Annotated in this window: 114 protein-coding genes, 14 pseudogenes and 1 riboswitch (2 of these 129 cut by a window edge); of the genes and pseudogenes, 92 read left to right on the top strand and 36 right to left on the bottom strand. The window is 39.4% G+C overall.

Translation table 11 applies throughout. The features are described from left to right. Positions 1-2,364, bottom strand: the 5' portion of a protein-coding gene (gene strH / locus AT689_RS02090; protein ID WP_000679960.1) for an LPXTG-anchored beta-N-acetylhexosaminidase StrH. It extends 1,572 nt beyond the left edge of the window; 2,364 of the gene's 3,936 nt are visible here — the first part of the coding sequence; its start codon is at positions 2,362-2,364; its stop codon lies beyond the left edge, outside the window. A gap of 315 nt (positions 2,365-2,679) precedes the next feature. Continuing rightward, positions 2,680-3,396 (bottom strand): GntR family transcriptional regulator, encoded by a 717-nt coding sequence (locus tag AT689_RS02085; protein ID WP_001007202.1) that lies wholly within the window; start codon positions 3,394-3,396, stop codon positions 2,680-2,682. A 347-nt stretch (positions 3,397-3,743) separates the two neighbouring features. Here AT689_RS02085 and AT689_RS02080 point away from each other — a divergent pair, with 347 nt between their 5' ends. The 9 genes from AT689_RS02080 (at position 3,744) to AT689_RS02040 (ending at position 12,237) form a co-directional block, all read left to right on the top strand. Next, positions 3,744-5,531 carry a glycoside hydrolase family 35 protein gene (locus tag AT689_RS02080; RefSeq protein WP_000196572.1) on the top strand — a complete coding sequence of 596 codons (1,788 nt, stop codon included), beginning with the start codon at positions 3,744-3,746 and terminating at the stop codon, positions 5,529-5,531. After that, entirely contained in the window at positions 5,528-6,004 is a 477-nt protein-coding gene (locus tag AT689_RS02075) for a PTS sugar transporter subunit IIB (RefSeq protein ID WP_000156967.1), read from the top strand. The genes AT689_RS02080 and AT689_RS02075 overlap by 4 nt, the downstream gene beginning before the upstream one ends. 27 nt (positions 6,005-6,031) lie before the next feature. Further along, the gene (locus AT689_RS02070; protein WP_000616999.1) at positions 6,032-6,937 is read left to right on the top strand and encodes a PTS mannose/fructose/sorbose/N-acetylgalactosamine transporter subunit IIC; all 906 of its coding nucleotides are present in this window, start codon (positions 6,032-6,034) and stop codon (positions 6,935-6,937) included. Beyond that, positions 6,924-7,739: a PTS system mannose/fructose/sorbose family transporter subunit IID gene (locus tag AT689_RS02065; RefSeq protein WP_000185298.1), complete on the top strand. Its 816-nt coding sequence runs from the start codon at positions 6,924-6,926 to the stop codon at positions 7,737-7,739. Before AT689_RS02070 ends, AT689_RS02065 begins: the two co-directional genes overlap by 14 nt. 6 nt (positions 7,740-7,745) lie before the next feature. After that, positions 7,746-8,150 carry a PTS sugar transporter subunit IIA gene (locus AT689_RS02060; RefSeq protein ID WP_000167454.1) on the top strand — a complete coding sequence of 135 codons (405 nt, stop codon included), beginning with the start codon at positions 7,746-7,748 and terminating at the stop codon, positions 8,148-8,150. A 298-nt stretch (positions 8,151-8,448) separates the two neighbouring features. Next, positions 8,449-9,615, top strand: coding sequence for an SIS domain-containing protein (locus tag AT689_RS02055; protein ID WP_000903555.1), 1,167 nt, complete (start codon positions 8,449-8,451; stop codon positions 9,613-9,615). Positions 9,616-9,730: 115 nt separating this feature from the next. Next, positions 9,731-10,768 (top strand): aldose epimerase family protein, encoded by a 1,038-nt coding sequence (locus tag AT689_RS02050; protein ID WP_000649422.1) that lies wholly within the window; start codon positions 9,731-9,733, stop codon positions 10,766-10,768. 207 nt (positions 10,769-10,975) lie between these two features. Beyond that, on the top strand, positions 10,976-11,830 hold the full coding sequence (locus AT689_RS02045; RefSeq protein ID WP_000220706.1) for a VOC family protein: 855 nt from the start codon (positions 10,976-10,978) through the stop codon (positions 11,828-11,830). Positions 11,831-11,979: 149 nt separating this feature from the next. Continuing rightward, positions 11,980-12,237, top strand: coding sequence for a metal-sensitive transcriptional regulator (locus tag AT689_RS02040; RefSeq protein ID WP_000185153.1), 258 nt, complete (start codon positions 11,980-11,982; stop codon positions 12,235-12,237). Between the two features lie 41 nt (positions 12,238-12,278). Here the strand turns inward: AT689_RS02040 and AT689_RS13285 are convergent, their stop codons facing one another. From AT689_RS13285 to AT689_RS11360, 3 genes and pseudogenes are all read right to left on the bottom strand, one after another. After that, positions 12,279-12,641 carry a hypothetical protein gene (locus tag AT689_RS13285; protein ID WP_000695865.1) on the bottom strand — a complete coding sequence of 121 codons (363 nt, stop codon included), beginning with the start codon at positions 12,639-12,641 and terminating at the stop codon, positions 12,279-12,281. 53 nt (positions 12,642-12,694) lie between these two features. Beyond that, the gene (locus AT689_RS02030) at positions 12,695-12,991 is read right to left on the bottom strand and encodes a rhodanese-like domain-containing protein (RefSeq protein ID WP_000450181.1); all 297 of its coding nucleotides are present in this window, start codon (positions 12,989-12,991) and stop codon (positions 12,695-12,697) included. Next, positions 12,981-13,163 (bottom strand): annotated as a pseudogene (locus AT689_RS11360) (rhodanese-like domain-containing protein); the annotation flags it as partial. The gene AT689_RS02030 and the pseudogene AT689_RS11360, both read right to left, overlap by 11 nt. A gap of 48 nt (positions 13,164-13,211) precedes the next feature. Here AT689_RS11360 and AT689_RS02025 point away from each other — a divergent pair. Then, positions 13,212-13,976 carry a nucleoside phosphorylase gene (locus AT689_RS02025; protein ID WP_000614994.1) on the top strand — a complete coding sequence of 255 codons (765 nt, stop codon included), beginning with the start codon at positions 13,212-13,214 and terminating at the stop codon, positions 13,974-13,976. Positions 13,977-14,215: 239 nt separating this feature from the next. Here the strand turns inward: AT689_RS02025 and AT689_RS12775 are convergent, their stop codons facing one another. Beyond that, complete coding sequence (locus AT689_RS12775) at positions 14,216-14,368, bottom strand: hypothetical protein (protein ID WP_001828919.1); 153 nt, start codon at positions 14,366-14,368, stop codon at positions 14,216-14,218. Between the two features lie 217 nt (positions 14,369-14,585). Here AT689_RS12775 and AT689_RS02015 point away from each other — a divergent pair, with 217 nt between their 5' ends. From AT689_RS02015 to AT689_RS01975, 10 genes and pseudogenes are all read left to right on the top strand, one after another. Continuing rightward, complete coding sequence (locus tag AT689_RS02015) at positions 14,586-15,965, top strand: TrkH family potassium uptake protein (protein ID WP_000897726.1); 1,380 nt, start codon at positions 14,586-14,588, stop codon at positions 15,963-15,965. A 13-nt stretch (positions 15,966-15,978) separates the two neighbouring features. After that, positions 15,979-16,644: a potassium channel family protein gene (locus AT689_RS02010; protein WP_001283899.1), complete on the top strand. Its 666-nt coding sequence runs from the start codon at positions 15,979-15,981 to the stop codon at positions 16,642-16,644. Between the two features lie 134 nt (positions 16,645-16,778). Next, positions 16,779-16,937: a hypothetical protein gene (locus AT689_RS13070; protein ID WP_000692796.1), complete on the top strand. Its 159-nt coding sequence runs from the start codon at positions 16,779-16,781 to the stop codon at positions 16,935-16,937. Positions 16,938-16,998: 61 nt separating this feature from the next. Then, complete coding sequence (locus tag AT689_RS02005) at positions 16,999-17,538, top strand: glycosyltransferase family 2 protein (protein ID WP_000771897.1); 540 nt, start codon at positions 16,999-17,001, stop codon at positions 17,536-17,538. Between the two features lie 66 nt (positions 17,539-17,604). Beyond that, positions 17,605-18,015, top strand: coding sequence for a hypothetical protein (locus AT689_RS02000; protein WP_000291603.1), 411 nt, complete (start codon positions 17,605-17,607; stop codon positions 18,013-18,015). 115 nt (positions 18,016-18,130) lie between these two features. Next, positions 18,131-21,616, top strand: coding sequence for a fibronectin-binding SSURE repeat adhesin PavB (pavB, locus tag AT689_RS01995; protein WP_060544778.1), 3,486 nt, complete (start codon positions 18,131-18,133; stop codon positions 21,614-21,616). Positions 21,617-21,782: 166 nt separating this feature from the next. Further along, positions 21,783-22,481, top strand: coding sequence for a response regulator transcription factor (locus tag AT689_RS01990; protein WP_000520642.1), 699 nt, complete (start codon positions 21,783-21,785; stop codon positions 22,479-22,481). After that, a complete protein-coding gene (locus AT689_RS01985; protein ID WP_000769768.1) occupies positions 22,478-23,530 on the top strand; it encodes a HAMP domain-containing sensor histidine kinase in 1,053 nt (350 codons plus the stop codon). Before AT689_RS01990 ends, AT689_RS01985 begins: the two co-directional genes overlap by 4 nt. Before the next feature lie 194 nt (positions 23,531-23,724). Next, a complete protein-coding gene (rpsD, locus tag AT689_RS01980) occupies positions 23,725-24,336 on the top strand; it encodes a 30S ribosomal protein S4 (protein ID WP_000092756.1) in 612 nt (203 codons plus the stop codon). A gap of 185 nt (positions 24,337-24,521) precedes the next feature. Next, positions 24,522-24,677 (top strand): annotated as a pseudogene (locus AT689_RS01975) (IS630 transposase-related protein); the annotation flags it as partial. 103 nt (positions 24,678-24,780) lie between these two features. On the opposite strand, the pseudogene AT689_RS12340 reads toward AT689_RS01975, so the two are convergent. Continuing rightward, positions 24,781-24,918: pseudogene (locus AT689_RS12340) on the bottom strand (IS630 family transposase); the annotation flags it as partial. Between the two features lie 79 nt (positions 24,919-24,997). Here AT689_RS12340 and AT689_RS13635 point away from each other — a divergent pair. The 6 genes from AT689_RS13635 to AT689_RS01940 all read left to right on the top strand — a co-directional run bounded on the left by AT689_RS13635 (position 24,998) and on the right by AT689_RS01940 (position 31,332). Next, positions 24,998-25,348, top strand: coding sequence for a hypothetical protein (locus AT689_RS13635; RefSeq protein WP_000148252.1), 351 nt, complete (start codon positions 24,998-25,000; stop codon positions 25,346-25,348). Between the two features lie 318 nt (positions 25,349-25,666). Continuing rightward, complete coding sequence (locus AT689_RS01960; RefSeq protein ID WP_000714582.1) at positions 25,667-26,596, top strand: ABC transporter permease; 930 nt, start codon at positions 25,667-25,669, stop codon at positions 26,594-26,596. Between the two features lie 13 nt (positions 26,597-26,609). After that, complete coding sequence (locus AT689_RS01955) at positions 26,610-27,533, top strand: carbohydrate ABC transporter permease (protein WP_001075102.1); 924 nt, start codon at positions 26,610-26,612, stop codon at positions 27,531-27,533. A gap of 83 nt (positions 27,534-27,616) precedes the next feature. Further along, positions 27,617-29,092 (top strand): ABC transporter substrate-binding protein, encoded by a 1,476-nt coding sequence (locus AT689_RS01950; protein WP_000800407.1) that lies wholly within the window; start codon positions 27,617-27,619, stop codon positions 29,090-29,092. A gap of 271 nt (positions 29,093-29,363) precedes the next feature. Beyond that, positions 29,364-30,350: an oxygen-dependent tRNA uridine(34) hydroxylase TrhO gene (gene trhO / locus AT689_RS01945; protein WP_001030032.1), complete on the top strand. Its 987-nt coding sequence runs from the start codon at positions 29,364-29,366 to the stop codon at positions 30,348-30,350. Between the two features lie 121 nt (positions 30,351-30,471). Beyond that, positions 30,472-31,332, top strand: coding sequence for a DUF4299 family protein (locus AT689_RS01940; RefSeq protein ID WP_001140347.1), 861 nt, complete (start codon positions 30,472-30,474; stop codon positions 31,330-31,332). Between the two features lie 176 nt (positions 31,333-31,508). On the opposite strand, the gene AT689_RS01935 is transcribed toward AT689_RS01940, so the two are convergent. The 5 genes from AT689_RS01935 to AT689_RS01915 all read right to left on the bottom strand — a co-directional run bounded on the left by AT689_RS01935 (position 31,509) and on the right by AT689_RS01915 (position 35,751). After that, positions 31,509-32,573: a DUF6574 domain-containing protein gene (locus tag AT689_RS01935; RefSeq protein WP_000808443.1), complete on the bottom strand. Its 1,065-nt coding sequence runs from the start codon at positions 32,571-32,573 to the stop codon at positions 31,509-31,511. Between the two features lie 62 nt (positions 32,574-32,635). After that, positions 32,636-33,547 carry a DUF4097 domain-containing protein gene (locus AT689_RS01930; RefSeq protein ID WP_001233685.1) on the bottom strand — a complete coding sequence of 304 codons (912 nt, stop codon included), beginning with the start codon at positions 33,545-33,547 and terminating at the stop codon, positions 32,636-32,638. Next, positions 33,540-34,133: a DUF1700 domain-containing protein gene (locus AT689_RS01925; RefSeq protein ID WP_000198692.1), complete on the bottom strand. Its 594-nt coding sequence runs from the start codon at positions 34,131-34,133 to the stop codon at positions 33,540-33,542. The genes AT689_RS01930 and AT689_RS01925 overlap by 8 nt, the downstream gene beginning before the upstream one ends. Further along, a complete protein-coding gene (locus AT689_RS01920) occupies positions 34,120-34,446 on the bottom strand; it encodes a PadR family transcriptional regulator (RefSeq protein WP_000273863.1) in 327 nt (108 codons plus the stop codon). The genes AT689_RS01925 and AT689_RS01920 overlap by 14 nt, the downstream gene beginning before the upstream one ends. A gap of 138 nt (positions 34,447-34,584) precedes the next feature. After that, positions 34,585-35,751, bottom strand: a complete 1,167-nt coding sequence (locus AT689_RS01915; RefSeq protein WP_000744903.1) for a CynX/NimT family MFS transporter — start codon at positions 35,749-35,751, stop codon at positions 34,585-34,587. Between the two features lie 57 nt (positions 35,752-35,808). On the opposite strand from AT689_RS01915, the gene AT689_RS01910 reads away from it, so the two are divergent. Together AT689_RS01910 and AT689_RS01905 are read left to right on the top strand one after the other, a co-directional pair. Further along, positions 35,809-36,948, top strand: a complete 1,140-nt coding sequence (locus AT689_RS01910; protein WP_000096213.1) for a glycosyltransferase family 2 protein — start codon at positions 35,809-35,811, stop codon at positions 36,946-36,948. A gap of 67 nt (positions 36,949-37,015) precedes the next feature. After that, positions 37,016-38,866, top strand: coding sequence for a polysaccharide biosynthesis protein (locus AT689_RS01905; RefSeq protein WP_001035706.1), 1,851 nt, complete (start codon positions 37,016-37,018; stop codon positions 38,864-38,866). An 85-nt stretch (positions 38,867-38,951) separates the two neighbouring features. Here AT689_RS01905 and AT689_RS13275 read toward each other — a convergent pair whose 3' ends face one another. From AT689_RS13275 to sdaAB, 4 genes are read right to left on the bottom strand one after another with little or no spacing between them, the layout of a single operon-like run. After that, a complete protein-coding gene (locus tag AT689_RS13275; protein ID WP_000693184.1) occupies positions 38,952-39,119 on the bottom strand; it encodes a hypothetical protein in 168 nt (55 codons plus the stop codon). Between the two features lie 49 nt (positions 39,120-39,168). Next, a complete protein-coding gene (locus AT689_RS01900) occupies positions 39,169-39,801 on the bottom strand; it encodes an HAD family hydrolase (RefSeq protein WP_000200890.1) in 633 nt (210 codons plus the stop codon). Positions 39,802-39,822: 21 nt separating this feature from the next. After that, positions 39,823-40,695, bottom strand: coding sequence for an L-serine ammonia-lyase, iron-sulfur-dependent, subunit alpha (gene sdaAA, locus AT689_RS01895; RefSeq protein WP_000500040.1), 873 nt, complete (start codon positions 40,693-40,695; stop codon positions 39,823-39,825). A gap of 8 nt (positions 40,696-40,703) precedes the next feature. After that, a complete protein-coding gene (sdaAB, locus tag AT689_RS01890) occupies positions 40,704-41,375 on the bottom strand; it encodes an L-serine ammonia-lyase, iron-sulfur-dependent subunit beta (RefSeq protein ID WP_000838912.1) in 672 nt (223 codons plus the stop codon). 241 nt (positions 41,376-41,616) lie between these two features. Between sdaAB and apf the strand changes: the two genes are divergently transcribed. After that, positions 41,617-42,189 (top strand): aggregation-promoting factor, encoded by a 573-nt coding sequence (gene apf, locus AT689_RS01885; protein WP_000836451.1) that lies wholly within the window; start codon positions 41,617-41,619, stop codon positions 42,187-42,189. Between the two features lie 51 nt (positions 42,190-42,240). Here the strand turns inward: apf and AT689_RS01880 are convergent. Then, positions 42,241-42,567 (bottom strand): annotated as a pseudogene (locus AT689_RS01880) (DNA-binding protein); the annotation flags it as partial. A 418-nt stretch (positions 42,568-42,985) separates the two neighbouring features. Between AT689_RS01880 and AT689_RS01875 the strand changes: the two are divergent. The 5 genes and pseudogenes from AT689_RS01875 to AT689_RS01855 form a co-directional block, all read left to right on the top strand. Beyond that, a complete protein-coding gene (locus tag AT689_RS01875; protein WP_001230167.1) occupies positions 42,986-43,270 on the top strand; it encodes a lactococcin 972 family bacteriocin in 285 nt (94 codons plus the stop codon). A 54-nt stretch (positions 43,271-43,324) separates the two neighbouring features. After that, positions 43,325-45,433 carry a bacteriocin-associated integral membrane family protein gene (locus AT689_RS01870; RefSeq protein ID WP_000723960.1) on the top strand — a complete coding sequence of 703 codons (2,109 nt, stop codon included), beginning with the start codon at positions 43,325-43,327 and terminating at the stop codon, positions 45,431-45,433. Beyond that, the gene (locus AT689_RS01865) at positions 45,430-46,071 is read left to right on the top strand and encodes an ABC transporter ATP-binding protein (RefSeq protein WP_000571037.1); all 642 of its coding nucleotides are present in this window, start codon (positions 45,430-45,432) and stop codon (positions 46,069-46,071) included. The genes AT689_RS01870 and AT689_RS01865 overlap by 4 nt, the downstream gene beginning before the upstream one ends. A 206-nt stretch (positions 46,072-46,277) precedes the next feature. After that, positions 46,278-47,084 (top strand): ABC transporter substrate-binding protein, encoded by an 807-nt coding sequence (locus tag AT689_RS01860; RefSeq protein ID WP_001038470.1) that lies wholly within the window; start codon positions 46,278-46,280, stop codon positions 47,082-47,084. 16 nt (positions 47,085-47,100) lie between these two features. Further along, positions 47,101-47,493: pseudogene (locus tag AT689_RS01855) on the top strand (argininosuccinate synthase domain-containing protein); the annotation flags it as partial. Positions 47,494-47,809: 316 nt separating this feature from the next. Here the strand turns inward: AT689_RS01855 and AT689_RS01850 are convergent. Next, a pseudogene (locus AT689_RS01850) lies at positions 47,810-48,136 on the bottom strand (DNA-binding protein); the annotation flags it as partial. 757 nt (positions 48,137-48,893) lie between these two features. Between AT689_RS01850 and AT689_RS01845 the strand changes: the two are divergent. The 17 genes and pseudogenes from AT689_RS01845 to AT689_RS13255 all read left to right on the top strand — a co-directional run bounded on the left by AT689_RS01845 (position 48,894) and on the right by AT689_RS13255 (position 63,151). Then, complete coding sequence (locus AT689_RS01845; protein WP_000424422.1) at positions 48,894-49,274, top strand: SP_0115 family bacteriocin-like peptide; 381 nt, start codon at positions 48,894-48,896, stop codon at positions 49,272-49,274. Further along, positions 49,255-49,491 (top strand): hypothetical protein, encoded by a 237-nt coding sequence (locus tag AT689_RS13270; protein WP_000234318.1) that lies wholly within the window; start codon positions 49,255-49,257, stop codon positions 49,489-49,491. Before AT689_RS01845 ends, AT689_RS13270 begins: the two co-directional genes overlap by 20 nt. Positions 49,492-49,647: 156 nt before the next feature. Next, the gene (locus tag AT689_RS01835; RefSeq protein ID WP_001844753.1) at positions 49,648-50,706 is read left to right on the top strand and encodes a hypothetical protein; all 1,059 of its coding nucleotides are present in this window, start codon (positions 49,648-49,650) and stop codon (positions 50,704-50,706) included. A gap of 314 nt (positions 50,707-51,020) precedes the next feature. Continuing rightward, positions 51,021-51,997, top strand: a pseudogene (locus tag AT689_RS01830) (hypothetical protein). Between the two features lie 376 nt (positions 51,998-52,373). Beyond that, positions 52,374-52,748: an SPH_0224 family bacteriocin-like peptide gene (locus tag AT689_RS01825; protein ID WP_000424407.1), complete on the top strand. Its 375-nt coding sequence runs from the start codon at positions 52,374-52,376 to the stop codon at positions 52,746-52,748. Positions 52,749-52,754: 6 nt separating this feature from the next. After that, on the top strand, positions 52,755-52,937 hold the full coding sequence (locus AT689_RS13265; protein WP_000511668.1) for a hypothetical protein: 183 nt from the start codon (positions 52,755-52,757) through the stop codon (positions 52,935-52,937). Between the two features lie 18 nt (positions 52,938-52,955). Then, positions 52,956-53,858 (top strand): hypothetical protein, encoded by a 903-nt coding sequence (locus tag AT689_RS01815; RefSeq protein ID WP_000619752.1) that lies wholly within the window; start codon positions 52,956-52,958, stop codon positions 53,856-53,858. 55 nt (positions 53,859-53,913) lie between these two features. Then, complete coding sequence (locus tag AT689_RS01810) at positions 53,914-54,267, top strand: hypothetical protein (RefSeq protein ID WP_000424427.1); 354 nt, start codon at positions 53,914-53,916, stop codon at positions 54,265-54,267. Next, positions 54,264-54,992, top strand: coding sequence for a hypothetical protein (locus AT689_RS01805; protein WP_000072905.1), 729 nt, complete (start codon positions 54,264-54,266; stop codon positions 54,990-54,992). The genes AT689_RS01810 and AT689_RS01805 overlap by 4 nt, the downstream gene beginning before the upstream one ends. Before the next feature lie 477 nt (positions 54,993-55,469). Next, positions 55,470-55,667 carry a hypothetical protein gene (locus AT689_RS13260; RefSeq protein WP_000680086.1) on the top strand — a complete coding sequence of 66 codons (198 nt, stop codon included), beginning with the start codon at positions 55,470-55,472 and terminating at the stop codon, positions 55,665-55,667. 456 nt (positions 55,668-56,123) lie between these two features. Next, positions 56,124-56,363, top strand: coding sequence for a hypothetical protein (locus AT689_RS01795; RefSeq protein ID WP_000770316.1), 240 nt, complete (start codon positions 56,124-56,126; stop codon positions 56,361-56,363). 18 nt (positions 56,364-56,381) lie between these two features. Next, positions 56,382-56,627 carry a hypothetical protein gene (locus AT689_RS12330; RefSeq protein WP_000058766.1) on the top strand — a complete coding sequence of 82 codons (246 nt, stop codon included), beginning with the start codon at positions 56,382-56,384 and terminating at the stop codon, positions 56,625-56,627. A gap of 285 nt (positions 56,628-56,912) precedes the next feature. Further along, entirely contained in the window at positions 56,913-58,748 is a 1,836-nt protein-coding gene (gene pspA, locus AT689_RS01790) for a pneumococcal surface protein A (protein ID WP_001035310.1), read from the top strand. A 400-nt stretch (positions 58,749-59,148) separates the two neighbouring features. Beyond that, entirely contained in the window at positions 59,149-60,270 is a 1,122-nt protein-coding gene (gene mnmA / locus AT689_RS01785) for a tRNA 2-thiouridine(34) synthase MnmA (RefSeq protein WP_001282978.1), read from the top strand. A gap of 140 nt (positions 60,271-60,410) precedes the next feature. Next, positions 60,411-60,866, top strand: coding sequence for an NUDIX hydrolase (locus AT689_RS01780; protein WP_000193606.1), 456 nt, complete (start codon positions 60,411-60,413; stop codon positions 60,864-60,866). Positions 60,867-60,875: 9 nt separating this feature from the next. Next, positions 60,876-62,789 carry a tRNA uridine-5-carboxymethylaminomethyl(34) synthesis enzyme MnmG gene (mnmG, locus tag AT689_RS01775; RefSeq protein WP_000220964.1) on the top strand — a complete coding sequence of 638 codons (1,914 nt, stop codon included), beginning with the start codon at positions 60,876-60,878 and terminating at the stop codon, positions 62,787-62,789. A gap of 203 nt (positions 62,790-62,992) precedes the next feature. Beyond that, positions 62,993-63,151 (top strand): hypothetical protein, encoded by a 159-nt coding sequence (locus tag AT689_RS13255; RefSeq protein ID WP_001836040.1) that lies wholly within the window; start codon positions 62,993-62,995, stop codon positions 63,149-63,151. Positions 63,152-63,167: 16 nt separating this feature from the next. On the opposite strand, the gene rnjA is transcribed toward AT689_RS13255, so the two are convergent. Together rnjA and AT689_RS01765 are read right to left on the bottom strand one after the other, a co-directional pair. Continuing rightward, a complete protein-coding gene (gene rnjA, locus AT689_RS01770; RefSeq protein ID WP_000331961.1) occupies positions 63,168-64,847 on the bottom strand; it encodes a ribonuclease J1 in 1,680 nt (559 codons plus the stop codon). A gap of 1 nt (position 64,848) precedes the next feature. After that, the gene (locus AT689_RS01765) at positions 64,849-65,082 is read right to left on the bottom strand and encodes a DNA-dependent RNA polymerase subunit epsilon (RefSeq protein ID WP_000639574.1); all 234 of its coding nucleotides are present in this window, start codon (positions 65,080-65,082) and stop codon (positions 64,849-64,851) included. Between the two features lie 279 nt (positions 65,083-65,361). Here AT689_RS01765 and AT689_RS13250 point away from each other — a divergent pair. Beyond that, positions 65,362-65,568, top strand: a pseudogene (locus AT689_RS13250) (hypothetical protein); the annotation flags it as partial. Positions 65,569-65,887: 319 nt separating this feature from the next. Here the strand turns inward: AT689_RS13250 and cibB are convergent. Beyond that, positions 65,888-66,040: a fratricide two-peptide bacteriocin subunit CibB gene (gene cibB / locus AT689_RS01755; protein WP_000977347.1), complete on the bottom strand. Its 153-nt coding sequence runs from the start codon at positions 66,038-66,040 to the stop codon at positions 65,888-65,890. A 1-nt stretch (position 66,041) separates the two neighbouring features. After that, positions 66,042-66,227, bottom strand: a complete 186-nt coding sequence (gene cibA, locus AT689_RS01750) for a fratricide two-peptide bacteriocin subunit CibA (protein ID WP_000180803.1) — start codon at positions 66,225-66,227, stop codon at positions 66,042-66,044. A gap of 177 nt (positions 66,228-66,404) precedes the next feature. Here cibA and tsaB point away from each other — a divergent pair, with 177 nt between their 5' ends. Genes tsaB through tsaD form a run of 3 tightly spaced genes read left to right on the top strand, consistent with a single transcriptional unit; the run spans position 66,405 to position 68,522 of the window. Next, entirely contained in the window at positions 66,405-67,088 is a 684-nt protein-coding gene (tsaB, locus tag AT689_RS01745; protein ID WP_000865669.1) for a tRNA (adenosine(37)-N6)-threonylcarbamoyltransferase complex dimerization subunit type 1 TsaB, read from the top strand. Then, positions 67,085-67,522, top strand: a complete 438-nt coding sequence (gene rimI, locus AT689_RS01740; protein ID WP_000569807.1) for a ribosomal protein S18-alanine N-acetyltransferase — start codon at positions 67,085-67,087, stop codon at positions 67,520-67,522. Before tsaB ends, rimI begins: the two co-directional genes overlap by 4 nt. Continuing rightward, the gene (tsaD, locus tag AT689_RS01735; RefSeq protein ID WP_000655036.1) at positions 67,512-68,522 is read left to right on the top strand and encodes a tRNA (adenosine(37)-N6)-threonylcarbamoyltransferase complex transferase subunit TsaD; all 1,011 of its coding nucleotides are present in this window, start codon (positions 67,512-67,514) and stop codon (positions 68,520-68,522) included. The genes rimI and tsaD overlap by 11 nt, the downstream gene beginning before the upstream one ends. 39 nt (positions 68,523-68,561) lie before the next feature. Here tsaD and AT689_RS01725 read toward each other — a convergent pair. From AT689_RS01725 to AT689_RS13780, 3 pseudogenes are all read right to left on the bottom strand, one after another. Next, positions 68,562-69,868 (bottom strand): annotated as a pseudogene (locus AT689_RS01725) (ISL3 family transposase). A gap of 333 nt (positions 69,869-70,201) precedes the next feature. Continuing rightward, positions 70,202-70,496, bottom strand: a pseudogene (locus AT689_RS13785) (transposase); the annotation flags it as partial. Between the two features lie 108 nt (positions 70,497-70,604). Continuing rightward, a pseudogene (locus AT689_RS13780) lies at positions 70,605-70,896 on the bottom strand (IS630 transposase-related protein); the annotation flags it as partial. 242 nt (positions 70,897-71,138) lie between these two features. Here AT689_RS13780 and AT689_RS13240 point away from each other — a divergent pair. From AT689_RS13240 to AT689_RS01595, 23 genes and pseudogenes are all read left to right on the top strand, one after another. Further along, positions 71,139-71,693, top strand: coding sequence for a glycosyltransferase family 4 protein (locus AT689_RS13240; RefSeq protein ID WP_001867523.1), 555 nt, complete (start codon positions 71,139-71,141; stop codon positions 71,691-71,693). A 126-nt stretch (positions 71,694-71,819) separates the two neighbouring features. Then, entirely contained in the window at positions 71,820-72,005 is a 186-nt protein-coding gene (locus AT689_RS13235) for a hypothetical protein (protein ID WP_001844436.1), read from the top strand. A gap of 53 nt (positions 72,006-72,058) precedes the next feature. Beyond that, a complete protein-coding gene (locus AT689_RS13230) occupies positions 72,059-72,343 on the top strand; it encodes a glycosyltransferase (RefSeq protein ID WP_016398428.1) in 285 nt (94 codons plus the stop codon). Then, positions 72,336-73,289, top strand: a pseudogene (locus AT689_RS01695) (glycosyltransferase family 2 protein). Before AT689_RS13230 ends, AT689_RS01695 begins: the two are co-directional and overlap by 8 nt. A 9-nt stretch (positions 73,290-73,298) precedes the next feature. Next, positions 73,299-74,915 (top strand): ATP-binding cassette domain-containing protein, encoded by a 1,617-nt coding sequence (locus AT689_RS01690; protein ID WP_000288029.1) that lies wholly within the window; start codon positions 73,299-73,301, stop codon positions 74,913-74,915. Between the two features lie 303 nt (positions 74,916-75,218). After that, complete coding sequence (locus AT689_RS13225) at positions 75,219-75,611, top strand: hypothetical protein (RefSeq protein WP_001844439.1); 393 nt, start codon at positions 75,219-75,221, stop codon at positions 75,609-75,611. 195 nt (positions 75,612-75,806) lie between these two features. Next, positions 75,807-76,133, top strand: coding sequence for a class II glutamine amidotransferase domain-containing protein (locus AT689_RS13220; RefSeq protein ID WP_000432158.1), 327 nt, complete (start codon positions 75,807-75,809; stop codon positions 76,131-76,133). A 19-nt stretch (positions 76,134-76,152) separates the two neighbouring features. Next, entirely contained in the window at positions 76,153-76,656 is a 504-nt protein-coding gene (locus AT689_RS13215) for an asparagine synthase-related protein (RefSeq protein WP_000777225.1), read from the top strand. Between the two features lie 262 nt (positions 76,657-76,918). Further along, positions 76,919-77,347, top strand: a complete 429-nt coding sequence (locus AT689_RS13210) for a hypothetical protein (RefSeq protein ID WP_001290269.1) — start codon at positions 76,919-76,921, stop codon at positions 77,345-77,347. An 11-nt stretch (positions 77,348-77,358) separates the two neighbouring features. Next, positions 77,359-78,108 (top strand): PIG-L family deacetylase, encoded by a 750-nt coding sequence (locus AT689_RS01660; RefSeq protein ID WP_001283046.1) that lies wholly within the window; start codon positions 77,359-77,361, stop codon positions 78,106-78,108. Positions 78,109-78,120: 12 nt separating this feature from the next. Then, positions 78,121-79,293, top strand: a complete 1,173-nt coding sequence (locus tag AT689_RS01655) for a nucleotide sugar dehydrogenase (protein ID WP_001017606.1) — start codon at positions 78,121-78,123, stop codon at positions 79,291-79,293. Positions 79,294-79,687: 394 nt separating this feature from the next. Next, positions 79,688-80,551, top strand: a complete 864-nt coding sequence (locus AT689_RS01650; RefSeq protein WP_000570712.1) for an XRE/MutR family transcriptional regulator — start codon at positions 79,688-79,690, stop codon at positions 80,549-80,551. Between the two features lie 285 nt (positions 80,552-80,836). Further along, positions 80,837-81,070: a hypothetical protein gene (locus AT689_RS01645; protein WP_000933479.1), complete on the top strand. Its 234-nt coding sequence runs from the start codon at positions 80,837-80,839 to the stop codon at positions 81,068-81,070. Positions 81,071-81,091: 21 nt separating this feature from the next. Next, entirely contained in the window at positions 81,092-81,769 is a 678-nt protein-coding gene (locus AT689_RS01640) for a CPBP family intramembrane glutamic endopeptidase (RefSeq protein WP_000738307.1), read from the top strand. Between the two features lie 11 nt (positions 81,770-81,780). Continuing rightward, positions 81,781-82,446: a CPBP family intramembrane glutamic endopeptidase gene (locus AT689_RS01635; RefSeq protein ID WP_000720788.1), complete on the top strand. Its 666-nt coding sequence runs from the start codon at positions 81,781-81,783 to the stop codon at positions 82,444-82,446. 71 nt (positions 82,447-82,517) lie between these two features. Next, positions 82,518-83,744, top strand: coding sequence for an MFS transporter (locus AT689_RS01630; RefSeq protein WP_000862424.1), 1,227 nt, complete (start codon positions 82,518-82,520; stop codon positions 83,742-83,744). Positions 83,745-84,197: 453 nt separating this feature from the next. Further along, positions 84,198-84,644 (top strand): annotated as a pseudogene (locus AT689_RS01620) (AzlC family ABC transporter permease); the annotation flags it as partial. Between the two features lie 15 nt (positions 84,645-84,659). After that, the gene (locus AT689_RS13775; protein WP_321969511.1) at positions 84,660-84,812 is read left to right on the top strand and encodes an AzlD domain-containing protein; all 153 of its coding nucleotides are present in this window, start codon (positions 84,660-84,662) and stop codon (positions 84,810-84,812) included. 103 nt (positions 84,813-84,915) lie between these two features. Further along, positions 84,916-85,746 carry an amino acid ABC transporter substrate-binding protein gene (locus tag AT689_RS01615; RefSeq protein ID WP_000724951.1) on the top strand — a complete coding sequence of 277 codons (831 nt, stop codon included), beginning with the start codon at positions 84,916-84,918 and terminating at the stop codon, positions 85,744-85,746. 153 nt (positions 85,747-85,899) lie between these two features. Then, entirely contained in the window at positions 85,900-86,754 is an 855-nt protein-coding gene (locus AT689_RS01610; RefSeq protein ID WP_000694507.1) for a MetQ/NlpA family ABC transporter substrate-binding protein, read from the top strand. A 99-nt stretch (positions 86,755-86,853) separates the two neighbouring features. Further along, positions 86,854-88,227 carry a M20 family metallopeptidase gene (locus AT689_RS01605; RefSeq protein WP_000465974.1) on the top strand — a complete coding sequence of 458 codons (1,374 nt, stop codon included), beginning with the start codon at positions 86,854-86,856 and terminating at the stop codon, positions 88,225-88,227. After that, positions 88,220-89,281, top strand: coding sequence for a methionine ABC transporter ATP-binding protein (locus AT689_RS01600; protein ID WP_000085677.1), 1,062 nt, complete (start codon positions 88,220-88,222; stop codon positions 89,279-89,281). Before AT689_RS01605 ends, AT689_RS01600 begins: the two co-directional genes overlap by 8 nt. A gap of 1 nt (position 89,282) precedes the next feature. After that, complete coding sequence (locus AT689_RS01595; RefSeq protein WP_000444642.1) at positions 89,283-89,975, top strand: methionine ABC transporter permease; 693 nt, start codon at positions 89,283-89,285, stop codon at positions 89,973-89,975. A 29-nt stretch (positions 89,976-90,004) separates the two neighbouring features. Here the strand turns inward: AT689_RS01595 and AT689_RS01590 are convergent, their stop codons facing one another. Then, positions 90,005-90,574 (bottom strand): MptD family putative ECF transporter S component, encoded by a 570-nt coding sequence (locus tag AT689_RS01590; RefSeq protein WP_000748380.1) that lies wholly within the window; start codon positions 90,572-90,574, stop codon positions 90,005-90,007. A gap of 134 nt (positions 90,575-90,708) precedes the next feature. Between AT689_RS01590 and AT689_RS01585 the strand changes: the two genes are divergently transcribed. From AT689_RS01585 to nrdI, 5 genes are all read left to right on the top strand, one after another. Further along, complete coding sequence (locus AT689_RS01585; RefSeq protein WP_000532354.1) at positions 90,709-91,323, top strand: YesL family protein; 615 nt, start codon at positions 90,709-90,711, stop codon at positions 91,321-91,323. Next, on the top strand, positions 91,301-92,971 hold the full coding sequence (locus tag AT689_RS01580; RefSeq protein ID WP_000800592.1) for a sensor histidine kinase: 1,671 nt from the start codon (positions 91,301-91,303) through the stop codon (positions 92,969-92,971). Before AT689_RS01585 ends, AT689_RS01580 begins: the two co-directional genes overlap by 23 nt. Positions 92,972-92,982: 11 nt before the next feature. Then, entirely contained in the window at positions 92,983-94,269 is a 1,287-nt protein-coding gene (locus AT689_RS01575; RefSeq protein WP_000278864.1) for a response regulator transcription factor, read from the top strand. A 51-nt stretch (positions 94,270-94,320) separates the two neighbouring features. Further along, on the top strand, positions 94,321-94,854 hold the full coding sequence (locus AT689_RS01570) for an ABC transporter permease (protein WP_000729037.1): 534 nt from the start codon (positions 94,321-94,323) through the stop codon (positions 94,852-94,854). Positions 94,855-94,931: 77 nt separating this feature from the next. Further along, positions 94,932-95,402, top strand: a complete 471-nt coding sequence (nrdI, locus tag AT689_RS01565; RefSeq protein WP_000849618.1) for a class Ib ribonucleoside-diphosphate reductase assembly flavoprotein NrdI — start codon at positions 94,932-94,934, stop codon at positions 95,400-95,402. A gap of 292 nt (positions 95,403-95,694) precedes the next feature. Here the strand turns inward: nrdI and AT689_RS01555 are convergent, their stop codons facing one another. The 3 genes from AT689_RS01555 to AT689_RS01545 all read right to left on the bottom strand — a co-directional run bounded on the left by AT689_RS01555 (position 95,695) and on the right by AT689_RS01545 (position 98,162). Next, positions 95,695-96,957, bottom strand: coding sequence for an NRAMP family divalent metal transporter (locus tag AT689_RS01555; RefSeq protein ID WP_000075789.1), 1,263 nt, complete (start codon positions 96,955-96,957; stop codon positions 95,695-95,697). A 309-nt stretch (positions 96,958-97,266) separates the two neighbouring features. Further along, positions 97,267-97,725, bottom strand: coding sequence for a DUF3021 domain-containing protein (locus AT689_RS01550; protein WP_000745054.1), 459 nt, complete (start codon positions 97,723-97,725; stop codon positions 97,267-97,269). Beyond that, positions 97,722-98,162 carry a LytTR family DNA-binding domain-containing protein gene (locus tag AT689_RS01545; protein ID WP_000861968.1) on the bottom strand — a complete coding sequence of 147 codons (441 nt, stop codon included), beginning with the start codon at positions 98,160-98,162 and terminating at the stop codon, positions 97,722-97,724. The genes AT689_RS01550 and AT689_RS01545 overlap by 4 nt, the downstream gene beginning before the upstream one ends. A gap of 205 nt (positions 98,163-98,367) precedes the next feature. On the opposite strand from AT689_RS01545, the gene mutL reads away from it, so the two are divergent. Beyond that, a complete protein-coding gene (mutL, locus tag AT689_RS01540; protein WP_000018164.1) occupies positions 98,368-100,317 on the top strand; it encodes a DNA mismatch repair endonuclease MutL in 1,950 nt (649 codons plus the stop codon). Positions 100,318-100,641: 324 nt separating this feature from the next. On the opposite strand, the gene ribH is transcribed toward mutL, so the two are convergent. From ribH to ribD, 4 genes are read right to left on the bottom strand one after another with little or no spacing between them, the layout of a single operon-like run. Next, positions 100,642-101,109 carry a 6,7-dimethyl-8-ribityllumazine synthase gene (gene ribH / locus AT689_RS01535; RefSeq protein ID WP_001099502.1) on the bottom strand — a complete coding sequence of 156 codons (468 nt, stop codon included), beginning with the start codon at positions 101,107-101,109 and terminating at the stop codon, positions 100,642-100,644. Then, positions 101,110-102,315 (bottom strand): bifunctional 3,4-dihydroxy-2-butanone-4-phosphate synthase/GTP cyclohydrolase II, encoded by a 1,206-nt coding sequence (locus AT689_RS01530; protein WP_000456639.1) that lies wholly within the window; start codon positions 102,313-102,315, stop codon positions 101,110-101,112. Positions 102,316-102,334: 19 nt separating this feature from the next. Further along, entirely contained in the window at positions 102,335-102,970 is a 636-nt protein-coding gene (ribE, locus tag AT689_RS01525; protein ID WP_000493842.1) for a riboflavin synthase, read from the bottom strand. Continuing rightward, entirely contained in the window at positions 102,955-104,055 is a 1,101-nt protein-coding gene (gene ribD, locus AT689_RS01520) for a bifunctional diaminohydroxyphosphoribosylaminopyrimidine deaminase/5-amino-6-(5-phosphoribosylamino)uracil reductase RibD (RefSeq protein WP_001284090.1), read from the bottom strand. Before ribD ends, ribE begins: the two co-directional genes overlap by 16 nt. Before the next feature lie 133 nt (positions 104,056-104,188). Further along, a riboswitch (FMN riboswitch) is annotated at positions 104,189-104,303 on the bottom strand. A 156-nt stretch (positions 104,304-104,459) separates the two neighbouring features. Between ribD and ruvA the strand changes: the two genes are divergently transcribed. From ruvA to AT689_RS01505, 3 genes are read left to right on the top strand one after another with little or no spacing between them, the layout of a single operon-like run. Then, on the top strand, positions 104,460-105,053 hold the full coding sequence (gene ruvA / locus AT689_RS01515) for a Holliday junction branch migration protein RuvA (protein WP_000271493.1): 594 nt from the start codon (positions 104,460-104,462) through the stop codon (positions 105,051-105,053). Positions 105,054-105,062: 9 nt separating this feature from the next. Beyond that, positions 105,063-105,626, top strand: coding sequence for a DNA-3-methyladenine glycosylase I (locus AT689_RS01510; protein WP_000166586.1), 564 nt, complete (start codon positions 105,063-105,065; stop codon positions 105,624-105,626). Continuing rightward, positions 105,623-106,300 carry a CPBP family intramembrane glutamic endopeptidase gene (locus AT689_RS01505; RefSeq protein WP_000987416.1) on the top strand — a complete coding sequence of 226 codons (678 nt, stop codon included), beginning with the start codon at positions 105,623-105,625 and terminating at the stop codon, positions 106,298-106,300. Before AT689_RS01510 ends, AT689_RS01505 begins: the two co-directional genes overlap by 4 nt. A 136-nt stretch (positions 106,301-106,436) precedes the next feature. On the opposite strand, the gene AT689_RS01500 is transcribed toward AT689_RS01505, so the two are convergent. From AT689_RS01500 to AT689_RS01490, 3 genes and pseudogenes are all read right to left on the bottom strand, one after another. Continuing rightward, positions 106,437-107,468, bottom strand: coding sequence for a S66 family peptidase (locus tag AT689_RS01500; RefSeq protein ID WP_000255109.1), 1,032 nt, complete (start codon positions 107,466-107,468; stop codon positions 106,437-106,439). A gap of 254 nt (positions 107,469-107,722) precedes the next feature. Beyond that, complete coding sequence (locus AT689_RS01495) at positions 107,723-108,406, bottom strand: DUF1129 domain-containing protein (protein ID WP_000078022.1); 684 nt, start codon at positions 108,404-108,406, stop codon at positions 107,723-107,725. An 11-nt stretch (positions 108,407-108,417) separates the two neighbouring features. After that, positions 108,418-109,363 (bottom strand): annotated as a pseudogene (locus AT689_RS01490) (magnesium transporter CorA family protein). Positions 109,364-109,494: 131 nt separating this feature from the next. Between AT689_RS01490 and uvrA the strand changes: the two are divergent. The 5 genes from uvrA to AT689_RS01465 form a co-directional block, all read left to right on the top strand. Beyond that, entirely contained in the window at positions 109,495-112,326 is a 2,832-nt protein-coding gene (gene uvrA, locus AT689_RS01485; RefSeq protein WP_001152899.1) for an excinuclease ABC subunit UvrA, read from the top strand. Continuing rightward, the gene (locus AT689_RS01480) at positions 112,319-113,380 is read left to right on the top strand and encodes a M24 family metallopeptidase (protein WP_001042852.1); all 1,062 of its coding nucleotides are present in this window, start codon (positions 112,319-112,321) and stop codon (positions 113,378-113,380) included. The genes uvrA and AT689_RS01480 overlap by 8 nt, the downstream gene beginning before the upstream one ends. Positions 113,381-113,511: 131 nt before the next feature. After that, the gene (gene spx, locus AT689_RS01475) at positions 113,512-113,910 is read left to right on the top strand and encodes a transcriptional regulator Spx (protein ID WP_000591165.1); all 399 of its coding nucleotides are present in this window, start codon (positions 113,512-113,514) and stop codon (positions 113,908-113,910) included. Positions 113,911-113,975: 65 nt separating this feature from the next. Then, on the top strand, positions 113,976-114,545 hold the full coding sequence (locus tag AT689_RS01470; protein ID WP_000725145.1) for an SP0191 family lipoprotein: 570 nt from the start codon (positions 113,976-113,978) through the stop codon (positions 114,543-114,545). An 86-nt stretch (positions 114,546-114,631) separates the two neighbouring features. Further along, positions 114,632-114,728: the beginning of an IreB family regulatory phosphoprotein gene (locus AT689_RS01465; RefSeq protein WP_000507059.1), read on the top strand. The gene runs 170 nt beyond the window's last position; 97 of the gene's 267 nt are visible here — the first part of the coding sequence; its start codon is at positions 114,632-114,634; the stop codon falls past the right edge of the window.

The following is a 114,728-nucleotide window of genomic DNA, read 5'->3' as shown; positions in this document are numbered from 1 at the left end:
CATGTATTTACCGATGAGGGCTTTTACAAAGTTCATCGCTTCTTCGTTTTTCAAGTCCATAGTTGTTTTTGAAACTTTATCAAAGTGGGCTTGAGGATTTTTAATACCTAATTTTTCCATGGCAACCAGCATAGCATCCATGTGACCTGGACTGTTAATAGCTGGGATGAGACCGATGTCCTTAGATTTAGCGTATTCAATTAGCTCTGTTACTTCTGCCTGTGTTAGTGCAGTACCGTTTGGATCGTCGTAGTAAGCTTTAGTTCCTTCGATAATAGCTTTTTTAACGTCATCACTAGCATAGGTTTTTCCGTTGGCAGTAATGGTCATATCATCGAGTAGAAAGCGAAGTCCGTCATTTCCTAGAAGGAGATGGACATCAGAATATCCGAGCTCACTGGCCTTGTCTACGATGCGTTTGAGCTGGTTCAGAGTAAAGTATTTGCGTCCAGCATCGATTGAGATTACCTTGTTTTTGGCAAGTTTTTCAACCTCACGTTTAGCTTCTTCTTCTTTTAGAGCTTCAGGCGTGAGGGTCAAGTTGTTGACAGTTTCTTGAAGTTTAGCAATGGCTTGATCAATCGTATCTTGTTGGGCACGGCTAAGGTTGCTATCGAGAGAGCGAATAGCTTTTTCAGCTTCTTTTACGGCCGTGACGCTTTCTGCAGTATAACGGTTCAGGTCTTTTGGTACCTCGTTAAGTGCTTGCTCTGCAGATTCATAATCAGCTGCGAAGTATTCAGCGTTGGCATTTGCAAAATGACGCATGAGTTTGAAGAGGCGTGATGGTGAATAACGTGCAGATGGAGTGTCAGCCCAAGCAGCTACCATACCACCGATGATTGGGATATCAGCTCCTTCTGTTTTTGGTACAGAAGTGATTGGTGTGTTTTTAATACCATTGAGCCCCTGATCGAGATTGTACCAGCCTTGGCCATCAGCGTTTCGTCCAAGAACGTAGTACCAAGCATCATTGGTATTAAGGATTTGGTGACCTTTTTCAGCTAGTAGTTTAGAAGAAGCGACATCGTAGCCTCCCCAACCACCAGTCCACATAGAAACGATGATGTCTTTGTCAAAACTACCAAAGCTTGTGTCGCTATTGTAGTAGATACCGTCGTTAAAAGCCATTGGTTTGAGACCGTGCGATTTTACAATACGAGCGAGGTCATTGGCGTAGGCAATAAATTTTTCATAGCCTTTTACAGGGTAGCCTTCGTTTGGATAGTATTTATCAGCTTGAAGCACACTCCAACCTTTAGCATCTGTCGCATCATTGGCATATTCATCAAGTCCGATGTTGAAGATTTCAGTCTTTTTCGCGAAATAAGCAGCATACTTGTCGATAAGGGCTTTTGTAAAAGCGACAGCTTGTTCGTTGTCAAGATCGACAGTACGGGCTGATTTCTTCCCAAAATAGCTAAAGTTAGGGTTTTGGATTCCCAATTCTTTCATGGCATTGAGAATCGCATCCATGTGTCCAGGACTATTTACTGTCGGAATGAGACCGATACCTTTATCTTTGGCATAGTTAATCAGATCTGTCATTTGACTTTCTGTTAAGTGATTGCCGTTTGGATCGTTGTAATAATCATTTGTACCTTTTTCAATGGCGCGTTTGACATCGTCACTGGCATAGGTCTTGCCGTTAGCTGTGATGCTCATATCGTCCAACATGAAACGGAGTCCATCATTTCCGACTAATAGGTGTAAATCAGTGTAGCCATAATGTTTCGCTTTATCGATGATTTCCTTGAGTTGTTCTGGTGAGAAATATTTACGTCCAGCATCAATAGAAACAATTTTCTTTTTCGCTAGTTTTTCATTTACAGTTGCAGCACGTTCCTTTCCTGCCTCTGTTTCCGGTTTGTCAGCCTCTGCTTTCGCTTCATCTTTTTTAGCTGGTTTATCCTTGTCAGTCTTGTCTGTATTTGACTCTTTAGAATCAACCTCTTTCGCTTCTTCCTTTTTAGGGCTAGCTTCTTCTGCCTTTTTATTAGCAGTTTCTTTTTCAGCAGAAGTTGGAGTTACCACCTCTGCTTTATCACTAGGAGTTGAACTAACTTCCTCTTGTGGTTTTTCTTCTGTTTTTGGAAGACTAGCTACCTTATCAGTAGCTGGAGTTTCTGTTTCTACAGTTTTTGGAGCTTCTGGTTGAAGCTCTGCTTTAGGTGTTTCCTCAGTCCGATTTTCGGATGATTGAGGGGAATCAGAAACTGTATGGATGGTCGGTTGGTTTTCTGTAGTAGTAGTAACTCCATCGGCTGCAACAGTCTGTGCTTGGAAGGCAAATCCAATTAGAACAGAAGCTGCTCCTACAGCGTATTTACGAATAGAAAAACGCTGTTGTTTTTCATGTTTCATTGCAAAACCTCCTGATTGCATTGTTATATTGATAGCGATTATATAAATCAACGCCTTTATTTTATTTCTTATATTAACGAGAGTCAAGAGGAGATGACAAAAAACTATAATAAGTATAAAAAAATATAAAATTTAAGCTTAAGATTTCAGATTGGTCGGAAAAAATACGTATATATATCTAGTATAATTTTTGGTTCTATTTCTATAAAATATTCCACAAATTATAGAATCTTCCAAAAATAGGTAAGCGCTACCTTTTTGGTGTGGTATAATAAGCATAGAAAAAGCCCGAGCGATTAGGCTCAGGCTTTCTTCTTAGTGATCACGGTCACATGAGATGAATTTAATCTTGTAGTAATCAGATCGTTTGTAAGTTTCACTGTATTCTAAAACTTGGCCAGTTGATTCGAGTTTGGTGATTTTAGTTTGTAGGACAGTAGGGAATTGTTCATCGACTCCGAGGACTGAAGCCGCATGTTCTGGAGTTGGAAAGACTATTTCGTTGATTTCTTCAAAGTGTTCATCATTCATGTGAATGTGGTAGTCTAACTTGAAACGATTATAGATAGAACTATAGTATTCAAGGTTTGGATAATTTGCGTTGATATATTGTTCTGGGATGTAGGATGTATGGTAGATATAAACGACACCGTTTGATTCGCGGATACGTTCAATCTTGTAGTAGAATTGATCGCCGCGTAGACCCAATTTTTCCAAGTAAACAAGCTTGTTTCCGCGTTCAATTGAAAGAACAGTTACCTTATCATCTTTAGCATTGAAGAGTTCAATATCTGAAAACTCTACAAGCTTGTGTTTGCGTGCACGTGAAACGAAGGTTCCTTTTCCTTGTTGGCGGACAATATAGCCATCTTTGGCAAGGTCGTTTAAGGCGCGAACAACTGTGATAGAGCTGACATCGTACATTGAAATGAGTTCTGCTTCAGTATAAAATTTATCTCCACTGCTAAACTGCCCAGAGATGATTTTATTTTTTAATTCGTCTTTTATGTATTGATATTTGGGAATTGCCATATTTTTACCTCTATTTTCCTTCTCCATAGAAAATTTTACCATAAAAGCGAAAAAAATAGTAGTCTTTTGAATAAAAAATTAGAATAATAGTTTGAAAAATTAAGCTATATAGGGATTGATCATATTTTATAAATGTATTCTATACAAAATTATTTTAGGTCCTATATTCCAAATTTAAAGAGCGTTTGAAATGGGTCTAAAAATGTTTGAAACTAATTGAATGTGTGTATAATAGTAAAAATGCAGTAAATATCCCGACAATTTCTATTGACAGTTCAAACAGATTGGTTTATAATTAATATAACAACAAATGAAAGCGCAAACTTTCGCGGTCGGAAGGTAGTTTTATGACACGATTTGAGATACGAGATGATTTCTATCTCGATGGAAAATCATTTAAGATTTTATCTGGTGCCATTCATTATTTTAGGGTTCCTCCAGAGGATTGGTATCATTCGCTCTATAACTTGAAGGCTCTTGGTTTTAATACGGTAGAGACTTATGTTGCTTGGAATTTACACGAGCCTCGTGAAGGTGAGTTTCATTTTGAAGGTGATCTGGATTTAGAGAAATTTCTCCAAATAGCGCAGGATTTGGGTCTCTACGCAATTGTGCGTCCGTCTCCATTTATCTGTGCGGAATGGGAATTCGGTGGCTTACCAGCTTGGCTCTTGACCAAGAACATGCGAATTCGCTCATCTGACCCAGCATATATCGAGGCAGTTGGTCGCTACTATGATCAGTTATTGCCAAGACTGGTGCCTCGTTTGTTGGACAATGGTGGCAATATTCTCATGATGCAGGTTGAAAATGAGTATGGTTCTTACGGAGAAGATAAGGCTTACCTGAGAGCGATTCGACAGCTAATGGAAGAGTGTGGCGTAACCTGTCCCCTCTTTACATCAGATGGTCCATGGCGAGCTACTCTGAAAGCTGGAACCTTAATTGAAGAGGACCTCTTTGTAACAGGAAACTTTGGTTCTAAGGCACCTTACAACTTTTCGCAGATGCAGGAATTCTTTGATGAACATGGTAAGAAATGGCCACTCATGTGTATGGAGTTCTGGGATGGTTGGTTCAATCGCTGGAAAGAACCGATTATCACACGGGATCCTAAGGAATTGGCAGATGCAGTTCGAGAGGTTTTGGAACAAGGCTCTATCAATCTTTACATGTTCCACGGTGGTACAAACTTTGGTTTCATGAATGGTTGCTCAGCTCGAGGAACTTTGGACCTGCCACAAGTTACGTCTTATGATTACGATGCCCTTCTGGATGAAGAAGGAAATCCAACTGCTAAATATCTTGCAGTCAAGAAGATGATGGCAACACATTTTTCAGAGTATCCGCAGTTGGAACCACTCTACAAAGAGAGTATGGAGTTGGATGCTATTCCACTAGTTGAAAAAGTTTCTTTGTTTGAAACCTTAGATAGCTTGTCAAGTCCTGTAGAAAGTCTCTATCCTCAAAAGATGGAGGAGCTGGGACAAAGTTATGGCTACCTACTTTATCGAACAGAAACAAACTGGGATGCAGAAGAAGAAAGACTTCGTATCATTGATGGTCGAGATAGGGCCCAGCTGTATGTCGATGGTCAGTGGGTTAAAACTCAATATCAGACAGAGATTGGGGAAGATATTTTTTATCAAGGTAAAAAGAAAGGGCTATCTAGGTTAGATATCTTGATAGAAAATATGGGGCGTGTCAACTATGGGCATAAGTTCTTAGCGGATACGCAACGTAAGGGAATTCGGACAGGGGTCTGTAAGGATCTGCATTTCTTACTAAACTGGAAACACTATCCACTCCCACTAGACAATCCTGAGAAAATTGATTTTTCAAAAGGATGGACTCAAGGACAACCAGCCTTTTACGCTTATGACTTTACAGTCGAAGAGCCAAAAGATACTTACCTAGACTTGTCTGAGTTTGGTAAGGGGGTTGCCTTTGTCAATGGGCAGAATCTAGGACGTTTTTGGAACGTTGGCCCAACTCTCTCACTTTATATCCCTCATAGCTATCTCAAGGAAGGTGCCAACCGCATCATTATCTTTGAAACAGAAGGTCAATATAAAGAAGAGATTCATTTAACTCGTAAACCTACACTAAAACATATAAAGGGGGAAAACTTATGACAATTGTAGGATGCCGTATTGATGGACGTTTGATCCACGGACAAGTAGCCAATCTTTGGGCTGGAAAACTAAATGTTTCACGCATTATGGTTGTAGACGACGAAGTTGTCAACAACGATATTGAAAAGAGTGGTTTGAAACTTGCGACACCACCAGGTGTGAAATTGAGTATTTTGCCAGTTGAGAAAGCTGCAGCCAATATTCTTGCTGGCAAATACGATAGCCAACGTCTCTTTATCGTGGCTCGTAAACCAGACCGCTTCCTTGGTTTGGTAGAAGCAGGTGTACCACTTGAAACCCTTAATGTTGGGAATATGTCTCAAACACCAGAAACTCGTTCTATTACACGTTCTATCAACGTAGTAGACAAGGATGTGGAAGACTTCCACAAACTGGCAGAAAAAGGTGTTAAACTTACTGCTCAGATGGTTCCAAATGATCCAATTTCAGACTTTTTGAGCTTATTAAAATAGGAAAAAAATTTTTAGGAGGTCATTGTTATGATACAATGGTGGCAAATTTTACTTCTCACTTTGTACTCAGCTTATCAAATCTGTGATGAGTTGACGATCGTTTCATCTGCAGGTTCCCCTGTATTTGCTGGTTTCATTACTGGTTTAATCATGGGAGATGTGACTACTGGTTTACTTATCGGTGGTAACTTGCAACTGTTCGTTCTTGGGGTTGGTACCTTCGGTGGTGCTTCTCGTATCGACGCAACTTCTGGTGCGGTTCTTGCGACAGCCTTCTCTGTTTCACAAGGAATTGATGCACCGCTTGCCATTACTACAATCGCTGTACCAGTAGCAGCTCTCTTGACTTACTTCGACGTTCTTGGTCGTATGACTACTACCTTCTTCGCTCACCGTGTGGATGCTGCAATCGAACGCTTTGACTATAAAGGTATTGAACGCAACTACTTGCTTGGTGCGATTCCGTGGGCTCTATCTCGTGCCCTTCCAGTCTTCTTTGCCCTTGCTTTTGGTGGTGCCTTTGTACAATCAGTAGTAGACTTCGTTGAAGCCTACAAATGGGTTGCAGATGGCTTGACACTTGCAGGACGTATGCTTCCAGGTCTTGGATTTGCAATCTTGCTTCGTTACCTTCCAGTTAAACGTAACCTTCACTACCTTGCTATGGGATTTGGTTTGACAGCTATGTTGACTGTTCTTTACTCATATGTAACAGGTCTTGGTGGCGCTGTTGCTGGTATCGTAGGTACTCTTCCTGCTGAAGTTGCTGAAAAAATTGGTTTCGTGAACAACTTCAAAGGTTTGTCTATGATTGGTATTTCTATCGTAGGTATTTTCCTTGCAGTGCTTCACTTCAAAAATAGCCAAAAAGTAGCTGTAGCAGCACCTTCTACACCATCAGAAAGTGGGGAAATCGAAGATGACGAATTCTAATTACAAACTTACAAAAGAAGATTTTAATCAAATCAACAAACGTAGCTTGTTTACTTTCCAATTAGGTTGGAACTACGAACGTATGCAAGCTTCTGGTTACCTTTACATGATCTTGCCTCAGTTGCGTAAAATGTATGGTGATGGAACTCCTGAATTGAAAGAAATGATGAAAGTTCATACTCAATTCTTCAATACTTCACCATTCTTCCATACCATTATCGCTGGTTTTGACCTTGCCATGGAAGAAAAAGATGGTGTAGGTTCAAAAGACGCCGTTAACGGTATCAAGACAGGTTTGATGGGACCATTCGCTCCTCTTGGGGATACAATCTTTGGTTCACTTGTACCTGCTATCATGGGGTCAGTCGCAGCAACTATGGCTATCGCTGGCCAACCTTGGGGGATCTTCCTTTGGATTGCAGTTGCAGTAGCGTATGACATCTTCCGTTGGAAACAGTTGGAATTTGCTTACAAAGAAGGGGTTAACCTTATCAACAACATGCAAAGTACCTTGACAGCTTTGATTGACGCTGCATCTGTACTTGGTGTCTTCATGATGGGTGCTCTTGTAGCAACAGTGATTAACTTTGAAATTTCTTACAAGTTGCCAATCGGTGAAAAGATGATTGATTTCCAAGACATCTTGAACCAAATCTTCCCACGTTTGCTTCCAGCAATCTTTACTGCCTTTATCTTCTGGTTGCTTGGTAAGAAAGGTATGAACTCTACTAAAGCTATCGGTATTATTATCGTACTTGCTTTGGCTCTTTCTGCCCTTGGTCACTTTGCACTTGGAATGTAATTCCTTATGACTAAATCATTAATTTTGGTGAGCCATGGTCGCTTCTGTGAGGAGCTTAGAGGTAGCACAGAAATGATTATGGGCCCACAAGACAACATTTACACAGTAGCTCTTCTTCCAGAAGATGGCCCAGAAGAATTTACTGCTAAATTTGAAGCTGTTATTGAAGGATTGGATGATTTCCTAGTCTTTGCGGATCTTCTCGGTGGGACACCTTGTAATGTGGTGAGTCGCTTGATCATGGAAGGTCGTGATATTGACCTTTACGCAGGGATGAATCTTCCAATGGTGATTGAATTTATCAATGCGAGCCTTACAGGCGCAGATGCGGACTACAAGAGCCGTGCTGCAGAAAGCATTGTGAAAGTTAATGACCTGTTAGCGGGCTTCGATGATGACGAAGATGAATAATACTCTTCGAAAATCTCTTCAAACTACGTCAACGTCGCCTTGCCGTAGGTATATGTTACTGACTTCGTCAGTCTTATCCGGCAACCTCAAAACGGTGTTTTGAGCTGACTTCGTCAGTCTTATCCGGCAACCTCAAAGCAGTGCTTTGAGCAGCCTGCGGCTAGTTTCCTACAGATTTTAGTTGGAACTCGATTCAATTCATGTGACAACGTGAAAATCGTTAGAGCATTTTATATAGAATATACATGGGAATGTAGCTTACTCCCATTCCCATATTTAATAGAAAAAGAGGAACTCAATGCTACATTATACAAAAGAAGACTTGCTCGAATTGGGTGCAGAAATCACTACGCGTGAAATCTACCAACAGCCTGATGTATGGAGAGAAGCTTTTGAATTTTATCAAGCAAAACGTGAAGAAATTGCAGCCTTCCTACAAGAAATCGCTGATAAACATGACTATATTAAGGTTATCTTGACAGGTGCTGGGACTTCTGCTTATGTGGGAGATACCTTGCTACCTTATTTTAAGGAAGTCTATGACGAACGCAAATGGAATTTCAATGCTATTGCGACAACAGATATCGTTGCCAATCCAGCAACCTATTTGAAAAAAGATGTGGCAACTGTCCTTGTGTCTTTTGCTCGTAGTGGGAACTCGCCTGAAAGTGTGGCGACTGTTGATTTGGCCAAATCCTTGGTGGATGAGCTTTATCAAGTGACGATTACTTGTGCAGCAGATGGTAAATTGGCTCTTCAAGCTCACGGTGATGACCGTAATCTCTTGCTCTTGCAACCAGCTGTCTCTAATGATGCTGGATTTGCCATGACTTCTAGCTTTACGTCTATGATGTTGACAGCTCTCTTGGTCTTTGATCCTACAGAATTTGCTGTTAAGTCTGAACGTTTTGAAGTTGTATCTAGTCTTGCCCGTAAAGTTTTAGACAAGGCAGAAGATGTCAAAGAGCTTGTTGATTTAGACTTTAACCGTGTCATCTATCTAGGCGCTGGTCCTTTCTTTGGACTTGCTCATGAAGCTCAGCTCAAGATTTTGGAATTAACTGCTGGTCAAGTTGCGACCATGTATGAAAGCCCAGTTGGCTTCCGTCACGGTCCAAAATCTCTTATCAACGACAATACAGTTGTTTTGGTCTTTGGTACAACGACAGACTACACTCGTAAGTATGACTTGGACTTGGTTCGTGAAGTTGCTGGTGACCAGATTGCTCGTCGTGTTGTGCTTTTGAGTGATCAAGCTTTTGGTCTTGAAAATGTCAAAGAAGTGGCCCTTGGTTGTGGCGGTGTCTTGAATGATATTTACCGTGTCTTCCCTTACATCGTTTATGCCCAACTCTTTGCCCTATTGACTTCACTCAAGGTAGAAAATAAACCAGATACACCGTCTCCTACAGGTACAGTAAACCGTGTAGTACAAGGTGTCATAATTCACGAATATCAAAAGTAAGACAGTGTTTATGAATTCTTGACAAGAGGATTTGTAAATTATCAGATAAACCATAGATTGTCAGTACGCTTTCTATGGTTTGTTTGCTTGAGAGAAATAGTAAAAGGAGAACAGAATGAAAGCATACACAGAGCGTGTATTTGGAAATGTTGAGGGCGAGGATGTCTTGGCCTATCGATTTGAGACAGACGGTGGCTACCAACTTGAGGTTATGACTTATGGCGCGACCATCTTGCGCTATGTCGCACCTGACAAGGCTGGAAATTTTGCCAATGTTATCTTGGGATTTGATGACTTTGATAGTTATGTAGGCAATAGTCCCAAGCATGGAGCAAGTGTAGGTCCTGTAGCGGGTCGTATTGCAGGTGCGACCTTTGAGCTCAATGGTAAGACCTATGACCTTGAGGTTAATAATGCTAGCAACTGTAATCACAGTGGTTCAACTGGTTGGGATTCCAGCTTGTTTGAAGTTGAAGAAGTAAGCGATCATGGCTTGACTCTCTACACAGAGCGTACAGATGGGACAGGAGGGTTCCCTGGAAATCTCAAGATTTGGATCAGTTATCACTTGGAAGAAACTGGTGCCTATGAAATCAGCTACAAGGTAACGACCGATCAGGATACGCTGGTCAATCCAACCAACCACAGCTATTTCAACTTGTCTGGTGATTTCACGCAGACGATTGACCGTCATGTCTTCCAACTAAACACAGAGGGCATTTACTCAATCGCTCCTGACGGTGTTCCTGCCAAAACTCCAGAAGCCAACCGTGATGTGGTCAAACACATCTACAATGGTGCCTTGTTGAAGGATATCTTTGCAGAAGAAGATGAGCAAATCCAGCTGGCATCAGGTTTGGATCATCCATTTGCCCTTCCTGCAGGCCATGACAATGCTGGATTCCTTTATGACCAAAATTCAGGTCGCTTCCTGCTTTTCAAGACAGAAGCTCCTTGCTTTGTGGTCTACACAGCAAACTTTGTGGATGAAAGTGTCATCATAGGAGGTCAGCCAATGCTACAGCACAATGGGATTGCTCTTGAAGCGCAAGCTTTACCAGATGCCATTCACAGTGACCTTAAAGGCCAAGTCATTCTTAAAGCTGGTCAAACCTTCACCAGTAAGACACGTTATGAACTTGTTGTGAAATAAAAAAAGCTGGTCAAAAAGTCTTTAAAATTAAAATAATGCATATTGTCAGGTGATGAAAAGTTCGATAATATGCGTTTTATTATGAAATGATTTACTTTATATTATCCTGAAATGGTGTTATTTTTGAGTTATCTGGCTTGACTTTCTTGATGGAAATTATATAATAGTTGTAACAATAATAATTACAACTAGAAAAGAGGACCATTTATGACCTATGAATACAAGAGTCACATTTATTTGGCAGAGACAGTTTTAAATATAAAGGATTTGGCCAGTCAAACAGCCTTTTATCAGCAAGTTATTGGTTTAGAAATCTTATCTCAAACTGAGACAGAGTCCATTCTAGGCCTTGGTGGAAAAGTCTTGGTACAGCTGATTCAAGCACAAGAGAGCGGAGAAGTGAGGGAACATTATGGTCTTTACCATTTGGCCATTCTCTTGCCCACACGCAAGGCTTTGGCTGATGTCTTGAAACACCTGACAGATTTACAGATTCCTCTTGTCGGCGGTGCAGACCATGGTTACAGTGAAGCTATTTACTTGGAAGATTTGGAGGGAAATGGCATTGAACTCTATCGAGATAAGCCAGTTTCCACATGGGATATTCGAGAAGATGGACGCATTATCGGAGTGACGGAGGCTCTTGCGGCGCAGGACATTTATGAGTTGGGGGAAAGAGTAGAGCCCTTTATCCTGGCAGAAGGTACGAGAATGGGGCATATTCATCTTTCCGTCAAGGATAGTCGAAAGTCCAGCCAGTTTTATCAAAAGGTGTTAGGGCTAGAGGATAAATTCAGTGTGCCTAGCGCTAGTTGGATTGCGGCTGGAGATTACCATCATCATTTAGCAGTTAACGAATGGGGAGGAAAAGGTCTGGCTTCGCGTAAGCAAGGCTTACCAGGTTTAGCCTACTATGTCATCGAAGTCGCACACAAAAAAGAACTATTAACGATTGCCCAACGAGCACAAGAAGTTGACGCACCAATCAAATGGATGACATCGAGCCAATTGGAAATCACAGACTCAGATGGCATCGTGACCCGTATTCGTTTAGCAAGGTAAAATTAGGAATTTTTAATAAGTTATAAGTATTGCTAGTTTGCTTTTTGAACGGTCTTTGGTAACAGAACTGCGTGAGCTGGATGGGCGAGAATTTTGACAAAGAAGCTGATTAGAGATATAATGAAGAAAAATCGAGCAAGGAAAAAGAAATGACAAATTCAAAGTATATTACTTGTTTGAAACGTTCAGAGGGCCAGTTGTGTGGGATTCAAAAGATGATTGAAGGAGATCGTGACTGTGCTGATATTGTGACGCAACTGACAGCAGTGAGATCTAGTGTAGAGCGCGTGATTGAGATGATAATTACCGAAAATCTTACTGAATGTATCAATCAGCCACTAGATGATTCTGAAGCTCAAAAGGAACGCCTAGAAAAGGCTATCCGATACTTGATTAAACGGAAATAAATGAATGTTTTGAGACGATATGTGCAAAGGTCTATTAACTATTAGAATAGTTTAATGTGAGTCAAAAGAAGTTGTAAAAAATCTTTAAAATTAAAAAAACGCATAGTATCAGGTGTTGAATGTACTGACCCCCAAAAGTTAGATTTTTTCTGTCTAACTTTTGGGGTGCAGTTCATAAGAACCTTGGTAATATGCGTTTTATTATGTAGAGACTTATACTCTTCGAAAATCTCTTCAAACCACGTCAGCTTCACCTTGCCGTAGATATGGTTACTGACTTCGTCAGTTCTATCCACAACCTCAAAACAGTGTTTTGAGCTGACTTTGTCAGTTCCATCCACAACCTTAAAACAGTGTTTTGAGCAGCCTGCGGCTAACTTCCTAGTTTGCACTTTAATTTTCATTGAGTATTACTTCATCTTCTCATGAAATTGAGTTTTTGCCCAGCTCCTCTTGATTATTCTACTTGACCGGGCCAAGCATTCATACCACCTTCTACGTTGGTAACGGTGAGGCCTTGGGAGCTGAGAAATTGGCAGGTAGATGCAGAGCGGACTCCTCCTTGACAAATGACATAGTATTCATGGTCAGGTTTGAGTTCTTTGTAGCCTTGCTCTAAGGTACTTAATGGAAGATTTTTGGCACCTGGTGCATGTCCTGCTTGGAATTCATGTGCTTCACGGACATCGATAAGTTCTAGATTTTCATTTTGGTATTTTCCATAAAAGTCAGCCATGCTGATACTAGTTTCCATATTCTACTCCTTCTGGGTTAGCCATTTTGTATAGTGAATAAGCGCCGTCAAGGTTTTGGACGGTAAATCCTGCTTGCTTGAGGATAGGCTCTGCGATATAGCTGCGCAAACCACTGTGGCAGCTGACGATGTAGGCTTGTTTTTTGTCCAGTTCATCAGCTTCCTCCTTGACACTTTGTCAGTTTTTGATACAATAGTACAAAATTAGAGGAGGCAGGCTATGATTCAGAAACATGCGATTCCTATTTTAGAGTTTGATGACAATCCTCAGGCGGTTATCATGCCCAATCACGAGGGGCTGGACTTGCAGTTGCCAAAGAAGTGTGTTTATGCATTTTTAGGTGAGGAGATTGACCGCTATGCAAGGGAAGTAGGGGCGGATTGTGTCGGCGAATTCGTTTCTGCCACCAAGACCTATCCAGTTTATGTCGTGAACTACAAGGACGAGGAGATTTGTCTGGTTCAGGCTCCTGTCGGTTCAGCTCCAGCAGCCCAGTTTATGGATTGGTTGATTGGCTATGGTGTGGAGCAGATTATCTCTACTGGGACCTGTGGTGTCCTAGCTGATATAGAGGAAAATGCCTTTCTAGTCCCTGTTCGCGCTTTGCGAGATGAGGGAGCCAGTTACCACTATGTGGCACCTTGTCGTTATATGGAAATGCAGCCAGAGGCTATTGCTGCTATTGAGGAAGTTTTGGAAGACAGAGGGATTCCTTATGAAGAAGTCATGACCTGGACGACAGACGGTTTTTACCGAGAAACGGCTGAAAAGGTGGCTTATCGTAAGGAAGAAGGCTGTGCTGTTGTGGAGATGGAGTGTTCTGCTCTTGCGGCAGTAGCTCAATTGCGTGGGGTTCTCTGGGGTGAATTGTTGTTCACAGCAGATTCTCTAGCGGACTTGGACCAGTACGACAGTCGTGACTGGGGCTCGGAAGCTTTTAATAAGGCGCTAGAACTGAGTTTAGCAAGTGTTCACCACCTTTAGTTGTACTGGCAAAGGATTTGTTTTATCATAAAATGTCTAGCTCATACTTTTCAAAAATATGTTTAAACGAGGTCACCTTCCTCTTGTCCTAGGCATGTTGAGGTTGGGAAAAATCTTTAAAATCAGAAAAACGTATCATATCAGGTGATGAAAACTTTGATACTATGCGTTTTATGTTGGTAAGATTTAGAGTGAGATGAAATGATACTCTTCGAAAATCTCTTCAAACCAGGTCAGCTTCACCTTGCCGTATAGATGTTACTGACTTCGTCAGTTCTATCTGCAACCTCAAAACAGTGTTTTGAGCTGACTTCGTCAGTTCTATCCACAACCTCAAAACAGTGTTTTGAGCAACCTGTGACTAGCTTTCTAAGCGATGCCTTGGTTCTCATTGCCTATAATCAAAAAGAGAAATTTTCTCCTGAAAAGCATATAGAGTAGCTGGCGTTAAAAGCTCCTGTCTTGCTTTTTTGACCTATAGTCACATCTATCAAGTATTGTTCTTGCCTAAGCTATCAATAAAAAGGTGGCATTTTTTAGGCTTGGTGTTAGTAGATTTTGCCTTATCCTATCTAAGTCATTTCGAACTTTTTATGGTACAATGGAAACATGTTATTCAAATTATCTAAGGAAAAAATAGAGCTAGGCTTATCTCGTTTATCGCCAGCCCGTCGTATTTTTTTGAGTTTTGCCTTGGTCATTTTACTAGGCTCTCTTCTTTTGAGCTTGCCCTTTGTCCAAGTTGAAAGCTCACGAGCGACTTATTTTGATCATCTTTTCACTGCTGTCTCTGCAGTCTGTGTGACAGGTCTCTCAACCCTTCCAGTAGCTCACACCTATAATATATGGGGCCAAATAATCTGTTTGCTCTTGATTCAGATCGGTGGTCTAGGGCTCATGACCTTTATTGGGGTTTTCTATATCCAGAGCAAGCAAAAGCTTAGTCTTCGTAGCCGTGCAACTATTCAGGATAGTTTTAGTTATGGAGAAACTCGATCTTTGAGAAAGTTTGTCTATTCTATTTTTCTCACGACCTTTTTGGTTGAGAGCTTGGGAGCTATTTTGCTTAGTTTTCGCCTTATTCCTCAACTTGGCTGGGGACGTGGTCTTTTTAGTTCCATTTTTCTAGCGATCTCAGCCTTCTGTAATGCCGGTTTTGATAATTTAGGGAGCACCAGTTTATTTGCTTTTCAGACCGATTTACTGGTCAATCTGGTGATTGCAGGCTTGATTATTACAGGCGGCCTTGGTTTTATGGTCTGGTTTGATTTGGCTGGTCATGTAGGAAGAAAGAAAAAAGGACGTCTGCACTTTCATACGAAGCTTGTACTATTGTTGACTATAGGTTTGTTGTTATTTGGAACGGCAACTACTCTCTTTCTTGAGTGGAACAATGCTGGAACGATTGGCAATCTCCCTGTTGCCGATAAGGTTTTAGTTAGCTTTTTTCAAACAGTGACGATGCGAACAGCTGGCTTTTCTACGATAGATTATACTCAGGCTCATCCTGTGACTCTTTTGATTTATATCTTACAGATGTTTCTAGGTGGGGCACCTGGAGGAACAGCTGGGGGACTCAAGATTACGACATTTTTTGTCCTCTTGGTCTTTGCACGAAGTGAGCTTCTAGGCTTGCCTCATGCCAATGTTGCGAGACGAACGATTGCGCCGCGAACGGTTCAAAAATCCTTTAGTGTCTTTATTATCTTTTTGATGAGCTTCTTGATAGGATTGATTCTGCTAGGGATAACAGCCAAAGGCAATCCTCCCTTTATCCACCTCATATTTGAAACCATTTCAGCTCTTAGTACAGTTGGTGTAACGGCAAATCTGACTCCTGACCTTGGGAAATTGGCTCTCAGTGTTATCATGCCACTTATGTTTATGGGACGAATTGGTCCCTTGACCTTGTTTGTTAGCTTGGCAGATTACCATCCAGAAAAGAAAGATATGATTCACTATATGAAAGCAGATATTAGTATTGGTTAAGAAAGGAAAGAGCATGTCAGATCGTACGATTGGAATTTTGGGCTTGGGAATTTTTGGGAGCAGTGTCCTAGCTGCCCTAGCCAAGCAGGATATGAATATTATCGCTATTGATGACCACGCAGAGCGCATCAATCAGTTTGAGCCAGTTTTGGCGCGTGGAGTGATTGGTGACATCACAGATGAAGAATTATTGAGATCAGCAGGGATTGATACCTGCGATACCGTTGTAGTCGCGACAGGTGAAAATCTGGAGTCGAGTGTGCTTGCGGTTATGCACTGTAAGAGTTTGGGGGTACCGACTGTTATTGCTAAGGTCAAAAGTCAGACCGCTAAGAAAGTGCTAGAAAAGATTGGAGGTGACTCGGTTATCTCGCCAGAGTATGAAATGGGGCAGTCTCTAGCACAGACCATTCTTTTCCATAATAGTGTTGATGTCTTTCAGTTGGATAAAAATGTGTCTATCGTGGAGATGAAAATTCCTCAGTCTTGGGCAGGTCAAAGTCTGAGTAAATTAGACCTCCGTGGCAAATACAATCTGAATATTTTGGGTTTCCGAGAGCAGGAAAATTCCCCATTGGATGTTGAATTTGGACCAGATGACCTCTTGAAAGCAGATACCTATATTTTGGCAGTCATCAACAACCAGTATTTGGATACCCTAGTAGCATTGAATTCGTAAAGAGGGATGACCCCTCTTTTTTGATGCCCAAGATGGCAAATAGAGACAGAAGCCCCTTGTCTTCTAGTAAAAGTTCTTCAAAGGCTGGACTTTATGGTAAAATAGAAGGAAGTGACAAGAGAGAGTAATACTCAATGAAAATCAAAGATCAAACTAGGAAACTAGCTGCGGGCTGCTCAAAACACTGTTTTGAGGTTGTGGATAGAACTGACGAAGTCAGCTCAAAACACTGTTTTGAGGTTGCAGATAGAACTGACGAAGTCAGTAACATCTATACGGCAAGGCGACGTTGACGCGGTTTGAAGAGATTTTCGAAGAGTATAAGAAAAAATCAGTCCCCTAAAGGAGCAGATTATGAAGTTATTGTCTATCGCCATTTCTAGCTATAATGCAGCAGCCTATCTTCATTACTGTGTGGAGTCGCTAGTGATTGGTGGTGAGCAAGTTGGGATTTTGATTATCAATGACGGGTCTCAGGATCAGACTCAGGAAATCGCTGAGTGTTTAGCTAGCAAGTATCCTAATATCGTTAGAGCCATCTATCAGGAAAATAAATGCCATGGCGGTGCGGTCAATCGTGGCTTGGCAGAGGCTTCTGGGCGCTATTTTAAAGTAGTTGACAGTGATGACTGGGTGGATCCTCGTGCCTACTTGAAAATTCTTGAAACCTTGCAGGAACTTGAGAGCAAGGGTCAAGAGGTGGATGTCTTTGTGACCAATTTTGTCTATGAAAAGGAAGGGCAATCTCGTAAGAAGAGTATGAGTTACGATTCAGTCTTGCCTGTTCGGCAGATTTTTGGCTGGGACCAGGTCGGAAATTTCTCCAAAGGCCAGTATACCATGATGCACTCGCTGATTTATCGGACAGCTTTGTTGCGTGCTAGCCAGTTCTAACTGCCTGAACATACTTTTTATGTCGATAATCTCTTTGTCTTTACGCCCCTTCAGCAGGTCAAGACCATGTACTATCTGCCTGTCGATTTCTATCGTTATTTGATTGGGCGTGAGGACCAGTCTGTCAATGAGCAAGTGATGATTAAGTGCATTGACCAGCAACTCAAGGTCAATCGACTCTTGGTAGACCAACTTGATTTGTCCCAAGTGAGTCATCCCAAAATGCGAGAATATCTGCTGAATCATATTGAAATCACGACGGTGATTTCCAGTACCCTGCTCAACCGATCTGGAACAGCGGAGCATCTGGCAAAAAAACGCCAATTGTGGACCTATATTCAGCAGAAAAATCCAGAAGTCTTTCAGGCTATTCGTAAGACCATGTTGAGCCGTTTGACCAAACATTCTGTCTTGCCAGATCGCAAACTGTCCAATGTCGTCTATCAAATCACCAAATCTGTTTATGGATTTAATTAATATAAGTGTTTTATAAGAGGGATTTAAGAAAAATTTTAACTTTTTCTTAGTCCTTTTTAATTTCAGGAGATTATACTAGAGTCATCAAATAAAGAAAGACTCTAAGGAGAATCCTATGAAATTCAATCCAAATCAAAGATATACTCGTTGGTCTATTCGCCGTCTCAGTGTCGGTGTTGCCTCAGTTGTTGTGGCTAGTGGCTTCTTTGTCCTAGTTGGTCAGCCAAGTTCTGTACGTGCCGATGTGGTCAATCCGACCCCAGGTCAAGTCTTACCTGAAGAGACATCGGGAACGAAAGAGGGTGACTTATCAGAAAAACCAGGAGACACCGTTCTCACTCAAGCGAAACCTGAGGGCGTTACTGGAAATACGAATTCACTTCCGACACCTACAGAAAGAACTGAAGTGAGCGAGGAAACAAACTCTTCTAGTCTGGATACACTTTTTGAAAAAGATGAAGAAGCTCAAAAAAATCCAGAGCTAACAGATGTCTTAAAAGAAACTGTAGATACAGCTGATGTGGATGGGACACAAGCAAGTCCAGCAGAAACTACTCCTGAACAAGTAAAAGGTGGAGTGAAAGAAAATACAAAAGACAGCATCGATGTTCCTGCTGCTTATCTTGAAAAAGCTGAAGGGAAAGGTCCTTTCACTGCCGGTGTAAACCAAGTAATTCCTTATGAACTATTCGCTGGTGATGGTATGTTAACTCGTCTATTACTAAAAGCTTCGGATAATGCTCCTTGGTCTGACAATGGTACTGCTAAAAATCCTGCTTTACCTCCTCTTGAAGGATTAACAAAAGGGAAATACTTCTATGAAGTAGACTTAAATGGCAATACTGTTGGTAAACAAGGTCAAGCTTTAATTGATCAACTTCGCGCTAATGGTACTCAAACTTATAAAGCTACTGTTAAAGTTTACGGAAATAAAGACGGTAAAGCTGACTTGACTAATCTAGTTGCTACTAAAAGTGTAGACATCAACATCAATGGATTAGTTGCTAAAGAAACTGTCGAAAAAGCTGTTAAAGATAACGTTAAAGACAGTATCGATGTTCCAGCAGCCTACCTAGAAAAAGCCAAGGGTGAAGGTCCATTCACAGCAGGTGTCAACCATGTGATTCCATACGAACTCTTCGCAGGTGATGGCATGTTGACTCGTCTCTTGCTCAAGGCATCTGACAAGGCACCATGGTCAGATAACGGTGACGCTAAAAACCCAGCCCTATCTCCACTAGGTGAAAACGTGAAGACCAAAGGTCAATACTTCTATCAAGTAGCCTTGGACGGAAATGTAGCTGGCAAAGAAAAACAAGCGCTCATTGACCAGTTCCGAGCAAATGGTACTCAAACTTACAGCGCTACAGTCAATGTCTATGGTAACAAAGACGGTAAACCAGACTTGGACAACATCGTAGCAACTAAAAAAGTCACTATTAACATAAACGGTTTAATTTCTAAAGAAACAGTTCAAAAAGCCGTTGCAGACAACGTTAAGGACAGTATCGATGTTCCAGCAGCCTACCTAGAAAAAGCCAAGGGTGAAGGTCCATTCACAGCAGGTGTCAACCATGTGATTCCATACGAACTCTTCGCAGGTGATGGCATGTTGACTCGTCTCTTGCTCAAGGCATCTGACAAGGCACCATGGTCAGATAACGGCGACGCTAAAAACCCAGCCCTATCTCCACTAGGTGAAAACGTGAAGACCAAAGGTCAATACTTCTATCAAGTAGCCTTGGACGGAAATGTAGCTGGCAAAGAAAAACAAGCGCTCATTGACCAGTTCCGAGCAAATGGTACTCAAACTTACAGCGCTACAGTCAATGTCTATGGTAACAAAGACGGTAAACCAGACTTGGACAACATCGTAGCAACTAAAAAAGTCACTATTAACATAAACGGTTTAATTTCTAAAGAAACAGTTCAAAAAGCCGTTGCAGACAACGTTAAGGACAGTATCGATGTTCCAGCAGCCTACCTAGAAAAAGCCAAGGGTGAAGGTCCATTCACAGCAGGTGTCAACCATGTGATTCCATACGAACTCTTCGCAGGTGATGGCATGTTGACTCGTCTCTTGCTCAAGGCATCTGACAAGGCACCATGGTCAGATAACGGTGAGGCTAAAAACCCAGCCCTATCTCCACTAGGTGAAAACGTGAAGACCAAAGGTCAATACTTCTATCAAGTAGCCTTGGACGGAAATGTAGCTGGCAAAGAAAAACAAGCGCTCATTGACCAGTTCCGAGCAAATGGTACTCAAACTTACAGCGCTACAGTCAATGTCTATGGTAACAAAGATGGTAAACCGGACTTGGACAACATCGTAGCAACTAAAAAAGTCACTATTAACATAAACGGTTTAATTTCTAAAGAAACAGTTCAAAAAGCCGTTGCAGACAACGTTAAAGACAGTATCGATGTTCCAGCAGCCTACCTAGAAAAAGCCAAGGGTGAAGGTCCATTCACAGCAGGTGTCAACCATGTGATTCCATACGAACTCTTCGCAGGTGATGGCATGTTGACTCGTCTCTTGCTCAAGGCATCTGACAAGGCACCATGGTCAGATAACGGTGAGGCTAAAAACCCAGCCCTATCTCCACTAGGCGAAAACGTGAAGACCAAAGGTCAATACTTCTATCAAGTAGCCTTGGACGGAAATGTAGCTGGCAAAGAAAAACAAGCGCTCATTGACCAGTTCCGAGCAAATGGTACTCAAACTTACAGCGCTACAGTCAATGTCTATGGTAACAAAGATGGTAAACCGGACTTGGACAACATCGTAGCAACTAAAAAAGTCACTATTAACATAAACGGTTTAATTTCTAAAGAAACAGTTCAAAAAGCCGTTGCAGACAACGTTAAAGACAGTATCGATGTTCCAGCAGCCTACCTAGAAAAAGCCAAGGGTGAAGGTCCATTCACAGCAGGTGTCAACCATGTGATTCCATACGAACTCTTCGCAGGTGATGGCATGTTGACTCGTCTCTTGCTCAAGGCATCTGACAAGGCACCATGGTCAGATAACGGCGACGCTAAAAACCCAGCCCTATCTCCACTAGGCGAAAACGTGAAGACCAAAGGTCAATACTTCTATCAAGTAGCCTTGGACGGAAATGTAGCTGGCAAAGAAAAACAAGCGCTCATTGACCAGTTCCGAGCAAACGGCACTCAAACTTACAGCGCTACAGTCAATGTCTATGGTAACAAAGACGGTAAACCAGACTTGGACAACATCGTAGCAACTAAAAAAGTCACTATTAAGATAAATGTTAAAGAAACATCAGACACAGCAAATGGTTCATTATCACCTTCTAACTCTGGTTCTGGCGTGACTCCGATGAATCACAATCATGCTACAGGTACTACAGATAGCATGCCTGCTGACACCATGACAAGTTCTACCAACACGATGGCAGGTGAAAACATGGCTGCTTCTGCTAACAAGATGTCTGATACGATGATGTCAGAGGATAAAGCTATGCTACCAAATACTGGTGAGACTCAAACATCAATGGCAAGTATTGGTTTACTTGGGCTTGCGCTTGCAGGTTTACTCGGTGGTCTAGGTTTGAAAAACAAAAAAGAAGAAAACTAATCAGCTAAGGAAATAAATGATGGATAGTGGGCTGACTAAGATTAGTTTAACAACTCAATCAGCAATCAGGACTTTCTTTCAATAGCAGATTAAAATCATCGTAAAACAATAAAAATAGTGTTATACTTAAAGCAGTATAGCACTGTTTTTATCAAAGGAGAGACAGATGGGAAAGACAATTTTACTCGTTGACGACGAGGTAGAAATCACAGATATTCATCAGAGATACTTAATTCAGGCAGGTTATCAGGTCTTGGTAGCCCATGATGGACTGGAAGCGCTAGAGCTGTTCAAGAAAAAACCGATTGATTTGATTATCACAGATGTCATGATGCCTCGGATGGATGGTTATGATTTAATCAGTGAGGTTCAATACTTATCACCAGAGCAGCCTTTCCTATTTATTACTGCTAAGACCAGTGAACAGGACAAGATTTACGGCCTGAGCTTGGGAGCAGATGATTTTATTGCTAAGCCTTTTAGCCCACGTGAACTGGTTTTGCGTGTCCACAATATTTTGCGCCGCCTTCATCGTGGGGGCGAAACAGAGCTGATTTCCCTTGGCAATCTAAAAATGAATCATAGTAGTCATGAAGTTCAAATAGGAGAAGAAATGCTGGATTTAACTGTTAAATCATTTGAATTGCTGTGGATTTTAGCTAGCAATCCAGAGCGAGTTTTCTCCAAGACAGACCTCTATGAAAAGATCTGGAAAGAAGACTACGTGGATGACACCAATACCTTGAATGTGCATATCCATGCTCTTCGACAGGAGCTGGCAAAATATAGTAGTGACCAAACGCCCACTATTAAGACAGTTTGGGGGTTGGGATATAAGATAGAGAAACCGAGAGGACAAACATGAAACTAAAAAGTTATATTTTGGTTGGATATATTATTTCAACCCTCTTAACCATTTTGGTTGTTTTTTGGGCTGTTCAAAAAATGCTGATTGCGAAAGGCGAGATTTACTTTTTGCTTGGGATGACCATCGTTGCCAGCCTTGTCGGTGCTGGGATTAGTCTCTTTCTCCTATTGCCAGTCTTTACGTCGTTGGGCAAACTCAAGGAGCATGCCAAGCGGGTAGCGGCCAAGGATTTTCCTTCAAATTTGGAGGTTCAAGGTCCTGTAGAATTTCAGCAATTAGGGCAAACTTTTAATGAGATGTCCCATGATTTGCAGGTAAGCTTTGATTCCTTGGAAGAAAGCGAACGAGAAAAGGGCTTGATGATTGCTCAGTTGTCGCATGATATTAAGACTCCTATCACTTCGATCCAAGCGACGGTAGAAGGGATTTTGGATGGGATTATCAAGGAGTCGGAGCAAGCTCATTATCTAGCAACCATTGGACGCCAGACGGAGAGGCTCAATAAACTGGTTGAGGAGTTGAATTTTTTGACCCTAAACACAGCTAGAAATCAGGTGGAAACTACCAGTAAAGACAGTATTTTTCTGGACAAGCTCTTAATTGAGTGCATGAGTGAATTTCAGTTTTTGATTGAGCAGGAGAGAAGAGATGTCCACTTGCAGGTAATCCCAGAGTCTGCCCGGATTGAGGGAGATTATGCTAAGCTTTCTCGTATCTTGGTGAATCTGGTCGATAACGCTTTTAAATATTCTGCTCCAGGAACCAAGCTGGAAGTGGTGGCTAAGCTGGAGAAGGACCAGCTTTCAATCAGTGTGACCGATGAAGGGCAGGGCATTGCCCCAGAGGATTTGGAAAATATTTTCAAACGCCTTTATCGTGTCGAAACTTCGCGTAACATGAAGACAGGTGGTCATGGATTAGGACTTGCGATTGCGCGTGAATTGGCCCATCAATTGGGTGGGGAAATCACAGTCAGCAGCCAGTACGGTCTAGGAAGTACCTTTACCCTCGTTCTCAACCTCTCTGGTAGTGAAAATAAAGCCTAAAACCCCTTTACAAATCCAGCTATTCATGGTAGAATGGATTTTGTGTGAAATATCAGCAGGAAAGCATGAAGCTCGTCAACAGGTGTCTTATGATAAGTAACCTTGGCTGTTTAGGCGAAGGGCATCTGCACGAATCAGGGCTTTCTAAGTGACTATTTCCACCGAAATATTATTTATATCAGGAGGACATTCATATGTCACGTTATACAGGACCATCTTGGAAACAAGCTCGTCGCCTTGGCCTTTCACTTACAGGTACAGGTAAAGAATTGGCACGTCGTAACTACGTACCAGGACAACACGGACCAAACAACCGTTCTAAATTGTCAGAATACGGTTTGCAATTGGCTGAAAAACAAAAACTTCGTTTCACTTACGGTGTAGGTGAAAAACAATTCCGTAACTTGTTCGTACAAGCTACAAAAATCAAAGGCGGAATCCTAGGTTTCAACTTTATGCTTCTTTTGGAACGTCGTTTGGATAACGTTGTTTACCGTCTTGGTCTCGCGACTACTCGTCGTCAAGCTCGTCAATTCGTAAACCACGGTCACATCCTTGTTGACGGGAAACGCGTTGATATCCCATCATACCGCGTAACTCCAGGTCAAGTGATCTCAGTTCGTGAAAAATCATTGAAAGTTCCAGCAATCCTTGAAGCAGTAGAAGCTACTCTTGGACGTCCAGCATTCGTATCATTCGACGCTGAAAAATTGGAAGGTTCATTGACTCGCTTGCCAGAACGCGACGAAATCAACCCAGAAATCAACGAAGCACTTGTCGTTGAATTCTACAACAAGATGTTGTAATATTTTATTGAATAAGACAGGCTTTGAGGCCTTGATATTAAGCACTTTGGGACGTTCTCCTTTAGTGCTTTTTTGATTTCTCTTAGTATCCAGCTATAATCGTTTAGACATAACTAGACCGATATAGTCCAAAGTGATATAGTAAAATGAACCAAAAATAGTACACAATGTGGTATAATCCTTTTATGGCATATTCAATAGATTTTCGTAAAAAAGTTCTCTCTTATTGTGAGCGAACAGGTAGTATAACAGAAGCATCACACGTTTTCCAAATCTCACGTAATACCATTTATGGCTGGTTAAAGCTAAAAGAGAAAACAGGAGAGCTAAACCACCAAGTATAGTGTATTGAATCTATAACAGTACACCTTAGCTGCTAAAATATTTCTATAAATTAATTTGACTTTCCTGATAGAGTTGTTCACATCTTATTTCAAACTACTATAAAAGTTCTATAATCTCTTTATAAGATTTGCCCATCAGACGAAATAGAACGATTTGAAGGCGTTTATGATATTTAGCTGTACGAGAGTCTTTTAAAAGTGTTTTGATAGTTTGGATTTCTTCTTTAGTTGATTTCATATCACTGTTATATAATGCTTTTTGATTTTAGTCTAGTATTAGTAAGCAGACTCAAACTTTAGAAAATCTTTTGAGATCATTGACAGGTGTATCGAATCCTACCACAGATTCAGCACGTCTGGTTTTGGCAGAGGCTAAGAAAGCTTTTGCAGATGATAGTTTGACAGAGCAAGGTTTACGTGATATCTTGCAAACAGTCAAAGATGCCATTGCTTCCCTAGAGTCCATTAAGGAAAGCCAGTCAGCAACTAAGGATGGAGGACAAACAGCGGGCAAAGAAACAGCAGATAAGGATGTCCTTGAAAACTCTCAAGAAGAACTTCAAAAAGCAGTTTTGTTCTTGGCAGATGAAAAAGGCTCTGAGCATACTGAAGCAGAGTTGATTGATAATCTTAAAGAGGTTATTGCTAAGTTGAAAGCAAATGCCTAATAACATATTAAAAATCTCCAGATTAGGAACTATCGCTGAGTTCCCTAGTCTGGAGATTTTTCAGTATACCCCGTTGTTGGATGCTTATAACAGAGTGACGCCATCACTGGGCTAATAGAGATAAAATAAACAATTGATTTAGGACATTTGTTTGATAGTGGTGATAAAGTTTTAAATCTGCTACATAATTTGTGGAGTTTTTTCTATAATTAGGAGTTTAACCTAACCTGCAAATAGGAGTATACTAATAATGTAATCGTTATCAAAAGTCTAAAAAAGAATTTTTAGATGGATATCAAAATAAAAAGGGAGGAAATTATGAAAAAGTTTTCAAAAACATTGAGAGACAACTGGATCTTTCTCTTGATGGTTTTGCCAGGGGCACTCTGGTTGATTCTATTCTTTTACATTCCAGTATTTGGGAACGTGGTTGCCTTCAAAGACTACCACATGACCAGTAATGGTTTCATAGATAGTATCATAAATAGTAAATGGGTCGGACTCGATAATTTCAGATTCTTATTTAGTTCAAGAGACGCCTTTATTATCACACGAAATACTGTCCTCTACAATCTTGGCTTTATCTTTCTAGGTTTAGTTGTATCTGTAGGGATTGCCATTATCCTCAGCGAGCTCCGTTCTAAGAGAATGGTGAAGATTTTTCAAACTTCTATGTTGTTCCCTTACTTCTTGTCTTGGGTTATCATCAGTTTCTTTACAGATGCCTTCCTAAATATTGATAAAGGGGTGTTCAATCATCTATTGGAAAGTCTTGGTCTCAAAGAAGTCAATTTCTACGCTGACCTGGGCATCTGGCCCTATCTCCTACTTTTCCTAGGTATTTGGAAAGGTTTTGGATATAGCAGTGTCATGTACTATGCGACGATCATGGGAATTGATCCAACCTACTACGAAGCAGCGACAGTGGACGGAGCTAGCAAGTGGCAACGTATTCGCAACGTAACCATTCCTCAGTTGACTCCGCTTGTAACTGTATTGACTATCCTTGCAGTCGGAAATATCTTCCGCGCAGACTTCGGTCTCTTCTATCAAATCCCACACAATGCTGGTCAGCTTTACAATGTAACCAACGTTTTGGACGTATATGTTTTTAATGGTTTGACTCAGACAGCAGATATCGGTATGGCTGCAGCAGCCGGTCTTTACCAATCCGTTGTTGGTTTGATTCTGGTTATCCTATCAAACTTGCTTGCAAGACGAGTCGATCCAAACTCAGCTTTGTTCTAGAAAGGAGGAGAATATGGCAAAAAAGAAAATTAAAAAAGAAAAAATTGATAATGTCGGCATTCACTCCTTCAGTAAGAAAGCAGATATCTTCTTCAGTATCATTTCGGGTTTGATTGCCCTCTCTTGTATCCTACCTTTTGTATTCGTTATCATTATTTCAGTGACAGACGAGAAAAGCCTCCTCCAATACGGCTATAGCTTCTTCCCATCCCAATTTGGCTTAGACGGTTTTGAGTTTTTGGCACAGTTTAAGGATAAAATCCTACAAGCCCTCTTCATCTCTGTCTTTGTAACCGTAGTTGGGACATTGACAAATGTCTTTATCACAACAACCTATGCCTACGCTATTTCACGGACAACCTTTAAGTATCGCAGATTTTTTACCATCTTCGTCCTTCTCAGTATGTTGTTCAACGCTGGTTTGGTACCAGGTTATATCATGGTGACCCGTGTACTTCAGCTTGGTGACACTGTTTGGGCCTTGATTGTTCCAATGCTTCTCTCACCATTCAATATCATCTTGATGCGTTCCTTCTTCAAGAAGACCATTCCAGAAGCCATTCTCGAATCGGCTCGTATCGATGGTGCCAGTGAGGCCCGGATTTTCTTCCAAATCTGTTTGCCATTGTCACTACCAGGTATCGCAACCATCACGCTTTTGACAGCTCTTGGTTTCTGGAATGACTGGTTCAACGCCCTTCTTTACATCAAGAGTGACAACTTGTATCCATTGCAATATTTGCTCATGCAAATCCAACAAAATATGGACTACATTGCCAAAGCGGTCGGCTTGACTGGTCAACTGGGAGTTGCTCTACCGAAAGAAACAGGTCGTATGGCCATGGTTGTGGTAGCAACCCTTCCAATCGCGATTTTGTATCCATTCTTCCAACGCTACTTTGTAAAAGGTTTGACTATCGGTGGTGTGAAAGAATAGCACTTGTTTCCAAACTTCCCTTGCGTGAAGTTAAGATCATTACATTGTTTATAAGTTTAAAAATAAAAAAAGGAGTTTTTATCATGAAAAACTGGAAAAAATATGCTTTTGCATCTGCTAGTGTAGTCGCTTTGGCTGCAGGTCTTGCTGCTTGTGGCAACTTGACAGGTAACAGCAAAAAAGCTGCTGATTCAGGTGACAAACCTGTTATCAAAATGTACCAAATCGGTGACAAACCAGACAACTTGGATGAATTGTTAGCAAATGCCAACAAAATCATTGAAGAAAAAGTTGGTGCCAAATTGGATATCCAATACCTTGGCTGGGGTGACTATGGTAAGAAAATGTCAGTTATCACATCATCTGGTGAAAACTATGATATTGCCTTTGCAGATAACTATATTGTAAATGCTCAAAAAGGTGCTTACGCTGACTTGACAGAATTGTACAAAAAAGAAGGTAAAGACCTTTACAAAGCACTTGACCCAGCTTACATCAAGGGTAATACTGTAAATGGTAAGATTTACGCTGTTCCAGTTGCAGCCAACGTTGCATCATCTCAAAACTTTGCCTTCAACGGAACTCTCCTTGCTAAATATGGTATCGATATTTCAGGTGTTACTTCTTACGAAACTCTTGAGCCAGTCTTGAAACAAATTAAAGAAAAAGCTCCAGACGTAGTACCATTTGCTATTGGTAAAGTTTTCATCCCATCTGATAACTTTGACTACCCAGTAGCAAACGGTCTTCCATTCGTTATCGACCTTGAAGGCGATACTACTAAAGTTGTAAACCGTTACGAAGTGCCTCGTTTCAAAGAACACTTGAAGACTCTTCACAAATTCTATGAAGCTGGCTACATTCCAAAAGACGTCGCAACAAGCGATACTTCCTTTGACCTTCAACAAGATACTTGGTTCGTTCGTGAAGAAACAGTAGGACCAGCTGACTACGGTAACAGCTTGCTTTCACGTGTTGCCAACAAAGATATCCAAATCAAACCAATTACTAACTTCATCAAGAAAAACCAAACAACACAAGTTGCTAACTTTGTCATCTCAAACAACTCTAAGAACAAAGAAAAATCAATGGAAATCTTGAACCTCTTGAATACGAATCCAGAACTCTTGAACGGTCTTGTTTACGGTCCAGAAGGCAAGAACTGGGAAAAAATTGAAGGTAAAGAAAACCGTGTTCGCGTTCTTGATGGCTACAAAGGAAACACTCACATGGGTGGATGGAACACTGGTAACAACTGGATCCTTTACATCAACGAAAACGTTACAGACCAACAAATCGAAAATTCTAAGAAAGAATTGGCAGAAGCTAAAGAATCTCCAGCGCTTGGATTTATCTTCAATACTGACAATGTGAAATCTGAAATCTCAGCTATTGCTAACACAATGCAACAATTTGATACAGCTATCAACACTGGTACTGTAGACCCAGATAAAGCGATTCCAGAATTGATGGAAAAATTGAAATCTGAAGGTGCCTACGAAAAAGTATTGAACGAAATGCAAAAACAATACGATGAATTCTTGAAAAACAAAAAATAATCAGCTAAATTGATTTCGTGTATTCATTCCTAACTCCTAAAATAAGAATCACTGCTTTCCTCAGGTTGGTCTGGGGGAGACAGTGGTTTTTTTGGCACAAGGATATAGATATCCATGTTTTCTCTTGTCCTTATTTTAACCATTCAGGAAATTTCGAGAACCCTCTACAATTTCCAGTCAAATAAATTGCATTCGTTTTCTCAAGCAGGTATACTAGTGTAGATAAATAAAAAATTTAGAAAATTTAAGAATAGAAAAGAGAACAAATCTTATGGCAAAAGATATTCGTGTCTTACTTTACTACCTTTATACTCCAATTGAAAATGCAGAGCAATTTGCTGCAGACCACTTGGCTTTCTGTAAATCAATCGGTCTTAAAGGCCGTATCCTAGTCGCTGACGAGGGAATTAACGGAACAGTTTCAGGTGACTATGAAACAACTCAAAAATACATGGACTACGTTCACAGCCTTCCAGGAATGGAAGAACTCTGGTTCAAGATTGACGAAGAAAGTGAACAAGCCTTCAAGAAGATGTTTGTTCGCTACAAGAAAGAAATTGTCCACCTTGGTTTGGAAGACAACGACTTTGACAATGACATCAACCCACTTGAAACAACAGGTGCTTACTTGTCTCCAAAAGAGTTCAAAGAAGCGCTTCTTGATAAAGATACCGTTGTCCTTGACACACGTAATGATTATGAGTATGACCTAGGACATTTCCGTGGGGCTATTCGCCCAGATATTCGCAACTTCCGTGAGTTACCACAATGGGTCCGTGATAACAAGGAAAAATTCATGGACAAGCGTGTCGTGGTTTACTGTACAGGTGGCGTTCGCTGTGAGAAATTCTCAGGCTGGATGGTTCGTGAAGGTTACAAAGATGTCGGCCAATTGCACGGAGGAATCGCAACTTACGGTAAAGACCCAGAAGTTCAAGGTGAGCTTTGGGATGGGAAAATGTACGTCTTTGACGAGCGTATTGCCGTTGATGTCAACCATGTCAACCCAACTATCGTAGGGAAAGACTGGTTTGATGGAACACCATGTGAACGTTATGTCAACTGTGGAAATCCATTCTGTAACCGTCGTATCTTGACATCAGAAGAAAATGAAGACAAGTACCTTCGTGGATGCTCACACGAGTGCCGTGTTCACCCACGTAACCGCTATGTTTCAAAAAATGAATTGACACAAGCTGAAGTGATTGAGCGCCTAGCCGCTATCGGTGAAAGCTTGGATCAAGCAGCTACTGTATAAGATCAAACAGTCCTCAGGGGCTGTTTTTCTATGCTTTGTACTCAAAAATCTAAAGTTTGTTTCTGTATCTTTCAGAAAAATAAGGTATACTGTATGTAAACGATTTCAAAGGAGTCCAGTTATGGCAAAAACATTTTTTATTCCAAATAAACAGAGCATTTTAGGAGAACAAGAGATTTTGAATGCCAAGTCGATCTTGGCCTTGCTAGACGGTTTGGAGTCACATAGCTATGATGTAGTCTATCTCCGTCAGCCTCTTAATCGTCTCGAGTATATTGAGTGTGCGATAGTGGGGCAATCACAATTTCTTTTTAAGGTCAGTTATGCTGATGGTCAAAAGGCTTACCGTGTCGATCTTCCTGACCTACTAACAAAGACAGACTGGCAGATTATCAAGTCATTTTTAGATGCTTTGCTTGCTTATACAGGGACTGATATTGAAGGGCTAGATGGTTTTGATTTTGAAGCTTATTTCCAAGCAAGTATTCAAGCCTATCTAGCAGACCCTGTAGCTCGTTTTACGATTTGCCAAGGAATTTTTAATCCTATTTTCTTTAGTCGTGAGAACTTGAAAAGCTTTTTAGAGGCAGATGGCTTGGCTCAGTTTGAAGCGCGTGTGCGTGCGGTTCAAGAGACAGATGCCTACTTTGCGAGAGTTTCCTTCTATCAGGATGGAGAAGGAAAAGTGCATGGCGTTTACCATCTAGCTCAAGGAGTCAAGACAGTTTTACCGAGAGAACCGTTTGTTCCTGCAGCCTATATTGAGCAATTGGTGGATAAGGAAGTGCAGTGGGAGATTGACTTGGTTCAAATCACAGGAGATGGCTCTAAACCAGAAGACTATGAAGCCATTGCCCGCTTGGACTATGCAAAATTCTTAGAGGTATTACCCCTATCTTTTTACCACCAACTAGACGCCAATCAAATAGAAGTGCAACCCATATTAGACAAAGATTTTAAAGCATTAGCACAAGAAGAGTAAAGCAGAAGCAGGTCAATCGACTTGCTTTTTTGAAATAGAAAAATCCTGCCATGAAAGACAGGATTGCTACTCAATGAAAATCAAAGAGCAAACTAGGAAGCTAGCCGCAGGCTGTACTTGAGTACGGTAAGGCGAAGCTGACGTGGTTTGAATTTGATTTTCGAAGAGTATGAAGTTTAAAGAAAGGCCAAGATACGAAGATAATCTCCAATCAGTGCCACTTCAGCTACAAAGAAGAGGAGGATAATAACTCCGTTCACAAGGACAGACAAGAATAATTGATAGAAGGAGTCGGTTTCACTTGCTTGACTTGGTCTTGTAATGATATGGAGACTGGCAAGCAGAATGATTCCAATGCTAATCACACACAAGAGGGCTGTAAATCGTAGGCTATCAAAGAAAGCAAAGAAACTAGCAATAGCAGTGAGGAAGATTGGAATTGCTAAGAGTTGACTATATTGTTGGAGAACCTTGTCTAGCGTCCAGTCCTTTTCCTGGTGGATAAATCGTCTCACAACGAAACTACCCAAGAGGAATGAAAAGAAGAAGAGTGTTGTCGCTACTAGGATAGAGATGATAGAAAAAAGAGTTAAAGGAGCTAGCTGCTCAGGGAAGCGACTGTTAATGCTTGCTATATGTCCATAGTAAGCATGTTTGATGTGATAGATACTAAAGAAAAAGGAAGATGCAGAAAACAGAATGAGCAAGAGAAAGGCTGTGTAACTGTGTGTGATACTTGTTTCCAACTTACTTGTAGGAGATTTGATCGCTTCCACTAGCCAAGACCAAAAATCAAGCACTTGCTCTTTCCATTTATCCCTAGATTTTGGAGCTTGGTCGGGGATATAAGGACTTTCTAAAGATTTACTGATAAGAAGTGGCTCTTTCGTGGTTGCTTTTTGCTGAGGAAGAGCTTCTTGGCTCTCTTCAGCTATAGTGACTTTTTCTGTTTCTTTAGAAAGGTCTGGCTCTTCTTCAGTAGAATTAGATGCCTTCTTTTCTTCTATTTCTGTTCTCGCTTCACTGTCTTCAGGAGCTTCAATTTTCTCTTCTTGCTGGCTTTCCAATTCGACTTCAGCTTGAGGGACTTCCTCCTCTAACTGAGTATTTTTTTCAATTGGTGTATCGAGATCGGCTATCGTTTCTTCAGCCTTGTCTGCAACCTCTTGAGCTTGCTCTTCAGGCTTGTTCTTGCTTGTTGTTTTTACAAAATCATTACTTTCAAACCATTCTTGTTTCATGGTAGAACCTCCTTTTTAGTTAGATAAATATGCTTCCATAGTAGCAGATGTAAGCGTTTTTGTCAACGTCTGCTTGGTGTGGATATTAGATCAATATTATCATCAGATCTCGCAATGAGTTGATCCTTGACATCGGTTTTTTCAGTTTTGTAAGGGTTGCTTAATTCCGTACCTCTTGATTCAGGCTTTTCTCTTGTGAATTGGAAGATAGAACCATAGTTGCTTGAGATGTCCCAGTTAATTCGTTGGCTTTCTTTCTGGTTTAGGATGATTCTGAGATAATCTTTGGCAGTCAGTTCAACCTTGCCATGGACTTGGATATTTTCAGCGTGGAAGTGATTCTCTGTTGACTCTAGCTGACTATCTGTAAGAACTGTATCAAAGATATTAACGATATTGGGCGTTGTGAGTTTACTGTTTTTGATACGACTTCCTTCAATTCGGAGGATATAGCTGTTTGTATTGAGGGTCGCATTTTCAAGGCTAGCATTTATGATGGTGGTTTGTCCGCGATTGGCTGAGATGTTGATCCCTTTTAGAGTTCTCCCTTTTGGTAGCTGGAGAATAACTTCTTCAAAACGACTAGAGTAGCTACTTGCGATATGAAGAATCCCACCAATTCCAGAAGAGAGAAACGGAGTTTCAGACAGTTTCTTATCAGTGAGACTCAGAGTTCTATCGTTCTGATTGGTGATAAGATCATGGTGAGCAGAAAGAGATGGATGGTAAGAAATGTGGATTTGATCATCGAAAGAGTCTGTGATGGTGAGCGCGTGTTGGTGGAGAGTAATTTCTAGGTTTTCGACTTCCTTGCCAAAGGTTAGCTTTTCCGTACGGCTATCATAGATAGGTTCTTTGGACATGGAAAGTAGGCTTTTAATCCCGTCAGATTGGATACCTACAAAAAGAAGGATAAAGCCGATAACGGTAGTCACCACACCAAAGATGAGAAATCCTTTTGTCCATTTACGCATGCTGGTTACCTCTCTTTCTTTTTTTAAGAACAAATTGTACCAGGCGAACAATGAGTAGACCGAAGAAGCGAGCTACATAGGAAATGCCTAGTAAAACTAGCGAAGAAGCACCGATAGCCAGTAAACCAGAACCAAAAATCAAGATAAAGGCTGATTTGGCTTGGGCGAGGACAGTGAAACTTTCAACTAAAAATAGGAATCCGCCGATGATACCCAGTATGGAAACTGCAAAGAAAGCCAGAATGACAGTCAAAGCGGCTACAAGGATTGCGAACAGGGTCACGAGGATGGCGATTCCCAGAGGAATGCCGATAGGTGCTGCAAGGAGGGCTAACAAGGCGATATGTAAAATTTGTCGGTTATTTTTTTGAGCGGGTGCTTCATTGATTTTTTTATCGAGAAGATTGGATAGAACTTCGTGGGCCGCTTCTTTGGGAGTTCCCAAACTAGCGATGAGTTCTTCTTCTCCTTCGACTCCAGCATCGTCAAAGAGCTCTCTGAAATAGTCCATGGCTTCGATACGGTCAGCTTCAGGTAGTTTCTTGAGATAGAGTTCTAGCTGAGTCAGGTATTCAGTTCTTGTCATGGCGGATACTCCCTTCTATGATGCCATTGATGGTGTCTGTATAGAGTGCCCATTCATCTTTTAGGGTCAAGAGCTGCTCTATACCACCGTTTGTCAAGGAGTAGTATTTGCGCATGCGACCTTGGAACTCTCTAGAATAGGTTGTCAGAAAGCTATTGCCTTCCAATTTTTTGAGAATGGGATAGAGTGTGGATTCTTTGATATTAGCGATCAGCTTAATGGTTTGGCTAATCTCATAACCATAAGAATCACCCTGCTCCAGTACGGCCAAGATGAGAAATTCAATCAAGGCAGAGGATGTTGGAAAGTACATGGGAAACCTCCTTTTCTAATGTGTAAGATTTTTATATATAATTTTTCTACATATACATTGTACATCTAAAAGAAAGCCCTGTCAAGAGAAATGTGTAAAATTTTTATATATAAAAAACTTCTAGCTAAAACTAGAAGTTTAAAGGATCTTATCCGCTCTGTCCACTGTAAAGAGGGCCACAGTCATCAGGATATCGATGAGCAAGAGGGCAGCTACAGCTGGTACCCAAGAGTGGAATAGGTCAAAACTGTAACCAAAGAGGGTTGGCCCAAAGGCTGCTAGGATATAGCCTCCTGTTTGAGATAGGCCGGACAATTGGGCTGTCTTTTCAGGGGCGCTTGTCTTGAGTGAAAAGTTGACCATGAGATAAGGGAAGAGGGCGCTGGTTGCGGTTCCGATGAGGAGATGGATGGCAAGCCAGTAAATGAAATTATTGATTGGGAAAAAGAGCATGGAAATGCCGACCACACCAGCTAGTGAAACCAGAGTGAGCATGAGCTGACGGTTGCGAGTAGATAAACTGGTTGTCAGGCTTGGGATGGTCATTGAAAAAGGAATGCTAATCAGAGATAAGATAGAAGTCAGCAAGCCAGCTTCGTGACTGGATAGACCTGCATGGATAGACATGGTAGGTAACCAGGTCATGGCGGTGTAAAAGATCAAGGATTGAAAACCTGAAAAGATAATAATTGCCCAAACCTGTTTATTACGCATGACCTTTATTTGACTTTTTTGTTTGGTTTGTGGAGCTAGTCTATGATTATAGCGGTGATTTGGGAGCCAGACCAAAAAAGTTGCTAGACAGAGTAACGTGAGGAGGAGGATAAGTCCTTTCCAAGAACTGGCTTGTGTAATGGGCACAGCTAGATAGGAAGCCAGAGCCGTTGCAATCCCCATAGACGTTACATATAAGGTGGTCAGAAAACCAATTTTCTTTGGTTGATTGGCTTGGATAAGACTAGGAAGCAGGACATTGATGACTGCGACACTTGCCCCAACCATCAAGGTTCCTAGATAGAGCAGGGGCAGATTGATTAGTCGAATAAGTGAGCCGATGGTCAAGAAGAAGAGGCTGTAGGTGAAGAGATGCTCCAAGCCGATTTTCTGAGCCAGTCGGGTAGAAAATGGTGAAAAGAGGGTAAACATAAGGAGAGGCAGGCTGGTCAAGACACCAAGCGAACTAACTTCTACCTCCAGACCTTGCGAAATATTTCCCAAAATAATGGGTAAAACAGTAAAAGGAGTTCGCAAGGAAACACCAATCAGGATAATACCTGGAACAAAAAAGAGTGATTGCTTTTTCATATAATATCTCTTCTAGCTGATTTTAATAACAGCTTATTTTAAGGCTTTTTCACTATAATGTCAAGTAAGGTTTCTGGCTTTCAAGATAAAAATGGAAAAGTCTTGAAAATTATGATAGAATGGTGGAAGGGAAAATTCAGGAGAGTAGTAGTGACTCAAAATGTTGAAAGTCTTCTCGTATCCATTGTAATCAGTGCATACAATGAAGAAAAATATCTGCCTGGTCTAATTGAAGACTTAAAAAATCAAACCTATCCTAAAGAGAATATTGAAATTCTATTTATAAATGCTATGTCCACAGATGGGACCACAGCTATCATTCAGCAATTTATAAAAGAAGATGCAGAGTTTAACTCAATTAGATTGTATAACAATCCTAAGAAAAATCAAGCTAGTGGTTTTAACCTGGGAGTTAAGCATTCTGTAGGGGGCCTTATTTTAAAAATTGATGCTCATTCAAAAGTTACTGAGAGTTTTGTAATGAACAATGTGGCTGTTATTCAACAAGGTGAATTTGTCTGTGGAGGGCCTAGACCGACGATTGTCAAAGGAAAAGGAAAATGGGCAGAGACCTTGCATCTTGTTGAGGAAAATATGTTTGGCAGTAGCATTGCCAATTATCGAAATAGTTCCGAGGATAGATATGTTTCTTCTATTTTTCATGGGATGTATAAACGAGAGGTTTTCCAGAAGGTTGGTTTAGTAAATGAGCAACTTGGCCGAACTGAAGATAATGATATTCATTATAGAATTCGAGAACATGGTTATAAAATCCGCTATAGCCCAAGTATTCTATCTTATCAGTATATTCGACCAACATTCAAGAAAATGCTGCATCAAAAGTATTCAAATGGTTTGTGGATTGGCTTGACAAGTCATGTTCAGTTTAAGTGTTTATCATTATTTCATTATGTTCCTTGTTTATTTGTTTTGAGTCTTGTGTTTAGTCTAGCATTGTTACCGATCACATTCGTATTCATAACTTTACTATTAGGTGCCTATTTTCTACTTTTATCATTACTGTCATTACTCACTTTGCTGACTTTATTAAAACATAAAAATGGATTTCTAATTGTGATGCCCTTTCTTTTATTTTCCATTCACTTTGCTTATGGCCTTGGGACGATTGTAGGTTTAATTAGAGGATTTAAATGGAAGAAGGAGTACAAGGGAACAGTAATTTATTTGGAAAAATAAGCCAAATAAATTAAAATGTGCTATAATAACAATATAGTAGAACTATTTTAAGGAGGAGTAAATTTCTATGAATAAAAAACTCACAGATTATGTGATTGATCTGGTGGAAATTTTAAATAAACAACAAAAGCAGGTTTTCTGGGGAATATTTGATATTTTCAGTATGGTGGTTTCCATCATTGTATCTTATATTTTATTTTATGGGCTGATTAATCCAGCACCTGTTGACTACATTATCTATACGAGTTTGGCCTTCCTGTTCTATCAATTGATGGTTGATTTTTGGGGCTTGAGCGCGAGTATTAGTCGTTACAGCAAGATTACGGATTTCATGAAAATCTTTTTTGGTGTGACTGCTAGCAGTGTCTTGTCATATAGTATCTGTTATGCCTTCTTGCCACTCTTCTCCATCCGTTTTATCATTCTCTTTATCTTGTTGAGTGCCTTCTTGATTTTATTGCCACGGATTACTTGGCAGTTAATCTACTCCAGACGCAAAAAAGGTAGTGGTGATGGAGAACACCGTCGGACCTTCTTGATTGGTGCCGGTGATGGTGGGGCTCTCTTTATGGATAGTTACCAACATCCAACCAGTGAATTAGAACTGGTCGGTATTTTGGATAAGGATTCTAAGAAAAAGGGTCAAAAACTTGGTGGTATTCCTGTTTTGGGCTCTTATGACAATCTGCCTGAATTAGCCAAACGCCATCAAATCGAGCGTGTCATCGTTGCGATTCCGTCGCTGGATCCGTCAGAATATGAGCGTATCTTGCAGATGTGTAATAAGCTGGGTGTCAAATGTTACAAGATGCCTAAGGTTGAAACTGTTGTTCAGGGCCTTCACCAAGCAGGTACTGGCTTCCAAAAAATTGATATTACGGACCTTTTGGGTCGTCAGGAAATCCGTCTTGACGAATCGCGTCTGGGTGCAGAACTGACAGGTAAGACCATCTTAGTCACAGGAGCTGGAGGTTCAATCGGTTCTGAAATCTGTCGTCAAGTTAGTCGCTTCAATCCTGAACGCATTGTCTTGCTCGGTCATGGGGAAAACTCAATCTACCTTGTTTATCATGAATTGATTCGTAAGTTCCAAGGGATTGATTATGTACCTGTGATTGCGGACATTCAAGACTATGATCGTTTGTTGCAAGTCTTTGAGCAGTACAAACCTGCTATTGTTTATCATGCGGCAGCCCACAAGCATGTTCCTATGATGGAGCGCAATCCAAAAGAAGCCTTCAAAAACAATATCCGTGGAACTTACAATGTTGCTAGAGCCGTTGATGAAGCCAAGGTGCCTAAGATGGTTATGATTTCGACAGATAAGGCAGTCAATCCACCAAATGTTATGGGAGCAACCAAGCGCGTGGCGGAGTTGATTGTCACTGGCTTTAACCAACGTAGCCAATCAACCTACTGTGCAGTTCGTTTTGGGAATGTTCTTGGTAGCCGTGGTAGTGTCATTCCAGTCTTTGAACGTCAGATTGCTGAAGGTGGGCCTGTAACGGTGACAGACTTCCGCATGACCCGTTACTTTATGACCATTCCAGAAGCTAGCCGTCTGGTTATCCATGCTGGTGCTTATGCCAAAGATGGGGAAGTCTTTATCCTTGATATGGGCAAACCAGTCAAGATTTATGACTTGGCCAAGAAGATGGTGCTTCTAAGTGGCCACACTGAAAGTGAAATTCCAATCGTTGAAGTTGGAATCCGCCCAGGTGAAAAACTCTACGAAGAACTCTTGGTATCAACCGAACTCGTTGATAATCAAGTTATGGATAAGATTTTCGTTGGTAAGGTTAATGTCATGCCTTTAGAATCCATCAATCAAAAGATTGGAGAGTTCCGCACTCTCAGTGGAGATGAGTTGAAGCAAGCTATTATCGCCTTTGCTAATCAAACAACCCACATTGAATAAAAAAGAAAAACGCATATTATCAAGTTAAATAACCTTGGTAATATGCGTTTTATTATGTAGAGACTTATACTCTTCGAAAATCTCTTCAAATCACGTCAACGTCGCCTTGCCGTATATGGTTACTGACTTCGTCAGTTCTATCCACAACCTCAAAACAGTGTTTTGAGCTGACTTCGTCAGTTCCATCTACAACCTTAAAACAGTGTTTTGAGCAGCCCGCAGCTAGTTTCCTAGTTTGCTCTTTGATTTTCATTGAGTATTACTTCATTTTCTTCTGAAATAGAGTTGTCGCCCAGTCTATGCTATTGAAAATACGCCAAAACTTCTAAGGGTTTGTGAGCGATATAATCAGGTTGATAGTTTAGTAGATCTGCTTGCTCTCCAAATCCCCAAGTGACGGCCAATTTCTGAATACCTGTTTCTCGAGCTCCCAGCATATCAAACTTGGTATCTCCGATGATGATGGCTTGTTCTGGTGCTAGTTGATGTGTCTGTAAGGCTTGGTGAATGACATCTGCCTTATGGGGTGCTTCAGGGCTAGAACCATAAATACCATCAAAGAAATGATGGATTTCCAAGTTTTTGGCCATGTCTTGAGCAGTAGATGTATTCTTTGTCGTGGTGATGTAGAGTGGATAACTGCTCGATAACTCCTCAAGCAAGTCTATAATCTGAGGAAAGAGTTGAGCTTCATAGATGCCTTTTGCCTTATAGTAAGAACGATATATCTGCATGGCTTCAGAAATTTGGTCTTTGGACAGGCAGGTCGCAAAACTACTTTCGAGAGGTGGTCCCATAAAACCACGAATAGTTTTGGCATCAGGGCTAGGCACCCCCAGCTCTTTAAAGGTATAGGTAAAGGCATTGTGAATCCCGATAGAACTATCAACGAGGGTTCCATCCAAATCGAAAAAAATCGCTGTGATAGAGGTCATGGTTTCTCCTATTTGATAAGCTTATTCTCCGAAAATCTCTTTTTGGAGGCGACGACCAGTAGGGGTGGTAGCGAGTCCACCTTCAGCTGTTTCACGAAAGGCAGTTGGCATGCTTGCTCCTACTTGGTACATGGCATCGATCACTTCATCCACAGGGATTTTAGATTCGATACCTGCCAAGGCCATGTCTGCTGCGATGAAAGCAAAGCTAGCTCCCATGGCATTACGTTTGACACAGGGAACTTCGACCAAACCTGCAACAGGGTCACAGATGAGGCCTAGCATATTTTTAATGACAAAGGCAATAGCTTGACTGGCCTGATAAGGTGTTCCACCTGCAGCCAGAGTCAAGGCGGCAGCACTCATAGCAGAGGCTGAACCAACTTCAGCTTGACACCCACCCTCAGCACCTGAGATGGAGGCATTGTTTGCGATGACTAGTCCAAAGGCACCAGCAGCAAAGAGGAAATCCAATTGTTGCTCGTGGCTGAGGTCTAATTTTTCAATAGCAGCAGTGAGAACGGAAGGGAGACAACCGGCACTTCCTGCGGTAGGAGTAGCGCAGACCAAGCCCATTTTAGCATTGTGTTCATTGACTGCGATAGCATTTCGGGCAGCAGAGAGAATCGTGTAATCTGATAAAGTTTTTTCGTTTTTGATGTAGTGATCCAATTTGGCAGCATCTCCACCTGTCAGGCCACTACGAGATTTATTTTCATTGAGGCCAAGTTGGACAGAGGCTTTCATAACTTCCAGATTGCGTTCCATGAGAAGGAAGACTTCTTCACGTTCGCGACCGGTCAATTCAAACTCTGTTGTAATCATGAGTTCTGCGACATTTCCTTGAAAGTCCAGATCTGCTTGCTCGACCAATTCTTTGATAGAATAAAACATGCTTCCTCCTATTTAAAGAAATTGACATTGTGGAGATGAGGGATTTTTCGAATTTCTTCGATAGCCTCATCACAGTTGCGACTGTCAACTTCGATAATCATAATGGCTTTTTCACCAGCTTTTTCACGAGTGACATTCATCTGGGCGATATTGATACCATAGCGGGAAAGCGCCTCTGTAACAAGGGCAATCATACCTGGAATATCTTGATGAACGATGATGATAGTCGGTGTATTCATATTGAGAGAGACGGCAAAACCATTGAGTTCGGTTACCTGAATATTTCCTCCACCGATAGAAATACCAGTCACGCTGATGGTCTTGTGGGCATTTTTAACAGTAATTTTAGTGGTGTTAGGGTGAGGGGCATTGCTGTCTTTCTGAATGGTCCAGACAATCTTGATACCACGCTTGTGGGCAATTTCCAGACTATTTGGAATTTCAGGATCATCTGTATCCATTCCTAAAATACCTGCAACAAGGGCTAGGTCTGTTCCGTGACCACGATAGGTCTTGGCAAATGAGTTAAAAAGTTGGAATTCAACTTCTGTCGGAGTATCATCAAAAATGGAAGAGACAATCTTCCCAATACGAACAGCACCAGCGGTATGGCTACTAGATGGGCCAATCATAACTGGTCCGATGATATCAAAGACAGATTGAAAACGAAGTGATTTCATCAGTTTCCCCTTATAAAAATTCTTATCTCTATTATATCAAAGAATGAGGGGCTTGGCTTTAATTGTGGATGAAAACCTTTCTAATACCTCAAATAGCATAAAAATAGTATCTTTTATGACAAAAAACACCTTATTTAGGGAAATAAAAAATAATTTTGTAATATTTCTACATAAAAGTGTCAAGAAACGGTAATATTTAAAGGGTATGATAGAACTATAGAAAGAAGGAGAATTTTCGAATATGAAATCAATAACTAAAAAGATTAAAGCAACTCTTGCAGGAGTAGCTGCCTTGTTTGCAGTATTTTCTCCATCATTTGTATCTGCTCAAGAATCATCAACTTACACTGTTAAAGAAGGTGATACACTTTCAGAAATCGCTGAAACTCACAACACAACAGTTGAAAAATTGGCAGAAAACAACCACATTGATAACATTCATTTGATTTATGTTGATCAAGAGTTGGTTATCGATGGCCCTGTAGCGCCTGTTGCAACACCAGCGCCAGCTACTTATGCGGCACCAGCCGCTCAAGATGAAACTGTTTCAGCTCCAGTAGTAAGTGAAACAGTTGTTTCAACTGTAAGCGGATCTGAAGCAGAAGCCAAAGAATGGATCGCTCAAAAAGAATCAGGTGGTAGCTATACAGCTACAAATGGACGTTATATCGGACGTTACCAATTAACAGATTCATACCTGAACGGTGACTACTCAGCTGAAAACCAAGAACGTGTAGCAGATGCCTACGTTGCAGGACGTTACGGTTCATGGACTGCTGCTAAAAACTTCTGGCTTAACAATGGCTGGTATTAAGAACTAACGAACAAATAATATGTAAAGAGTCGAGGAAATCCCTCGGCTTTTTTATCTTTCCTTCGCTTGGTAATAGATCTCTACTTCTTTTTTGAGATGAGACAGCATAGAAGTTTCCTCGGTTAGCTCCAGAAGGGAGAACCCTTTTTGGATAAGTTTAGAATCGTCTGTACAAATCCCAATACGGACATAGCAGATAGCCAGCCTATCGTAGCTTTTCTTATTCTTGGCGTCCTCTAGTAAAGTGTAGCAGATTTGCTTACACATGTTTTTATCTTGATTGTATAGATAGAGTGTGGAAAGGTTGAGCAGGATTGCTATTTGCAAGTCATATAAATGTTGATAGTTTTTATAGACTTCTAAGCGTTGCAAGATTTTCTCGGATTATTGACAAATAAACGGACATTCTGATAGACGATTGCCCTAGCGGCTTAGTGTAAACTTTACAAATTTGGCTTGTAATTTTTTTATAAAATTCACTTCAGTTACTTGACAGTTATTATATTTTCACTTATTATATAGATAAAAGGATGAGATGGGAGTTTAAAAATTTGAAAGCGCTATCCATATTGTTTATTGGACTGATTCTTGAGTAATAGTTAGAGTGTGCTTAATACTACTCTGGTTGTTCAAGGACCTGATACAGAAGCGCACCATTCTCTCGGTTAAGAGTAAGTTCGTTGTTAAAAAATGAAATGAGATAGAAGGAAGGTGAGTCCAATGGACTACGATACTTGTTGATAAATTACTATAGCTGTTTTTACGGAAGAGCTCTCGATAATAGGAGAAATAAATCATGAGAAAATTAGTTAAAATTGGTGTTGCATCTTTAATGGTATGTAGTATACTTGCTTCTACAAGTGTTTTGGCAGTATGGGTTGATGGTGGTCAATGGAACTATGGAGTAGGATGGTCAGGAAATTTTGGTTATTCTGATTATTTACATTCTACTCGCTCTCATACAGCAACTGTTAAAGATGGAAATAAATTCTCTAAGGATCGTGCAGAAGCTGAGGCATGGGCTCGGGCTTCAATCTTCAAATTCCCACCAACGGGAATGGAATATTTCTATGGATTTTAATTAAAATTCTCCCTCCCCTTTTGGAGAGGGAGTTTCTTCACGGGAGGTATCTCTATGAAAAAAATCAGTCATCTTTGTATGTTACTCCTGCTTCTGTGTACCACTTTTTTTGTTTTTAATGTAAACTATACACGAGAAGTGGTTCGGATTCAAGAAATGGGAAAGACTGTAGATTCTTTGGATTTGTATTTGAAAGATATTAACGAACCTGCAGCGTCTGTTCTTCGATTTTTTGAGGATGTATCAAAGGAGTATAAAGTCTCCATCATCAAAACAGACAGTGGTGATGAGGTGGTCAAGTCTGGTGTTTTTGATAAAGATACCTTCCCCTACCAAGAGTTTGGGATTTCTTCTCTTGATTTTACCACAGATGGTGAAGGAGTCTATAGTAATAAAGAAATTTCCAATAAACTTGGTACGATTCCGACCTTTCTAAAAGCCAAACCTATTCAGCTTATGACTTTTCAAACCTATATCAAGGATACATCTCGTAGTTTAAATGGTCGCTATACGATAACTTCTACACAAGAGATGGACAAGGATAGGATTGTACAGAAATGGAGCGATTTTTTCAAGATAGACCAGGCTACCTTGCTAGAGCCGACCTACAAAAGTGCAGTGGAAGTCATAAATCGAGATTTGCTTTTATCTGCCATTGTTTTTGTCTTGGCTATTTTGCTTCTTGTGTTAGTGACAGTGTATCAACCGATGATGGAGATGAAAAGAGTTGGGGTACAAAAATTACTTGGTTTTCAAGATAGGGCTGTTTTAGCTGATGTTGTAAAAGGCAACCTTTACCTCCTCCTAGGTGGGGCTCTTGTGATCAATCTAGGCGTGTTTTTCTTGCTTGATTATAAGCCAAAAGATTTGTTTCCTATGCTGTGGTTGTCTCATTTTTTGCTGTTGCAGCTTTATCTCTTTATCAGTTGGTTGACTTACCTCTTAATCCAAAAAATGACAATCAGCTCTCTGCTGAAAGGTTTTTCATCTTTCAAATTTGGTCTACTCTTTAATTATTTGATGAAAATTGGAACTACCATTTTACTGACAGTCTTGCTAGTTGGGGTAGGAAAAAGTTTGGAGCAAGAAAACAAAGAGTTGGATTACCAGAAACAGTGGATCAGCCAAGGAAATTATCTGACCTTAGAAACTTTCCAACTCAATGATAACTTGTGGCAAGAGCAGTTGGCAGGCTCAGGGAAGGCATTGGATTATTTCTATCGATTTTATCAGGATTTGGTAGAAAAAACGCAGGCGGGCTATGTGCAGAGTAGCAGTCTTCCTGTAAAAAATTTTGTCCAATCAGAACAGATTCAGCAATATCAGTTAACAGATACGGTGGATGTTTACTATGCCAATCGCAATTTTCTAAAGAGCAAGGGATTCAAGCTACCAGATACCGGTATTAAAAAAGTTATTTTGATGCCAGCAAGTACGAAAGGTGAAGAAGATAAAAATCAGCTCTTGGGGAAGTTAATTGCCTTTCATTCGATGAAGTATGAAGAGCAGCAAAAACGAACGATAGAGGAGATGGATGTCGAGATTGCCTATTATGAAGGAGATTGGTCATTTTTCCCATATAGTGATAAGCGAAAGGAAAATCTCTCCAATCCAATTATTAGCTTGGTCAATGATTCTGATATGATGTGGGATGAGAAAGCCTCCCTGTCAACAACTGGCTTAAATAATCCGATTAAAATTGAAAATACGGTTCAACATCAAAAAGAGATTACAGAGTTAGTTGAGAAATTGTCAGATGGAAATTATTTAAAATTTTCATCTATTCAAGCCATTCAACAAGAGAAAGTGGATTCTTATCGAGATGCTGTTCGGAATTTTAACCTACTCTTTGCTTTGTTTGGTCTCCTTAGCATGATGATTTCCTACTTCTTACTAGTAATAACTTTCTTATTGAAGCGCAGGGATATCATTACCAAGAAGTTTATGGGGTGGAAACTGGTCGATCGCTACCGTCCTCTCCTCGTTCTGCTCTTGCTGGGCTATAGTTTCCCTCTTCTAGTCTTGATTTTCTTTGCCCATGCGTTCTTGCCACTTCTGCTGTTTGCAGGCTTTACATGTTTGGATATACTATTTGTGCTAGTCTTGGCTTCTAGGATGGAGAAAAGAAGTCTAGTAGAGTTATTGAAAGGGGGCATCTTATGATTGAGTTGGAAAATATTACCAAAACCATTGGGGGAAAAGTGATTTTGGATCACTTGTCTCTCAGGATTGATCAGGGGGATTTGGTAGCTATTGTTGGAAAAAGTGGTAGTGGGAAGTCGACCTTGTTAAATTTATTAGGTTTGATAGATGGTGATTATAGTGGACGGTATGAGATTTTTGGTCAGACAAATCTAGCGGTCAATTCTGCTAAGTCGCAAACAATAATCCGTGAACATATCTCTTATCTGTTTCAAAATTTTGCCCTGATTGATGATGAAACGGTCGAGTACAATCTCATGCTGGCGCTGAAATATGTGAAATTGTCTAAGAAAGACAAGCTCAAAAAGGTGGAAGAGATTTTAGAGAGAGTAGGTTTGTCATCTACTTTGCATCAAAAGGTTTCCGAGTTGTCTGGTGGCGAACAACAACGAATTGCAGTTGCTAGAGCCATCTTAAAACCCAGCCAGCTGATTTTAGCCGATGAACCAACAGGTTCGCTAGATCCTGAAAATAGAGATTTGGTCTTGAAGTTTCTCTTAGAGATGAATCGCGAGGGGAAAACAGTCATTATTGTGACCCACGATGCTTATGTAGCCCAACAATGTCATCGGATCATTGAATTGGGCGAGGGGAAATGAGTTTGTTCAGCTCTTTTTGACTGACTGAATACTCATGTTTTTCAGAGAGGAATAGCATAAATACGCCTAGAAATGACATTTTTATGTAGTATTTCTAGGTTTTTTTGTTTCAAATTGAAAATTTTTCCAATTTAGGCTTGACAAAGGATGAAGATAGGTGTATTATTTATACAACCAAAAAGAATAAACATAAAGGAGACTTTGTTATGAATAAGATGAAGAAGGTGTTGATGACGATGTTTGGTTTAGTGATGCTCCCCCTACTATTTGCTTGTAGCAACAATCAATCGGCTGGAATTGAAGCCATCAAGTCCAAAGGAAAATTGGTTGTAGCCCTCAATCCAGATTTTGCTCCATTTGAATACCAAAAAGTGGTTGATGGGAAAAATCAGATTGTGGGTTCAGATATCGAATTAGCCAAGGCTATCGCAACAGAACTAGGTGTCGAATTGGAACTATCTCCCATGAGTTTTGATAATGTACTGGCTAGTGTTCAATCAGGAAAAGCCGACCTTGCCATATCAGGTGTTTCTAAGACAGATGAACGGAGCAAGGTGTTTGACTTTTCCATTCCCTACTATACTGCAAAAAATAAACTCATTGTCAAAAAATCTGACTTGACTACTTATCAGTCTGTAAACGACTTGGCGCAGAAAAAGGTTGGAGCGCAGAAAGGTTCGATTCAAGAGACGATGGCGAAAGATTTGCTACAAAATTCTTCCCTCGTATCTCTGCCTAAAAATGGGAATTTAATCACAGATTTAAAATCAGGACAAGTGGATGCCGTTATCTTTGAAGAACCTGTTTCCAAGGGATTTGTGGAAAATAATCCTGATTTAGCAATCGCAGACCTCAATTTTGAAAAAGAGCAAGATGATTCCTACGCGGTAGCCATGAAAAAAGATAGCAAGGAATTGAAAGAGGCAGTCGATAAAACCATTCAAAAGTTGAAGGAGTCTGGGGAATTAGACAAACTCATTGAGGATGCCTTTAAAGCATCCATTGAAAAATAGAAAGAAGGAAAAGAACATGAGTAAAGAAAAAGTAATTTTGGCCTATTCTGGCGGTTTGGACACATCAGTTGCTATTACCTGGTTAAAGAAAGACTATGATGTTGTTTCAGTTTGTATGGATGTGGGTGAAGGGAAAGACTTAGACTTCATCCATGATAAGGCTCTCAAGGTTGGGGCAGTCGAATCTTATGTCATTGATGTCAAGGACGAATTTGCTACAGATTATGTGCTAGTGGCTCTTCAGTCACATGCCTATTATGAACAAAAGTACCCCTTGGTATCTGCCTTGAGCCGCCCTCTTATTTCTAAAAAATTAGTTGAAATAGCGCATCAGACAGGAGCGACTACAATTGCTCATGGCTGTACCGGTAAGGGGAATGACCAAGTCGAATACCAGATTGCAGTCGCTAAGAAAGCGAATGAAGCTAAAAAGTGATGGAGTGATGGGTTCAGAATAAGAGGTTGGTCGATTGGTAGCCTCTTTCTTGTCGTTGAAAAAGTGAGATATATTGACTTTTGAAAAAAATGTCATAATTGAGTTGGGATAAACGTAAAAGTCATACTTTCTCGTTAAATCGTTCGGCGATTCATGGTGACATGGACACATAGTAGTAAACACACTATGTGGCTTGGCAGAGCTAAAAACTTCTGGCTTAACAATGGCTGGTATTAAGAACTAACGAACAAATAATATGTAAAGAGTCGAGGAAATCCCTCGACTTTTTTTATAATTTCTTTGGTTGATAATGGGTCTCTACTTCTTTTTTGAGATGAGACAGCATAGAAGTTTCCTCGGTCAGCTCTAGGAGTGAGAACCCTTTTTGGATAAGTTTAGAATCGTCTGTACAAATCCCAATACGGACATAGCAGATAGCCAGCCTATCGTAGCTTTTCTTATTCTTGGCGTCCTCTAGTAAAGTGTAGCAGATTTGCTTACACATGTTTTTATCTTGATTGTATAGATAGAGTGTGGAAAGGTTGAGCAGGATTGCTATTCGCAAGTCATATAAATGTTGATAGTTTTTATAGACTTCTAAGCGTTGCAAGATTTTCTCGGATTATTGACAAATAAACGGACATTCTGATAGACGATTGCCCTAGCGGCTTAGTGTAAACTTTACAAATTTGGCTTGTAATTTTTTTATAAAATTCACTTCAGATACTTGACAGTTATTATATTTTCGCTTATGCTTATTATATAGATAAAAGGACGGGATAGGAGTTTAAAAATTTGAAAGCGCTATCCATAATAATAACGCATAATTTTCTCCTTTTCGTGAAAAAAGTTAACGTAATTTTAAAATGAGCTTAATAAGAGGTACTATGTAGGTAGAAAATAAAGATAGGAGAAAAAGTATGAATAAAAAAATATTTTGTATTCTGGTATGTATTATATCATTGATTAGTCTAGCTATAATCTTTCCATGGGGCTGGTCGATATAATGTAAGGGAGCTTGAGTTGTTAGTGGAGGATAAAATGTTAAGAGTAATAGTAGTTATTCAATCTTTAGTAATAATACTGCTTGCTGTTGCTTTATTATTATCTCGGAAAAACTTTGATTCGTTAAATGTTGTTCTTATAATGATGATCGTATCACAATTGTTGTTATTAGTATATTTGATAAAATCAGGGAATCAGTGATTAGCTGTTATTTGAATTAAGTAAACTGTTAAGCTTCAAGCAGTAACTGGTTTTAAATATTTAAAATAAGATAAAGGAAGGAAGTCTAATTTAGGTAACTAAACAAAGCCTGCGATCACTTGTTAGGAAACTATCCTAACCATGCTTAATAAAAAAGGAGAAAATAAATGGAACTCGTATTACCAAATAATTATGTTGCTCTTGAGCAAGAAGAGATGATGTATCTTGATGGGGGTGGTGTTGGTCGTAACTGGTGGAATAGTAGAGGTAGTTTTGCAACAGTTTTGGATGTAGGTTTGGCCATCTATAGTGGTGGTGCAACAATTTATTCTGCTTATGCGATAAAAAAAGCTATCTCAGCTAATAGAGGGGCTATTACGAGAACATTACGTAGTTTAATAATTAAACATGTAGGTAGTGCAGCTGGCCATTTAGTCAATACTGCACTAAACGTTGCACTAACTGTTACTGGATTTTCACTAGGTGGAGCAATCGCATATGGGGCTGATTGGGCTGACGGTAGCTTAGATGGTTATATTTTTGCTTAAAATGAAACATTTTTTTGCAGGAATTGGTGAAATTCATTTTTTGTTATTTTTATTATATCTAAGCATGTCTGCTAGTCCAATTATTGGACTAGTGATTGGATATACTAAAATAAATCTAATAAATTCTATTATTATAGCTCTTGGTATGATATTGGCATTAATTTTGGTATTATCAAGAGTGTATAGAAAATATTTTTATAGAGACGATGATGACTAAAGTTTTTATCAATAATTTGGGCTCCTTGTCAACTGTAGTGGGTTGAAGAAAAGCTAACGTCTGGGGAAGGGGTTAAAGCTTTGCTTTATCAAATATTGACTTACAGAGTTGCTCTATTGTATTGATGTATTCTTAGTAAATAATATGGTGTTTTGAATGAAAGATGATCAGAAATATTTATTAGCGGGACTTTATTCGCTTCTAGTTGCAATATTTTATTTTCCATTGATTGAGTCCAAGGGGATTTTTGTAAGTATATTGATGGCGGTTTTACTTTTATATTTAATATACTTCATTGGAACAGTCATTCATATTGTGATAATTAAGTTTATAAGAAAAAAATCTTTTAAGTATTTGGTTCTATATCCATTTACTTATGATGGGAGCTGGAGATTTCAACCTATAAACTTACTCTACTTTCCAGAAATGGTGAGAGATGTCATTCCGATTAATTTAGTTCAAGAATATTGCCAAGGACAACCTTACGGGCTGTTAAAAAAGATGCTGAAAAGAATTCGATTGTCACGAGAGATAGCTTTACTCCTGGCTACCATTATCGTCTATTTTTTTACGCATAGAATTCTACCTCTTTCAGTATTTACGTTCATGTTTTCTTACATATTGATATTTGCACAATCTTATTTGGGTGGTAATACTGCTTGGATTGGAAATAGAAGATTAATAATAGATGATGAATTTGAAAAAATCTTGCTTTCAAAAAGTTATATAAAAGAAATATCATCTGCACGATACTCGGAATACTTGACATGTGAATACAAAAACCTTACACCAATCATATTGTTAGCTATTTTTGAAAATTTACTTGACTCCTACTTGCTTCAGAATCAGAGTGAGGTTGACTTAGATATTTTTTATAAAGTTTTACCTTTGCTTTATAAAGAAAAATATACTATGGGATTCAATTACTTTGTAAGTTTAAATTATTTACTATATAAGGTTGGATTTTTGGGAATCATTTACGATAATGAAGCATTAGGAGATTTGTCAAAACAATATTTAAACAGAAATATTTCGGAATTACAAGATGGTTCTTTCGAGGGCGGTATACAAGATGCTGTTGCCTCTAAACAAATAGTAGTTATAAATGAATTTATAGCTTGTTTAAATTCCAGATGCATGCCATCCCAATATGATAGATTTTTTTATAAAGATAGACCTTATATTTTTTCCAGAAAGAGTCCTATTAAGAGGTGAAAATTTGTTACATTTGGATTAACAAGTGTCCTAGGGATTAGAAATAACTCTAGTATAGCTAGATATTTTTGAGTAACTAGAAATATCATTAGGCTACCCATATGATTGCCAGAAAAGATGGCTGATGAATCTTATTTATACTGTTGCAGTAGGCGTTGTCTAGGATAAATAAGCTATCTTGATGGGGGAGATTGGAATAATTTTAGTAGAAACATTAAAGGATTATGGGCAAGTAGCACAGGATTAGGTGATGCAATGTGCTAAGTTGGCTTGGTGTTAGCAGTAGTATTATTTAACAATGGAAAGTAGACTAAATGAAAAATAAACGTTATTTTTTTGACACAATTTTAATGATTTTACTACTTATAAGCACGATATTTTGTGTCAGCCCAGTATTTATAAAATTGGACATCTTAGGAACTCCCTCTCATGCCATCTTAACCTTTGTATTGGCGATACCGTTATTCTATATTTTGTCTCAATGCTTACATACTTTGCTATTACTAGTTTCCTCAATCTTTTGTAAATTAAGACCAATTTATTTTTATTTTATATTTGTGATCATTATAGGAGCTAGGAAATACTATCGAATTCTCTTTCACCAACTAATGGGATTTAGTCCAGGAATAGCAGTGTTTTATAAGGAGAGTCAAACAACTAAGAATCTGTTTAAATTTTACTACTTCTTGTACTTTACAACACTAATTTCATACTATTTTTTCTTTACTTTTGTGTATGACAAACCGTTGCTTTTGCCTCTTATTCCATTTTCTATTATCATAGCATTAGTACAAAAACTTTATAGAATTGAGAATCAGCAATTATTTCTGTTAAAATCAAAGGTACTAACAATACTGGAATCTAAGAAGAATTGTGAGTTTAATCTTCAGGATTATCATGAAATTTGGAAATTGCAATCAAAATCTGAGTTGCCATGCGTGGCTTTATCTTATATCAGTTTGATCAAGCCATATCTTTCAGAGAGCGTGCGTGAACAAATTGATTTATTAGAAGTTAAGCGATTTAAAAAAATAAATCATCCAATATCACTTTATGGTATGTTGGATGTTATAAAATTAAATCTATATTTACGGCATTATAATGAAAAAATAAATATGAATCAATGTTAAAGAAAATTTTAGAGGTAAGACCAGACTTTGTTTTAATCGAGCAGAATATTGATGATAGTTTAAATAGCTCGCAACCATTATCTTTATCTTTAGCTATTTCAGAAATCCAACTTTTGCTTGAAGTGTATATAGGGATCAAACATGTTTCAATTAGGAGATAAAACTAGAATAACATTTGCTATTATAGGGGCAAGTTGCATATTAGTCAGTATGTATCTTATACCTCTCATTAACACGGATAATAAATTTTGGGAAATACTTTTATTTATAATAGGTGTATTGCTAATTGGAATTGCGTTACTAAGTCAAAAAAAATAAATTTTGAAATAGTATTAGTGAGTTCGCAATCATTTATTGCTAGTGGTTTAGAACTGTTAAGTTTCAAGCAATAATTGGTTTTAAACCTTAGGTAACCTATAAAAACAAATAAGGTAGAGAAAGGATATCTTATTTAGGTAACTAAGTACTATAAACACAGTCGACAATCACTTGTTAGGAAACCATCCTAACTATGCTTAATAAAAAAGGAGAAAATAAATGGAACTCGTATTACCAAATAATTATGTTGCTCTTGAGCAAGAAGAGATGATGTATTTTGATGGGGGATTTTCTATTCCGAGATGGCCTGTTGCAACAGCCATTAATATAGCTTTTAATGATGTCTTAGGTGGAGGAGCAATCAGTCTAGTTAGAAATTATATTCGTAATTATGGTTTGCGGCGAGTTACAAGCGCAATTGCTGGAGCAGCTGCAAGATATGTTGGGGTACGAGTTGCAAATAGAGTGGCAGGATTTGCACTGTCTGCTATTAATGGATTTGCAGCTTGGATGTCAATTGGCAATGCTATTACAACAATCTGGGCCAATAATGATGTAAATAGGAGAGACCCAAATTTAAACGCCTTGTGGTAACTAGATATGGGTATTAAAATGGAAAAAATTTTTGTTATTATTTTTTTTGTATGTCTATTTATATCATCCATAACTTTTTTAGCCTATGATTTTGTTAGCGAAGAAATAAAAAAGTTGATTATTTGGATGAATGTCGTTTTTTTGATTTTAATCATAGCAATGATAATTTATCCAAAATTAAGAAAATGATAAGGACACTGTAAAATTATGATACGTAAACTAATCATTTTTTTATTAATGCTCCCTCTTTTTGTCTTGTGGCTAGAGTTGCATGTCCTAGTGAATAACTTACTATTGAATCTAGAATCTCCCCTTGATTTTGTGATTAGTATGAGTCTTGCTTTCTGTAGTTTGATTTTATCAAAAATAGTTTTAGACATACTATACGCATTGAAAGATTTGTACAAGAAAGAAGCTCTTATTACGATTTTTCCTTTTATTTTTATAGGCAGGAAGAAAGTAAATGTGAGGTTCTCGCCCTATTTTTCATTCCATCGTAAAAGTTTGTCGCCTGATGATTTAAGATCTAGGATTATATGGAGTTTTATTCTTGAAATTGCTATTATCCTAGTATTTATTTTAAAAATTCCTTTTGCAATCATCATGCTTACTACAATATTTTTCTGGACTATAATGGATATCAATCATCTCGTTTTTAATAAGACGGAATTTCTTTTTAATCAAAACAAATGGCAAAAAGAAGATTCGTTTGAAAGTGATTTGACGAAAACGTTAAAGGATAAGATACAAAAATCAGAGCTAAGTTATTCTGACTTAATGTCTCTTCAGCTGTATGATGCGATGAACCAATCCACCTTTTTAACGGATAGTGAACTTTTTGAGGATATTTTGAAAAAAATCGAAGATTCTCATAACACCCTTCTGTGTACAGGTCTTGTCGAGTTACTGCTGTATGAAATTTCTATTAGTAACAATAACAACTGGCAAGAAAAGGTTGATAAAATTAGAATACAGCTCATCAGAATCAATCAATTAGATTTTTTCTATTATACAAGTTGGTTAAGGCAAAATTTTGATTTCTGTATGAATAGAGAGTATCATAAAATGAAATCTCGGAAATTATTACTGAGTAATAAAAAGATAGTTTAAGTTCGTCCTATTTGTAAAACAAATGAAACAATTTCAACTAAGGAGGAGAAAACAAATGGAACTTGTATTACCAAATAATTATGTTGTGATTGATGAAGAAGAAATGATGTATCTTGATGGGGAAGCTTATTTAAGCAAGCGTGCTTGTCAAGGAATTTGCGCAGCTTTAGCTATGAGTTCAGGAACTTTTATAGCATTAGCTGGAGCTGCAGTTTTAACCAAAAAACTAATAAACTATATTAAGGTTGGAGGTCTTGGAGGCTGGCTTATTGGTGCAGCAGCAGGTGTATTGGCTACAGCAGCAGGGAAAATAGCTTACTATATTGGATATGGTGTTCTTAATAGAGGTTGTGATATTAACGGGAACCCTTATCCTTGGGATGGATTCATATCTGCGACAGTAAAATGAGTAATGTAGATAAGATTCGAAAAATACACATTATCGTATGTTGGATGTATATATTTTTATCATTCAGGGCGATTATAAATGACACGGAGTATTTTTTGCTTATTTTTTTAGCTTTTATCTACTCAATAGTATCACTACCTCTATATTCTGTGAAAAATAAAATAGTATCTATCTGTCTAGCCATAAATTCGATTCTGTTAATGAGTTTCCCCATTTTAATCAATAAGTTTTTCCCAGAAAGTTTTTTGACTTATACCGTATTAATAAGTGTTTTTATTACAGAGTTGATAATTTTTCATTTAATTGGGAAAGATTTTGATATTAAATTGACTAACGAATATAAGAAAATTAGTCAGTTTAGAAGCAAGGTGTCTCAATCTCCTTGGATAAAATATTTAGAGATTTCTAGTTTTATATTAACTATATTTCCATCTATTCTTTATGGTACAGTTGATAATCATGTACTGACTCTTATCTTTTTGATAAAAATTTGTGCAGATACCACGATAAAATTTTTATTCATCAGATTATTTGACACAAGTACTTTAATGAAGAGGAGAATATTTTTTCTTTTCGCATTGGATGTTATAGCTTACTTATTTTTAGGATATCTTTTAGTGATTCAAAAAGCAGGCTATTTGTTTTCGGTTTTACTTCTTTTTTCTAATTTTTCAGTTCCATTTATCAAAGAAAAGGAATTCGAATTATTTAAAAATAGCAAGTAATAGAAACATAGGTTAAATCTTAGAACGGCTTAAAATCAGATATGATAAAGGGAAATAGTCTTATCTAGGTAACTAAGTGCTACAAACACAATCGAGGATCACTTGTTAGGATTACATTTTAATCATGCTTAATAAGAATGGAGAATTCCTATGGGGATTGTATTACTCTGAAGTTTCGAATACCTTAGTTCTCGTGATTTTGAGCTATTCTAGGTTTAGAATCCTTCAGAATGTAAAATTTTAAGCAGTCAAAGACTTAGAATAGCCCGAAAACATTTATTTTATAGCAATTCTAGGCTTAGAATTGCTCATATATATGTATTTGAGCTGCTCGATAGTTAGGATAGCTCTATTCTGAGAAATCTGAGCTATCAATGCTTCAGAATAGTATTCGCCAATGGTTTTTATTGAAGAGGTGATTGTTTTATGATAGTCTAAAATAAAACTGATTTAATAGAGTAAATGGAGAATCGTTACATGAAACATTTTTTTGCAGGAATTGGTGAGATAAAACTTGTTGGCTACTTATTGTATATATGTGTAGGACTAGCTCCTCTTTTTCATATATATGTCATAGGTTCGGAACTGAGTTTTGTGAAAATAGTGTTATCTATTTTGGGAGTTATATTTGTAAGTATGTTAACTATTGCTCGAATTTATCGGACTTTTCTATAAAGAATAGTTTGGACTTGAACTGTATCTAAAAACAGAGGTTGGTCGATTATCAGCCTCTTTCTTGTCGTTGAAAAGAGTGAGATATATTGACTTTTGAAAAAAGATGTCATAATTGAGTTGGGATAAATCTAAAAATAATATAGTAGATTGAATCTGGAATAGTCCGTTATGACTGTTAAAATATTTCTAGAAATTAATTTGACTTTCCTAATCGATTTGTTCATATCTTGTTTCAATCTACTATACTTTCTCGTTAAACCGTTCGGCAATTCATGGTGACATGGACACATAGTAGTAAGCACACTATGTGGCTTGGCAGATCTAAAAACTGTTCCCTTGCGATAAGCCTAATAAGCACAACATAGGGAGTTAGAGAAGCCGACTCTAATCAACCACTTTGGGCAGTAGTGAGAACTGCCCCGTGCTTTTTATTTTGAGAAAATATGGAGTTTGTCGTTGAAATTACTTGATTGTATTTTGGATTATCAAGAAAGATTCAATGGAAAAACATGTCAAGTATCAACGAATTATAAGTATTTAGAGACTTTCAAAGTGAATTTTTGCTTGACTGATTTACATCATTTATTTGACTTACACAAAATCACACGAGATTATGCTAGTCAAACAAAACCTGCTATTCAAGCTGGTGTTTTTATTTTAGAAGATTTTAGAAATATCCTATGTACAATGATGTAATCGAAAGGATATCTTTATGTGAGTTTATCGGCGATATCTTCTATATCTAAGCTAGCAAGTTGTTGCATCGTAGCTAAGGATTTATCTAAAAATACTATGAAATTGGACGTCATATTTTTTGAGGATAAAAATAAAAGATCCGCAGTTTTAGGTTTACGAAGAGACAAAAGCGGAGTATTTAAACCAGTTACTCTACATTTTACAAGCGCTAAGAAATATGCTAAAGTTCGTAAAACAGATGTGAAAGAAATGAAATGGCTATAAAGATTGTCCGCAGGCTTAAGCTTGCGTTTTTTGTTGTTTAACGAAATTAAAAAACAAGCTCTCTCATCGGAAATGTTTTTATAGGAATGAAGGAAGATGATGCTATGTTTAAAAAGAGAATCGAAAAGGGCAAAAGTAGTGTCTTTATCTTTTTGGAGTAGAAGCTTATGATATAGAAATTTGTAATAAAAATGTAATATAAAACATTTGACAAATATTTACGGGGGGAGTATACTTAATATAAGTATAGTCTAAAAATGACTATCAGAAAAGAGGTAAATTTAGATGAATAAGAAAAAAATGATTTTAACAAGTCTAGCCAGCGTCGCTATCTTAGGGGCTGGTTTTGTTGCGTCTCAGCCTACTGTTGTAAGAGCAGAAGAAGCCCCCGTAGCTAGTCAGTCTAAAGCTGAAAAAGACTATGATGCAGCGAAGAGAGACGCTGAGAATGCGAAAAAAGCTTTAGAAGAAGCAAAACGTGCGCAGAAAAAATATGAGGATGATCAGAAGAAAACTGAGGAGAAAGCGAAAAAAGAGAAAGAAGCTTCTAAAGAGGAACAAGCTGCAAATCTGAAATATCAACAAGAGTTGGTTAAATATGCTAGTGAAAAAGATTCAGTAAAAAAAGCTAAAATTCTGAAAGAAGTGGAGGAAGCTGAGAAAGAGCATAAGAAAAAACGAGCAGAATTTGAGAAAGTTAGATCAGAGGTAATTCCTAGCGCGGAAGAGTTAAAAAAGACTAGACAAAAAGCAGAAGAGGCTAAAGCAAAAGAAGCAGAACTTATTAAAAAAGTAGAAGAAGCTGAGAAAAAAGTTACTGAAGCCAAACAAAAATTGGATGCTGAACGTGCTAAAGAAGTTGCTCTTCAAGCCAAAATCGCTGAGTTGGAAAATGAAGTTTATAGACTAGAAACAGAACTCAAAGGGATTGATGAATCTGACTCAGAAGATTATGTTAAAGAAGGTCTCCGTGCTCCTCTTCAATCTGAATTGGATGCCAAACGAACTAAACTATCAACACTTGAAGAGTTGAGTGATAAGATTGATGAGTTAGACGCTGAAATTGCAAAACTTGAAAAAAATGTAGAATATTTCAAAAAAACCGATGCTGAGCAAACTGAACAATACCTTGCTGCAGCTGAAAAAGACTTAGCTGATAAAAAAGCTGAATTGGAGAAAACTGAAGCTGACCTTAAGAAAGCAGTTAATGAGCCAGAAAAACCAGCTGAAGAAACTCCAGCTCCAGCACCAAAACCAGAGCAACCAGCTGAACAACCAAAACCAGCGCCGGCTCCTCAACCAGCTCCAGCACCAAAACCAGAAAAAACAGATGATCAACAAGCTGAAGAAGACTATGCTCGTAGATCAGAAGAAGAATATAACCGCTTGCCCCAACAGCAACCGCCAAAAGCAGAAAAACCAGCTCCAGCACCAAAACCAGAGCAACCAGTTCCTGCACCAAAAACAGGCTGGAAACAAGAAAACGGTATGTGGTACTTCTACAATACTGATGGTTCAATGGCGACAGGATGGCTCCAAAACAACGGTTCATGGTACTACCTCAACAGCAATGGCGCTATGGCTACAGGTTGGCTCCAATACAACGGTTCATGGTATTACCTAAACGCTAACGGCGCTATGGCAACAGGTTGGGCTAAAGTCAACGGTTCATGGTACTACCTCAACGCTAATGGTGCTATGGCGACAGGATGGCTCCAATACAACGATTCATGGTATTACCTAAACGCTAGCGGCGCTATGGCAACAGGTTGGGCTAAAGTCAACGGTTCATGGTACTACCTCAACGCTAATGGTGCTATGGCTACAGGTTGGCTCCAATACAACGGTTCATGGTACTACCTCAACGCTAACGGTGCTATGGCAACAGGTTGGGCTAAAGTCAACGGTTCATGGTACTACCTCAACGCTAACGGTTCAATGGCAACAGGTTGGGTGAAAGATGGAGATACCTGGTACTATCTTGAAGCATCAGGTGCTATGAAAGCAAGCCAATGGTTCAAAGTATCAGATAAATGGTACTATGTCAATGGCTTAGGTGCCCTTGCAGTCAACACAACTGTAGATGGCTATGAAGTCAATGCCAATGGTGAATGGGTTTAAGCCGATTAAATTAAATCATGTTAAGAACATTTGACATTTTAATTTTGAAACAAAGATAAGGTTCGATTGAATAAATTTATGTTCGTATTCTTTAGGTACCTATCTTATGATTTCAGGAAATGTCATTAAAAAAACGACTCCTTTTCTCTAACTTGAAAAATAGATTAGAGAAAATGGGTTGTTTTATTTATTATAGTTATTTGAATGAAGATAAGAAGAAGGTATACTCACATCATTCACATAATCTGTATATTGACTATAAGTTTTAAAAAACAATTTTTAAGCTCTTCCTTGTCTTCTCTAACCAAGCGTGTTATAATGAATACTGCTCAAGCGACCTTCAATCGTGAAGCACACACGACCTTCAATCGTGAATAAACGAATAGATGGGAGACTTACCATGAGTGATAACTCTAAAACACGTGTTGTCGTGGGGATGAGTGGTGGTGTTGATTCGTCGGTGACGGCTCTTTTGCTCAAGGAGCAGGGCTACGATGTGATCGGTATCTTCATGAAGAACTGGGATGACACAGATGAAAACGGCGTCTGTACGGCGACCGAAGATTACAAGGATGTGGTTGCGGTGGCAGACCAGATTGGCATTCCCTACTACTCTGTCAATTTTGAAAAAGAGTACTGGGACCGCGTTTTTGAGTATTTCCTAGCGGAATACCGTGCAGGGCGCACGCCAAATCCGGACGTTATGTGCAACAAGGAAATCAAGTTCAAGGCCTTTTTGGACTATGCCATGACCTTGGGGGCAGACTATGTAGCGACTGGGCATTATGCTCGAGTGGCGCGTGATGAGGACGGCACTGTTCACATGCTTCGTGGCGTGGACAATGGCAAGGACCAGACCTATTTCCTCAGCCAACTTTCGCAAGAACAACTTCAAAAAACCATGTTCCCACTAGGACATTTGGAAAAGCCTGAAGTTCGAAAACTAGCAGAAGAAGCAGGCCTTTCGACTGCTAAGAAGAAAGACTCGACAGGGATTTGCTTTATCGGAGAAAAGAACTTTAAAAACTTCCTCAGCAACTACCTGCCAGCTCAGCCTGGTCGCATGATGACTGTGGATGGTCGCGATATGGGCGAGCATGCAGGTCTGATGTACTATACAATCGGTCAGCGTGGCGGACTCGGTATCGGTGGGCAACACGGCGGTGACAATGCCCCTTGGTTCGTTGTCGGAAAAGATCTAAGCAAGAATATTCTCTATGTAGGACAAGGATTCTACCATGATTCGCTCATGTCAACTAGCCTAGAAGCCAGTCAAGTCCACTTTACTCGTGAAATGCCAGAAGAGTTTACGCTAGAATGTACGGCTAAATTCCGTTACCGTCAGCCTGACTCTAAGGTGACCGTCCATGTCAAAGGAGACAAGGCAGAGGTCATCTTTGCGGAACCACAACGCGCGATTACACCAGGCCAGGCAGTTGTCTTTTACGATGGCGAAGAGTGTCTAGGTGGTGGTTTGATTGACAATGCTTACCGCGATGGACAAGTTTGTCAGTACATTTAGATTGACAAATTTTCTCAATTTGCTACAATAATAACAGCAATAGAAATGATGGTCAAAGCTCATGGATGTTGCAGGCTTTTTTGTCCTGCACTTCTTTGGAGTTTTGACTGTTTTTGTGTCGTTTAAGGGAAAGGACAAGAATGACTCAACAAGACTTTCGGACAAAAGTAGACAATACGGTTTTTGGTGTTCGGGCGACAGCTTTGATTCTTCAAAATCACAAGCTTCTAGTCACCAAAGACAAGGGCAAGTATTACACTATCGGCGGTGCGATTCAAGTCAATGAAAGCACGGAAGACGCGGTAGTCCGTGAAGTGAAGGAAGAACTGGGTGTCAAAGCTCAAGCTGGGCAGCTAGCTTTTGTGGTTGAAAATCGTTTTGAACAGGACGGTGTTTCCTATCACAATATCGAGTTTCATTATCTGGTGGACTTACTTGAGGATGCCCCATTGACCATGCAGGAAGATGAGAAAAGGCAGCCCTGTGAGTGGATTGACTTGGATAAGCTTGAGGATATCCAGCTAGTTCCAGCCTTTTTAAAAACGGCCCTACCAGATTGGGAAGGCCAACTAAGACACATTCATCTTGAGGAATAGGAGAGAAACATGACTTATCATTTTACTGAAGAATACGATATTATTGTAATTGGTGCGGGACACGCTGGGGTTGAGGCTTCCTTGGCCGCTAGCCGTATGGGCTGTAAGGTCCTGCTTGCGACCATCAATATTGAAATGCTGGCTTTCATGCCTTGTAATCCCTCTATCGGTGGTTCTGCTAAGGGGATTGTCGTACGTGAAGTCGATGCCCTCGGTGGCGAGATGGCCAAGACCATTGACAAGACTTACATCCAGATGAAGATGCTCAACACAGGGAAGGGCCCAGCCGTTCGTGCCCTTCGTGCGCAGGCTGATAAGGAACTTTACTCTAAGGAAATGCGCAAGACAGTTGAAAATCAAGAAAATCTGACCCTTCGTCAAACCATGATTGATGAGATTTTGGTGGAAGATGGCAAGGTTGTCGGTGTGCGTACAGCCACCCATCAAGAATATGCTGCTAAGGCTGTTATTGTGACGACAGGGACTGCTCTCCGTGGGGAAATTATCATCGGAGACCTCAAGTACTCATCAGGTCCTAACCACAGCTTGGCTTCTATTAACCTAGCTGACAATCTCAAGGAACTGGGTCTCGAAATCGGTCGTTTCAAGACAGGAACCCCTCCACGTGTCAAGGCTTCTTCTATCAATTACGATGTGACGGAAATTCAGCCAGGAGACGAAGTGCCTAATCATTTCTCATACACTTCACGTGATGAGGATTATGTCAAAGATCAAGTGCCATGCTGGTTGACCTATACCAATGGTACCAGTCATGAGATTATCCAAAACAACCTCCACCGTGCGCCTATGTTTACAGGTGTGGTCAAGGGAGTGGGGCCTCGTTACTGTCCGTCGATTGAAGACAAGATTGTGCGCTTTGCGGACAAGGAACGTCACCAACTCTTCCTTGAGCCAGAAGGGCGCAATACTGAGGAAGTCTATGTTCAAGGACTTTCAACCAGTCTGCCTGAGGATGTCCAGCGTGACTTGGTTCATTCCATCAAAGGTTTGGAAAATGCAGAGATGATGCGGACAGGTTATGCTATTGAGTATGATATGGTCTTGCCTCATCAGTTGCGTGCGACTTTGGAAACCAAGAAAATCTCAGGTCTCTTCACTGCTGGTCAGACAAATGGAACATCAGGTTATGAAGAAGCTGCTGGCCAAGGGATTATCGCGGGTATCAATGCGGCTCTGAAAATCCAAGGTAAACCTGAGTTGATTCTAAAACGAAGTGACGGTTATATCGGGGTGATGATCGACGACTTGGTGACCAAGGGAACCATTGAACCTTACCGTCTCTTGACCAGTCGTGCTGAATACCGTCTCATTCTTCGTCATGACAATGCTGATATGCGCTTGACTGAGATGGGACGCGAGATTGGCCTTGTGGATGATGAACGCTGGGCTCGTTTTGAAATCAAGAAAAATCAATTTGATAATGAGATGAAACGCCTAGACAGTATCAAACTCAAGCCAGTCAAGGAAACCAATGCTAAGGTTGAGGAAATGGGCTTCAAGCCGTTGACAGATGCGGTGACAGCCAAAGAATTCCTTCGCCGTCCAGAAGTTTCTTACCAAGATGTGGTGGCCTTCATCGGACCAGCTGCAGAAGACTTGGATGACAAGATTATCGAATTGATTGAAACAGAAATCAAGTACGAAGGCTATATTTCAAAAGCCATGGATCAGGTTGCCAAGATGAAACGTATGGAAGAAAAACGCATTCCAGCCAATATTGACTGGGATGACATCGATTCTATTGCGACGGAAGCTCGTCAGAAGTTCAAACTCATCAATCCAGAAACCATCGGCCAAGCCAGCCGTATTTCGGGAGTAAACCCAGCAGATATTTCTATTTTGATGGTGTATCTGGAAGGTAAAAATCGTAGTATTTCTAAAACTCTTCAAAAATCAAAATGATACGTCGTCGGCTTCTTACGAATGAGTTCAAAGCTTGGCTTTGATTCATCTCCAGCCTCCCATAGTTCCCCGAACTATGGGAGCTAACTCAAGTTATGCATTTTCCTAGCCTTCTGGTCTGATTTTCATTGAGTTTTAATCTCAAAAGAAAGCATAGAGAAAAACAGCTCCGAAGACGGAGCTGTTTTGTTGACTTGTACTCAATGAAAATCAAAGAGCAAACTAGGAAGCTAGCCGTAGGTTGCTCAAAGCACTGCTTTGAGGTTGTAGATAGAACTGACGAAGTCAGCTCAAAACACAGTTTTGAGGTTGTGGATAGAACTGACGAAGTCAGTAACATATATACGGCAAGGCGAAGCTGACGTGGTTTGAAGAGTATTATTCTTCATCTGGTGTGAGGATCATCGGGATGATGATCGGTTCACGTTCGGTATTTTCATAGAGGAAGGGGCGAATAGCGTTGACAATGGCACCATTGACAGATTGCACGCTAGCATCCTTATTTTTCAGTGCGATACGAATGGCATTGAAGAGGATACGCTGGCTTTGGCGAATCAAGTCGCCAGACTCTCTCATGTAGACAAAGCCTCGGCTGAGGATGTCTGGACCAGATAGAATCATCTGCGATTTGAAGTCAACAGTTGCGACTGCCAGAACGACACCGTCTTCAGATAGATCGCGACGATCTTTGAGGACAGCTGCGCCAATTTCACCGATACGATTTCCATCGACATAGATATCTTGGGCGTTGAAATGACCTGCGATACGAGCTGAGTCAGCAGTAAGGGCAAGCACATCGCCATTGCTCATGATAAAGATATTGTCCTTCTCAACACCAGTATCCACTGCTAGTCCAGCGTGGACTTTTTGCATGCGGTATTCACCGTGGACAGGCATGAAGTATTTTGGCTTAATCAAGCGGAGCATGAGTTTTTGCTCTTGCTGACCACCGTGTCCAGATGTATGGATATTGTTCACTTTACCGTGGATAACTTCGACACCAGCTTCAGAAATAATGTTAATCAGCTTGTTGACGCTAGTAGTGTTTCCAGGGATGGGACTAGAAGAGAAGATAACGGTATCGCCTGGTTGGAGTTGTACCTGACGGTGGGTTCCGTTGGCGATACGAGAGAGGGCTGCCATAGGTTCACCTTGACTACCTGTACAGAGGATCAGAATCTCACCTGCAGGATAGTCTTTGATTTCATTTGGCTCAATAAAGGTTCCCTTAGGAGCTTTGATGTAGCCAAGATCGATTCCGTTGACAATGGCCTTTTCCATAGAGCGACCAAAGACCGCAATCTTGCGCCCAGTCTTAACAGCAGCTTCCGTTGCTTGTTGGAGACGGAAGATATTTGAGGCGAAGGATGCAAAGATGATACGTCCCTCGATACCTTGGATAATCTTCATGATGGACTGGCCGACAACCTTTTCAGAGTTGGTAAAGGTTGGAACCTCAGCATTGGTCGAGTCAGAGAGCAAGCAAAGCACTCCATCTTCACCTAGGGCTGCCATACGGTGCAAGTCCGCAGGTTCTCCAACTGGAGTAAAGTCGAACTTAAAGTCACCTGTACAGATGATTTTCCCTTGAGGAGTATGGATGACAATTCCCAAAGGTTCTGGAATAGAGTGAGTCGTTCTAAAGAAAGTTGCCTTGAGATTTTTAAAGGTCAACTCGGTGTTGTGGTTGATTTCGTAAAGTTTGGCGTTGCGCAAGAGGCCGTGTTCTTCGAGTTTCCCACGGATCAAAGCCAAGGCAAGCGGTCCAGCATAAATAGGGACATTTGCTTGCTTGAGTAGGAACGGAATCCCACCAATGTGGTCCTCGTGTCCGTGTGTGATTAAAACAGCCTTGACGCGGTCGATATTGTCTACGATGTAAGAGTAGTCAGGAATGACATAGTCGATACCAAGCAAGTCATCTTCTGGGAATTTAATCCCAGCATCGACGATGATAATCTCGTCTTGGTATTCAATTCCGTAAGTGTTTTTCCCGATTTCTCCTAGACCACCGATGGCAAAAACGCCGACTTCTTCAGGTTTAAGAGTGTAGGCCATATTAGAACTCCGTAATTTTGAAGGCGCCAGTTTCTTTTTCGTAATCGAGCAATTTGTCAGACAAGAGTTCGATATATTCGATATTGTACTCTGGGCGATTTTCTTCGACAAGTTGGCGAGCAGCGATACGACCCTCAAGTTCTGAGCTGGCATCGATGTCTAGGTAAAGCGCGCGTGTTGTTTCACGACGTGGGCTACGTTCTTTTGTTTCTTGATAAAAAACTTTGTAAATCATATAGTTCCTTTCTATTTACAGGTCAGCTTATTCCAAACTTTTAGCAGAGATTTGCTTGATTTCATTCCATTTTGTGTCTAGATTGACCTTGATTCGTTACAATTATTTCAATTATACCACAAAATGAAAAATTAGTAAAAGACGGAAACGAGAAAGTTAGGGGACGATTTCTTTGGTAAGCGTTTGCAAAAACAAAGAAAATGTATTATGTTGATAACGGAAGTGAAATTTATTGCTTGTCATAATTCCATATAGATTTTAAGTCAAGGAGGTTGCCCTATGTATAACTTATTTGCTTTTGCTATCGGAGTTCGTTTGCTAGCTTTTATCGTTTTTGTTGCTTGCGTTTATGGAGGAAATCTTCTATTTGCCAAACTGGAACGATGACAAACCAAGTTCTTGAGGAAAATTACCTTTGTGACTCTCTACTCGCTTTTTCTCCTCCTCGTGACCTATGTCGTTTGGTTTGTATTTTACTTTGGATTGCCCTGCTTATGCTGGGGTTTTTTGTTTGGGGATGTAGAGATAGTAGATTTACGACACGAAAATTCCACCCCATCTATCAAGATGAGGTGGTCTTTGCATTTTTCTAACATGACATGACAATGGAATTTTCAAAGCTTATTATTTTTATGGGAGTCATTGTTCTGCTCAAAAATAGAGTTGAAGCATAAAAATAAAACAATACAAACAGATAAATCGAATGGTAAAGGGATAGTAGTAATGTTCAAATCATTGAGAATGCTGAGCAAACTGTAAGAGATGAAGACAATAAAATTTATCCTTCTAAAAATGTGTTTCTTATCTAGCATGACTTACCAAACTTTTTACGAAGGTCTTTTCCAATGGTATAACCTGCCATAAATAAAGCGATACCAACACCTACACCAAAGCCACCCTTGATTTCTTGCAATTCCTTATTAGAAATTTCACGATAGTTGTTCAAATTTTTCATCATATTAATCTCCTCCTAAAAAATAACCAGCTGCCAAACCAGAACCTATAAGTGCTGTTCCACCTGCAATAGCTTTCCAAGATACTGCTACTCCAAAGATAACCAAGGGAGCGAGACCGCCATCAATATCTGATAATTCATTTTCAGATAAGGATAAAAATTGATTGTCAAGAATGTCAAAATTTGTCATTGAATTTTCCTCCTTTTTTCTTGTTCACTTTTATATTCGGAAAAGAAAAGGAAAAGTGAGCATTTTTTTAAATTATTTTTAGTTAAGTGAGGGCACTCTTGTCTGGGGGCAAAGAAAATTCCCATGTGCCAGCTTTTGTAGTATAATAGTAAGCAGACAAAAAGATAGGAATGTGTTATGAAAGTATTAGCTTTTGATACGTCCAGCAAGGCTCTTTCTCTCGCTATTTTAGAGGATAAGCAGATTCTTGCCGAGATGACGATTAATATTAAGAAAAATCACAGTATTACCCTCATGCCTGCCATCGATTTTTTGATGGCAAGTTTGGACTGGACACCCAAGGATTTGGACCGAATCGTGGTGGCTGAAGGGCCAGGTAGCTACACAGGCTTGCGAATTGCGGTAGCCACTGCCAAGACTTTGGCTCATACTCTGAACATCGAGTTAGTTGGTATGTCTAGCCTCTTGGCTCTGGTACCCTACCAACAAGAAGGCTTGTTCGTCTCTTTGATGGATGCGCGTCGCAACAATGTTTATGCAGGATTTTATGAAAATGCTAAACCCGTCATGCCAGAAGCTCACTTACCCTTTGAGCGAGTGATTGAGTTAATCAAGGGTGCTAGTCAGGTTACCTTTGTCGGAGAAGTTGGCCCCTTTGTTGAGCAGATTCAAGAATACTTGCCAAGGACTAATTTCAAAGAAACCTTGCCAAATGCAGCTAATCTAGCTCTATGGGCCTGGGACAAGGAAGCAGACTCCTTGCATGATTTTGTGCCGAACTACCTCAAGCGTGTCGAAGCTGAGGAAAACTGGCTCAAGAATCACACCGAGTCTGGCGAGTCTTACATTAAACGCTTATGATAGAAATCAAACGAATCCAAAAACATCCTGACTTGGCTCAAGCCATCTACGCTGTTATGATAGCTGTTTACCCAGTCAGTCCTTGGACGCTGGAACAAATCCAAGCAGACCTGTCCCAAGACCAGACTTGGTATGCTTTGGCTTATGATGGGGCAGAAGTGATTGGATTTCTAGCTGTGCAGGAGAATCTTTTTGAAGCAGAAGTCCTGCAAATCGCTGTCAAAGGAGCTTATCAGAGTCAGGGGATTGCGTCAGCCTTGTTTGCTCAATTGCCGACAGACAAGGAAATTTTCCTCGAAGTCAGACAGTCAAATCAACGAGCGCAAGCATTTTACAAGAAAGAAAAGATGGCAGTTATCGCTGAGCGAAAGGCCTACTACCATGACCCAGTCGAGGACGCCATTATCATGAAGAGAGAAATAGATGAAGGATAGATATATTTTAGCATTTGAGACATCCTGTGATGAGACCAGTGTCGCCGTCTTGAAAAACGACGATGAGCTCTTGTCCAATGTCATTGCTAGTCAAATTGAGAGTCACAAACGTTTTGGTGGCGTAGTGCCCGAAGTAGCCAGTCGTCACCATGTCGAGGTCATTACAGCCTGTATCGAGGAGGCATTGGCAGAAGCAGGGATTACCGAAGAGGACGTGACAGCTGTTGCGGTTACCTACGGACCAGGCTTGGTCGGAGCCTTGCTAGTTGGTTTGTCAGCTGCCAAGGCCTTTGCTTGGGCTCACGGACTTCCACTGATTCCTGTTAATCACATGGCTGGGCACCTCATGGCAGCTCAGAGTGTGGAGCCTTTGGAGTTTCCCTTGCTAGCCCTTTTAGTCAGTGGTGGGCACACAGAGTTGGTCTATGTTTCTGAGGCTGGCGATTACAAGATTGTTGGGGAGACACGAGACGATGCAGTTGGGGAGGCTTATGACAAGGTCGGTCGTGTCATGGGCTTGACCTATCCTGCAGGTCGTGAGATTGACGATCTGGCTCATCAGGGGCAGGATATTTATGATTTCCCCCGTGCCATGATTAAGGAAGATAATCTGGAGTTCTCCTTCTCAGGTTTGAAATCTGCCTTTATCAATCTTCATCACAATGCCGAGCAAAAGGGAGAAAGCCTGTCTACAGAAGATTTGTGTGCTTCCTTCCAAGCAGCAGTTATGGACATTCTCATGGCAAAAACTAAGAAGGCTTTGGAGAAATATCCTGTTAAAACCCTAGTTGTGGCAGGTGGTGTGGCAGCCAATAAAGGTCTCAGAGAACGCCTAGCAGCCGAAATCACAGATGTCAAGGTTATCATCCCCCCTCTGCGACTCTGCGGAGACAATGCAGGTATGATTGCCTATGCCAGCGTCAGCGAGTGGAACAAAGAAAACTTCGCAGGCTGGGACCTCAATGCCAAACCAAGTCTTGCCTTTGATACCATGGAATAAAGAGTGGCTCTTTGTCAAGTGTAGTGGGTAGGCGAAAAGCTACAATCTGGAGAGTACGAAATTCGTACTCTCTTTTTTGATGTTCAAAGTCATCAAAATCCGTTTTTTAAAATTGTTAAAGTTCCGGAAACCAAAGGCTTTGCGCTTGATAACCTTAATCAAATTATTGGTCGCTTCAAGTTTAGCGTTGGAATAAGGCAGCTTAAGTGCGTTGATAATCTTATCTCTATCCCTTAAAAAAGTCCAAAAGACCGTTTGAAAAAGCGGATGAACCGTTGGCAGTTCTTGCTCAATCAATCCAAAGAAATGGTCGGCATTCTTCTCTTGAAAATGAAAGAGCAGGAGTTGATAGAGTTCGTAGTGAACCTGTAATCCCTCAGAGTAAGAAAGCAGCTTATCTCGTACTTCCCGATGGGTTAAGTGCATTCGAAACGTGGGCTGATAGAATCGTTTCTGACAGAGCTTGAAGCTATCCTGGTGTAGTAAATCAGTCCAGTGGACTGATTTAGCCCGAGCCTAGAAACGAAAAAGCGAGGGTTCCAAAAGCGCTTGAGCGCCCGATACTCCAAGGATTTTCGGTCAAATTGGTTCATGATTTGGATTCGTACTCGGTTCATAGCTCGGCTCAGATGTTGGACAATGTGGAAGCGGTCAAGAACAATCTTCGCCTTTGGAAAGAGTTGCTTAGCGAGCCGATAATAAGGGCTGTACATGTCCATGGTGATGACCTCGACCAGCTCCCGAACCTCTCTCTGATAGCGTTGGAAATGGTTTCGAATCACCGCATGAGTTCGTCCGTCTAAAATTGCGAGGATGGATTTGGACTCAAAATCTTGGGCAATGAAGCTCATTTTGCTCTTTTTGAAGCTATACTCATCCCAACTCATAACTTTTGGCAACTTGGTCCAATCGGTTTCAAACTTAAATTCCCTCAGTTTTCGGATGACGGTGGAAGTTGAGCCCGCCAATCTGTGGGCAATCTCAGTCATAGACTGCTTTTCAAGGAGGAGCTGAGCGATTTTTTGTCTCACCATGTTGGAAATCTGGCAATTTTTCTTGACAATGGATGTTTGAGAAACGACCACCTTAAGGCAATTCTTGCACTGAAAGCGGCGCTTTTTGAGATGCAGTACCGTGGGTAAACCCTGACAGTCGAGAAGCGGAATTTTAGAGGCTTTCTGGAAGTCGTATTTGATCATCTTCCCTTGACAATGAGGACAAGGAGAAGCGGGGGAATCCAACTTTGCCTGAACGACTAGATGGGTTTGGTATTTCAGAACAGACAAGATTTTGATATTTTTGTCTTCCAATCCGAGCAAATCTGTGGTATTCTTAAGTTGTTCCATATGAACCCTTTCTAATGAGTTGGTTAGACGCTTTTCATTATAGGTCATATGGGGCTTTTTTTCTACAAGAAACGACCCTATAATTCCTGGGGTGGGATTACCCACTACAGAAATTATAGAGCCAAAGCATTCCAAAGTCTTGTCTGACTCTGGAATGTTTTCTGTTCACAGTTGTTTTGTAACTGCCTAATAAGTAACCGCGCTATAACGAGGTATCTACCGAGATTGTCAATTCTCCAGTATACTGTTATAAAAAACAAAACTGGAGGATTTTTTTATGTCCCCCCCATCGTCCCATCGACTGTTCCGTAGCTGCCCAATAACGGAGTATAATCAGCTGAAACAAGAATAGGACAAAAGTGCCTCAAGAAAAGCATCGTAATTTGACAATATTATTCTGAGATGTTTTTGATGTAAGCCCATATTTTCTCAATGGGATTATACTCGGGTGAATAGGTAGGAAGTGGTAACAGTCTATGCCCTGCTCCTTACACATGTTCATTCTGTGAAACCTTGCATTGTCCATAATGATAAGGGATGGTGTATCTAAAGTAGGTAGTAAGAATTTTTGGAAGCAAGCTTCGAAAAAGTCACTCGTCATCGTATCTTTATAGGTCATCGGAGCCATAGTATATTGAAACAAAAAAGGGCATTAGTACTTCTATAACAGTATCGCAATCTCTGGTGTGCGTTGTCTCGATCTTAATTCAAATAATTATATCTTCTTCCAGAGAGACTAACTGCCTGCTCAAGGCTCGATCATATTCGAGATAAAAATAGGTCTCAACCCCTGTCTCATAAATATAAATAGGAGTCAGGTAGCTTAAGTGATTCAATTCTTTAAGGAACCGATTTACTTTTTCTGGGTCTTGTTCGCAGTAGGTACGGCTCTTTTTTAGACTATATCCCATAGCCTTTAGAGCGTAATGAATAGTTGTTGGAGGACAGTTGAATTCAGCAGCTATTTCAGTCAAATAAGCATCGGGATGAGTTTCAATATAGATTTTTAATTTATCTCTATCAATTTTTTCAATTAATAGTGGAAGTTTTTTTGAAGTTAGTGTATTGAAACGTTTTTATACAGTGCTAAAATTTGAAGTGTAATGCAGATGTATTTGTAATAGTATTATAGCAATTCTTTGGAGAAGGTCGAGACAAGATAAAATAGGTATCTTTGAGATATAAGCATGATTTACTATAAAATTATTGAGTTATTCATAAAAATTTCTCTATCAAATATCATAATGCGTCGTTTAAGGAGATGGTTACAATGCAATATAGTTGTGGAAAAATAAATATTAATATCCCTGATGGATATGGAGACATTAAGGATATAGTGTTTTCGGCTCATATTATAGTTAGGTATAATAATGGACATTGTGGAGGTATAGATCCGCATATAATTGGACTTTGTAAAAAGCAGATCAGAAGGATGTCTCTATATCCTATTTTGATAATCGTATCTAGAGATTCAAAGGTTATTGATGATTATAAAAATTTAGATATTGCCTATGTTGATTGTACTCAATGTTCAAATAATTTTGAAACTGCCTTACACGTTAAAAATATTTTAAAATTATTAAAAATCCAACTTATACACTGTCATGGCTACTCAACTAATTATTTTTTATATATGTTAAAAAAACTTGACAAGAATGGATTTGGAAAGGTTAAGACAGTGATAACATGCCATGGATGGGTTGAATATAACTTAAAAAAGAAATTCTTGACTTATTTTGATTTTTGGACATATTCTATAGGAGATGCTTTTATTTGTGTATCTGAAACTATGAAAAAAAGATTGGAGAGTATAATAAAAAAATAAGAAGATAGTTGCAATAAATAACGGAATTAATGTATCAAATAGCGATTTAGATGTAGTAGGTGTTCAAGACTTTAAAAAAGAATTTTGTATTCCAAATAACAAAAAATCATTTGTTATGTTGGAAGGTTGGATCCAGAAAAAAGGCCGGATAGATTCCTTGAATTTGCAGAAAAATTATTTTTAGTCAGAGAAGATGTGATTTTTATTATGGCTGGAAATGGTAGTATGTGGGCTGCTTTGAAAGAAAAAATTTGCTATTTGAAATGTAGAGATAATTTCAGGTTACTTGGTGAAATCTATCCAGTACTATAGTTTACCAAATATCGGATTTATTGTATATTCCTTCTGATACAGAAGGAATACCTATGTGTGTTTTAGAGTCAATGTCACAAGGAACTCCGGTTTTAGCTAGTAATGTTGGCGGGTTAAGTGAAATTATTGAACATAGGGTTGATGGATTTTTATTTGAGAAGGAAGATGTTGAGGGAGTGTGTGCTTGTGCTAATTTTTTACTCAATGATTCTGAGTATTTGAAATATGTAGGTGAGAATAGTAAATCAAAAATAAGAAAACATTTTTCTGTGCAAAAAATGTTTGTAGAAACCATGAGAGTATATGATGAATTATTAGAGAAGAGTAGTCATGGATAGGAATATAGATCAAGAATTAGTAAGTATTATAATACCAACACATAATAGGTATGAATCTCTGATTAGAGCTGTGAAAAGTTGTTTACATCAAAGTTATAAAAATATCGAAGTTATAATTATTGATGATAATTATAGTAATGTAAATTTAAGAAATAAAATTATCCATCAATTTGGCTATACCAATCATAGAATTAAGTTAATTTTAAGTAATGAAGATTTAGGTGCAACTAATGCCAGAAACATAGGTATCAAAAATTCTAGAGGTAAGTATATATCATTTTTAGACGATGATGATGAATATATGCCAGATCGAATTTTAAAGTTGATGGCTTGTTTTAAAAAGAGTAGAATGAAGAATTTAGCTTTAGTTTATAGTTATGGAATAATAATTTATCCAAATGGTACACGAGAAGAGGAGAAGACCGATTTTGTTGGAAATCCCTTGTTTGTTCAAATGGTTCACAATATAGCAGGTACGTCATTTTGGTTGTGTAAAAAAGAGGTGCTAGAATTAATTAATGGTTTTGAGAAAATAGATTCACATCAGGACGGTGTTGTTTTATTAAAACTACTTGCTCAAGGATACCAAATTGATATAGTGCGAGAATTCTTGGTGAATTACTACGCTCACAGTAAAGAAAACGGTATCACTGGAGTGACACAAAAAACAATTAATGCAGATGAAGAATATTATAATTACTGTAGGAAATATTTTAATTTATTGAGTTTCAACGAGAGAATATTGGTTACAAAGAAATATTATTCTTTAAACATAAAGCGGTTACTATTTAATAGGAGACAAATGCAAGGCTTTAAAAGTAATCAAGAAGGCAAGAGAAGAAAAAATTTTTAACGAATTTCTTTTTTAAAATATATGTTATTATATCATTTTGGTTTTTTCTATTGTATATATGACAACTATGTTCAATTAAAATTTAGAAAGTGAGAAACTATTGTGTATACTATTATAAAATCAAATATAAAAAAATTTAGTTTATTAACGATATTTATTGTTGCTGGTCAATTATTGCTAATTTATGCAGCAACTATTAATGCTCTGGTGTTGAATGAATTAATTGCGATGAATTTAGAGCGGTTTTTGAAATTGTCAATCTACCAAATGATTGTCTGGTGTGGGATAATATTCCTTGACTGGGTAGTGAAAAATTATCAGGTTGAAGTGATCCAAGAGTTTAATCTAGAGATTCGAAATAGAGTTGCCACAGACATCTCTAACTCTACCTATCAAGAATTTCATAGTAAATCATCAGGAACATATCTTTCGTGGCTAAATAATGATGTTCAGACTTTAAATGATCAGGCTTTTAAACAACTTTTTTTAGTAATAAAAGGAATTTCTGGTACTATATTTGCAGTTGTGACTCTTAATCACTATCATTGGTCATTGACTGTAGCCACCTTGTTTTCATTAATGATTATGCTACTTGTACCAAAAATCTTTGCATCGAAAATGCGAGAAGTTAGTCTAAATTTAACTAACCAAAATGAAGCTTTTTTAAAATCTAGTGAGACTATATTGAATGGATTTGATGTGTTAGCGTCCTTGAATCTTTTATATGTATTGCCTAAGAAAATTAAAGAAGCAGGAATTTTATTAAAGATGGTTATACAAAGAAAGACAACTGTAGAAACGTTAGCAGGCGCTATTAGCTTCTTTCTCAATATTTTTTTTCAGATATCTCTCGTTTTTTTAACAGGCTATCTTGCAATAAAAGGAATAGTGAAAATTGGTACTATTGAAGCAATAGGAGCACTAACAGGTGTTATTTTTACAGCGCTAGGTGAATTAGGAGGTCAATTATCCTCTATTATTGGTACGAAGCCTATTTTTTTAAAATTGTATTCAATTAATCCAATTGAGTCAAATAAAATGAATGATATCGAACCAAATGAGGTGAATAGAGATTTTCCGTTATATGAAGCAAAAAATATTTGCTATAAGTATGGAGATAAAGAAATATTAAAAAACTTAAATTTTTGTTTTCAACGTAATGAAAAGTATTTAATTTTAGGTGAAAGTGGAAGCGGGAAATCTACATTATTAAAATTATTGAATGGCTTTTTGAGAGATTATAGTGGAGAATTGCGATTCTGCGGGGATGATATAAAAAAAACCTCCTATTTAAATATGGTTTCGAATGTTCTATATGTAGATCAAAAAGCTTATTTGTTTGAAGGTACGATTAGAGATAATATTTTATTGGAAGAAAATTATACTGATGAAGAAATACTACAGTCTTTAGAGCAAGTTGGTTTGAGTGTAAAAGATTTTCCTAATAACATTTTAGATTATTATGTTGGTGATGATGGGAGATTACTGTCAGGAGGGCAGAAACAAAAAATTACTTTAGCTAGAGGGCTAATTAGAAATAAGAAAATAGTATTAATTGACGAGGGAACTTCTGCTATCGATAGGAGAACTTCGTTAGCGATTGAACGTAAGATATTAGATAGAGAGGATTTGACTGTCATTATTGTTACCCATGCTCCGCATCCGGAACTTAAACAATATTTTACTAAGATATATCAATTTCCAAAGGATTTTATTTAAGAATATAGGGGAGGGAAACATGAGATTCTATTGTGAAGCTTATGAGGTAATTACTGAAGAGAAAAAAGTATACTTTAATGATATTGAGTTAGAAGTTAAGTATTCCTCTGTCGAAGAATTGTTTATAATATGTGAGAAATTATTAGATAAGAAAAAAGTATCATTTTTTTATGTATATGAGAAACCCTTAAGGTATCTGTTATTTGACTATATATTTCTACTAGTTCTAGCTAAAAAAATATCCCAATCTTAGATGGAGTTTCCAATAAGCAAGTTGATCCAACGTTGCTGCATCACTTTTCTTTGGAAATTGAAAAGAATTTTATCGATTTTTGCTATAAAAATATGGATCTCATCCTAAAAACTCAAAGTATATCTTTGTGTCATAGAGAAGAGCTTATTATTGTAGATGTTTCAGATGACTCTAAATTTGGTGTTTTTTACAAGCGTTTTAGAACACTGGTTGATAAAAATAACGGAAAATATGTTTGTGTTTATAATTTCAGTCGTGTTTCAGATATACTGCAAAACTGGAAAAATTATTGCAATCGAAAATTTTCGGTTACGTTTACTGAAAGCCAATTTGAATTATTTAAGCTTTTATATAATCAAAAAAATTTTAAAACAATTTCGTTGCTATTTGGAAAAAAATTGTTGCTGGAGGAATTATCTATTATAGCGATCTTACTAATATAGAATACTTTTGTATTTTTTGGTGGGATAGTATGTTTGGGAAAGATTCTATTGGAAAATACGTATATGTAGAAGAGATTAGTAGATGTCATTTTTTAGATAGAAATTATTCTTTTTGTTATGGTTTACAAGATTATAAAAGTAAACTTATTAAATATTTTTTAGAATAGTTAATCTATTCGAGAGAGATAAAGAAATATGGAAAATACTTTATTGAATATCACAGGAAGCTTCGATATGGAAACTAGGAATCTAATTAGTTATTCTTTAACTGATATCTTTGAAACAGATAAAATAAGAATTGAACTTCTTGGAGAAATTTATTATAAAAATATAAAGTTGGAATTGCATGAATTCGCTGGATTGTATAAGATTTATGGAATTAGCTTAATAAAGAATATTACCGGAATGTTTTTAATTATAATTTTTGATACGAAGACAAAAGAATTAAAAATTTTTCAAGATATAACGACTTCATACTTTAATTTATACTATACTGTTTATGGAGGTGTGTTCTATATATAGTACATCTTTAAAGAAAGTGATGAAGTTATCTCATGTTCCCGTTACCTTAAATAACAAAAAAATACAAGAATTTATGAGAAATGGATTTATTTTAGATTCAAATACTTTAGTAACCGAAATTAATAAATTAGAATATTTCTCTTACATTTCTGTAAATAATACTCTTCGTATATGTGGTATTGATTATAATGATTCAAACAATTTTACTAAAGAACAAGTATTAAAGAATTGGGACTCTATGCTACGTGAATCTATATTAAGAGTGTATAGTGAAGCAGGAGAGGCTAATATTACACTATCATCTGGTTTTGATTCAAATTATATATTATATACATTAGCGAATTATACGAATTCTTCAATTAATGCATTTTGCATAGGAGGAGAAAAAGGAATTAATGAGATTCCTGAAGTAACTAAAATTGCAAAATTTTATGGTATAAATTTATTAGTTGATACTGTAATGAGCCCAAGATTTAGAATATTTTCCCGATATAGTATGGAGATTGGAAGGAAGTCTCTTTGAATGTGGTGTCATACTGCAGTACTATTTAGGCAGGTTGTTGTTCCAAAAAGGGAACACAAGTATTCTTTGTGGCGAGTCAGCGGATGAAATAATGACTTTTAAGTATCATTCTGTGAACTACAATCAATTTTGTAATGATAAACAGAAGTCAGTATATTTTAGTTATTCCGACTATCCATTTTATGTTACAAATTCAATTGTTTTAAAGAAAAATAGCCTACTTTTGCATAGTTTTGGCATTCATCCTAGATATCCATATAAAATGTCTGAGATTGTTGAAATGTCTAAAAAAATATCAGATCTAAACGATAAAAAAGAATTTCACAAAAAGAACTGTGAGTTGAGGTTTCAAGATAGTGTTCTTGATAACATAAATAGTGTCCCGGGTACAACTCATTTATTTAGTTGTTTAAATATTCAAACATTAGTAAAAATTATTTTATATATTTTTCGATACAACAGTTGTATGAAAATATTTAATTTTAGAGATAAAGAGCTTATCTTTTTTAATAAGATTGTAAATGGGCTGATACAAAATATTGAGGAGAATTTAGAGGATGATATTGAAAGGATATTGAAATATTTATATATATGTTTATTTAACGAAATATTCATTATTAAGAATAAGGTGAATTTTTTTGATGATGTGGAATTTAATCAGACACTTAGTGAGTTTTTAGATAAATTGTAGAGGGAATGGTTATGAGTGACAATACTAAGTATATCTTTTTATCTCCACATTTAGATGACGCAATTTTTTCCTGTGGTGATTATATTTCAAAATTAACTTCAGAAGGAGAAATTGTACTTGTTATTACTATATTTTCTGGTTACCCTTTGAGCCAACAGCTACAGCCCTCTGCTAAGCAATTTCATAAGTTGTGTAACCTTGGGAAATATCCGATTGAAGAAAGGAAGAAAGAAGACAGGTTAGCTTGTGAACGTCTACAATGTGATTTTAGACACTTATCGTACTATGAATGTCTCTATAGGAAAGATAGAAATGGCAATTTTCTATACCGTCATATCTATAGTAAATTAAAAAATGAGGACACATTAAAGAATGATATCATAAAAGAGCTGTTAATGCATTTAGACGACAAATGTGTCGTATATTGTCCGCTTTCACTTGGTGACCATGTTGATCATGTTTTTGTGAATAGTATTGGAAGGGCGCTTGAATTTATGCGTTATAAAGTAATATATTATGAGGACTTCCCATATGTAAGTGATAGTAGTATGGTTAGTTATATGGGAAAAACTAAAGAATTAAAAATGTATCAAGAGGAACTTGATGAAAAACATTATATTGATAGAATATCATCAATATTGTGCTATAAATCTCAGATTTTGATAATCTGGAAATCAGTTGAAAAACTTTTAAACAATATTAAAGAGTTGTATTTAAGGAATGGGGCAGCTTATTCTATTAGATTTTGGATTAAGAAATAAGGAAGTAGTTTTATGAATATAGCAGTAATTGGTTTGGGGCATGTTGGGCTGGCCTACGCGTTACTATTTGCATCTAAATATAAAGTTGTTGCATATGATATAGATTCTGTAAAAATAAATAATTTAAAAAAGGGCACTCTTCCATCTAAAAATGAAGAGCTTATGAAGTTTTTTTGCGAGAATAACTTAAATATTACTTTTTTTGATACATTTTCTGAAATTAAAAATAATATTGATTATTATATTATTGCGCTTCCGACAGATTATGATGAGAAAATTGGTAGTTTTAATACATATGAAATCGAACAAACGGTATCGAAGATTCTGAGGGTAAAACCTAATGGAAAGATTATTTTAAAGTCAACAGTTCCGATCGGCTTTTCAAACAAATTAAAAAGGCTGTTTGATACAAAAAATATCATTTTTGTCCCTGAATTTTTGAGAGAAGGTTGTTCTATATATGATAATTTATATCCAAGTCGCATAGTTGTTGGAGATGAGACAGTTGAAGGAAGAAAAATTGCAGAGTTGTTCCTTTCGATTAGTACTCATAGTACTGCCAATATTAAAAATGTTATGTTAGTTTCTCCTACTGAAGCAGAAGCAATTAAGCTTTTTTCTAACACATTCTTAGCTCTCCGTGTTGCTTTTTTTAATGAACTAGATTCTTTTGCTGAGAGGAGAAGTTTAAATGCTGAAGTTGTAATAAAAGGTGTTTGTTTAGATCCAAGAATTGGAAATTTTTATAATAATCCTTCTTTTGGATTTGGAGGATATTGTCTTCCCAAAGATACTAAACAATTAAAAAAAGAATTTATAGAAATAAATGCCCCAGTGATAGAAGCGATTGATATTTCAAACACAAATAGAAAACAGTTCATAGTTAAACAAATATTGGAACGAAAGCCAAAGATAGTAGGAATATATAAATTGGGGATGAAATATAATTCAGATAATTACAAAGAGTCAGCTATTTTAAGTATAATTAATGAACTATTGATTGTCGGTATAAAAATTTTAGTATATGAACCAAATTTAAACGTTAGTATAGATAACGTAATTTTTGAAAAGAATTTTGAACTATTTATAAAACAAAGTGATCTAATTGTTGCAAATAGATGGGATAGGGACCTTGAAGCTTATAAAGATAAAGTTTACACAAGGGGGATCTGGATAAGAGATTAACTATTGATATTAAAAAGGCAATAATTTATAAAATTTGTACAAAAAAATGTTAAATTTTCACATTTTCATAGTATACTGTTTAATAGAAAGTAGGTTCTTTGTAACCGCTCCATTATAAAATCCTTTCACTCTTCCGGTATACTATTAGGAAAAACATAACTGGAGGATATTTTGAGCTCACACCTCATCGTTCCAGTGGCTGTTCCCCAAGCTCGTGTACTGCCCAAAAAAGTTAGACATTCTATTTAGAACGAGGATTGAGTTCTGTATTGTACAAGGCTCGGTCCTTTTAGAGTCAGCTTAAGGCTGGCTTTTTCAATCACCAAAGTGTCAGAATGTTTTGACAAATGAACACAAATAATGATATAATATGCAAAAGCTAGGAGGTGGTAGGATGATTGAAAAAATGGAACTGGGGGAATTTTACAAGGAATTGCGCTTGGCGAGAAAGCTCAAGCAGTCAGATGTGGCTTGTGCTGGACTAACAGCCTCTCAGTTGTCCAAGTTTGAACTAGGACAGTCTATGCTGTCTGCAGACAAGCTGATCCTAGCCATCCAAGGGATCAATATGAATTTTGATGAGTTTGGGCACAAACTCAACAACTATCAAGAATCTCCACATATGCGAATTGGTAGAAGGGTTGTGGATTGCTTTTCCCATCAGGATATAGCTGCTTTAGAGCAGCTATTGGAGGAAGTCGATCAAGAACAGATGGCGCAGACCTATCGTCGTTTGAATGCCATTGTGATTAAAAATGCACTCCATTCCTTAGATAAAAGCTACCCGCTAACAGAGGAGGATAGCGAGTTTTTGACTACCTACCTCTACGCTATTGAGTCTTGGACCTGGTTTGAACTCTATCTTTTTTGCAATACTATGCCCTTCTTGAGCAATCAAGATCTGATCTTTTTATCAACCTCCTTACTCGAAAAATCCAAGGAATTTAAAGAGTTAGTACACAATCGATGGTATATGAAAAGTGGTTATCTTAATATCATCTCAGAACTTATGGAGCGCAAGCTATTTTCTTATATTCCAATCTTTGAAGCTGAGCTGGAGCGCATGCTCCGTCCATACGATGTTTTTGAAAAAGTATTGTGGCAGTTTTTAAAGAAAATGCAGATTTTTCTTCAAACCAAAGGAAGCAATCAAAAAGAGATTGAACACTTTATCCAATCTCTGCAAGTATTAGAAAATCCACAATTGACAGCCCTTTTTGAATTGCGTTTGCAGCAATACAAAGAGCTTATCGATTAGTTAGAAATGGGAAAAAGATAATAATATCAGCAACGATCGTCAATAATGTTAAAACTTGTTTCTTCATATTACTTCCCTCCTCATTAGTAATAACTTTATTATACCAGGGAAATAATCAAATCTACCAAAATCGCAAATCTGAAATTTCTATAAGAAAAAATATCAAATATGCGATTTTCTAAAATAAGCCAATTTCCGTGTTATACTGTCCTTGTAAAACATTTGAAGCAAATCCTAGGTCGCAGAAGTGGTTTACAAATGAAGATAATTGAAGGAGTGTAAAAGATGTTAAATTTACAATTTGCAGAAACAATGGAATTGACAGAAGCTGAGTTGCAAGATGTTAGAGGAGGCAACCTCGTAAATTCTATGGGAGGTGGTGGAAGAAGTGGTATATCTGGTTGGGGCGTCCCAGGAATTTACCCTGGTTGGGGCAATCAAGGGATGAGTCCTAATCGTGGAGCTTTTGATTGGACTATAGATTTAGCAGATGGATTGTTTGGCCGCCGTAGAAGATAGGCTCTTATAGGAGATAATAGGATGAAGAAAATGAAAGAAGTGAAATTTCACCTAGCAACTGGCTTGTTGATTTTGACTTATTACCTCATTTTTAATGTCACATCAGACTTAGATTTTATGGTTGCTTTGTCTGATAATATGTACTATGTGTTCCAAGTTTTATTGGTACTTATTCTGGGAACTATAGCTACAATTGCTTTTGTCAAAAGTGAACATTGGAAAGAGTGTGGTCGTTTCCAGTTTCGTTGGTCTTACCTGGGTGTTTTCCTTCTTTCTTTTTTCTTATTGTTCGTGTGGGCAAATCTAACAACCTATATCTTTCCTCGTACCCAGAATGGAAGTACAGTCGTAGAAGTAGCCACCAGTTTAACAGGAATTAGCTATTTTGTTACGCGAATACTTTATACTAGTATTATCGCACCTGTATCAGAAGAGGTTGTTTGTCGTGGTCTTTTGATGACAAGTTTATCTAAAGTTAATAGATACTATCTTGATGTTCTTGTTTCCGCTGCCATATTTGGCGCTATGCATGTTTTGCAGTATGGTTGGATAACGACAGATTTCATAAAGTATTTTGGAATGGGCTTGATATTTTGTATGATGTTTCGCTACACCCGATCCATCTATTGGGCTATAGCTCTGCATGCTTCATGGAATAGCTTCTTACTCATTGTTACTTTATTGGTATTTGGATATTAGAAAGGTGATATATGAAAAAGATAATCTCACACCGCTACTTTATTATAGTTTTTCTACTAGTTATTGCTGACCAGAAGTTCAGTGTTTTAGTTTTACGCAGCGACCTTGTTGCTGGGCTATCTGACTTTGCCTATTATCTGTCGGATATGATGTTGAATTTTCTTGTGGTTTTATTTGCTCTTATTGCTATGATTTGGTCGGGGAAATGGCAGAAAATCAATAGTAGAAAGTTTAAAGGATCCTATCTTTTCTATTCCTTCCTAGCTCTGCTTGCTTTTGTTGCTTGGAATTTTGTCACCTTTTTTCTTTTCCCACCTACTCGAAATGAAATTTCTTATCAACATGCTGCTCCTACTTTTACAGGAGCTACGGCATTTTTGATGTATTTTTTTTATCCTGTGATTGCAGGTCCCATTTTTGAAGACATGATTTATCGTGGATTAGTGATGACTGCTCTGGAAAAAGGAAAGAAATGGGGGCTAGATGTACTTGGTTCCGCTGTTTTATTTGGGGTCTCGCACATTAGTAATCACGGTTGGGTCTTGACAGACTTTGTCTTCTATATGGGTGGAGGTCTTATATTTGCAGTCTTATTTAGAATGACAAAGTCAATTTATTGGCCTATTGGACTGCATATAGTCTACAATGGTATTGGTCAGCTTTTGATGTTACTGTAATTTTGGTTGTTAGTAGTATCGCGGTCTATTCTTGGGGAAAGATTCCCATTTGAATTTAAAAAGGAGTTGTAATGAAAGTATTTCTTCAAAATAGAGATTTTAGGCAATTAACTATCAACCAGTGGATTTCAACGCTTGGGGATACGATTTTTTATCTGGCCTTCCTGAATTATGTGGCAGATGCGTCTTTTGCCCCTTTGGCGATTTTACTTATCACGATTTCAGAAACCCTTCCCCAAGTTCTACAAATCTTTCTGGGAGTTTTGGCGGATTTTCAACATCATCGTGTCTTGAAATACACAGTCATTAGTTTTACAAAATTTTTGCTTTACTCTATAGTGTCCCTATCGCTTTCAGGGCAGTCTTTTTCCTTGTTGCTAGTAACCTTTATTTGTCTGATTAACCTCTTGTCTGACACATTGAGTTATTTTTCAGGCGCCATGCTCACTCCGATTTTCATTAGAATTATTGGGCAAGATCATCTGGCAGAAGCTATTGGATTTAAACAGTCAACTGTTAGTTTAGTGAAAACAATCAGTAATATCCTAGGAGGAGTCTTACTAGGTATTCTATCCATCCAGTTTATTTCCTTACTGAACGCTCTTACCTTTTTAATCGCATTTTTAGGTATCCTCTTCATAAAAACTGACCTCTTGAAAGTAGAAAAAACGATTAGCTATCAAGAAGGACTCTCTGTAAAATCCTTTTGCCAGCATTTGCTCCAATCATCGAAATTGATATGGAATATGAATAAGGTGCTCTTGGTTTTGTTTATTATCTCTACTAGTCAAGCAGTGATAAATGTTACAGTTCCTGTCTCTACTCTATTTTTGAGGAATCAACCCTTTTTGAATTTACAAACAGGTCAATCTCTTGCCTTGCTATCCACTTTTGAACTGTCAGCCCTGATTGTCGGAAGCCTTGTAAGTGGCTATCTGCAACATACCATTTCCATAAAAACAGCTCTCTATGCCTCACTTGTCATCCAGTTGCTTCTTCTAGTAGGATTTGCCACAGTTCGTTTTGACTGGATTCTCATCTTTAGTACCTTGGATGCCTTTTTCGCAGGTGTTCTCTCTCCTAGATTGCAAGAACTCGTCTTTAAACAAATACCTGAGGAGTCAATGGGAGCAGTTCAATCTTCTATCAGTGCCATTACGGTTGTTTTACCTAGCTTATTTACAATATCTTTGGTAACCATTGCTACTAGCTTTGGAACTCTGGCAGTTAGCTTTGTTTTATTGCTATTTCTTCTAGTTGCCTTTGTTATGCTTCTGAATATTCGTGAAAGTATTTAGTGGAGAATTTCTATAATATATGTTTGAGACTGGATTGCCAGTCTTTTTATGATGGTCAAAATCAACAGACTTTTTTCTCTTTTCTGAATGTGTTATAGTAGACTGAATCTAAAATAGTACGAAACAATTGCTAAAACATTTATAGAAATTAATTTTACTTTCCCAATCGATTTGTTCATATCTTATTTCAATCTGCTATATAATAGTCCATGCTATGGCTGGATTCTTTTCAGTCTACTTATACTCTTCGAAACTCTCTTCAAACCACGTCAGCTTCACCTTGCCGTAGTACGGTTACTGACTTCGTCAGTTCTATCCACAACCTCAAAACGGTGTTTTGAGCAACCTGCGGCTAGTTTCCTAGTTTGCTCTTTGATTTTCATTGAGTATTATTAAGACAATATGAGGAGAAAGATGAAAGAAAAAGGATTTTAGGAGGGGGCGCAGGCAGCCATGCCAACGGCTCTTGGCTATGTCAGTATCGGCCTGGCCTGTGGGACTATCGGTGCGCCCTATGTGACACCTGTTGAGATGGGCTTGATGAGTCTCTTTGTTTATGCTGGGAGTGCCCAGTTTGCCATGTTGGCACTGATTGTGGTTCAAGCTCCTGTGGCAGCTATTGCTATGACGGTTTTTCTAATCAACTTGCGTCTCTTTTTGTTGAGTTTACACGCATCGACTTATTTCCGTCATACCAGTCTTTGGTACAATATCGGTATGTCTAGTATCTTGACAGATGAGACCTATGGCGTTTTGATGGGTGAATTGGCCCATACAGACAAGGTAAATCCTATGTGGATGCACGGAAACAATCTTAACAGCTATGTGGCTTGGTTTGTGGGGACAGTAGTCGGAACGGCTCTGGGTGGCCTGCTACCAAATCCAGAAATCTTTGCCTTGATTCTTTCAAGCGTAGTGACAGGTAAGGTTGGGAGCCTTCCTCAAATTAAATGGCTAGACTTCTTAGCCGTCTTTCCAACAGCTTGGGTAGCCTTTCGCTACCGCAATCTAGTCGGAACAGTTCTCTTTGGAGTGGTCTTGATTGCCATCTTGCGTTTGGTCTTTTAAATTACCCATAAAAAAAACTTATCACAGAGATAGATATCATATAATGGCGTAAATGCTCTTTTTCTGTTAAGATTATAAGGTATTCTATTTTGGAGGAAATGACATGAAAAAAATCGTTAAATACTCATCTCTTGCTGCCCTAGGACTTGTTGCTGCAGGTGTGCTTGCGGCTTGCTCAGGGGGTGCTAAGAAAGAAGGAGAAGCAGCTAGCAAGAAAGAAATCATCGTTGCAACCAATGGATCACCAAGGCCATTTATCTATGAAGAAAATGGCGAATTGACTGGTTACGAGATTGAAGTCGTTCGCGCTATCTTTAAAGATTCTGACAAATATGATGTCAAGTTTGAAAAGACAGAATGGTCAGGTGTCTTTGCTGGTCTTGACGCTGACCGTTACAATATGGCTGTCAACAATCTTAGCTACACTAAAGAACGTGCGGAGAAATACCTCTATGCCGCACCAATTGCCCAAAATCCTAATGTCCTTGTCGTGAAGAAAGATGACTCTAGTATCAAGTCTCTCGATGATATCGGTGGAAAATCGACGGAAGTCGTTCAAGCCACTACATCAGCTAAGCAGTTAGAAGCATACAATGCTGAACACACGGACAACCCAACTATCCTTAACTATACTAAGGCAGACTTCCAACAAATCATGGTACGTTTGAGCGATGGACAATTTGACTATAAGATTTTTGATAAAATCGGTGTTGAAACAGTGATCAAGAACCAAGGTTTGGACAACTTGAAAGTTATCGAACTTCCAAGCGACCAACAACCGTACGTTTACCCACTTCTTGCTCAAGGTCAAGATGAGTTGAAATCATTTGTAGACAAACGCATCAAAGAACTTTATAAAGATGGAACTCTTGAAAAATTGTCTAAACAATTCTTCGGAGACACTTATCTACCGGCAGAAGCTGATATTAAATAATTTCTTGAAATCATCCATTCTGAGTAAGGTGGGTGGTTTCTCAGTTTTTAGGGATATAGTTTTAAACTATATATCTGACTATCTAATAACAATTTGTGAAATCAAACAAATTGTGAGATACTAGTACGGTATTATTTTTAAGGAGAAAGAATCATGAAAATCAAAAAATGGCTTGGTCTAGCAGCCCTTGCTACAGTCGCAGGTTTGGCTCTTGCAGCTTGCGGAAACTCAGAAAAGAAAGCAGACAATGCAACAACTATCAAAATCGCAACTGTTAACCGTAGCGGTTCTGAAGAAAAACGTTGGGACAAAATCCAAGAATTGGTTAAAAAAGACGGAATTACCTTGGAATTTACAGAGTTCACAGACTATTCACAACCAAACAAAGCAACTGCTGATGGCGAAGTAGATTTGAACGCTTTCCAACACTATAACTTCTTGAATAACTGGAACAAAGAAAACGGAAAAGACCTTGTAGCGATTGGAGATACTTACATCTCTCCAATCCGCCTTTACTCAGGTTTGAATGGAAGTGCCAACAAGTACACTAAAGTAGAAGACATCCCAGCAAACGGAGAAATCGCTGTACCGAATGACGCTACAAACGAAAGCCGTGCGCTTTACTTGCTTCAATCAGCTGGCTTGATTAAATTGGATGTTTCTGGAACTGCTCTTGCAACAGTTGCCAACATCAAAGAAAATCCAAAGAACTTGAAAATCACTGAATTGGACGCTAGCCAAACAGCTCGTTCATTGTCATCAGTTGACGCTGCCGTTGTAAACAATACCTTCGTTACAGAAGCAAAATTGGACTACAAGAAAGCACTTTTCAAAGAACAAGCTGATGAAAACTCAAAACAATGGTACAACATCATTGTTGCGAAAAAAGATTGGGAAACATCACCTAAGGCTGATGCTATCAAGAAAGTAATCGCAGCTTACCACACAGATGACGTGAAAAAAGTTATCGAAGAATCATCAGATGGTTTGGATCAACCAGTTTGGTAATAAGAAACAGGGAGGTGGGAGAGAAAATTCCACCTCTTGCTTTTGTATAGAGTATAGATTGTAAAGAAGACTATTCGTTCATAGAAAGGTAGAGAGAATATGTTTTTTCCTAGCGAACAAGAACAGATTGAAAAATTTGAAAAGGATCATGTAGCCCAGCATTATTTTGAGGTTTTGCGTACCTTGATTTCTAAGAAATCAGTCTTTGCCCAGCAGGTTGGACTCAAGGAAGTCGCAAACTATCTGGGTGAGATTTTCAAGCGTGTTGGAGCTGAAGTGGAGATTGATGAGAGCTATACAGCGCCCTTTGTCATGGCACATTTCAAGAGTTCGCGTCCAGATGCCAAGACCTTGATTTTCTATAACCACTATGACACTGTGCCAGCGGATGGGGATCAGGTCTGGACAGAGGATCCTTTTACGCTTTCGGTCCGCAATGGCTTCATGTATGGGCGTGGGGTTGATGACGACAAGGGTCATATCACAGCTCGCTTGAGTGCTTTGAGAAAATATATGCAGCACCATGATGATTTACCTGTCAATATCAGCTTTATCATGGAGGGAGCGGAGGAATCGGCTTCAACAGACCTAGATAAGTATTTGGAAAAGCATGCAGACAAACTCTGTGGGGCGGATTTGTTGGTCTGGGAACAAGGGACCAAAAATGCCTTGGAACAGCTGGAAATTTCTGGTGGCAATAAGGGAATTGTGACCTTTGATGCCAAGGTAAAAAGCGCTGATGTGGATATCCACTCGAGTTATGGTGGTGTTGTGGAATCAGCTCCTTGGTATCTCCTCCAAGCCTTACAGTCTCTTCGTGCTGCGGATGGCCGTATCTTGGTTGAAGGCTTGTACGAAGAAGTACAAGAGCCCAATGAACGAGAAATGGCCTTGCTAGAAACTTATGGTCAACGAAACCCAGAGGAAGTTAGTCGGATTTATGGATTGGAGTTGCCTCTCTTACAGGAGGAGCGGATGGCCTTTCTAAAACGTTTCTTTTTCGAGCCAGCGCTTAATATCGAAGGAATCCAGTCTGGTTATCAAGGTCAGGGTGTTAAGACTATTTTACCTGCAGAAGCCAGTGCAAAGCTAGAGGTTCGTCTGGTTCCGGGCCTAGAACCGCATGATGTTCTGGAAAAAATTCGGAAACAACTAGACAAAAATGGCTTTGATAAGGTAGAATTATACTATACCTTGGGAGAGATGAGCTATCGAAGCGATATGAGCGCACCAGCCATTCTCAATGTGATCGAGTTGGCCAAGAAATTCTATCCACAGGGTGTTTCAGTCTTGCCGACGACAGCGGGGACAGGACCTATGCATACGGTCTTTGATGCCCTAGAGGTACCAATGGTTGCATTCGGTCTAGGAAATGCCAATAGCCGAGACCACGGTGGAGATGAAAATGTGCGAATCGCTGATTATTACACCCATATCGAATTAGTAGAGGAGCTGATTAGAAGCTATGAGTAGAGATATTATCAAGTTAGATCAGATCGATGTGACTTTTCACCAAAAGAAGAGAACCATTACAGCGGTTAAGGATGTGACCATTCACATCCAAGAAGGGGATATCTACGGAATCGTTGGATATTCTGGAGCAGGAAAATCAACCCTTGTACGGGTGATTAACCTCTTGCAAAAACCATCTGCAGGGAAAATTACCATTGACGACGATGTGATTTTTGATGGTAAGGTCACCTTGACGGCAGAGCAGTTGCGTCGTAAACGTCAAGATATCGGGATGATTTTCCAGCATTTTAACCTGATGAGCCAAAAGACAGCAGAGGAGAATGTAGCCTTTGCCCTTAAACACTCTGGACTCAGCAAGGAAGAAAAGAAGGCTAAAGTAGCTAAGTTGTTGGACTTGGTTGGTTTGGCAGATCGTGCTGAAAACTACCCTTCACAATTATCTGGAGGGCAAAAACAGCGTGTGGCAATTGCGCGTGCCTTGGCCAATGATCCAAAAATCTTGATTTCAGACGAGTCAACTTCTGCCCTTGACCCTAAGACAACCAAGCAGATTTTGGCCTTGTTGCAAGATTTGAACCAAAAATTAGGCTTGACTGTTGTCTTGATTACGCATGAAATGCAGATTGTCAAAGACATTGCCAACCGTGTTGCAGTTATGCAGGATGGGCATTTGATTGAAGAGGGTAGTGTGCTTGAAATCTTCTCAAACCCTAAACAACCTTTGACTCAAGACTTTATCTCAACAGCTACAGGTATTGACGAAGCCATGGTCAAAATCGAGAAGCAAGAAATCGTGGAACACTTGTCTGAAAACAGTCTCTTGGTGCAACTCAAGTACGCTGGAGCTTCAACAGACGAGCCACTTTTGAATGAATTGTACAAGCATTACCAAGTAATGGCTAATATTCTCTATGGGAATATCGAAATTCTCGATGGTACTCCTGTTGGAGAATTGGTGGTGGTTTTGTCAGGTGAAAAAGCAGCGTTGGCAGGTGCCCAAGAAGCCATTCGTCAAGCAGGTGTACAACTAAAAGTATTGAAGGGAGTACAGTAAGATGGAATCATTGATTCAAACCTATTTACCAAATGTCTATAAGATGGGTTGGGCTGGTCAGGCAGGCTGGGGAACGGCTATCTACTTAACTCTTTATATGACAGTTCTTTCCTTCATTATCGGAGGCTTCTTGGGGCTAGTGGCAGGTCTCTTTCTCGTCTTGACAGCGCCAGGTGGTGTCTTGGAGAATAAAGTCGTATTCTGGATTTTAGACAAAATTACCTCAATTTTTCGTGCGGTTCCCTTTATCATCCTCTTGGCAATCTTGTCACCACTTTCTCACTTGATTGTTAAAACAAGTATCGGGCCAAATGCAGCCCTTGTCCCACTTTCTTTTGCAGTCTTTGCCTTCTTTGCCCGTCAGGTGCAGGTTGTCTTGGCTGAATTGGATGGCGGTGTCATTGAGGCGGCTCAAGCGAGCGGAGCGACTTTCTGGGACATCGTGGGTGTTTACCTATCAGAAGGTCTTCCAGATTTGATCCGTGTGACGACTGTGACCTTGATTTCCCTTGTTGGGGAAACAGCTATGGCCGGTGCGGTTGGAGCTGGTGGTATCGGTAACGTAGCCATCGCTTATGGATTTAACCGCTACAATCACGATGTGACCATCTTGGCAACCATTATTATCATTTTGATTATCTTTGCAATCCAATTCTTGGGAGATTTCTTGACTAAGAAATTGAGCCATAAATAAAAAAGAGCCGCGTGGCTCTTTTTAACTGATCAGATTTTCTGTGCAAATTTTTTACTCAAGGCTTGTCCAATCAAAGCACCCACTAGGGCTCCGATGACAATACTTGCGATAAATAGAAGGACAGTTCCAGGGTTTGGAGCGACCATGATACGGTCGATATATTCTTGGGATTTTCCTCTTGCCAGAAGAGTAGCCATATAGGCTTTGGGCGCAATCCACATAAGCAAGATTGGTCCTGTTGTACTAAAGGCGAAAATAATGAAAGAAAGGAAGTTCTTTGTTTTGTCCTTGTATTTTCCTAAATGAGCTACTTCATCTGCTAGGAGGCCACAGATAATTCCAGGAAGGAAGGAACCAGCACCGTGTTTAGTTCCCAAGAAAAAGAAGGCAATGACAAGGCCGATAGTGGTAATGGCTCCAAAGCGCGGAACTTTTGCGACTAGGATCATATAGACGCTACCGCCGACAAGGGCAGTAAAGGCAGGCGCATAAAACATGTTTCCAGTTTGGTCAAAGAGATTGCCCAAAAGGACACCAATCCCCATGCAGAGGAAGTAAAGAACTGCAAAAAGCAGTGTAGTTAAGATAGATTTCTTCATGAATTGTCTCCTGATAATTTTTTCACAATTCTCATTTTACCATGGTTTGGTGGGATTGTAAATGGATACTAGAAGTTTTTGAAAACGCTTGAAATATGATATAATGGTTTCATAGTTATTTTTAGGGGAATATCATGGGTAGATTTTTAGACTTTGTCTTTAATCGTTTCTTTTTAGGGATGATTGCGACAGCCTTCTTTTGGCTATTAACTTTAGCAGGAGGGATTATCCTTGGTCTAGCGCCGGCTAGTGCCACCTTGATGAGCTTATATGCAGAACATGGTTATAGCTTTCGGGAATACAGTTTGAAGGAGGCTTGGTCTCTTTACAAGCAAAATTTTGTCTCAAGCAACCTGATTTTCTATAGCTTTTTAGGTGTGGGTCTAGTTTTGACCTATGGTTTGTATCTCTTGGTGCAATTGCCTCATCAGACCATTGTTCATTTGATTGCGACCCTTTTGAATGTCTTAGTAGTTGCCCTGATCTTTTTGGCTTATACAGTATCTTTAAAATTACAAGTTTATTTTGCCTTGTCCTATCGAAATAGTCTCAAATTATCCTTGATTGGCATCTTTATGAGTCTAGCAGCTGTGGCCAAGGTTCTCCTTGGGACTGTGCTACTTGTAGCAATTGGTTACTATATGCCTGCCCTGCTATTTTTTGTAGGAATTGGGATGTGGCATTTCTTTATCAGTGATATGTTGGAACCTGTCTATGAAATCATCCATGAAAAATTGGCGACAAAATAGAATGAAGCAGTTTTGGCTACATACGCTTCTAAGAACCTATAGTTCAGTGATGATCATTATCATTGCGAGTTTTGCAATCTTACTCTCTTACGCTGACTGGGATTCACGTGAAAAGGAAGCCCAGAGAGTAGCCCAGCGTGTAACTGCTAGAACAGTGAGTGAAATTGAATATTACCATAGAGAGTCAACCCAGATAGCTCAGGCTTTAGTTGAAAATCAAGCTCGTATTGAGGGAATCTATAAATACTTTAGCCTTAGCATGCCAGACTATTTTTACTGGCAATTAGAGCGGAAAGCTTCGCCTTATATATCAGTCTCTCTGTATGAAAATGTTGATGACCTCTATGTTCGAAATGATTTTGTAACTGGAGTGGCCATTGCTTTTCAAGATTACAAGGAAGTCTATGTTTCTACTAAAGACAAACGTAGTGGAGAAAAAATCAGGGCTGAGGATTTCAAACCAGCAGGAAATAGTTTTGCCATTCCGGTGTCAGATCCAGTGTCAGATCAAGATTTAGGAGTGATTTACATCTCCTTGGATCCTGCTGTTTTATACCATGCCATTGATAATACTAGAGGTAATACTCCGATGGCAGTAACAGTGACCTCACCTTTTGATACGGAGATTTTTCATATTGGTGAGACAGTTGATAAGGAGAGTGAAAATTGGCTAGTTGGCTTAACTTCTCATGGATATCAGGTTCAGGTGGCAGTTCCTAAAAACTTTGTTTTACAAGGAACAGTGACTAGCTCTGCTTTGATTGTGGGTTTGAGCCTTCTCTTTATTGTCATTCTTTATCTGACTTTGAGGCAGACTTTTGCTAATTACCAAAAGCAGGTAGTGGATTTAGTAGAATCCATTCAAGTCATTGCTCAAGGCGAAGAGGGTCGTCGGATTGACATTTCCGAGAAAGATCAGGAATTACTCCTAATCGCGGAGACGACCAATGATATGTTGGATCGATTGGAAAAGAATATCCATGATATTTACCAGTTAGAGCTTAGTCAAAAAGATGCTAATATGCGAGCCTTGCAGGCGCAAATCAATCTTCATTTTATGTATAATACGCTGGAGTTCTTGCGCATGTATGCAGTTATGCAGAGTCAAGATGAGTTGGCAGATATCATTTATGAATTCAGTAGTCTCTTGCGTAACAATATTTCCGACGAAAGAGAGACCCTCCTCAAACAGGAATTAGAATTTTGCCGTAAATACAGCTATCTCTGCATGGTTCGCTATCCCAAGTCCATTGCCTATGGTTTCAAGATAGATCCAGAGTTAGAGAATATGAAGATTCCTAAGTTCACCTTGCAACCGCTGGTAGAAAATTATTTCGCGCATGGTGTTGACCACAGGCGGACAGATAATGTGATTAGCATCAAGGCTCTTAAACAGGATGGTTTTGTGGAAATTTTGGTGGTCGATAATGGTAGAGGAATGTCGGCTGAAAAGTTGGCAAATATCCGAGAAAAATTAAGTCAGAGAAATTTTGAACACCAAGCCAGCTACAGTGATCAAAGGCAGTCTATCGGGATTGTCAATGTACACGAGCGTTTTGTGCTCTATTTTGGAGACCGCTATGCCATTACTATAGAGTCTGCAGAGCAAGCCGGTGTTCAGTATCGTATTACAATTCAAGATGAGTAGAAAGGGAGAAAATGTATAAAGTATTATTAGTAGATGATGAGTACATGGTGACAGAAGGTCTGAAGCGTTTGATTCCCTTTGATAAGTGGGATATGGAGGTCGTCGCAACAGCCAGTCATGCCGATGAAGCTCTAGAATATGTTCAGGAAAATCCTGTCGATGTCATCATTTCCGATGTCAATATGCCAGACAAAACAGGGCTTGATATGATTCGGGAGATGAAAGAGATCTTACCAGATGCTGCCTATATCCTGCTCTCAGGTTATCAGGAGTTTGATTATGTAAAAAGAGCAATGAACCTTAGTGTGGTGGACTATTTGGTCAAACCTGTTGATAAGGTAGAGCTGGGAAATCTGCTGGAGAAGATTGCAGGTCAGCTCGGCGAGAGAGGGAAGAAAAGTCAGACTCTTAGTCAAGAATTAGACGAGGCTGGATTTGTTAGTTATTTAGGGGATAAGGAGAATTGGTGGATAGGTCTATCCAAGGAAAAACAAGGTTCCTTCACCATTCCCTACTATGTCTTGGGTCAAGCCTGGCAGATTTTCATTTCTGACCAACCCCTAGATGGTTTAGTCGTTACACCTTTTGAAGCTCCTTATCAAGAACATTTTGAACGCTGGAAGCTGAATGCTGAGAAAACCCTCTTTTACGGTTCTGTAAATCTGCAGCAGTCTGAGAGTCTCTTTGCCTATTACGAACCGATTTATAGGGTTATCATTCAGGGAAATCTCAATCAAATCGTAGAAGAGTTAAATCTCTTGGAGAAGGTAGTTCTTGAAAATACGCCGCGAATTCCGATTACTAAACAGCTTTTTATCCAGTTTGTCATGGATGTCTTCCATTTATTTGAACATCTCAAAGCTGATGATATGACGGACATTGTCAAAACCATTCATGCTATTCAATCCTTCGATGAATTGGTTTCTTATATCAAGGAAACTCTGATCAGCTTTTTCGGTCAATACCGTATGAATGAAAATGTGGTCAGTGTGCTGGAAGTCATTGGTCGTGATTACCAAAAAGAGCTTTCCCTCAAGGATATCAGTAAGGCCCTCTTTATCAATCCTGTCTATCTAGGGCAGTTGATTAAGCGTGAAACCGATTCGACCTTTGCAGAGTTACTAAACAAACAACGTATTAAGGCTGCCCAGCAGCTCTTGCTTTCAACCAGTGACAGTATCGAAGATATTTGTTATGCTGTTGGTTACAGTAACCTTGGATATTTCTATAAAGTTTTCCGAAAATTGTGCGGAAAATCGCCAAAAGCCTACCGAAAACAGGTAGAAACTATACTATAAGATTTGTATTCCTTTACAAAATGTGCTATAATATTATCAGGAGGTTCTATCATGAAAAAGAAACCAATTTATCTATGGGTCTTGCTAATCTTGTCTGCCCTTATTTCAGTTCCGTCTCTGTTTGGAATTGTGAGTCCCTTGCCTAGTAAAGAAGCCCTTCGTGTTGCTCAGAAACAAGTTGCAGGGGTCAATGCTCAGCAATTAGAAGACCAGCTTAATTATACCTATAGAGTAGCAGAAGCATCTCATTCTATTTTTAATGTTGCTTTGATTGTGCTATCTACTATTTTAGTGGTCGTAGCGATTGTCTTCCTTGTTCGTAAAAATTTGCAATATGCAAACTATACTTACGTTGGCTATGTTTTGTTAGCTATTATTGGTTCGATTTATGGCTATGTTGGTTTACAAGACGCTGTGCAGTTGGTTCAAGATGAGAGCATGCGTTTGACAGTGAGTATTGGTTCAAAAGCTGTTAGCATTTTCTATATCGTCATCAATGTTCTCTTCCTAGCCCTTGTCTTCTATAAGATGTGGCGACAACAGAAAGCCTTGGCAGAAGAAGAGGAAACAGAAGAGCTTGCCTAAGTATTGACAAAAAAGAACTATCAAGATACAATCTTGGTAGTTATTTTTTGATTATAGATAAAATCATGGAGGTACATATGAAGACAATTTCTTTAGTTTATATTAGTTTGAGTGGCAACACTGAAAGTTTTGTGACGCGCTTGAAAGACTATCTCTTGTCCCAGTACAAAGGGATTGAGGTTCAAAAGATTCATATCAAGGATTTGGTCAAGGAAGGCAAAAATTTCTATGAAATGGACCATCTCTATGTCGCTTTTTTGCCGACCTATCTCGAAGGTGGGAATGGCGTGGATAACGGAGATGTTGAGATTTTGACAACACCGGTGGGAGATTTTATTGCCTATGGTAACAATGCTAGTAAGTGTTTTGGTGTGGTTGGGTCAGGAAATCGTAACTTTAATAACCAATACTGCCTAACAGCCAAGCAATACAGTCAACGCTTTGGCTTCCCTGTATTGGCTGACTTTGAAATGCGAGGCATGCTGGAAGATATCAAACATGTCGCAGCTATTATCGCAGATTTGTATGAGTTGGAAAAGGAGAATTAATACTCAATGAAAATCAAAGAGCAAACTAGGAAGCTAGTCGCAGGTTGCTCAAAGCACAGCTTTGAGGTTGCAGATAGAGCTGACGTGGTTTGAAGAGATTCTCGAATAGTATAAAGTTCTTATAAGAGGTGGTTGAAGTTGTTCAACTGTTTTTTGAGTATAAACAGTCTTTAAGAACGTAAAAAAGCATAAGTTCAGGTCTTCAAAACCTTGTTCTTATGCTTTTTATCATAGAAATATTTGCTGAATTTTCTCTTGAAATGAAACCTTATCTTCATCTCGCGCTTGTCCCTTACCCTGCTTTTCCGATTGCGAGTGCGTAGATAAAGAAGATGGCGAAGCCAAAGAGGAAAATCAATCCCGCAATGGCAAGGTGTTTGAGCCAAGAAGGAAGATTTTTGTTTTCACGCGTTACCAAGGCGTAATTCAAAAGAGCAAAGAAAGGTGTTGTCAGGAAAGATCCAATCATGGCAAAGCGGAGCATGGTTGAAACCTGACCAGCGAAGAACTTGATAATGACGATACCGATGATAGCAGTGATGGTCATCCAGATGTTCAAAGATTTACGATTGTCCTCTTTTTGACTGATTAGCAGTCGGAGAGATTCCTGATTAACGCGAGAATAGCCATCGATAACAGTTATAACTGTTCCAAAGATACAGAGGAAGGCAATAAAGGTAATCAAGTAACGGGACCATTCGCCAAGAACAGAGGCATACATGCCCACGAATTGAGAGATGTATTTGGCTGAAGCAGCTTCAACCGCCTGCCCTGTAGGATACTGAATCAGTGCTCCCAGTGCCACAAAGAAGACGGCTAGGATAGCTGTTCCAATATAACCAGTGTTAAAGTCAAACAGAGCGTCTTCTGTGTTAAAGTTGACGGTCTTTCTCTTTTCAGCTGACCAAAGTGAATTGATAGCTGAAATTTCAATAGGAGCCGGCATCCATCCTAGGAGGGAGACGATGAAGGGCAGAGCTGCCATTTGCCAAGGTGTCTTCTCGACAAAATCAGAACTGTATTCTGGATGCTTGACCGCTGCTATGATAACTGCCAGAACAGTCGCAATGGTTAAGGCAGACATAATCCATTTGACCATGCCGTCTAAAAGTTTGTAGCCTCCAAAGAGTAGCATAGCCCAAATGATTGCAACGAGAATGAGGGACCACTGAGTAATGCTAAGTCCAATCATTGGGAAGGCACTGGCGATGATAGCTGAGCACAGAATGGCAACACCAGCCGTGTTGACCATAGCCGAAAAGACATTGAGGATAAAGAAAATCCAGAGATAGAGTTTTCCTTTTTCGGCATAACCTTCAACCAAAGTCTTTCCAGTATCAGCTGTGTATTCAGCACCAAAACGGAAAAATGGATATTTAAAGACATTGGCTAAGATGACCAAGAGAAGTAGAGACCAACCGTAAGAACCGCCAGCTTGAGTTGAGGATACAATGTGGGAACCTCCAACAGCGGCAGTTGCCATTAGGATTCCAGGTCCCATTGCTTTTAGCTTGCTTGCCCAGGTTGATTGATTTAAGGAAATAGCTTGCGACATGATAAATACTCCTTTTTGAATTTTCAGAATAATCTGTATATGTAATCTATATTCTACAAAAAATTTTGGAAAAATGCAAGAATATTTTGAAAAAAGATAGAAAATTTACAAAGAAAATCTGAAATAACTGTTATGATATAGCAGATTGAAACTAGAATAGTACACCTCTGCTTCTAAAACATTGTTAGAAATCGATTTGACTGTCCTGATCGATTTATCCTGTTCTTATTTGATTTCACTATAGTAAGGTGCAGCAGGATAAAGAAAAACCGAGAAGTTTCTTTCTCGGATTTGCTTATTATGAGGTTCCTATTTTCTATGCTCCAAGAGTTGATTGATGTGATCTACTTTTTTAGCCTCTCTTTTATAGAGAATAGCCCAGATGATGAGATAGACAATCGCAAACTCGATAATGAGCTGGAGGTAGAAAATCCAGTGGAAAGGGAACCAACCAGCAAGAGTTGCTAGTGGGACAAAGCCAGCCAGCATAAGGAAGAAATGAGTCAGAGTGGCACGAAGCATGCTCCAGTCACGGCTGAATAAGCGGTTGCCAAAGTTGAAGAGCATACCGATGGCTGCCCAGATAAGTGTGCAGTAGAGCAAGACCAGGGCACCGTGAACCTGATGCTGATCCATCACTTGGCCGATGAGAGAGTAGGGATTTAGTGGTGCGTAGGTATTTGGTGCATAAATGAGTGAAAAGAGGATGGAGAGGATGAGGCCGATAAGAACACCGGCAGCTGCATCGTGAAATACTTGTTTTTTCATAGTTCTAATTTCTCCTTGATGGTTTTTAGATAACGGCGTGAAGAGTAGGTGAAGCTTTCGTTTTTCAAGAAAATTTCTACCAGACCGTTTGGCGTGAGCTTGAGGTGAGAGATGGAATCGATATTGATGATTTCTGATTGGGAAATTTGGATAAAATTGGTTGGCAAGAGTTTAAGAACCTGATAGAGTCGCAAATCAATGCTGTAGGTCTGACTCGCGGTTTCTGCTAGAACCTTCCGATTCTCGATATAGAAGCGCTGAATCTTGCCAATCTCAACTAGATAGACCTGATCATCGATTTTCCCTTTGATTTTTTCTCTTTGGTCCAGATTTTCTGCGAACTCGATGACTTTCTGGACTTTATCTGTCGGCTGAGGTGCTTGGACAATCAGCTTTTCCTCCTCGTAAGTCTCACTAATCTGTAGTTCTACTTTCATAGTTTTCTCTCCTTTTCAGTTATACAAGGTTGTGATCACTTCCTGTATATCCTTATTAAACACTATTTTATAGCCCATGGCAAGGAACCTTGTCTATGTGGAGGGATTGGGCTCCTATGTGGTGGAGCTTTTCTGTTCTTTCTGAAATATGGTATAATAGCACTAATTAATTTCTAGGAAAATAGATACAGAAAGGGGCTGAAAGATGTCTCATATTATTGAATTGCCAGAGATGCTGGCAAACCAAATCGCAGCTGGGGAGGTCATTGAACGTCCTGCCAGTGTGGTTAAAGAGTTGGTAGAAAATGCCATTGACGCGGGCTCTAGTCAGATTATCATTGAGATTGAGGAAGCTGGTCTCAAGAAGGTTCAAATCACGGATAACGGTCATGGAATTGCCCACGATGAGGTGGAGTTGGCCCTGCGTCGCCATGCGACCAGTAAGATAAAAAATCAAGCAGATCTCTTTCGGATTCGGACGCTTGGTTTTCGTGGTGAAGCCTTGCCTTCTATTGCGTCTGTTAGTGTCTTGACTCTGTTAACGGCGGTGGATGGTGCTAGTCATGGAACCAAGTTAGTCGCGCGTGGGGGTGAAGTTGAGGAAGTCATCCCAGCGACTAGTCCTGTGGGAACCAAGGTTTGTGTGGAGGATCTCTTTTTCAACACGCCTGCCCGTCTCAAGTATATGAAGAGCCAGCAAGCGGAGTTGTCTCATATCATTGATATTGTCAACCGTCTGGGCTTGGCCCATCCTGAGATTTCTTTTAGCTTGATTAGTGATGGCAAGGAAATGACGCGGACAGCAGGGACTGGTCAATTGCGCCAAGCAATCGCAGGGATTTACGGTTTGGTCAGTGCCAAGAAGATGATTGAAATTGAGAACTCTGACCTAGATTTCGAAATTTCAGGTTTTGTGTCCTTGCCTGAGTTGACTCGGGCTAACCGCAATTATATCAGCCTCTTCATCAATGGTCGTTATATCAAGAACTTCCTGCTCAATCGTGCTATTTTGGATGGTTTCGGAAGCAAGCTTATGGTTGGACGTTTTCCACTGGCTGTCATTCACATCCATATCGACCCTTATCTAGCGGATGTCAATGTGCATCCAACTAAGCAAGAGGTGCGGATTTCCAAGGAAAAAGAACTGATGACCCTGGTTTCAGAAGCTATTGCAAATAGTCTCAAGGAACAAACCTTGATTCCAGATGCCTTGGAAAATCTTGCCAAATCGACCGTGCGCAATCGTGAGAAGGTGGATCAAACTATTCTCCCACTCAAAGAAAATACGCTCTACTATGAGAAAACTGAGCCGTCAAGACCTAGTCAAACTGAAGTAGCTGATTATCAGGTAGAATTGACTGATGAAGGGCAGGATTTGACCCTGTTTGCCAAGGAAACCTTGGACCGATTGACCAAGCCAGCAAAACTGCATTTTGCAGAGAGAAAGCCTGCTAACTACGACCAGCTAGACCATCCAGAGTTAGATCTTGCTAGCATCGATAAGGCTTATGACAAACTGGAGCGAGAAGAAGCATCCAGCTTCCCAGAGTTGGAGTTTTTCGGACAAATGCACGGGACTTATCTCTTTGCCCAAGGGCGAGATGGACTTTACATCATAGATCAGCACGCTGCTCAGGAACGGGTCAAGTACGAGGAGTACCGTGAAAGCATTGGCAATGTTGACCAGAGCCAGCAGCAACTCCTAGTGCCCTATATCTTTGAATTTCCTGCGGATGATGCCCTGCGTCTCAAGGAAAGAATGCCTCTCTTAGAGGAAGTGGGCGTCTTTCTAGCAGAGTACGGAGAAAATCAATTTATTCTACGTGAACATCCTATTTGGATGGCAGAAGAAGAGATTGAATCAGGCATCTATGAGATGTGCGACATGCTCCTTTTGACCAAGGAAGTTTCTATCAAGAAATACCGAGCAGAGTTGGCTATCATGATGTCTTGCAAGCGATCTATCAAGGCCAATCATCGTATTGATGATCATTCAGCTAGACAACTCCTCTATCAGCTTTCTCAATGTGACAATCCCTATAACTGTCCTCACGGACGTCCTGTTTTGGTGCATTTTACCAAGTCGGATATGGAAAAGATGTTCCGACGTATTCAGGAAAATCACACCAGTCTCCGTGAGTTGGGGAAATATTAAAAGTATAAAAAAGTCTGGGAAAAATTTTCAAAATCAGAAAAACGCATAAAATCAGGTGTTCAAAAACCTTGATTTTATGCGTTTTATCATGGAAATAGTTACTTCATGTTTTCCTAATTCTTTTCGAAACTCTTTTTAAACCACGTCAGTTTTATCAGTAATCTCAAAACAGTGTTTTGAGCTAATTTTGCCAGTTTTGTCTGTAACATCGAAGTTGTGTTTGACCACTCTGCGACTGGTTTCCTAGTTTGCTCTATGATTTTCACAGAGTATTAAATTGCGATTTTGCCAAGTTTCTTTATTCGTCTAAAAGTAGAGTCTGTTCTATGCGTCTAATGTACGAATTAGGTTGACCATTTCAATAGCTCCTTGTGCACACTCAGAACCCTTATTTCCTGCTTTAGTGCCAGCTCGTTCTATGGCTTGTTCAATTGTATCTGTCGTTAGCACACCAAACATAACAGGAATTTCGCTATTTAAACTGATTTGGGCGATTCCCTTAGATACCTCGCTACATACATAATCATAATGACTTGTATTCCCTCTAATGACAGCTCCCAAGCAGATAATTGCATCATATTTTTTACTTTTTGCCATTTTTGATGCAATCAGTGGTATTTCAAAAGCTCCTGGAACCCAGGCTACCTCTATATCTTTCTCGTTTACATTCTCTCTTTTGAGATTATCTAGTGCTCCAGATAATAATTTTGAAGTTATAAATTCATTAAATCTCGCTACAACAATACCTATTTTAATATTGTTTGCTACTAAATTACCTTCATAAGTGTTCATTTATTTTTCCTCCATATTTAAAATGTGACCCATTCGATTTTTCTTTGTTTCTAAATAAAAACTATCGTAAGGATTGGCTTCTATTTCGATTGATATTCTACTGGAAATGGTAATTCCATATTTTTCTAACTGTTCAACCTTGTCAGGATTATTTGTCAGTAAATGAAGTGACTGAAGTCCCAGATCTTTAAGCATTTGTGCTCCAATATGATATTCTCTTAAATCACCTTCAAAGCCTAATGCAAGATTGGCATCAAGCGTATCCATGCCTTGATCTTGTAAATGATAGGCTTTTAATTTATTGATAAGTCCAATTCCTCGTCCCTCCTGTCGCAAGTAAAGTAAGACACCCGAACCATTCTCAACAATCATTTTCATAGCTTTATCGAATTGCTGTCCACAATCGCAACGTAAAGAGCCTAAAACATCTCCTGTTAAACATTCGGAGTGGACCCGACATAATACATTGGCTTCATCCTCTATGTTTCCCATAATAAGAGCAAGATGATGTTCCCCATTTAGTTTATCTATATAGCTAATTGCTTTGAAATTACCGTATCTAGTAGGCATATTGACAGTTGAAACTCGTTCTACCAGCTGATCATATACTTTTCTATATTCTTGTAATTCTTTGATGGTAATTAGTGGAATGTTGTGTTTCTTCGAGAACTGAATTAAATCATCTGTTCTCATCATTTTGCCATCATGATTCATTATTTCACAACATAGGCCACACTCTTTTAGTCCAGCTAATTTTAATAAATCAACAGTTGCTTCTGTGTGTCCATTTCTTTCTAGAACACCACCTTTTTTTGCAATTAAAGGAAACATGTGTCCTGGCCTGCGAAAATCAGAGGGTGTTATATCTTCAGCTACACACATACGTGCGGTCAGTCCTCTTTCCTCGGCAGAAATACCTGTGGTCGTTTCTTTATAATCAATTGAAACTGTAAAAGCAGTCTTATGATTATCTGTATTGTTTTCAACCATAGGTGAAAGCATTAATTGATTAGCTAAACTTTCGCTCATAGGCATACAAATTAATCCTTTGGCATAAGTAGCCATAAAATTAACATTTTCTGTTGTAGCTGCTTGTGCAGAACAAATTAAGTCTCCTTCATTTTCTCTATCCTTGTCGTCTATAACAAGAACAAGTCGTCCCTTCTGCAATGCTTCTAATGCTTCTTGTATTTTTCGATATTCCATTGACTGATTATCCTTTCTGCTAAAATCCATTTTGATATAATAGTTCCTTAGATATTTCTGATTTTGGAGAGTTATCCATCAGTTTTTGCACATATTTACCTAAGATATCATTTTCAAGATTTACTGTACTCCCGACTTGTTTACTCTTAAGAATGGTTTGTTCCAAGGTATGAGGGATAACAGATACTGAAAAGTTTACTTTGGAGACTTTAGCGACAGTCAGACTAATGCCGTCAATTGTAATAGATCCTTTTTCAACTATTAAATCTAAAATTTCTTTTTGTGTGTTGATTTGATACCATACAGCATTATCATCTTTTTTTATTGACGAGATTTTTCCTGTACCATCAATGTGTCCTGTAACGACGTGACCCCCAAGTCGACCGTTGACAGATAAGGCTCTTTCTAGATTCACCTCACTTCCATGTTTTAATAGAGTAAGAGCTGTTCGACTCCATGTTTCATTCATTACATCAACTGTAAAGGATTGATGATTGAAATGAGTAACTGTAAGACAGATACCATTTACTGCTATACTATCGCCTAAATGGATATCCGTTAATATTTTTGAGGCTTTAATTGATAGTTTACAATTACGAGAGTCTTTCTGTATTCTTTCAACTTTTCCGATTTCTTCAATTATTCCTGTGAACATGGATAAATCACTTCACTTTCTATGAGATAGTCATTTCCTATTTGAGAAAATGCATAAGGTTTCAATCTAATAGCGTCATTTGGCAAAGAAATGCCTTCACCTCCGACAGGAAACTTGGCACTGCCTCCAAAAATTTTTGGTGCAATATATATTTTCAGCTCATCAACAATTTGTTGTTCCAAAGCACTCCAATTCATTAGACTGCCCCCTTCTAGAACTAGGCTATCAATCTGCATGTTTCCTAGATGTTGCATTAAACTCGATAAGTCTATATGATTGCCTTTTTTCTTTATGGAAAGTATTTCACAGCCATGATTTTGATATAGCTTCATTTTATTTTTGTCTTCAGAGGAAGTGGCAATGTAAGTTTTAATATCATTTGCTGTTTTTACGATTTTAGAGGTAAGAGGAGTTCGTAAATGTGTATCGCATATGATACGGATAGGATTTTTCCCTTCCTCCAATCTACATGTCAGCAAAGGATCGTCTTGAATAACAGTATTGACTCCCACCATAATTGCACTAACATGGTGTCGTAACTGATGCACATGCTTTCTTGCTTCTTCTTCAGTAATCCATTTGGATTGATTTGTTTTAGTGGCTATTTTTCCATCCATTGACATTGCATATTTCATAAAAACATAGGGTACATGCTGGGTAATATACTTTCTAAAACTTTTTATTAAGTTAAGACACTCATTTTCTAAAATTCCAACAGTAACTTGAAGATTATTTTCCTCAAGTATCTTTACTCCTTTTCCAGATACAATAGGATTACAGTCTAGGCTTCCAATGACTACTCTTGTAATACCACTATCGATTATAGCATCTATACAGGGAGGTGTTTTCCCGAAGTGACAACAGGGTTCAAGTGTTACATAAAGCGTCGCTCCGACAGGGGATTTTCTACAGTTTTTAAGAGCATTTCTCTCAGCATGTGGGCCACCAAAAAACTCATGATAACCTTGTCCGATAATGTGATTATCTTTTACAATAATTGCGCCAACCATAGGATTGGGATTGACGTAACCAGCCCCTTTTTGTGCCAGTTTTATTGCTAATTTCATATATTTTGAATCGCTCATCTCACTACCTCCAAAAAAATATACCTTGAATAGGGGACTACTCAAGGCATACAAAAGAAAACTTATGCGATTAACAAAAATGCTCTGAAATGACAAGTAATCATTTCAGAGCACGCAAAAAGCACAAATATACTTTTATCTTCTTTCATCCAGACTATACTGTCGGCTTTGGAATTTCACCAAATCATGCCTTTCGGCTCGTGGGCTATACCACCGGTAGGGAATTGCACCCTGCCCTGAAGATAGTTATTCAATTACAGATGATTATAGTACTTAATTTTGAATATGTCAACAGATAAATACAGATTGTTTTTGATATACTGTATTTGTGATAATCGATTCTCGCTCCTCGGATAAAGAAAATATGATATACTAGATAAACGAAATAAGAGAGAAGGAACACTATGTACGCATATTTAAAAGGAATCATTACCAAAATTACTGCCAAATACATTGTTCTTGAAACCAATGGTATTGGTTATATCCTGCATGTGGCCAATCCTTATGCCTATTCAGGTCAGGTTAATCAGGAGGATCAGATTTATGTGCATCAGGTTGTGCGTGAGGACGCCCATTTGCTTTATGGATTTCGCTCAGAGGATGAGAAAAAGCTCTTTCTTAGTCTGATTTCGGTCTCTGGGATTGGTCCTGTATCAGCTCTTGCTATTATCGCTGCTGATGACAATGCTGGCTTGGTTCAAGCCATTGAAACCAAGAACATCACCTACTTGACCAAGTTCCCTAAAATTGGCAAGAAAACAGCCCAGCAGATGGTGCTGGACTTGGAAGGCAAGGTAGTAGTTGCAGGAGATGACCTTCCTGCCAAGGTCGCAGTACAAGCAAGTGCTGAAAACCAAGAATTGGAAGAAGCTATGGAAGCCATGTTGGCTCTGGGCTACAAGGCAACAGAGCTCAAGAAAATCAAGAAATTCTTTGAAGGAACGACAGATACAGCTGAGAACTATATCAAGTCGGCCCTTAAAATGTTGGTCAAATAGGAGCAGAGAATGACAAAACGTTGTTCGTGGGTCAAGATGACCAACCCGCTCTACATCGCCTATCATGATGAGGAGTGGGGTCAGCCCCTCCATGATGACCAAGCATTGTTTGAGTTGTTGTGTATGGAAACCTATCAGGCAGGCCTGTCTTGGGAAACGGTACTCAACAAACGCCAAGCTTTCCGAGAAGCCTTTCATAGCTATCAAATTCACTCAGTCGCAGAGATGACTGACACTGAATTGGAAGCCATGCTGGAGAATCCAGCTATCATTCGAAATAGAGCCAAGATTTTTGCTACACGCGCTAACGCCCAAGCCTTTCTACAGTTACAGGCAGAGTACGGCTCTTTTGATGCCTATCTTTGGTCTTTTGTTGAGGGGAAAACTGTCGTTAACGATGTTCCTGATTATCGCCAAGCCCCAGCTAAAACACCCTTATCTGAGAAATTAGCCAAAGATCTCAAAAAACGAGGCTTCAAGTTCACAGGCCCAGTCGCCGTATTGTCTTTTCTACAGGCTGCAGGGCTAGTTGATGACCACGAGAATGATTGTGAGTGGAAAGGTCTTAAATGATGTCTAACAAAAATAAGGGAATTCTGATTTTTGCGATTCTCTATACAATCCTCTTTGTGTTTGATGGCGTTAAATTGCTGGCTTCTTTAATGCCATCTGTCATTGCAAATTATCTTGTTTATGTAGTTTTAGCTTTATATGGCTCCTTCTTGTTCAAGGATAGATTGATCCAACAATGGAAGGAGATTAGAAAGACTAAAAGAAAATTCTTCTTTGGCGTCTTAACAGGATGGCTCTTTCTCATTCTGATGACTGTTGTCTTTGAATTTGTATCAGAGATGTTGAAGCAGTTTGTGGGATTAGATGGACAAGGTCTAAATCAGTCTAATATTCAAAGTACCTTTCAAGAACAACCACTACTGATAGCTGTTTTTGCTTGTGTCATTGGACCTCTGGTAGAAGAATTATTTTTCCGTCAGGTCTTATTGCATTACTTGCAGGAACGGTTGCCAGGTTTACTAAGCATTATTCTGGTAGGACTTGTTTTTGCTCTGACTCATATGCACAGTTTGGCTCTATCAGAGTGGATTGGTGCAGTTGGTTACTTAGGTGGAGGCCTTGCCTTTTCTATTATTTATGTGAAAGAAAAAGAGAATATCTACTATCCCCTACTTGTTCACATGTTAAGCAACAGCCTCTCCTTAATCATTTTAGCTATCAGTATAGTAAAATGAAATGAGAACAGGACAAATCGATTTCTAACAATGTTTTAGAAGTAGAGGTGTACTATTCTAGTTTCAATATACTGTAATATGTGATGAAAATGCCAGTAATGATACCGAGAAAAAAGCTGAGAAACTTTTCCCAGCTTTATTTGTTATAGTCAAAGAGAATGACTTGTTCCTGTGCATCTACATGAGCATGGACCCCAAAGGGTACAATTGCTCTTGGAGTTGCGTGGCCGACATTCAGATTATAGACAATCGGGATATTGCTGTCAATGATATCCAATAGTGCCTCTTTATAGTCGTCATGGAAAGTTTCATCCATAGGTTTTCCGACCAAGAGTCCATTGATGACCGCGAATATGCCAGTGTCCTTTAAAGTTAGCAACATCTTTTTGAAGTCTTCTGGCTTAGGCTTTTCTTCGCTTGTTTCGAGCAAGAGGATTTTCCCTTCCCAGTCTGACAAGTCAGGGAAAAGTTTGTATTTTTGGCAGAGCTCCGTGCTATCTGCGTATCGAGAGTTGTCAAAGATATCGTAGAGGGATTCGAGGCAACCACCGAGGATTTTCCCCTCGAACTGGGCACTTCCTTGCAACAAGTCAAAACCTGTATTTGTATGACTGACACGAGGTGTTCCCAGGGCCGTGGGACTAAAATCAGTTCGTTCCTCATACCAAATGTCACTAGGGCGGATTTCTGAAATTCTTCCCGTCTCAATCAATTCTTTAAAGTAGTGAAGGCTATAGGCTAGCATTTCTTTGTCTAATTCACAAATGTCTGCTAAAAAGGATTGACCATAAAAAGTCTTGATTCCTAATTTATGCAACATGAGGTGGTTCATGGTTGTATCCGAGAAGCCAAGAAAAATTTTTTGTTTGATAACCTTTTGGAGTTGGTCATTTTCAAAAAGATAAGGTAGCAAGCGATAGGTATCGTCTCCACCGATGGCACATAGGATCATGTCGATGCTATCATCAGAAAAGGCATGAATCAAATCCTCTGCACGAGCTTCAGGATGGTCCTTGATAAAGTCTAATCCTTTTAACGAATGGGGCAAAAAGATGGGATTGAGTCTCAGATCCTTGAGACGTTGGATACCCAAGTCCACTTCGTGTTTGACAAAATCCTCTCCGATAATGCCACTAGATAAACTAACAATACCAATAGTAGAAACCATATCTCATCCTCCTAGAAATAGATTGAGCCTATTTTATCACAAAATATAAGAGAAAGCTATGTGGGATTTCAGAAGAATACTTTTAATACTCTTCGAAAATCTCTTCAAACCACGTCAGTTTTATTTGCAACCTCAAAGCTGTGCTTTGAGCAACCTGCAGCTAGCTTCCTAGTTTGCTCTTTGATTTTCATTGAATATAACTCAAAAAAGTAAGTGAAAAAGCAACCGCACCTGCAGTTGCTTTTATCGTTTTCTTATTCTTGATAGCGTGTTGGTCCTGCACTTGCACTACGGATATTCAAGCGTTTCTTGAGATAGAAGCGAAGGGCTAGGAGGGCTGCTCCAATAATAGCTAGTGGCAATGGATCCAGTACTGGGTTAAGGCTAGCTGGTAGGAAGCTTGTTGCAAAGAAGACAAGCAACCAAAGGAACATAGAAGCTAGGATAACTAGTACAGATTTCCAGAAAGGTGGACGTTGACTGCGATCCATATCTGGTCCATAGTATTGGTAAACAAAGTAGTACATCAAGTAGAAGGCAAATCCACCAACCAGTCCAACTAATAGAAGAGTAATCAATCCATAGCCGAAAGCTTGGTCTGCCGCAAAGAAGGTTGTGAGGGCGCTGACAAGGGCAAAGAGGCTAGTGATGAAAAGAGCTGAGTCCATAATCATCAGTTTTGGGTCATCATTTTCTTTTGGATGCTCTTTTTCGTACTGCTCTTTGACAGTGAAGCTATGAGCCCAATGAGTTGGTGCGCCGTATAGGGAACGGGCAGTTGTACCTTTAGATTGCTCCTCAAGGATTTGGGGAATGACTTCCTCAAAAATAGTCTGGATTTCAGCGTCTGTTTTCCCATCTTTGATGAATTGTTGGGTAGCAATGTGGACAAACTCTTGGTTTTTCTTAGTTAATTTTTGTAGATCAATTTGAGACATAGGAACTCCTCTTAGAACCATTTTTTATGGATGAGATAGAGAGTGAGCGAGACACTCATAGCAAAGGCGATAAAGACGATTAACCAGAAGGCATTTGGCTCTCCGTTTAGGGGGATTTCATTATCCTTAAAGTTCATCCCGTAGGCAGAAAAGACCATGGTTGGGATGGACATGACGATGGTCACAAGGGCCAAGGTTTTCATGATGTTGTTCTGGTTGTTAGAAATGATAGAGGCAAAGGTCTCTGTCATAGAATGCAAGACGTTTCCATAAATATCTGCCATCTCGATGGCCTGTTGGGTTTCAATCAGGGTGTCTTCAAGCAGGTCTTCGTCCTCAAGGTATTTCTTGATATTGCTGGTTGAACTGGTCAATTTCTTAATCACGCGCTCATTTGTTTTGAGGGAGGCCTTGAAATAGACGATAGTTTTTTCCAATTCCATGAGCTCAATCAATTCTTCATTACGAGTTGATTGATGCAGTTGACTTTCGATTTGTTCACTCTTGCGGTCGATTGAACGAAGGGCTGTTAGGTAAAGCTCTGCATTGCGATAAAGAATTTGAAAGATAAAACGTGAACGCATGAAGGTATAGAAATTACGCAATCGACGGTTGATAAAGACATCAAGGACAGGTAGTGGTTCCAAACACGTAGTGATAATGGTTTCCTCAGTGATGATAATACCAAGCGGAATGGTTACGTAGTAGGTGCGGTTATTTCTTTCACTCCGTGACCGGCACGTCTACGATAATCAGGGTATACTCGTCTTCAATGGTAATACGAGACATTTCTTCCGCATCGAGCGGTGCTCGAAGGTCGGCAATATCAATATCGAAGGTGTTGGCGATTTCGAGTGATTCATTTTGAGTCGGATTGACGAGATTGATCCAAGTACCCGGTTCAAGCGTATCGATCTCTTTAAATTCAGTTGTTGTAGAGAGAAAAACTTGTTTCATATCCCTTATCCTTTCTCATTTTTCAGATTTTTTCACACTGTACTATTATACTACAAAATCGGCCTTTTGGGTAATAGAATCTCACTTTTTTTGGTATAATGGTAAGCAATAATGGACTAGAAAGAACAAAGATGCAAGATAAAATTGTCATTCATGGGGCGCGTGCCCATAATTTAAAAAATATTGATGTGGAGATTCCGCGAGACAAGTTGGTTGTCGTGACTGGCTTGTCAGGTTCAGGGAAGTCCAGTCTGGCTTTTGATACTCTCTATGCGGAGGGACAACGTCGCTATGTAGAGAGTTTGTCCGCCTACGCTCGTCAGTTCTTGGGAAATATGGAAAAACCAGATGTAGATGCCATTGATGGTCTCAGCCCAGCTATTTCCATCGACCAGAAAACGACTAGTAAAAATCCTCGCTCGACGGTGGGAACAACGACTGAAATCAATGACTATCTGCGTCTCCTCTACGCACGTGTGGGGACGCCTTACTGTATCAACGGACATGGAGCTATCAATGCTTCTTCTGTGGAGCAAATCGTTGATAAGGTTTTGGAGTTACCTGAACGCCAGCGCTTGCAGATCTTGGCTCCTGTCATCCGCAAGAAAAAAGGCCAACATAAGAGTGTTATCGAGAAGGTTCAGAAAGACGGGTATGTTCGTGTCCGTGTGGATGGGGAAGTCTATGATGTGACCGAAGTGCCAGAGTTGTCTAAGAGCAAGCAACACAATATCGATGTCGTGGTTGACCGTATTGTTATCAAGGAGGGCATTCGTAGTCGTCTCTTTGATTCCATTGAGGCTGCCCTTCGTATTGCAGAAGGTTATGTCATTATCGACACCATGGACGACTCTGAGTTGTTGTTCTCTGAGCATTATGCCTGTCCAGTTTGTGGTTTTACTGTCCCAGAGTTAGAGCCTCGTCTCTTTTCTTTCAATGCTCCTTTTGGCTCTTGTAGTGAGTGTGACGGCTTGGGCATCAAGCTGGAGGTGGATACTGATTTGGTAGTGCCAGATGCTAGCAAAACCTTACGTGAGGGAGCGCTAGCACCTTGGAATCCTATCTCATCCAACTACTATCCAAACATGTTAGAGCAGGCCATGAAAGTCTTTGGAGTGGCTATGGATAAGCCTTTTGAGGACCTGTCAGAAGAAGATAAGAACTTGATTCTCTATGGGTCAGATGGTAAGGAATTCCATTTCCACTATGAGAATGAATTTGGTGGCGTGCGCGATATCGACATTCCGTTTGAGGGAGTTATCAATAATATCAAACGTCGTTACCATGAAACCAATAGCGATTACACTCGCACTCAGATGCGTCTCTACATGAATGAGCTGACCTGCGGAACCTGTCAAGGCTATCGTCTCAATGACCAGGCCTTGTCTGTCCGTGTGGGCGGCCAGCAAGGGCCACATATTGGAGAAATCTCAGACCTGTCTATCGCTGACCACTTGGACTTGGTGAGCCAGTTAACTTTGTCTGAAAATGAAGCCATCATTGCTCGTCCCATTCTCAAGGAAATCAAGGATCGTTTGACCTTCCTTAATAATGTGGGTCTTAACTATCTAACCCTGTCACGTTCAGCAGGAACCCTTTCAGGTGGGGAAAGTCAGCGCATTCGTTTGGCAACCCAGATTGGTTCCAACCTATCAGGCGTCCTCTATATCCTAGACGAGCCGTCAATCGGTCTTCACCAGAGGGACAATGACCGCCTGATTGCCAGTCTGAAAAAGATGCGTGACTTGGGCAATACTCTTATCGTGGTGGAACACGACGAAGATACCATGCGTGAAGCTGATTATCTGATTGACGTTGGTCCTGGTGCCGGTGTTTTTGGTGGTGAGATTGTTGCAGCAGGTACACCTAAGCAAGTGGCTCGCAACAGCAAGTCTATCACAGGTCAGTACTTGTCAGGCAAACGTGTCATCCCAGTACCAGAAGAGCGCCGTGTCGGAAATGGTCGTTTTATTGAAGTGATAGGAGCGCGTGAGAACAACTTGCAAAATGTCACGGCTCGCTTTCCACTAGGAAAATTTATCGCAGTGACAGGTGTGTCGGGTTCAGGGAAATCGACTCTAATCAACAGCATTCTCAAAAAAGCCATTGCCCAGAAGCTCAACCGTAATTCAGACAAACCTGGTAAGTTTAAGACTATTACAGGGATTGAGCATGTCGACCGTTTGATTGATATTGACCAGAGCCCTATCGGACGGACGCCGAGGTCTAACCCAGCTACCTATACAGGAGTTTTTGACGATATACGTGACCTTTTTGCTCAGACAAATGAAGCCAAGATTCGAGGCTACAAGAAGGGGCGCTTCAGTTTCAACGTCAAGGGAGGTCGCTGTGAAGCTTGCTCAGGTGACGGGATTATCAAGATTGAGATGCACTTCTTGCCAGATGTTTATGTGGCTTGTGAAGTTTGCCACGGAACCCGCTATAACAGTGAAACCCTAGAAGTTCACTACAAGGAAAAGAATATTTCGCAGGTCTTGGATATGACGGTCAACGATGCGGTAGAATTTTTCCAACACATTCCGAAAATTCAACGCAAACTCCAGACCATCAAGGATGTAGGGCTAGGCTATGTGACCTTGGGACAGCCAGCTACCACCCTTTCTGGGGGAGAAGCCCAACGTATGAAGTTAGCTAGCGAACTCCACAAACGCTCGACAGGAAAATCTTTCTACATTCTGGATGAGCCGACGACAGGGCTTCATACAGAGGACATTGCTCGCCTGCTCAAGGTTTTAGCTCGCTTTGTAGACGATGGCAATACAGTCCTCGTCATCGAGCACAATCTGGATGTTATCAAGACGGCAGACCATATCATTGACTTGGGACCTGAGGGCGGTGTCGGTGGTGGAACCATCATCGTAACAGGAACTCCAGAAGAAGTAGCTGCCAACGAAGCCAGCTATACAGGACACTATTTGAAAGGAAAGTTACATCATGAATAAACGCGTACAAGCATTTCTAGCTAAAATGCAAGAAAAAGAACTAGATGGTATCATCATCAACAATCTTAAAAACGTCTATTATTTGACTGGTTTTTGGGGCTCAAACGGAACAGTCTTTATCAGCCGTGACCGTCAGGTCTTAGTGACAGACTCTCGCTATATCATCGCAGCTAAGCAAGAAACCAGTGGTTTTGAGATTGTGGCTGATCGTGATGAATTGGCTGTCATTGCAGGAATTGTTAAGGACATGGGCTTGACTCGTATCGGTTTTGAAGATGAGATTTCAGTGTCTTATTACCACCGTATGCAGGCAGCTTTTGCAGGTTTGGACTTGCTTCCACAAACTCAGTTTGTGGAAGGTCTTCGTATGATTAAGGATGAGGCAGAGATTGCAGCGATTCGCAAGGCTTGTTCTATCTCAGACCAAGCTTTCCGCGATGCGCTTGACTTTATCAAACCAGGAAAAACTGAAATTGAGATTGCCAACTTCCTTGATTTCCGCATGCGTGAGTTGGGAGCATCTGGCTTATCTTTTGATACGATCCTAGCTAGCGGTATCAATTCTTCTAAACCCCATGCCCATCCAATGCACAAACCAGTGGAGTTGGGAGAAGCCATTACCATGGACTTCGGCTGTCTCTATGACCACTATGTCAGTGATATGACCCGGACTATCTATCTAGGGCATGTTAGCGATGAGCAGGCAGAGATTTACAATACGGTTCTAAAAGCTAACCAAGCCTTGATTGACCAAGCTAAGGCAGGCTTAGGTTTCCGTGACTTTGACAAAATCCCTCGTGATATTATCATTGAGGCAGGTTATGGCGACTACTTTACTCACGGCATTGGCCACGGTATTGGTCTGGATATCCATGAGGAACCCTACTTTAGCCAGACTTCTACAGAAACTATTAAGACAGGTATGGCCTTGACCGATGAACCAGGTATCTATATCGAAGGCAAATATGGCGTTCGTATCGAGGATGATATCCTGATTACAGAGACAGGTTGTGAATTATTGACCCTAGCTCCAAAAGAGTTGATAGTCATTTAGTTGTTTGTCAAGAAAAAAGTACGAAAATGACGAAAAAAGTCAAAAAAAATTAAAAATAGGTCGCAAGTCGGATGTTTTTTATGGTATAATAGACTAAACTGATAGTAACATGTAGCGAAAGGGGTAGGTACATGATTAAAATTTATACAGTCTCAAGTTGTACTAGCTGTAAAAAAGCAAAAACCTGGCTCAATGCCCACCAGTTAAGTTATAAAGAACAAAACCTTGGTAAAGAAGGAATTACGAGAGAAGAATTACTGGATATTCTAACCAAAACAGATAACGGAATAGCCAGCATCGTTTCGTCTAAAAATCGCTATGCCAAAGCCCTTGGAGTGGATATTGAAGATTTGAGTGTCAATGAAGTTCTCAATCTGATTATGGAAACACCGAGAATTTTAAAGAGCCCAATCCTTGTAGATGAAAAACGCCTGCAAGTTGGCTACAAGGAAGACGATATTCGTGCCTTCCTACCACGCTCTGTCCGTAATGTAGAAAATGCAGAAGCACGTTTACGTGCAGCTCTATAAACATCAAGGCTGGGAGCAATTCCCAGTCTTATTCTATTTTAATTTCAAAAAGAAAGAAGAAAGAAATGAAAAAAATAGTTCTTGTTAGTCTAGCTTTCCTTTTTGTCCTGGTTGGTTGCGGACAGAAAAAAGAAACTGGACCAGCTACAAAAACAGAAAAGGATACGCTTCAGTCGGCATTGCCAGTTATTGAAAATGCCGAGAAGAATACAGTTGTAACCAAGACTTTGGTCTTGCCCAAGTCAGATGATGGTAGCCAGCAAACTCAAACCATTACATACAAGGACAAGACTTTTTTGAGCTTAACGATTCAACAAAAACGTCCAGTTTCTGATGAGTTGAAGACTTATATTGACCAACATGGAGTGGAAGAAACTCAAAAAGCTCTTCTTGAAGCGGAGGAGAAGGATAAGTCTATCATTGAAGCTCGTAAATTGGTAGGTTTCAAACTTGAAACAAAACTATTGAGCGCAACGGAACTTCAAACAACGACTAGTTTTGATTTTCAAGTTCTGGATGTCAAGAAGGCTTCCCAGTTGGAACATCTGAAGAATATTGGTTTGGAAAATCTTTTGAAAAATGAACCAAGCAACTATATTTCAGATAGATTGGCAAATGGCGCGACAGAACAATAGAAAATCCAAATAAATAGACTGCCTGAATTGTAGAAGGTAAGGAATTATGCTATAATGGTACTATTCTAAGGAAAGAGGGTGTTAGAATGGGATTTACTGAAGAAACAGTACGTTTTAAATTGGACGATTCCAATAAAAAAGAAATTAGCGAAACTTTGACAGATGTTTATGCTTCGTTGAACG

The organism is Streptococcus pneumoniae, assembly GCF_001457635.1.
Classification (GTDB): domain Bacteria; phylum Bacillota; class Bacilli; order Lactobacillales; family Streptococcaceae; genus Streptococcus; species Streptococcus pneumoniae.
The sequence above is the reverse complement of the archived record's forward strand: the minus strand, read 5'-3'. Positions and strand labels throughout refer to the sequence as shown.

Excerpts from the sequence above, each read along its gene's own strand:
- AT689_RS02085 (WP_001007202.1), bottom strand. The coding sequence starts at position 3,396 with ATGGCAATTCCCAAATATCAATACATAAAAGACGAATTAAAAAATAAA.
- AT689_RS02080 (WP_000196572.1), top strand. The coding sequence starts at position 3,744 with ATGACACGATTTGAGATACGAGATGATTTCTATCTCGATGGAAAATCA.
- AT689_RS02075 (WP_000156967.1), top strand. The coding sequence starts at position 5,528 with ATGACAATTGTAGGATGCCGTATTGATGGACGTTTGATCCACGGACAA.
- AT689_RS02070 (WP_000616999.1), top strand. The coding sequence starts at position 6,032 with ATGATACAATGGTGGCAAATTTTACTTCTCACTTTGTACTCAGCTTAT.
- AT689_RS02065 (WP_000185298.1), top strand. The coding sequence starts at position 6,924 with ATGACGAATTCTAATTACAAACTTACAAAAGAAGATTTTAATCAAATC.
- AT689_RS02060 (WP_000167454.1), top strand. The coding sequence starts at position 7,746 with ATGACTAAATCATTAATTTTGGTGAGCCATGGTCGCTTCTGTGAGGAG.
- AT689_RS02055 (WP_000903555.1), top strand. The coding sequence starts at position 8,449 with ATGCTACATTATACAAAAGAAGACTTGCTCGAATTGGGTGCAGAAATC.
- AT689_RS02050 (WP_000649422.1), top strand. The coding sequence starts at position 9,731 with ATGAAAGCATACACAGAGCGTGTATTTGGAAATGTTGAGGGCGAGGAT.
- AT689_RS02045 (WP_000220706.1), top strand. The coding sequence starts at position 10,976 with ATGACCTATGAATACAAGAGTCACATTTATTTGGCAGAGACAGTTTTA.
- AT689_RS02040 (WP_000185153.1), top strand. The coding sequence starts at position 11,980 with ATGACAAATTCAAAGTATATTACTTGTTTGAAACGTTCAGAGGGCCAG.
- AT689_RS13285 (WP_000695865.1), bottom strand. The coding sequence starts at position 12,641 with ATGAAAATTAAAGTGCAAACTAGGAAGTTAGCCGCAGGCTGCTCAAAA.
- AT689_RS02030 (WP_000450181.1), bottom strand. The coding sequence starts at position 12,991 with ATGGAAACTAGTATCAGCATGGCTGACTTTTATGGAAAATACCAAAAT.
- AT689_RS02025 (WP_000614994.1), top strand. The coding sequence starts at position 13,212 with ATGATTCAGAAACATGCGATTCCTATTTTAGAGTTTGATGACAATCCT.
- AT689_RS12775 (WP_001828919.1), bottom strand. The coding sequence starts at position 14,368 with ATGAGAACCAAGGCATCGCTTAGAAAGCTAGTCACAGGTTGCTCAAAA.
- AT689_RS02015 (WP_000897726.1), top strand. The coding sequence starts at position 14,586 with ATGTTATTCAAATTATCTAAGGAAAAAATAGAGCTAGGCTTATCTCGT.
- AT689_RS02010 (WP_001283899.1), top strand. The coding sequence starts at position 15,979 with ATGTCAGATCGTACGATTGGAATTTTGGGCTTGGGAATTTTTGGGAGC.
- AT689_RS13070 (WP_000692796.1), top strand. The coding sequence starts at position 16,779 with ATGAAAATCAAAGATCAAACTAGGAAACTAGCTGCGGGCTGCTCAAAA.
- AT689_RS02005 (WP_000771897.1), top strand. The coding sequence starts at position 16,999 with ATGAAGTTATTGTCTATCGCCATTTCTAGCTATAATGCAGCAGCCTAT.
- AT689_RS02000 (WP_000291603.1), top strand. The coding sequence starts at position 17,605 with ATGTACTATCTGCCTGTCGATTTCTATCGTTATTTGATTGGGCGTGAG.
- pavB (WP_060544778.1), top strand. The coding sequence starts at position 18,131 with ATGAAATTCAATCCAAATCAAAGATATACTCGTTGGTCTATTCGCCGT.
- AT689_RS01990 (WP_000520642.1), top strand. The coding sequence starts at position 21,783 with ATGGGAAAGACAATTTTACTCGTTGACGACGAGGTAGAAATCACAGAT.
- AT689_RS01985 (WP_000769768.1), top strand. The coding sequence starts at position 22,478 with ATGAAACTAAAAAGTTATATTTTGGTTGGATATATTATTTCAACCCTC.
- rpsD (WP_000092756.1), top strand. The coding sequence starts at position 23,725 with ATGTCACGTTATACAGGACCATCTTGGAAACAAGCTCGTCGCCTTGGC.
- AT689_RS01960 (WP_000714582.1), top strand. The coding sequence starts at position 25,667 with ATGAAAAAGTTTTCAAAAACATTGAGAGACAACTGGATCTTTCTCTTG.
- AT689_RS01955 (WP_001075102.1), top strand. The coding sequence starts at position 26,610 with ATGGCAAAAAAGAAAATTAAAAAAGAAAAAATTGATAATGTCGGCATT.
- AT689_RS01950 (WP_000800407.1), top strand. The coding sequence starts at position 27,617 with ATGAAAAACTGGAAAAAATATGCTTTTGCATCTGCTAGTGTAGTCGCT.
- trhO (WP_001030032.1), top strand. The coding sequence starts at position 29,364 with ATGGCAAAAGATATTCGTGTCTTACTTTACTACCTTTATACTCCAATT.
- AT689_RS01940 (WP_001140347.1), top strand. The coding sequence starts at position 30,472 with ATGGCAAAAACATTTTTTATTCCAAATAAACAGAGCATTTTAGGAGAA.
- AT689_RS01935 (WP_000808443.1), bottom strand. The coding sequence starts at position 32,573 with ATGAAACAAGAATGGTTTGAAAGTAATGATTTTGTAAAAACAACAAGC.
- AT689_RS01930 (WP_001233685.1), bottom strand. The coding sequence starts at position 33,547 with ATGCGTAAATGGACAAAAGGATTTCTCATCTTTGGTGTGGTGACTACC.
- AT689_RS01925 (WP_000198692.1), bottom strand. The coding sequence starts at position 34,133 with ATGACAAGAACTGAATACCTGACTCAGCTAGAACTCTATCTCAAGAAA.
- AT689_RS01920 (WP_000273863.1), bottom strand. The coding sequence starts at position 34,446 with ATGTACTTTCCAACATCCTCTGCCTTGATTGAATTTCTCATCTTGGCC.
- AT689_RS01915 (WP_000744903.1), bottom strand. The coding sequence starts at position 35,751 with ATGAAAAAGCAATCACTCTTTTTTGTTCCAGGTATTATCCTGATTGGT.
- AT689_RS01910 (WP_000096213.1), top strand. The coding sequence starts at position 35,809 with ATGTCAAGTAAGGTTTCTGGCTTTCAAGATAAAAATGGAAAAGTCTTG.
- AT689_RS01905 (WP_001035706.1), top strand. The coding sequence starts at position 37,016 with ATGAATAAAAAACTCACAGATTATGTGATTGATCTGGTGGAAATTTTA.
- AT689_RS13275 (WP_000693184.1), bottom strand. The coding sequence starts at position 39,119 with ATGAAAATCAAAGAGCAAACTAGGAAACTAGCTGCGGGCTGCTCAAAA.
- AT689_RS01900 (WP_000200890.1), bottom strand. The coding sequence starts at position 39,801 with ATGACCTCTATCACAGCGATTTTTTTCGATTTGGATGGAACCCTCGTT.
- sdaAA (WP_000500040.1), bottom strand. The coding sequence starts at position 40,695 with ATGTTTTATTCTATCAAAGAATTGGTCGAGCAAGCAGATCTGGACTTT.
- sdaAB (WP_000838912.1), bottom strand. The coding sequence starts at position 41,375 with ATGAAATCACTTCGTTTTCAATCTGTCTTTGATATCATCGGACCAGTT.
- apf (WP_000836451.1), top strand. The coding sequence starts at position 41,617 with ATGAAATCAATAACTAAAAAGATTAAAGCAACTCTTGCAGGAGTAGCT.
- AT689_RS01875 (WP_001230167.1), top strand. The coding sequence starts at position 42,986 with ATGAGAAAATTAGTTAAAATTGGTGTTGCATCTTTAATGGTATGTAGT.
- AT689_RS01870 (WP_000723960.1), top strand. The coding sequence starts at position 43,325 with ATGAAAAAAATCAGTCATCTTTGTATGTTACTCCTGCTTCTGTGTACC.
- AT689_RS01865 (WP_000571037.1), top strand. The coding sequence starts at position 45,430 with ATGATTGAGTTGGAAAATATTACCAAAACCATTGGGGGAAAAGTGATT.
- AT689_RS01860 (WP_001038470.1), top strand. The coding sequence starts at position 46,278 with ATGAATAAGATGAAGAAGGTGTTGATGACGATGTTTGGTTTAGTGATG.
- AT689_RS01845 (WP_000424422.1), top strand. The coding sequence starts at position 48,894 with ATGGAACTCGTATTACCAAATAATTATGTTGCTCTTGAGCAAGAAGAG.
- AT689_RS13270 (WP_000234318.1), top strand. The coding sequence starts at position 49,255 with ATGGTTATATTTTTGCTTAAAATGAAACATTTTTTTGCAGGAATTGGT.
- AT689_RS01835 (WP_001844753.1), top strand. The coding sequence starts at position 49,648 with ATGAAAGATGATCAGAAATATTTATTAGCGGGACTTTATTCGCTTCTA.
- AT689_RS01825 (WP_000424407.1), top strand. The coding sequence starts at position 52,374 with ATGGAACTCGTATTACCAAATAATTATGTTGCTCTTGAGCAAGAAGAG.
- AT689_RS13265 (WP_000511668.1), top strand. The coding sequence starts at position 52,755 with ATGGGTATTAAAATGGAAAAAATTTTTGTTATTATTTTTTTTGTATGT.
- AT689_RS01815 (WP_000619752.1), top strand. The coding sequence starts at position 52,956 with ATGATACGTAAACTAATCATTTTTTTATTAATGCTCCCTCTTTTTGTC.
- AT689_RS01810 (WP_000424427.1), top strand. The coding sequence starts at position 53,914 with ATGGAACTTGTATTACCAAATAATTATGTTGTGATTGATGAAGAAGAA.
- AT689_RS01805 (WP_000072905.1), top strand. The coding sequence starts at position 54,264 with ATGAGTAATGTAGATAAGATTCGAAAAATACACATTATCGTATGTTGG.
- AT689_RS13260 (WP_000680086.1), top strand. The coding sequence starts at position 55,470 with ATGAAACATTTTTTTGCAGGAATTGGTGAGATAAAACTTGTTGGCTAC.
- pspA (WP_001035310.1), top strand. The coding sequence starts at position 56,913 with ATGAATAAGAAAAAAATGATTTTAACAAGTCTAGCCAGCGTCGCTATC.
- mnmA (WP_001282978.1), top strand. The coding sequence starts at position 59,149 with ATGAGTGATAACTCTAAAACACGTGTTGTCGTGGGGATGAGTGGTGGT.
- AT689_RS01780 (WP_000193606.1), top strand. The coding sequence starts at position 60,411 with ATGACTCAACAAGACTTTCGGACAAAAGTAGACAATACGGTTTTTGGT.
- mnmG (WP_000220964.1), top strand. The coding sequence starts at position 60,876 with ATGACTTATCATTTTACTGAAGAATACGATATTATTGTAATTGGTGCG.
- AT689_RS13255 (WP_001836040.1), top strand. The coding sequence starts at position 62,993 with ATGAAAATCAAAGAGCAAACTAGGAAGCTAGCCGTAGGTTGCTCAAAG.
- rnjA (WP_000331961.1), bottom strand. The coding sequence starts at position 64,847 with ATGGCCTACACTCTTAAACCTGAAGAAGTCGGCGTTTTTGCCATCGGT.
- AT689_RS01765 (WP_000639574.1), bottom strand. The coding sequence starts at position 65,082 with ATGATTTACAAAGTTTTTTATCAAGAAACAAAAGAACGTAGCCCACGT.
- cibB (WP_000977347.1), bottom strand. The coding sequence starts at position 66,040 with ATGATGAAAAATTTGAACAACTATCGTGAAATTTCTAATAAGGAATTG.
- cibA (WP_000180803.1), bottom strand. The coding sequence starts at position 66,227 with ATGACAAATTTTGACATTCTTGACAATCAATTTTTATCCTTATCTGAA.
- tsaB (WP_000865669.1), top strand. The coding sequence starts at position 66,405 with ATGAAAGTATTAGCTTTTGATACGTCCAGCAAGGCTCTTTCTCTCGCT.
- rimI (WP_000569807.1), top strand. The coding sequence starts at position 67,085 with ATGATAGAAATCAAACGAATCCAAAAACATCCTGACTTGGCTCAAGCC.
- tsaD (WP_000655036.1), top strand. The coding sequence starts at position 67,512 with ATGAAGGATAGATATATTTTAGCATTTGAGACATCCTGTGATGAGACC.
- AT689_RS13240 (WP_001867523.1), top strand. The coding sequence starts at position 71,139 with ATGCAATATAGTTGTGGAAAAATAAATATTAATATCCCTGATGGATAT.
- AT689_RS13230 (WP_016398428.1), top strand. The coding sequence starts at position 72,059 with ATGTGTGTTTTAGAGTCAATGTCACAAGGAACTCCGGTTTTAGCTAGT.
- AT689_RS13220 (WP_000432158.1), top strand. The coding sequence starts at position 75,807 with ATGGAAAATACTTTATTGAATATCACAGGAAGCTTCGATATGGAAACT.
- AT689_RS13215 (WP_000777225.1), top strand. The coding sequence starts at position 76,153 with ATGAAGTTATCTCATGTTCCCGTTACCTTAAATAACAAAAAAATACAA.
- AT689_RS13210 (WP_001290269.1), top strand. The coding sequence starts at position 76,919 with ATGTCTGAGATTGTTGAAATGTCTAAAAAAATATCAGATCTAAACGAT.
- AT689_RS01660 (WP_001283046.1), top strand. The coding sequence starts at position 77,359 with ATGAGTGACAATACTAAGTATATCTTTTTATCTCCACATTTAGATGAC.
- AT689_RS01655 (WP_001017606.1), top strand. The coding sequence starts at position 78,121 with ATGAATATAGCAGTAATTGGTTTGGGGCATGTTGGGCTGGCCTACGCG.
- AT689_RS01650 (WP_000570712.1), top strand. The coding sequence starts at position 79,688 with ATGATTGAAAAAATGGAACTGGGGGAATTTTACAAGGAATTGCGCTTG.
- AT689_RS01645 (WP_000933479.1), top strand. The coding sequence starts at position 80,837 with ATGTTAAATTTACAATTTGCAGAAACAATGGAATTGACAGAAGCTGAG.
- AT689_RS01640 (WP_000738307.1), top strand. The coding sequence starts at position 81,092 with ATGAAGAAAATGAAAGAAGTGAAATTTCACCTAGCAACTGGCTTGTTG.
- AT689_RS01635 (WP_000720788.1), top strand. The coding sequence starts at position 81,781 with ATGAAAAAGATAATCTCACACCGCTACTTTATTATAGTTTTTCTACTA.
- AT689_RS01630 (WP_000862424.1), top strand. The coding sequence starts at position 82,518 with ATGAAAGTATTTCTTCAAAATAGAGATTTTAGGCAATTAACTATCAAC.
- AT689_RS01615 (WP_000724951.1), top strand. The coding sequence starts at position 84,916 with ATGAAAAAAATCGTTAAATACTCATCTCTTGCTGCCCTAGGACTTGTT.
- AT689_RS01610 (WP_000694507.1), top strand. The coding sequence starts at position 85,900 with ATGAAAATCAAAAAATGGCTTGGTCTAGCAGCCCTTGCTACAGTCGCA.
- AT689_RS01605 (WP_000465974.1), top strand. The coding sequence starts at position 86,854 with ATGTTTTTTCCTAGCGAACAAGAACAGATTGAAAAATTTGAAAAGGAT.
- AT689_RS01600 (WP_000085677.1), top strand. The coding sequence starts at position 88,220 with ATGAGTAGAGATATTATCAAGTTAGATCAGATCGATGTGACTTTTCAC.
- AT689_RS01595 (WP_000444642.1), top strand. The coding sequence starts at position 89,283 with ATGGAATCATTGATTCAAACCTATTTACCAAATGTCTATAAGATGGGT.
- AT689_RS01590 (WP_000748380.1), bottom strand. The coding sequence starts at position 90,574 with ATGAAGAAATCTATCTTAACTACACTGCTTTTTGCAGTTCTTTACTTC.
- AT689_RS01585 (WP_000532354.1), top strand. The coding sequence starts at position 90,709 with ATGGGTAGATTTTTAGACTTTGTCTTTAATCGTTTCTTTTTAGGGATG.
- AT689_RS01580 (WP_000800592.1), top strand. The coding sequence starts at position 91,301 with ATGAAAAATTGGCGACAAAATAGAATGAAGCAGTTTTGGCTACATACG.
- AT689_RS01575 (WP_000278864.1), top strand. The coding sequence starts at position 92,983 with ATGTATAAAGTATTATTAGTAGATGATGAGTACATGGTGACAGAAGGT.
- AT689_RS01570 (WP_000729037.1), top strand. The coding sequence starts at position 94,321 with ATGAAAAAGAAACCAATTTATCTATGGGTCTTGCTAATCTTGTCTGCC.
- nrdI (WP_000849618.1), top strand. The coding sequence starts at position 94,932 with ATGAAGACAATTTCTTTAGTTTATATTAGTTTGAGTGGCAACACTGAA.
- AT689_RS01555 (WP_000075789.1), bottom strand. The coding sequence starts at position 96,957 with ATGTCGCAAGCTATTTCCTTAAATCAATCAACCTGGGCAAGCAAGCTA.
- AT689_RS01550 (WP_000745054.1), bottom strand. The coding sequence starts at position 97,725 with ATGAAAAAACAAGTATTTCACGATGCAGCTGCCGGTGTTCTTATCGGC.
- AT689_RS01545 (WP_000861968.1), bottom strand. The coding sequence starts at position 98,162 with ATGAAAGTAGAACTACAGATTAGTGAGACTTACGAGGAGGAAAAGCTG.
- mutL (WP_000018164.1), top strand. The coding sequence starts at position 98,368 with ATGTCTCATATTATTGAATTGCCAGAGATGCTGGCAAACCAAATCGCA.
- ribH (WP_001099502.1), bottom strand. The coding sequence starts at position 101,109 with ATGAACACTTATGAAGGTAATTTAGTAGCAAACAATATTAAAATAGGT.
- AT689_RS01530 (WP_000456639.1), bottom strand. The coding sequence starts at position 102,315 with ATGGAATATCGAAAAATACAAGAAGCATTAGAAGCATTGCAGAAGGGA.
- ribE (WP_000493842.1), bottom strand. The coding sequence starts at position 102,970 with ATGTTCACAGGAATAATTGAAGAAATCGGAAAAGTTGAAAGAATACAG.
- ribD (WP_001284090.1), bottom strand. The coding sequence starts at position 104,055 with ATGAGCGATTCAAAATATATGAAATTAGCAATAAAACTGGCACAAAAA.
- ruvA (WP_000271493.1), top strand. The coding sequence starts at position 104,460 with ATGTACGCATATTTAAAAGGAATCATTACCAAAATTACTGCCAAATAC.
- AT689_RS01510 (WP_000166586.1), top strand. The coding sequence starts at position 105,063 with ATGACAAAACGTTGTTCGTGGGTCAAGATGACCAACCCGCTCTACATC.
- AT689_RS01505 (WP_000987416.1), top strand. The coding sequence starts at position 105,623 with ATGATGTCTAACAAAAATAAGGGAATTCTGATTTTTGCGATTCTCTAT.
- AT689_RS01500 (WP_000255109.1), bottom strand. The coding sequence starts at position 107,468 with ATGGTTTCTACTATTGGTATTGTTAGTTTATCTAGTGGCATTATCGGA.
- AT689_RS01495 (WP_000078022.1), bottom strand. The coding sequence starts at position 108,406 with ATGTCTCAAATTGATCTACAAAAATTAACTAAGAAAAACCAAGAGTTT.
- uvrA (WP_001152899.1), top strand. The coding sequence starts at position 109,495 with ATGCAAGATAAAATTGTCATTCATGGGGCGCGTGCCCATAATTTAAAA.
- AT689_RS01480 (WP_001042852.1), top strand. The coding sequence starts at position 112,319 with ATGAATAAACGCGTACAAGCATTTCTAGCTAAAATGCAAGAAAAAGAA.
- spx (WP_000591165.1), top strand. The coding sequence starts at position 113,512 with ATGATTAAAATTTATACAGTCTCAAGTTGTACTAGCTGTAAAAAAGCA.
- AT689_RS01470 (WP_000725145.1), top strand. The coding sequence starts at position 113,976 with ATGAAAAAAATAGTTCTTGTTAGTCTAGCTTTCCTTTTTGTCCTGGTT.